Origin of the sequence: Mycoplana sp. BE70, assembly GCF_031455855.1 — a bacterium.
Taxonomy (GTDB): Bacteria; Pseudomonadota; Alphaproteobacteria; order Rhizobiales; family Rhizobiaceae; genus Mycoplana.
Genome location: NZ_JAVDTM010000007.1, coordinates 113,665 through 225,765, shown reverse-complemented (window position 1 = coordinate 225,765; position 112,101 = coordinate 113,665). Strand labels below are relative to the sequence as shown.

Annotated in this window: 111 protein-coding genes and 2 pseudogenes (1 of these 113 only partly in view); 60 read left to right on the top strand and 53 right to left on the bottom strand. The window is 63.2% G+C overall.

All coding sequences use genetic code 11. The features are described 5' to 3' along the window. Positions 1-68: 68 nt before the first annotated feature. On the bottom strand, positions 69-569 hold the full coding sequence (locus J2Y48_RS15005; protein WP_310419821.1) for an Lrp/AsnC family transcriptional regulator: 501 nt from the start codon (positions 567-569) through the stop codon (positions 69-71). Positions 570-661: 92 nt separating this feature from the next. Between J2Y48_RS15005 and hppD the strand changes: the two genes are divergently transcribed. After that, positions 662-1,771 (top strand): 4-hydroxyphenylpyruvate dioxygenase, encoded by a 1,110-nt coding sequence (gene hppD / locus J2Y48_RS15000; RefSeq protein ID WP_310419509.1) that lies wholly within the window; start codon positions 662-664, stop codon positions 1,769-1,771. A 258-nt stretch (positions 1,772-2,029) separates the two neighbouring features. Further along, the gene (locus J2Y48_RS14995) at positions 2,030-2,299 is read left to right on the top strand and encodes a hypothetical protein (RefSeq protein WP_310419506.1); all 270 of its coding nucleotides are present in this window, start codon (positions 2,030-2,032) and stop codon (positions 2,297-2,299) included. A gap of 64 nt (positions 2,300-2,363) precedes the next feature. Here J2Y48_RS14995 and J2Y48_RS14990 read toward each other — a convergent pair whose 3' ends face one another. After that, the gene (locus J2Y48_RS14990) at positions 2,364-3,251 is read right to left on the bottom strand and encodes a branched-chain amino acid aminotransferase (protein WP_310419504.1); all 888 of its coding nucleotides are present in this window, start codon (positions 3,249-3,251) and stop codon (positions 2,364-2,366) included. A gap of 307 nt (positions 3,252-3,558) precedes the next feature. On the opposite strand from J2Y48_RS14990, the gene J2Y48_RS14985 reads away from it, so the two are divergent. The 3 genes from J2Y48_RS14985 to J2Y48_RS14975 all read left to right on the top strand — a co-directional run bounded on the left by J2Y48_RS14985 (position 3,559) and on the right by J2Y48_RS14975 (position 6,173). Then, a complete protein-coding gene (locus J2Y48_RS14985) occupies positions 3,559-3,993 on the top strand; it encodes a MarR family transcriptional regulator (RefSeq protein WP_310419501.1) in 435 nt (144 codons plus the stop codon). 26 nt (positions 3,994-4,019) lie between these two features. Next, complete coding sequence (locus J2Y48_RS14980; RefSeq protein ID WP_310419498.1) at positions 4,020-4,721, top strand: response regulator transcription factor; 702 nt, start codon at positions 4,020-4,022, stop codon at positions 4,719-4,721. Positions 4,722-4,787: 66 nt separating this feature from the next. Further along, positions 4,788-6,173, top strand: coding sequence for an ATP-binding protein (locus tag J2Y48_RS14975; RefSeq protein ID WP_310419495.1), 1,386 nt, complete (start codon positions 4,788-4,790; stop codon positions 6,171-6,173). A 110-nt stretch (positions 6,174-6,283) separates the two neighbouring features. On the opposite strand, the gene J2Y48_RS14970 is transcribed toward J2Y48_RS14975, so the two are convergent. The 4 genes from J2Y48_RS14970 to J2Y48_RS14955 all read right to left on the bottom strand — a co-directional run bounded on the left by J2Y48_RS14970 (position 6,284) and on the right by J2Y48_RS14955 (position 8,734). Beyond that, positions 6,284-6,625: a tRNA-binding protein gene (locus J2Y48_RS14970; RefSeq protein WP_310419492.1), complete on the bottom strand. Its 342-nt coding sequence runs from the start codon at positions 6,623-6,625 to the stop codon at positions 6,284-6,286. A 137-nt stretch (positions 6,626-6,762) separates the two neighbouring features. Then, a complete protein-coding gene (gene proC, locus J2Y48_RS14965) occupies positions 6,763-7,581 on the bottom strand; it encodes a pyrroline-5-carboxylate reductase (RefSeq protein WP_310419490.1) in 819 nt (272 codons plus the stop codon). Between the two features lie 2 nt (positions 7,582-7,583). After that, positions 7,584-8,084 carry a YbjN domain-containing protein gene (locus J2Y48_RS14960; RefSeq protein WP_310419487.1) on the bottom strand — a complete coding sequence of 167 codons (501 nt, stop codon included), beginning with the start codon at positions 8,082-8,084 and terminating at the stop codon, positions 7,584-7,586. Between the two features lie 389 nt (positions 8,085-8,473). Then, positions 8,474-8,734, bottom strand: a complete 261-nt coding sequence (locus J2Y48_RS14955) for an accessory factor UbiK family protein (RefSeq protein ID WP_310419484.1) — start codon at positions 8,732-8,734, stop codon at positions 8,474-8,476. A 204-nt stretch (positions 8,735-8,938) separates the two neighbouring features. On the opposite strand from J2Y48_RS14955, the gene lgt reads away from it, so the two are divergent. From lgt to pth, 12 genes and pseudogenes are all read left to right on the top strand, one after another. Further along, positions 8,939-9,781: a prolipoprotein diacylglyceryl transferase gene (gene lgt / locus J2Y48_RS14950; RefSeq protein ID WP_310419481.1), complete on the top strand. Its 843-nt coding sequence runs from the start codon at positions 8,939-8,941 to the stop codon at positions 9,779-9,781. 1 nt (position 9,782) lies between these two features. Continuing rightward, entirely contained in the window at positions 9,783-10,883 is a 1,101-nt protein-coding gene (locus J2Y48_RS14945) for a class I SAM-dependent methyltransferase (protein ID WP_310419478.1), read from the top strand. Between the two features lie 105 nt (positions 10,884-10,988). Further along, a pseudogene (gene pgeF, locus J2Y48_RS14940) lies at positions 10,989-11,797 on the top strand (peptidoglycan editing factor PgeF). Positions 11,798-11,806: 9 nt separating this feature from the next. Then, positions 11,807-12,958, top strand: coding sequence for a Xaa-Pro peptidase family protein (locus J2Y48_RS14935; RefSeq protein WP_310419473.1), 1,152 nt, complete (start codon positions 11,807-11,809; stop codon positions 12,956-12,958). Positions 12,959-13,073: 115 nt separating this feature from the next. Then, positions 13,074-13,811 carry a hypothetical protein gene (locus J2Y48_RS14930; RefSeq protein WP_310419471.1) on the top strand — a complete coding sequence of 246 codons (738 nt, stop codon included), beginning with the start codon at positions 13,074-13,076 and terminating at the stop codon, positions 13,809-13,811. Positions 13,812-13,984: 173 nt separating this feature from the next. Further along, the gene (locus tag J2Y48_RS14925) at positions 13,985-14,917 is read left to right on the top strand and encodes a ribose-phosphate pyrophosphokinase (RefSeq protein ID WP_310419468.1); all 933 of its coding nucleotides are present in this window, start codon (positions 13,985-13,987) and stop codon (positions 14,915-14,917) included. A 250-nt stretch (positions 14,918-15,167) separates the two neighbouring features. Then, positions 15,168-15,728, top strand: a pseudogene (locus tag J2Y48_RS14920) (Kazal-type serine protease inhibitor domain-containing protein); the annotation flags it as partial. 253 nt (positions 15,729-15,981) lie between these two features. Next, positions 15,982-17,175 (top strand): benzoate/H(+) symporter BenE family transporter, encoded by a 1,194-nt coding sequence (locus J2Y48_RS14915; protein WP_310419465.1) that lies wholly within the window; start codon positions 15,982-15,984, stop codon positions 17,173-17,175. Positions 17,176-17,366: 191 nt separating this feature from the next. Beyond that, a complete protein-coding gene (locus J2Y48_RS14910; protein WP_310419462.1) occupies positions 17,367-17,981 on the top strand; it encodes a 50S ribosomal protein L25/general stress protein Ctc in 615 nt (204 codons plus the stop codon). Positions 17,982-18,162: 181 nt separating this feature from the next. Further along, on the top strand, positions 18,163-20,547 hold the full coding sequence (locus J2Y48_RS14905; RefSeq protein ID WP_405030237.1) for a putative bifunctional diguanylate cyclase/phosphodiesterase: 2,385 nt from the start codon (positions 18,163-18,165) through the stop codon (positions 20,545-20,547). 29 nt (positions 20,548-20,576) lie between these two features. Beyond that, positions 20,577-21,323: a transporter substrate-binding domain-containing protein gene (locus J2Y48_RS14900; protein ID WP_310419455.1), complete on the top strand. Its 747-nt coding sequence runs from the start codon at positions 20,577-20,579 to the stop codon at positions 21,321-21,323. 87 nt (positions 21,324-21,410) lie between these two features. After that, a complete protein-coding gene (gene pth / locus J2Y48_RS14895) occupies positions 21,411-22,124 on the top strand; it encodes an aminoacyl-tRNA hydrolase (RefSeq protein WP_310419451.1) in 714 nt (237 codons plus the stop codon). 93 nt (positions 22,125-22,217) lie between these two features. Here the strand turns inward: pth and clpS are convergent, their stop codons facing one another. Continuing rightward, positions 22,218-22,523 (bottom strand): ATP-dependent Clp protease adapter ClpS, encoded by a 306-nt coding sequence (clpS, locus tag J2Y48_RS14890; protein WP_310419447.1) that lies wholly within the window; start codon positions 22,521-22,523, stop codon positions 22,218-22,220. A gap of 218 nt (positions 22,524-22,741) precedes the next feature. Here clpS and ychF point away from each other — a divergent pair, with 218 nt between their 5' ends. From ychF to J2Y48_RS14875, 3 genes are read left to right on the top strand one after another with little or no spacing between them, the layout of a single operon-like run. Next, entirely contained in the window at positions 22,742-23,845 is a 1,104-nt protein-coding gene (ychF, locus tag J2Y48_RS14885; RefSeq protein ID WP_310419444.1) for a redox-regulated ATPase YchF, read from the top strand. A gap of 18 nt (positions 23,846-23,863) precedes the next feature. Further along, a complete protein-coding gene (locus J2Y48_RS14880) occupies positions 23,864-24,334 on the top strand; it encodes a MaoC family dehydratase (protein WP_310419440.1) in 471 nt (156 codons plus the stop codon). After that, positions 24,321-24,788, top strand: coding sequence for a MaoC family dehydratase (locus J2Y48_RS14875; protein ID WP_310419438.1), 468 nt, complete (start codon positions 24,321-24,323; stop codon positions 24,786-24,788). Before J2Y48_RS14880 ends, J2Y48_RS14875 begins: the two co-directional genes overlap by 14 nt. Positions 24,789-24,948: 160 nt before the next feature. On the opposite strand, the gene J2Y48_RS14870 is transcribed toward J2Y48_RS14875, so the two are convergent. The 6 genes from J2Y48_RS14870 to J2Y48_RS14845 form a co-directional block, all read right to left on the bottom strand. Then, complete coding sequence (locus tag J2Y48_RS14870; protein ID WP_310419435.1) at positions 24,949-25,491, bottom strand: adenine phosphoribosyltransferase; 543 nt, start codon at positions 25,489-25,491, stop codon at positions 24,949-24,951. Between the two features lie 124 nt (positions 25,492-25,615). After that, positions 25,616-26,494: a cytochrome c1 gene (locus tag J2Y48_RS14865; RefSeq protein WP_310419432.1), complete on the bottom strand. Its 879-nt coding sequence runs from the start codon at positions 26,492-26,494 to the stop codon at positions 25,616-25,618. Positions 26,495-26,524: 30 nt separating this feature from the next. Then, positions 26,525-27,799, bottom strand: a complete 1,275-nt coding sequence (locus tag J2Y48_RS14860; RefSeq protein WP_310419429.1) for a cytochrome b N-terminal domain-containing protein — start codon at positions 27,797-27,799, stop codon at positions 26,525-26,527. A gap of 15 nt (positions 27,800-27,814) precedes the next feature. Beyond that, positions 27,815-28,393, bottom strand: a complete 579-nt coding sequence (petA, locus tag J2Y48_RS14855; RefSeq protein ID WP_310419427.1) for a ubiquinol-cytochrome c reductase iron-sulfur subunit — start codon at positions 28,391-28,393, stop codon at positions 27,815-27,817. A gap of 260 nt (positions 28,394-28,653) precedes the next feature. Beyond that, positions 28,654-30,522 (bottom strand): ABC transporter ATP-binding protein, encoded by a 1,869-nt coding sequence (locus J2Y48_RS14850; protein WP_310419819.1) that lies wholly within the window; start codon positions 30,520-30,522, stop codon positions 28,654-28,656. 87 nt (positions 30,523-30,609) lie between these two features. Continuing rightward, positions 30,610-32,463: an ABC transporter ATP-binding protein gene (locus J2Y48_RS14845; protein ID WP_310419425.1), complete on the bottom strand. Its 1,854-nt coding sequence runs from the start codon at positions 32,461-32,463 to the stop codon at positions 30,610-30,612. 470 nt (positions 32,464-32,933) lie between these two features. Here J2Y48_RS14845 and J2Y48_RS14840 point away from each other — a divergent pair, with 470 nt between their 5' ends. Further along, positions 32,934-33,392 (top strand): tRNA (cytidine(34)-2'-O)-methyltransferase, encoded by a 459-nt coding sequence (locus tag J2Y48_RS14840; protein WP_310419422.1) that lies wholly within the window; start codon positions 32,934-32,936, stop codon positions 33,390-33,392. Positions 33,393-33,502: 110 nt separating this feature from the next. On the opposite strand, the gene J2Y48_RS14835 is transcribed toward J2Y48_RS14840, so the two are convergent. Further along, positions 33,503-34,786 (bottom strand): hemolysin family protein, encoded by a 1,284-nt coding sequence (locus tag J2Y48_RS14835; RefSeq protein WP_310419420.1) that lies wholly within the window; start codon positions 34,784-34,786, stop codon positions 33,503-33,505. A 178-nt stretch (positions 34,787-34,964) separates the two neighbouring features. Next, a complete protein-coding gene (locus tag J2Y48_RS14830; protein WP_310419417.1) occupies positions 34,965-35,225 on the bottom strand; it encodes a hypothetical protein in 261 nt (86 codons plus the stop codon). Positions 35,226-35,400: 175 nt separating this feature from the next. On the opposite strand from J2Y48_RS14830, the gene hemF reads away from it, so the two are divergent. The 3 genes from hemF to J2Y48_RS14815 all read left to right on the top strand — a co-directional run bounded on the left by hemF (position 35,401) and on the right by J2Y48_RS14815 (position 36,940). Then, complete coding sequence (gene hemF / locus J2Y48_RS14825; protein WP_310419414.1) at positions 35,401-36,312, top strand: oxygen-dependent coproporphyrinogen oxidase; 912 nt, start codon at positions 35,401-35,403, stop codon at positions 36,310-36,312. A gap of 95 nt (positions 36,313-36,407) precedes the next feature. Then, positions 36,408-36,653, top strand: a complete 246-nt coding sequence (locus J2Y48_RS14820; protein WP_310419411.1) for a hypothetical protein — start codon at positions 36,408-36,410, stop codon at positions 36,651-36,653. A 95-nt stretch (positions 36,654-36,748) separates the two neighbouring features. Then, positions 36,749-36,940, top strand: coding sequence for a DUF1059 domain-containing protein (locus J2Y48_RS14815; RefSeq protein ID WP_310419408.1), 192 nt, complete (start codon positions 36,749-36,751; stop codon positions 36,938-36,940). A gap of 162 nt (positions 36,941-37,102) precedes the next feature. On the opposite strand, the gene J2Y48_RS14810 is transcribed toward J2Y48_RS14815, so the two are convergent. The 3 genes from J2Y48_RS14810 to J2Y48_RS14800 are packed head-to-tail and all read right to left on the bottom strand — an operon-like array spanning position 37,103 to position 39,605. Beyond that, positions 37,103-38,356 (bottom strand): CCA tRNA nucleotidyltransferase, encoded by a 1,254-nt coding sequence (locus J2Y48_RS14810; RefSeq protein ID WP_310419404.1) that lies wholly within the window; start codon positions 38,354-38,356, stop codon positions 37,103-37,105. Further along, positions 38,353-38,985: a CoA pyrophosphatase gene (locus J2Y48_RS14805; protein WP_310419401.1), complete on the bottom strand. Its 633-nt coding sequence runs from the start codon at positions 38,983-38,985 to the stop codon at positions 38,353-38,355. The genes J2Y48_RS14810 and J2Y48_RS14805 overlap by 4 nt, the downstream gene beginning before the upstream one ends. After that, a complete protein-coding gene (locus J2Y48_RS14800; protein ID WP_310419398.1) occupies positions 38,982-39,605 on the bottom strand; it encodes a DUF1285 domain-containing protein in 624 nt (207 codons plus the stop codon). The genes J2Y48_RS14805 and J2Y48_RS14800 overlap by 4 nt, the downstream gene beginning before the upstream one ends. Positions 39,606-39,749: 144 nt before the next feature. Between J2Y48_RS14800 and J2Y48_RS14795 the strand changes: the two genes are divergently transcribed. The 5 genes from J2Y48_RS14795 (at position 39,750) to J2Y48_RS14775 (ending at position 47,463) form a co-directional block, all read left to right on the top strand. Beyond that, positions 39,750-40,763 carry a MoxR family ATPase gene (locus tag J2Y48_RS14795; protein WP_310419395.1) on the top strand — a complete coding sequence of 338 codons (1,014 nt, stop codon included), beginning with the start codon at positions 39,750-39,752 and terminating at the stop codon, positions 40,761-40,763. A 13-nt stretch (positions 40,764-40,776) separates the two neighbouring features. Next, positions 40,777-41,697 (top strand): DUF58 domain-containing protein, encoded by a 921-nt coding sequence (locus tag J2Y48_RS14790; protein WP_310419392.1) that lies wholly within the window; start codon positions 40,777-40,779, stop codon positions 41,695-41,697. Beyond that, positions 41,694-44,507, top strand: coding sequence for a DUF4159 domain-containing protein (locus J2Y48_RS14785; protein WP_310419389.1), 2,814 nt, complete (start codon positions 41,694-41,696; stop codon positions 44,505-44,507). Before J2Y48_RS14790 ends, J2Y48_RS14785 begins: the two co-directional genes overlap by 4 nt. Before the next feature lies 1 nt (position 44,508). After that, positions 44,509-46,578 carry a glutamine amidotransferase gene (locus tag J2Y48_RS14780; protein WP_310419386.1) on the top strand — a complete coding sequence of 690 codons (2,070 nt, stop codon included), beginning with the start codon at positions 44,509-44,511 and terminating at the stop codon, positions 46,576-46,578. Between the two features lie 84 nt (positions 46,579-46,662). Further along, complete coding sequence (locus J2Y48_RS14775) at positions 46,663-47,463, top strand: methyltransferase domain-containing protein (protein ID WP_310419382.1); 801 nt, start codon at positions 46,663-46,665, stop codon at positions 47,461-47,463. A gap of 56 nt (positions 47,464-47,519) precedes the next feature. Here the strand turns inward: J2Y48_RS14775 and J2Y48_RS14770 are convergent, their stop codons facing one another. After that, positions 47,520-48,065: an N-acetyltransferase gene (locus tag J2Y48_RS14770; RefSeq protein ID WP_310419379.1), complete on the bottom strand. Its 546-nt coding sequence runs from the start codon at positions 48,063-48,065 to the stop codon at positions 47,520-47,522. 271 nt (positions 48,066-48,336) lie between these two features. On the opposite strand from J2Y48_RS14770, the gene J2Y48_RS14765 reads away from it, so the two are divergent. Then, the gene (locus J2Y48_RS14765; protein WP_310419376.1) at positions 48,337-49,323 is read left to right on the top strand and encodes a glutathione S-transferase family protein; all 987 of its coding nucleotides are present in this window, start codon (positions 48,337-48,339) and stop codon (positions 49,321-49,323) included. 29 nt (positions 49,324-49,352) lie between these two features. Here J2Y48_RS14765 and J2Y48_RS14760 read toward each other — a convergent pair whose 3' ends face one another. Next, positions 49,353-49,820: an NUDIX domain-containing protein gene (locus tag J2Y48_RS14760; protein WP_310419373.1), complete on the bottom strand. Its 468-nt coding sequence runs from the start codon at positions 49,818-49,820 to the stop codon at positions 49,353-49,355. 206 nt (positions 49,821-50,026) lie between these two features. Between J2Y48_RS14760 and J2Y48_RS14755 the strand changes: the two genes are divergently transcribed. The 4 genes from J2Y48_RS14755 (at position 50,027) to J2Y48_RS14740 (ending at position 53,232) form a co-directional block, all read left to right on the top strand. After that, the gene (locus tag J2Y48_RS14755) at positions 50,027-50,944 is read left to right on the top strand and encodes a metallophosphoesterase (RefSeq protein WP_310419370.1); all 918 of its coding nucleotides are present in this window, start codon (positions 50,027-50,029) and stop codon (positions 50,942-50,944) included. Between the two features lie 112 nt (positions 50,945-51,056). Continuing rightward, positions 51,057-51,647: a tetratricopeptide repeat protein gene (locus J2Y48_RS14750; RefSeq protein ID WP_310419367.1), complete on the top strand. Its 591-nt coding sequence runs from the start codon at positions 51,057-51,059 to the stop codon at positions 51,645-51,647. A gap of 224 nt (positions 51,648-51,871) precedes the next feature. Then, positions 51,872-52,390: an RNA polymerase sigma factor gene (locus J2Y48_RS14745; protein WP_310419364.1), complete on the top strand. Its 519-nt coding sequence runs from the start codon at positions 51,872-51,874 to the stop codon at positions 52,388-52,390. 2 nt (positions 52,391-52,392) lie between these two features. Next, a complete protein-coding gene (locus J2Y48_RS14740) occupies positions 52,393-53,232 on the top strand; it encodes an anti-sigma factor (RefSeq protein WP_310419361.1) in 840 nt (279 codons plus the stop codon). Between the two features lie 90 nt (positions 53,233-53,322). Here J2Y48_RS14740 and leuA read toward each other — a convergent pair whose 3' ends face one another. Further along, the gene (gene leuA, locus J2Y48_RS14735) at positions 53,323-55,032 is read right to left on the bottom strand and encodes a 2-isopropylmalate synthase (RefSeq protein WP_310419358.1); all 1,710 of its coding nucleotides are present in this window, start codon (positions 55,030-55,032) and stop codon (positions 53,323-53,325) included. A gap of 422 nt (positions 55,033-55,454) precedes the next feature. Between leuA and J2Y48_RS14730 the strand changes: the two genes are divergently transcribed. Further along, on the top strand, positions 55,455-55,658 hold the full coding sequence (locus tag J2Y48_RS14730) for a hypothetical protein (RefSeq protein ID WP_310419355.1): 204 nt from the start codon (positions 55,455-55,457) through the stop codon (positions 55,656-55,658). Between the two features lie 60 nt (positions 55,659-55,718). Here the strand turns inward: J2Y48_RS14730 and J2Y48_RS14725 are convergent, their stop codons facing one another. After that, positions 55,719-56,300, bottom strand: a complete 582-nt coding sequence (locus J2Y48_RS14725; protein ID WP_310419352.1) for an ATP-dependent Clp protease proteolytic subunit — start codon at positions 56,298-56,300, stop codon at positions 55,719-55,721. A gap of 268 nt (positions 56,301-56,568) precedes the next feature. Here J2Y48_RS14725 and J2Y48_RS14720 point away from each other — a divergent pair, with 268 nt between their 5' ends. Next, positions 56,569-56,925 carry an SPW repeat protein gene (locus J2Y48_RS14720; protein ID WP_310419349.1) on the top strand — a complete coding sequence of 119 codons (357 nt, stop codon included), beginning with the start codon at positions 56,569-56,571 and terminating at the stop codon, positions 56,923-56,925. A 153-nt stretch (positions 56,926-57,078) separates the two neighbouring features. Here the strand turns inward: J2Y48_RS14720 and queF are convergent, their stop codons facing one another. The 4 genes from queF to trpLE form a co-directional block, all read right to left on the bottom strand. Continuing rightward, complete coding sequence (gene queF / locus J2Y48_RS14715; protein WP_310419347.1) at positions 57,079-57,543, bottom strand: preQ(1) synthase; 465 nt, start codon at positions 57,541-57,543, stop codon at positions 57,079-57,081. Beyond that, positions 57,540-58,457 (bottom strand): cation diffusion facilitator family transporter, encoded by a 918-nt coding sequence (locus J2Y48_RS14710; RefSeq protein WP_310419344.1) that lies wholly within the window; start codon positions 58,455-58,457, stop codon positions 57,540-57,542. Before J2Y48_RS14710 ends, queF begins: the two co-directional genes overlap by 4 nt. A 140-nt stretch (positions 58,458-58,597) precedes the next feature. Beyond that, entirely contained in the window at positions 58,598-60,787 is a 2,190-nt protein-coding gene (locus J2Y48_RS14705; RefSeq protein WP_310419340.1) for an anthranilate synthase, read from the bottom strand. 111 nt (positions 60,788-60,898) lie between these two features. Next, the gene (gene trpLE / locus J2Y48_RS14700) at positions 60,899-60,943 is read right to left on the bottom strand and encodes a trpE operon leader peptide TrpLE (protein WP_197065633.1); all 45 of its coding nucleotides are present in this window, start codon (positions 60,941-60,943) and stop codon (positions 60,899-60,901) included. A 164-nt stretch (positions 60,944-61,107) separates the two neighbouring features. Between trpLE and J2Y48_RS14695 the strand changes: the two genes are divergently transcribed. The 3 genes from J2Y48_RS14695 to J2Y48_RS14685 all read left to right on the top strand — a co-directional run bounded on the left by J2Y48_RS14695 (position 61,108) and on the right by J2Y48_RS14685 (position 62,867). Further along, on the top strand, positions 61,108-61,422 hold the full coding sequence (locus J2Y48_RS14695) for a hypothetical protein (RefSeq protein WP_310419337.1): 315 nt from the start codon (positions 61,108-61,110) through the stop codon (positions 61,420-61,422). Between the two features lie 280 nt (positions 61,423-61,702). Then, the gene (locus J2Y48_RS14690; RefSeq protein WP_310419334.1) at positions 61,703-62,254 is read left to right on the top strand and encodes an extensin family protein; all 552 of its coding nucleotides are present in this window, start codon (positions 61,703-61,705) and stop codon (positions 62,252-62,254) included. A 97-nt stretch (positions 62,255-62,351) separates the two neighbouring features. Continuing rightward, a complete protein-coding gene (locus J2Y48_RS14685; RefSeq protein WP_310419331.1) occupies positions 62,352-62,867 on the top strand; it encodes a DUF1993 domain-containing protein in 516 nt (171 codons plus the stop codon). A 130-nt stretch (positions 62,868-62,997) separates the two neighbouring features. On the opposite strand, the gene J2Y48_RS14680 is transcribed toward J2Y48_RS14685, so the two are convergent. Continuing rightward, on the bottom strand, positions 62,998-64,677 hold the full coding sequence (locus J2Y48_RS14680) for a formate--tetrahydrofolate ligase (RefSeq protein WP_310419328.1): 1,680 nt from the start codon (positions 64,675-64,677) through the stop codon (positions 62,998-63,000). A gap of 361 nt (positions 64,678-65,038) precedes the next feature. Between J2Y48_RS14680 and J2Y48_RS14675 the strand changes: the two genes are divergently transcribed. Continuing rightward, a complete protein-coding gene (locus J2Y48_RS14675) occupies positions 65,039-65,500 on the top strand; it encodes an Lrp/AsnC ligand binding domain-containing protein (RefSeq protein WP_310419325.1) in 462 nt (153 codons plus the stop codon). Positions 65,501-65,564: 64 nt separating this feature from the next. On the opposite strand, the gene J2Y48_RS14670 is transcribed toward J2Y48_RS14675, so the two are convergent. From J2Y48_RS14670 to J2Y48_RS14635, 8 genes are all read right to left on the bottom strand, one after another. After that, positions 65,565-66,692, bottom strand: coding sequence for a DUF2333 family protein (locus J2Y48_RS14670; RefSeq protein WP_310419322.1), 1,128 nt, complete (start codon positions 66,690-66,692; stop codon positions 65,565-65,567). Continuing rightward, positions 66,685-67,986: a DUF6638 family protein gene (locus J2Y48_RS14665; RefSeq protein WP_310419319.1), complete on the bottom strand. Its 1,302-nt coding sequence runs from the start codon at positions 67,984-67,986 to the stop codon at positions 66,685-66,687. Before J2Y48_RS14665 ends, J2Y48_RS14670 begins: the two co-directional genes overlap by 8 nt. Continuing rightward, complete coding sequence (locus J2Y48_RS14660) at positions 67,983-68,387, bottom strand: endonuclease domain-containing protein (protein ID WP_310419316.1); 405 nt, start codon at positions 68,385-68,387, stop codon at positions 67,983-67,985. Before J2Y48_RS14660 ends, J2Y48_RS14665 begins: the two co-directional genes overlap by 4 nt. Before the next feature lie 178 nt (positions 68,388-68,565). Beyond that, complete coding sequence (locus J2Y48_RS14655; RefSeq protein ID WP_310419313.1) at positions 68,566-70,482, bottom strand: AAA family ATPase; 1,917 nt, start codon at positions 70,480-70,482, stop codon at positions 68,566-68,568. A 3-nt stretch (positions 70,483-70,485) separates the two neighbouring features. Next, entirely contained in the window at positions 70,486-71,634 is a 1,149-nt protein-coding gene (locus J2Y48_RS14650) for a hypothetical protein (protein ID WP_310419310.1), read from the bottom strand. Between the two features lie 150 nt (positions 71,635-71,784). Further along, complete coding sequence (locus J2Y48_RS14645; protein WP_310419307.1) at positions 71,785-72,873, bottom strand: hypothetical protein; 1,089 nt, start codon at positions 72,871-72,873, stop codon at positions 71,785-71,787. A gap of 174 nt (positions 72,874-73,047) precedes the next feature. Next, positions 73,048-73,455 (bottom strand): cytochrome c family protein, encoded by a 408-nt coding sequence (locus J2Y48_RS14640; protein ID WP_310419305.1) that lies wholly within the window; start codon positions 73,453-73,455, stop codon positions 73,048-73,050. Positions 73,456-73,608: 153 nt separating this feature from the next. Next, a complete protein-coding gene (locus J2Y48_RS14635) occupies positions 73,609-74,196 on the bottom strand; it encodes a thymidine kinase (RefSeq protein WP_310419302.1) in 588 nt (195 codons plus the stop codon). 257 nt (positions 74,197-74,453) lie between these two features. Between J2Y48_RS14635 and J2Y48_RS14630 the strand changes: the two genes are divergently transcribed. The 9 genes from J2Y48_RS14630 to J2Y48_RS14590 all read left to right on the top strand — a co-directional run bounded on the left by J2Y48_RS14630 (position 74,454) and on the right by J2Y48_RS14590 (position 82,851). Further along, a complete protein-coding gene (locus J2Y48_RS14630) occupies positions 74,454-75,386 on the top strand; it encodes a choline ABC transporter substrate-binding protein (RefSeq protein WP_310419816.1) in 933 nt (310 codons plus the stop codon). 193 nt (positions 75,387-75,579) lie between these two features. Next, a complete protein-coding gene (gene choW, locus J2Y48_RS14625; RefSeq protein ID WP_310419299.1) occupies positions 75,580-76,452 on the top strand; it encodes a choline ABC transporter permease subunit in 873 nt (290 codons plus the stop codon). Further along, positions 76,449-77,492 carry a choline ABC transporter ATP-binding protein gene (gene choV, locus J2Y48_RS14620; protein WP_310419297.1) on the top strand — a complete coding sequence of 348 codons (1,044 nt, stop codon included), beginning with the start codon at positions 76,449-76,451 and terminating at the stop codon, positions 77,490-77,492. The genes choW and choV overlap by 4 nt, the downstream gene beginning before the upstream one ends. Before the next feature lie 104 nt (positions 77,493-77,596). Next, positions 77,597-78,370: a HugZ family protein gene (locus tag J2Y48_RS14615; protein ID WP_310419294.1), complete on the top strand. Its 774-nt coding sequence runs from the start codon at positions 77,597-77,599 to the stop codon at positions 78,368-78,370. Between the two features lie 130 nt (positions 78,371-78,500). Further along, a complete protein-coding gene (locus J2Y48_RS14610; RefSeq protein WP_310419292.1) occupies positions 78,501-78,836 on the top strand; it encodes a metalloregulator ArsR/SmtB family transcription factor in 336 nt (111 codons plus the stop codon). A gap of 192 nt (positions 78,837-79,028) precedes the next feature. Beyond that, complete coding sequence (locus J2Y48_RS14605) at positions 79,029-80,354, top strand: aspartate aminotransferase family protein (RefSeq protein ID WP_310419289.1); 1,326 nt, start codon at positions 79,029-79,031, stop codon at positions 80,352-80,354. A 291-nt stretch (positions 80,355-80,645) separates the two neighbouring features. Continuing rightward, entirely contained in the window at positions 80,646-82,340 is a 1,695-nt protein-coding gene (ade, locus tag J2Y48_RS14600; RefSeq protein ID WP_310419286.1) for an adenine deaminase, read from the top strand. A 56-nt stretch (positions 82,341-82,396) separates the two neighbouring features. Next, positions 82,397-82,600, top strand: a complete 204-nt coding sequence (locus tag J2Y48_RS14595) for a hypothetical protein (protein ID WP_310419284.1) — start codon at positions 82,397-82,399, stop codon at positions 82,598-82,600. Further along, positions 82,597-82,851: a hypothetical protein gene (locus J2Y48_RS14590; protein ID WP_310419281.1), complete on the top strand. Its 255-nt coding sequence runs from the start codon at positions 82,597-82,599 to the stop codon at positions 82,849-82,851. Before J2Y48_RS14595 ends, J2Y48_RS14590 begins: the two co-directional genes overlap by 4 nt. A gap of 54 nt (positions 82,852-82,905) precedes the next feature. Here J2Y48_RS14590 and J2Y48_RS14585 read toward each other — a convergent pair whose 3' ends face one another. Continuing rightward, positions 82,906-84,552, bottom strand: a complete 1,647-nt coding sequence (locus J2Y48_RS14585) for an alpha-glucosidase family protein (protein ID WP_310419278.1) — start codon at positions 84,550-84,552, stop codon at positions 82,906-82,908. Positions 84,553-84,764: 212 nt separating this feature from the next. Here J2Y48_RS14585 and J2Y48_RS14580 point away from each other — a divergent pair, with 212 nt between their 5' ends. From J2Y48_RS14580 to J2Y48_RS14570, 3 genes are all read left to right on the top strand, one after another. After that, positions 84,765-85,772 carry an Ldh family oxidoreductase gene (locus J2Y48_RS14580; RefSeq protein ID WP_310419274.1) on the top strand — a complete coding sequence of 336 codons (1,008 nt, stop codon included), beginning with the start codon at positions 84,765-84,767 and terminating at the stop codon, positions 85,770-85,772. A 12-nt stretch (positions 85,773-85,784) separates the two neighbouring features. After that, complete coding sequence (locus J2Y48_RS14575) at positions 85,785-86,696, top strand: sugar kinase (RefSeq protein WP_310419271.1); 912 nt, start codon at positions 85,785-85,787, stop codon at positions 86,694-86,696. A gap of 213 nt (positions 86,697-86,909) precedes the next feature. After that, positions 86,910-87,347: a plastocyanin/azurin family copper-binding protein gene (locus tag J2Y48_RS14570; RefSeq protein ID WP_310419269.1), complete on the top strand. Its 438-nt coding sequence runs from the start codon at positions 86,910-86,912 to the stop codon at positions 87,345-87,347. 87 nt (positions 87,348-87,434) lie between these two features. Here the strand turns inward: J2Y48_RS14570 and der are convergent, their stop codons facing one another. The 3 genes from der to J2Y48_RS14555 form a co-directional block, all read right to left on the bottom strand. Further along, positions 87,435-88,856 carry a ribosome biogenesis GTPase Der gene (gene der, locus J2Y48_RS14565; protein WP_310419265.1) on the bottom strand — a complete coding sequence of 474 codons (1,422 nt, stop codon included), beginning with the start codon at positions 88,854-88,856 and terminating at the stop codon, positions 87,435-87,437. A gap of 38 nt (positions 88,857-88,894) precedes the next feature. Beyond that, positions 88,895-89,566, bottom strand: a complete 672-nt coding sequence (locus J2Y48_RS14560) for a tetratricopeptide repeat protein (RefSeq protein WP_310419262.1) — start codon at positions 89,564-89,566, stop codon at positions 88,895-88,897. A gap of 100 nt (positions 89,567-89,666) precedes the next feature. Next, positions 89,667-90,254: an NnrU family protein gene (locus tag J2Y48_RS14555; RefSeq protein ID WP_310419259.1), complete on the bottom strand. Its 588-nt coding sequence runs from the start codon at positions 90,252-90,254 to the stop codon at positions 89,667-89,669. Positions 90,255-90,451: 197 nt separating this feature from the next. Between J2Y48_RS14555 and J2Y48_RS14550 the strand changes: the two genes are divergently transcribed. Further along, positions 90,452-91,459 (top strand): polysaccharide deacetylase, encoded by a 1,008-nt coding sequence (locus J2Y48_RS14550; RefSeq protein ID WP_310419256.1) that lies wholly within the window; start codon positions 90,452-90,454, stop codon positions 91,457-91,459. A 7-nt stretch (positions 91,460-91,466) separates the two neighbouring features. Here J2Y48_RS14550 and sbmA read toward each other — a convergent pair whose 3' ends face one another. The 9 genes from sbmA to glpK form a co-directional block, all read right to left on the bottom strand. Next, on the bottom strand, positions 91,467-92,732 hold the full coding sequence (sbmA, locus tag J2Y48_RS14545) for a peptide antibiotic transporter SbmA (RefSeq protein WP_310419254.1): 1,266 nt from the start codon (positions 92,730-92,732) through the stop codon (positions 91,467-91,469). Positions 92,733-92,826: 94 nt separating this feature from the next. After that, entirely contained in the window at positions 92,827-94,020 is a 1,194-nt protein-coding gene (locus J2Y48_RS14540) for a YbfB/YjiJ family MFS transporter (RefSeq protein ID WP_310419252.1), read from the bottom strand. A 91-nt stretch (positions 94,021-94,111) separates the two neighbouring features. Further along, positions 94,112-94,861 carry a type I methionyl aminopeptidase gene (map, locus tag J2Y48_RS14535; protein WP_310419248.1) on the bottom strand — a complete coding sequence of 250 codons (750 nt, stop codon included), beginning with the start codon at positions 94,859-94,861 and terminating at the stop codon, positions 94,112-94,114. A 54-nt stretch (positions 94,862-94,915) separates the two neighbouring features. Beyond that, positions 94,916-95,965, bottom strand: coding sequence for an LLM class flavin-dependent oxidoreductase (locus J2Y48_RS14530; protein WP_310419245.1), 1,050 nt, complete (start codon positions 95,963-95,965; stop codon positions 94,916-94,918). Positions 95,966-96,079: 114 nt separating this feature from the next. Continuing rightward, positions 96,080-96,565, bottom strand: a complete 486-nt coding sequence (locus J2Y48_RS14525; RefSeq protein ID WP_310419242.1) for an SRPBCC family protein — start codon at positions 96,563-96,565, stop codon at positions 96,080-96,082. A gap of 82 nt (positions 96,566-96,647) precedes the next feature. Beyond that, positions 96,648-97,901 (bottom strand): RNA polymerase sigma factor, encoded by a 1,254-nt coding sequence (locus J2Y48_RS14520; RefSeq protein ID WP_310419237.1) that lies wholly within the window; start codon positions 97,899-97,901, stop codon positions 96,648-96,650. Continuing rightward, a complete protein-coding gene (locus J2Y48_RS14515) occupies positions 97,898-98,278 on the bottom strand; it encodes a YciI family protein (RefSeq protein WP_310419234.1) in 381 nt (126 codons plus the stop codon). Before J2Y48_RS14515 ends, J2Y48_RS14520 begins: the two co-directional genes overlap by 4 nt. A 95-nt stretch (positions 98,279-98,373) precedes the next feature. Then, the gene (locus J2Y48_RS14510; RefSeq protein WP_310419231.1) at positions 98,374-98,592 is read right to left on the bottom strand and encodes a hypothetical protein; all 219 of its coding nucleotides are present in this window, start codon (positions 98,590-98,592) and stop codon (positions 98,374-98,376) included. A gap of 226 nt (positions 98,593-98,818) precedes the next feature. Then, positions 98,819-100,312, bottom strand: coding sequence for a glycerol kinase GlpK (gene glpK / locus J2Y48_RS14505; RefSeq protein ID WP_310419229.1), 1,494 nt, complete (start codon positions 100,310-100,312; stop codon positions 98,819-98,821). A 203-nt stretch (positions 100,313-100,515) separates the two neighbouring features. Between glpK and J2Y48_RS14500 the strand changes: the two genes are divergently transcribed. From J2Y48_RS14500 to xdhB, 3 genes are read left to right on the top strand one after another with little or no spacing between them, the layout of a single operon-like run. Then, positions 100,516-101,289, top strand: coding sequence for a 3-hydroxybutyrate dehydrogenase (locus tag J2Y48_RS14500; protein ID WP_310419226.1), 774 nt, complete (start codon positions 100,516-100,518; stop codon positions 101,287-101,289). Positions 101,290-101,308: 19 nt separating this feature from the next. After that, the gene (gene xdhA / locus J2Y48_RS14495) at positions 101,309-102,784 is read left to right on the top strand and encodes a xanthine dehydrogenase small subunit (protein ID WP_310419223.1); all 1,476 of its coding nucleotides are present in this window, start codon (positions 101,309-101,311) and stop codon (positions 102,782-102,784) included. Beyond that, on the top strand, positions 102,784-105,120 hold the full coding sequence (gene xdhB / locus J2Y48_RS14490) for a xanthine dehydrogenase molybdopterin binding subunit (protein ID WP_310419220.1): 2,337 nt from the start codon (positions 102,784-102,786) through the stop codon (positions 105,118-105,120). The genes xdhA and xdhB overlap by 1 nt, the downstream gene beginning before the upstream one ends. Before the next feature lie 56 nt (positions 105,121-105,176). On the opposite strand, the gene J2Y48_RS14485 is transcribed toward xdhB, so the two are convergent. Next, the gene (locus J2Y48_RS14485; RefSeq protein WP_310419217.1) at positions 105,177-105,344 is read right to left on the bottom strand and encodes a hypothetical protein; all 168 of its coding nucleotides are present in this window, start codon (positions 105,342-105,344) and stop codon (positions 105,177-105,179) included. 136 nt (positions 105,345-105,480) lie between these two features. Here J2Y48_RS14485 and J2Y48_RS14480 point away from each other — a divergent pair, with 136 nt between their 5' ends. The 3 genes from J2Y48_RS14480 to guaD all read left to right on the top strand — a co-directional run bounded on the left by J2Y48_RS14480 (position 105,481) and on the right by guaD (position 109,218). Beyond that, entirely contained in the window at positions 105,481-106,377 is an 897-nt protein-coding gene (locus J2Y48_RS14480; protein ID WP_310419214.1) for a LysR substrate-binding domain-containing protein, read from the top strand. A 292-nt stretch (positions 106,378-106,669) separates the two neighbouring features. Then, the gene (gene puuD, locus J2Y48_RS14475) at positions 106,670-107,914 is read left to right on the top strand and encodes a urate hydroxylase PuuD (RefSeq protein ID WP_310419211.1); all 1,245 of its coding nucleotides are present in this window, start codon (positions 106,670-106,672) and stop codon (positions 107,912-107,914) included. Beyond that, positions 107,911-109,218 (top strand): guanine deaminase, encoded by a 1,308-nt coding sequence (gene guaD, locus J2Y48_RS14470; RefSeq protein WP_310419208.1) that lies wholly within the window; start codon positions 107,911-107,913, stop codon positions 109,216-109,218. Before puuD ends, guaD begins: the two co-directional genes overlap by 4 nt. A gap of 73 nt (positions 109,219-109,291) precedes the next feature. On the opposite strand, the gene uraH is transcribed toward guaD, so the two are convergent. Genes uraH through puuE form a run of 4 tightly spaced genes read right to left on the bottom strand, consistent with a single transcriptional unit; the run spans position 109,292 to position 111,609 of the window. Further along, positions 109,292-109,654 carry a hydroxyisourate hydrolase gene (uraH, locus tag J2Y48_RS14465; protein WP_310419205.1) on the bottom strand — a complete coding sequence of 121 codons (363 nt, stop codon included), beginning with the start codon at positions 109,652-109,654 and terminating at the stop codon, positions 109,292-109,294. Beyond that, entirely contained in the window at positions 109,651-110,184 is a 534-nt protein-coding gene (locus J2Y48_RS14460) for an ureidoglycolate lyase (protein ID WP_310419203.1), read from the bottom strand. Before J2Y48_RS14460 ends, uraH begins: the two co-directional genes overlap by 4 nt. Next, complete coding sequence (gene uraD, locus J2Y48_RS14455; RefSeq protein WP_310419200.1) at positions 110,177-110,683, bottom strand: 2-oxo-4-hydroxy-4-carboxy-5-ureidoimidazoline decarboxylase; 507 nt, start codon at positions 110,681-110,683, stop codon at positions 110,177-110,179. The genes J2Y48_RS14460 and uraD overlap by 8 nt, the downstream gene beginning before the upstream one ends. Further along, positions 110,683-111,609, bottom strand: coding sequence for an allantoinase PuuE (gene puuE, locus J2Y48_RS14450; RefSeq protein WP_310419196.1), 927 nt, complete (start codon positions 111,607-111,609; stop codon positions 110,683-110,685). Before puuE ends, uraD begins: the two co-directional genes overlap by 1 nt. Positions 111,610-111,792: 183 nt before the next feature. Here puuE and J2Y48_RS14445 point away from each other — a divergent pair, with 183 nt between their 5' ends. Beyond that, positions 111,793-112,101: the 5' portion of a PRC-barrel domain-containing protein gene (locus J2Y48_RS14445; RefSeq protein ID WP_310419193.1), read on the top strand. It continues 66 nt past the right edge of the window; 309 of the gene's 375 nt are visible here — the first part of the coding sequence; it begins with the start codon at positions 111,793-111,795; the stop codon falls past the right edge of the window.

The following is a 112,101-nucleotide window of genomic DNA, read 5'->3' as shown; positions in this document are numbered from 1 at the left end:
CACCACGCGCCATTCTGTTCCGCGGGGAACTCGGGCGAGACCGGCGGACAATTCACCGGACCCAGGATCTAGACCGGGAGGGTCGTCGTCTCCTTCAAGGTATCCAGAACGATCGCCGTCTTCACGTGGGCGACGGACTCGTGCGGCAGAAGAACGTCGTTGACGAAGGCGGAGAGCGCCTTCAGGTTCGGCACCACCACCTTGATGATGTAGTCCATTTCCCCGGTCAGCGAGAACGCCTCCAGCACCTCCGGCAAGTTCGTGATCAGCCGGGCAAAGCGCTGGGCATTGTCGCGATTGTGCGTGGCAAGCGTCACGGTGACGATGATGACGATGCCGAGGTCGAGCTTCTCGCGATCGAGTTCGGCGCGGTAGGCACGGATGATCCCCTCCTCCTCCAGCCGCGCACGGCGCCTCGAGCATTGCGACGGCGACAGGTTGATGCGCTCGGAAAGCTCGTTGTTCGTCAGGCGCGCATCCTGTTGCAGAAGCGCCAGCAATTTACGGTCGAACGCGTCAAGATGCACGAATTCACCCTCATAACAGCAATTGATGCAAATATACGTCATCAAGACGCCCATGGCCATGCACTTTGCAAACATCATGCAGCGGCTCCGGCGCATACTTGCCTTCTGTCAAGACGCACGAGGAGGAGAACGCCATGGGACCTTTCCCGCATGATGCCCCACCGGCCGAGATCAACGCCGAAAACCCGGCCGGAACCGATGGGTTCGAGTTCGTGGAATTCGCCCATCCCGAGCCGGAGAAGCTTCAGGAACTGTTTGCCCGCATGGGCTACACGAACGTCGCCAGGCACCGCACGAAGGACATTTCCCTCTGGCGTCAGGGCGACATCAATTACATCCTGAACGCGGAAAAGGGCTCGTTTGCCGACCGCTTCGTCGACAAGCATGGCCCTTGCGCCCCGTCAATGGCCTGGCGGGTGGTCGATGCGCAGCACGCGCTGAAGCACGCCGTCGGCATGGGCGCCGAAGAATACAAGGGCAGCGACAAGTGTATCGACGCGCCGGCGATCGTCGGCATCGGCGGGTCTCTGCTCTACTTCATCGACCGATACGGCGCGAAGGGCTCGGCCTATGACGCCGAATTCGAGTGGCTCGGCGACCCCGACCCGAAACCGGCCGGCGTCGGCTTCTACTATCTCGACCACCTGACCCACAACGTCTTCCGCGGCAACATGGACAAGTGGTGGGCATTCTACCGGGAGCTCTTCAATTTCCGGCAGATCCATTTCTTCGACATCGCCGGCAAGATGAGCGGCCTCGTGTCCCGTGCCATCACCTCGCCCTGCGGCAAGATCCGCATTCCGCTGAACGAATCGACCGACGACAAAAGCCAGATCGAGGAATACCTGCGCAAGTACAATGGCGAAGGCATCCAGCACATCGCCGTCGGCACGGAGGCGATCTTCGACGCCACCGACCGGCTGGCGGAGAACGGCCTGAAGTTCATGCCCGGGCCGCCGGAGACCTATTACGCGAAATCGCACGAGCGGGTGCATGGCCACGAGGAGCCGATCGAGCGGCTGAAACAGCACGGCATCCTGATCGACGGCGAAGGCGTGGTGGACGGCGGCACGACGAAGATCCTGCTGCAGATCTTCTCCAAGACCGTGATCGGGCCGATCTTCTTCGAGTTTATCCAGCGCAAGGGCGACGAGGGCTTCGGCGAGGGCAACTTCAAGGCCCTGTTCGAATCGATCGAGGAAGACCAGATCCGCCGCGGCGTCTTCAACGACGCGGCGGAATAGGATGCATCCCTGGCTGCCTTCCAGCGGCAAGGACCCTGCGAAGCGGCCCGAATCCGGGCCGCTTTTGCGTTGAACCACCAGATCCGGTGGGCAACTTCCCGGTCAAATTGACAGTTGCCACATTTACAACCACCTTGGGCGCGCCGAGGGATTCGGCGCTGGTGAGTCGCCCGCGCTTCTGCCGGCCACGCCAGCTTCACGTGTCATCGCCGGAAGGCTCAAGGCGCGCTTCCGGCACGACCATACGGGGGAGTGTACATGGAAGCATTGACGCCACTCATCACTCAACTCATCAGCGGCGCGATCGGCGGCAACGCGGTCGGCGCCATGCTCAAGCAGCAGGCCACCAGCATGATTGTCCGCACGATCGTCGGCGCGATCGGCGGCGTCGGCGGTGGCCTTCTTCTGCAAGCGTTCGGCGGCGAGGCAGGCCTCTCCAATCTCGTTGCGAATGGTCTCGGCGGCCTGATCGGCGGCGGCGTGCTGCAGGCGATCGCCGGCATGGTGCTGGGTCGCAAATCGGCTTAACACCCGGAAAAGGCAGAGAAGGCGGCAAACGATCTCGCCGCCTTCTCATTTGTTCAGGGGTCGATCACTCCGCAGCTGCGGCGACCGGATAAACCTCTTTCATGTAGTCGTTCATCAGCGTCTCGCAGACGGTCGACGGCGTGAAGCGGTACGGGCCGACCTCGGAAACCGGCGTGACCTCCGCCGCCGAACCGGTCAGGAAGCATTCGATGAAGCTCGAGAGTTCTTCCGGCATGATCGCCCGCTCGACGACCTGGTAGCCGCGCCGCTTGGCGAGCTCGATCACGGTCTGGCGGGTGATGCCGTTGAGGAAGCAGTCGGGTGTGGGCGTATGGATGACGCCATCCTTGACGAAGAAGATGTTCGCCCCGGTCGCCTCGGCCACTTGGCCGCGATAGTCGAGCATCATTGCGTCGGCATAGCCCTTCGCCTCTGCGGCGTGCTTGGAAATCGTGCAGATCATGTAGAGGCCGGCGGCCTTCGATTCGCATGGTGCAGTCTTCGGGTCCGGCCGGCGATATTCGGCGATGTCGAGTCGGATGCCCTTCAGCTTTTCCGCCGGGTTGAAGTAGCTGCCCCACTGCCAGATGGCGATGGCGACATTGATGCGGTTGTTCTGCGCTGAAACGCCCATCATTTCCGACCCTCGCCAGGCGATCGGTCGGACGTAGGCTTCGGAGAAGCCCTGGCGTTTCAGAAGCTCGATGCTGGCGGCATCAAGTTCCTCGACGCTGTAGGGGATCTTGAAGCCAAGGACCTCGGCGGAGCGATGCAGACGGCGGTTGTGCTCGGTCAGCTTGAAAATCTGCCCGCCATAGGCGCGCTCACCCTCGAACACTGCGCTTGCATAGTGAAGGCCATGGGTCAGCACGTGGATCTTGGCGTCCTTCCAATCCACAAACTCGCCGTTGAACCAGATCTGGCCTTCCATTTGGTCAAAGGGAACCGCCATGGTGTTTTCCTCCTGCGCGAAGCGCCGTTCTTGATGTTGCTTGTTGCGCCCGATACGGTCTAACCAGAAACAGGCGTGAGACTGCCTTGCGCCGGTTGCGAAGGAACAGGCTACGTATACCGCCGCACAGCCTCCACTCGCGGCGACAAGGTGTGGACACACGGGTAACAAGGGCGTAAAAATATGTCAACAACACTGACTTATTTTTACCGATGTTGCGCGAAGCGCCTGCGCCAGGAAAGGAAATGACCGCGTGGGACGACAAACGCCCGAACGGAAGAACACGATCGAGTTCCATGACCAGCCGTTGACCGACGAGGGTGGGATCGACTTCGCGGTCATCGAGGGCTTCTTCTTTGCCTATCGCGACTTCATCTCCGACCCCGATGCGATCCTAGAGAAGAGCGGCTTCGGCCGGGCGCACCACCGGGTCGTGCACTTCGTCAACCGCGAGCCGGGCATGACGGTGGCCGATCTACTGGATACACTGAAGATTACCAAGCAAAGTCTGGCTCGGGTTTTGAAACAGCTGATCGACTCGGGCTATATTTGCCAGGTGGCAGGCCCCGAGGATCGCCGTCAGCGCCGGCTCTACCCGACCCGCAGCGGCCGCGAGCTGGCGCTGGCGCTCGCCGAGCCACAGCAGGAACGGATTGCACGCGCCTTCGAGGGGATGACCGCTGACGACCGCAATGCCGTGATGCGTTTTCTTGCCGGAATGCAGAACGCGCACAGAGATTGAAACGGAACAAGCAGGACTGGATCGCGATGACGACAGTTGAAAGACTCTCTGACGACGCCGCACATCTTCTGATCGTGGATGACGACAAACGCATCCGCGAACTCTTGAGCCGTTACCTGACCGGCGAAGGCTTCCGCGTGACGGTGGCCAGCGACGCCGACGAGGCGCGCCGCAAGCTGCAGGGGCTCGATTTCGACCTGATCATCATGGACCTGATGATGCCCGGCGAAAGCGGACTGCAACTGACCCAAAGCCTGCGCTCGATCCGCACCGTGCCGATCATCATGCTGACGGCGCTGACCGAGACCACCGCCCGCATCGAAGGGCTGGAGGCCGGCGCCGACGATTACCTCGCAAAACCGTTCGAACCGCGCGAACTGGTGCTGCGCATCAACAACATCCTCAAGCGCAACGCTCAACCGACGACGCCGAAGATCGAGCAAGTCATGTTCGGGCCATACACCTTCTCTATCGTTCGCAAGGAACTCAAGCGCGGTGGCGATCCGATCCGGCTGACCGATCGCGAACAGGAAATCATGCTGCTCTTTTCGCTGCGCGCGGGCGAGACGATCCCACGCCACGAACTGATCGGCGAGGAGACGGACGTGGGCGAGCGGACGATCGATGTCCAGATCAACCGCCTGCGGCGCAAGATCGAGGATGACCCGACCAATCCCATCTGGCTGCAGACGGTGCGCGGCATCGGATACCGGCTAAGCACCGACTAAGATATGGTGTCCAGAGACGCGCGGTGTTTTTGGACATGACGAAAGCTGAGCAAGCGCGATGCAGAAATGACGACACTCGAAACCCTCAAGCGTGATCTCGAACGAGCGCCATTGGCTGGCTGGCGGCGGTTCGCCAAATGGCTGCGCCGGCAATTGCCGACGGGACTGTACACTCGCTCGCTGCTGATCATCATCATTCCGATGGTGCTGCTGCAGTCGGTTGTCGCTTTCGTCTTCATGGAGCGGCACTGGCAGCTCGTCACGCAACGCCTGTCGATGGCGGTCACCCGCGATATCGCCGCCATCATTGACCTGATCGACACGTTCCCGAACGACAGCGATGATGCAGAAATCGTCCGGATCGCTCGCGAGCGGATGGACCTCAACATCGCCATCGAGAAGGGTGACGATCTGCCCCCGCCGCGGCCCAAGCCGTTCTTCAATATCCTCGACCAGATTCTCAGCGAGCAGATCACAAAGCAGATCAAGCGGCCGTTCTGGATCGACACGCTCGGCGACAGCAATCTCGTCGAGATCCGCATCCTGGTGGACAATGACCGGACGCTACGCGTCTATGCCCGGCGCAGTCACACCTATGCGTCGAACACCCATATCTTCCTGGTCTGGATGGTGGGCACCTCGCTGGTGCTGCTCACGATCTCGATCCTCTTCCTGCGCGGGCAGATCCGTCCGATCCTGACGCTGGCATCGGCTGCCGAGAGCTTCGGCAAAGGACAGAAGATGCCCGAGGATTTTGCCCCGCGCGGGGCCGACGAGGTCCGGCGCGCCGGCCTTGCCTTCATGCTGATGCGCGAACGCATCGAGCGCCAGATGGAGCAACGCACCGCAATGCTGACGGGAGTCAGCCATGACCTGCGCACCATCCTCACCCGTTTCAAGCTACAACTCGCGCTGGCCGGCAAGAATTCCGATCTGGACGGCCTGAACAAGGACGTCGAGGACATGCAGTGCATGCTTGAAGGCTATCTCTCCTTCGCCCGTGGCGAGGCCGAGGAGGATGTGGGACAGTTGAACCTCAGCGATCTGTTCGACAAGTTCGGGTTGGAGGCGGAGCTTCATGACAAGCAGCTGACGAGTGAAATCGACGGCGCGGACGAGGTCATGGTGCGGCCGCACGCGTTCTCGCGTCTGCTGGGCAACATCGTTTCGAACGCGCTGCGCTATGCCAACAAGGTGCATCTCCATGCCCGCCACAATGCCAAATGGCTGACGATCGTGGTGGACGACGATGGGCCGGGCATCCCGGAACGTTCGCGCGATGACGTGTTTAAGCCCTTCTTCCGCCTCGATGAAGCGCGCAATCTCGATTCCTCCGGCACCGGCCTCGGCCTCGCCATCGCCCGCGACATCGCCCGTAGCCACGGCGGCAACGTGACCCTGTCGGACAGTCCCTTTGGCGGCTTGAGGGCGACGGTGCGGATTCCCGTCTGAACTGCGACTATGGGCTGATCAGATCGCGGCACGCGTTTGGAAAGTGATCGCCGGCCGCGTCGTGGTGATGCCGTTGTCGTGGACCGGACGCAGCGATCACACAACGAAATTCAATGCAGCCTTGCCCCGTTCGGAACCGGGCGTTCTGTCGCAGCCAGCACGACGGCGCCGGCCTTGTCGGCAAAGCCGAGCGTCAGCACCTCGGAGCGCACCGGGCCGATCTGCCGCGGCGGGAAGTTGACGACGGCCAGCACCTGGCGGCCGACCAGTTGCTCGGGCGCATAGTGGACAGTGATCTGCGCGGACGATTTCTTCACGCCGATCTCCGGCCCAAAGTCGATCAGGAGCTTGTAGGCTGGCTTGCGCGCTTCCGGAAATTCGGCCGCCTCGACGATCGTGCCGACGCGGATATCGACCCGTTCAAAATCGGCATAGGAAATGGTTTCGGACATCTAGGACTCCCAGGAATTCTAACGACAGGTCAGCTGCCGCGCCTGCCGGCGCGCAGCTTAGTAAAACGAGGCAGGGACCGTCCGAAGACGCAACCACCGCGCTGTCTTTGCTGTTTCGGAAATGCGCAAGCGCGTCTTCAGCCGGCAAGTTCCTCGGCCCGCTTGCGGGCGGCGGCAATGGCGCGGTCGAAGATCGGCTGAATACCGTCGTCGGCCATCAGGACCGACAGCGCAGCCGCCGTGGTCCCACCCGGCGACGTGACGTTCTGGCGAAGCTTCGCGGCGTCGTCGGGGGACTGGTGAAGCAGTTCACCAGCCCCCGAGACGGTTTCCCGCGCAAGACGCATGGCGAGGTCCGCCGGCAGGCCGAGCTTGCGGCCTGCCTCTGCCATGCACTCCACGAGATAGAAGACATAGGCCGGACCGCTGCCGGAGACAGCGGTGACGGCATCGATTTCGGCTTCGCTCGACACCCACTCGACCGGGCCGCTGACCTTCAAAAGCGCATGCACCTGGTCGCGCTTGGCGGCGCTGACGCCGTCATTGGCAAAGGCGCCGGTGACGCCGCGGCCGACCATCGCCGGTGTGTTCGGCATCGCGCGGACCATGGCCGCCTGTCCGAGATGAGCCTCGAGATTGGCCAGCGTCTTGCCGGCCGCGACCGAGACGACGACGGTCTCGGGACCGACCAGGCCCTTCAAAGGAGGCAGAACGATATCCATGAGCTGCGGCTTGACCGCGATGAACAGAATACCCGCCGTGACATCCGCGGGGGCTGCCGTCTCGTGGCGCGCGCCATTGTCGGCAATCAGCTTCAGCATGGCCGGCGATGGGCCGGGATCGAGAACAAGAACCGAGGAGCCTGGGATGCCGCTCTTCAGCCAGCCGGCGAGCATCGCGCCCCCCATGTTGCCGGCTCCGACCAGTACGATGGGCCCCACAGATTCAACGCTCATGGCTACGCTTCTCCAACCGTCTCGAACATGACCGCTTCGACCGCGGCCTGCGCCTCCATACCCGACCAGACGACGAACTGGAAAGCCTGAAAATAGGCCTCGCAGGTGTCAAGCGCGCTCGAGAGCAGGACTTCGACCTGCCGGTTCGTCGGCTCGGCGCCGCCGGCGAGCAGCAGCGACTGGCGGAAAATCACCACGTCCTCGTGCCGCCAGAGGTCGAAGTGCCCCATGAGGACCTGACCGTTGACGTGCGACAGCAACCGGATGACTTCATTGACACGGCTTTCGGGCACCTTGATGTCGAAGGCGCAGGCGAGATGAAGCGCTTCGAACTCCTCCATCCAGGAGAAGGAAACATGATAGTCGGCCCACCTGCCCTCGACCGTCATGGCGATTTCGTCTTCGCCGGAGCGCTCGAACGACCAGTCGTTGTTCGCCGCGACGAACTCGATCATGTCGACCGGGTTCGACTGGCGTGCGATTTCCAATTCCATCAGGCTCATGCGGCACCCTCTAGACCGGGAGACGCGCGTCGTCGCGATCACGCACGACACGAACGCAGCAACCTACCCGGAAACAACACTGAACGATTGCGCGACTACGCCAGTAACCTGACTTACTAACCCTGCCCCAAGCTGGCGTCGCCGTCTCGAATCATCATTTAAAATCAGTCTATAATGGTAGAGTCCCGACACCAGCCCCCACGCGGCTATTTTGTCGCTCACGTTGTGGACAGACGTTGTCAAAATGATTCAGCCCGGCACCTTAACCGACTCTGCGATAAGGCTTTTTTAACGATGTCCACAGGGGCGAAAAAACGCCAAAAAAAGAGGCCGGCGCGAAGCAGATCGCGTCGGCCTCACGTAACGGAAGCGAAGGTGTCGGAAGCGGGTTATTTCTTGGCCGAAGCCAGTTTTTCCTCCAGCGCCTCGATGCGCTTGAGGAGCGCTTCGTTCTCGTCGCGCGCCTTCACGGCCATTTCCCGGACAGCCTCGAACTCGTCCCGCTTGACGAGATCCATCCCGTTCAGGAAACGCTCGGCCTGGGCATGGAAGACCGTCTCCATCTCCTTGCGCACACCCTGCGCCGCACCGGCGGCGTCGGTCATCAATTTGGCGAAATCGTCGAGAATTCGACTGGTTCCGGTTGCCATGGTCCGGCCCTCCTCGGCTTGCAGATCTATGCTGGCGGCCCATGCCGCGTCGTGTTTCTGAGGTAGGGGGTCAATCCTTGCGATGCAAGCGGAATCGCATCCGCCCCCGTCCAAACCGCCGGCAGGACTGGCGAAACCGCAAAACCGCTTGACCATCCCATGGCCGGACGCCATCTTCCGGCCAAGCCAACCGGACCCGAACCCTTGATCCCAGCTGCCGAACTCCTCGCCGTGATGGCCTTCCCGAATATCGACCCCGTCGCATTTTCGGTCGGTCCCCTTGCCGTCCATTGGTACGGCCTCGCCTATGTGACGGGCATCCTGCTCGGATGGTTCTATGCTCGCAGGCTGGTCACGCGCGCCGATCTCTGGGCGAAGGACTCGCCGATGACGGTTGCCCAACTTGACGACTTCCTCGTCTGGGCAGCGCTCGGCATCGTGCTGGGTGGTCGCATCGGCTATATTCTCTTCTACGATTTTGCAGCGATCGCGGACAATCCGCTGCGCGCAATCGAGATCTGGAACGGCGGCATGTCGTTCCACGGCGGCCTCACCGGAACGGCCATCGCCATCGTCCTGTTTGCACGCAAGCACAAGATAGCAATCTGGAGCCTGTTCGACGTCGTTGCTGCCGTCGCCCCCATTGGGCTTTTCTTCGGCCGCACCGCCAACTTCGTCAACGGCGAACTCTGGGGCAAGCTGTCCGGCGCCCCATGGGCCTTCGTGTTCCCGAACGCCGGCCCCTTCGCACGCCATCCGAGCCAGCTTTACGAGGCCGGTCTGGAAGGGCTCGTCCTCCTGTCCGTGCTCGCCGTCGCCGTCTACGGGTTCAAGGCACTGAAGCGGCCCGGCTTTGTCACCGGCCTGTTCGTCGCTGGCTACGCGCTCTGCCGCATCTTCGTGGAATTCTTCCGCGAGCCCGACGCCCAGATCGGCTATCTCTTCGGCGGCTGGCTGACGATGGGCATGCTGCTGTCGCTGCCGATGCTTGCGCTCGGCCTTTGGGCCATGCTGCGCGCCCGGCAGGTCGCCGTCCACGAGGGCTGACATGTCGACACCGCTTGCCCGTAAGATCAAGGCGCTGATCCACACCAACGGGCCGATCAGCGTCACCGACTATTTCTCGCTCTGCCTCGCCGATCCCGAGCATGGCTACTACCGGACGCGCGAACCCTTCGGACGCGAGGGCGATTTTGTCACAGCGCCTGAGGTCAGCCAGCTTTTCGGCGAGATGCTCGGCGTCTTCATGGTGCACGCCTGGCAGAAGCACGGCATGCCGAATGGCGTGCGCTTCGCCGAAATCGGTCCCGGCCGCGGCACGATGATGGCCGACATGCTGCGCGTCGTCGCCAGGCTCGCCCCCGCCCTCTACGACAGCGCCAGCTTCCACCTGATCGAAACGAGCGAGCGGTTGCGCGCCGTGCAGAGACAGACGCTGGGCACACATGCCGAACGGATCAGTTGGCACGACAGCTTCGACCAACTGCCCGTCGGGCCGCTGCTTCTTGCGGCAAACGAACTGTTCGACGCCATCCCGATCCGCCAGTTCGTCCGGACGCAGAATGGATTTCGCGAACGCATGGTCGGCCTCGACGCCGATGGCGAGCTTGCCTTTGCCGCAGGCATCGCCGGCATCGATCCGGCACTGCTGCCGGAGGGCTACAAGAGCCAGCCCGTCGGAGCAATCTTCGAGTTTGCACCAGCCCGCGAGGCGGCGATGACGGCCATCAGTGAGCGGCTGAGCGATCACGGCGGCACGGCGCTGGTCATCGATTACGGACACGTCGTCAGCGGCTTCGGTGACACGCTGCAGGCGGTTCTACGCCACGCCTTTGACCCTCCCCTCGCCCATCCAGGCGAGGCGGACCTGACCAGCCATGTGGACTTCGAACGGCTCGCCACGGTGGCTCGCGAGGCGGGCCTGCACATCCACGGTCCTCAACCCCAGGGCGATTTTCTGATGGGGCTCGGCCTGGCCGAACGGGCCTCGGCGCTCGGTCGGGGACGGGACGAAAGCCTGCAAAGCCAGATCATCGCCGACGTCGAGCGGCTGGCAGGTTCGGGCGCCGGAAACATGGGCGACCTGTTCAAGGTTCTTGCCGTCACCAGCGCCGACGAGCCGCTCGCCCCGTTCCGCCGGACGGATTGACAGCCCCAATCGCGGCGGTCAACATCGCCGCGATCCGAATCGGACACCCGCATTGTCCGCAGCCCACCGAAGCGCCGGCAGCCTATTTCAGGGTGCTTCGAAGCGATGAAGGATGATGCCCTGTGCTTTCCCCCGTCCAGAGCCCGTTGATCGCCCGCTCCACCGGCAGTTCCGTTCTGCACGGCTTTTTCACACGCCATGGCGGCGTCTCCGAGGGCATCTATGCGGGCCTCAATGTCGGCCTCGGCTCCAATGACGACCGGGAACGCGTGATCGAAAATCGCACCCGTGTCGGTCAATGGTTCAGAGCATCCCCTGACCGACTGGCAACCGTCCACCAGGTCCATTCGCCGGACGTCTTCACCGTCGACGGCAGCTATGCCGGCGAGCGGCCCACCGCCGACGCACTCGTCACGGCGACACCCGGCCTGGTCCTCGGCGTCTTGACCGCCGATTGCGGGCCGGTGCTTTTCGCCGACCCGACAGCCGGCGTCATCGGCGCGGCCCACGCCGGCTGGAAAGGCGCCCTCACCGGCGTTCTGGAAAACACGGTCGCCGCAATGGAGACGCTGGGCGCGTCCCGCAGGCACATCGTCGCCGGCCTGGGGCCATCGATCAGCTGTCACCACTACGAAGTCGGTCCCGAATTCGTCGAGCGCTTCCTTGGAACAAACCCCACCTATGCGGATTTCTTTTCCCCGTCCCAGCGGCAGGGTCACGCCATGTTCGACCTGCCGGGTTTGACGCTGAAAAGGCTTGCCGAGGCCGGCATCGAGGCCGAGAATCTCGACATTTGCACCTACCCGGCCGAAGCGGACTATTTTTCCTATCGGCGAACAGTGCATCGCAAGGAGCCGGACTACGGGCGGCAGATCTCGGCGATCATGTTACGATCGGATCGAGAACAGGACTAGGAGCAAAGCATGGCACTGCAATTCGACAGCGAGGAATATGCCAACAGGCTGCAACGTCTGACCGCCAGGATGCGCGACGAAAAGCTCGACGCCATGCTGCTCTTCGCCCAGGAAAGCATGTACTGGCTGACGGGTTACGACACCTTTGGCTACTGCTTCTTCCAGACGCTGATCGTGAAGGCCGACGGCGATATGGTGCTGCTGACCCGCTCCGCCGACCTGCGGCAGGCTCGCCAGACGTCCAACATCGCCAAGATCGAGATCTGGGTCGACCGCGCGAATGCCGACCCGGCAATGGATTTGAAAAACCTGCTGTCCGACTTGGACTTGCTGGGATGCCGGATCGGCGTCGAGTACGACACGCATGGATTGACCGGCAGGAATGCCCGGCTCCTGGACAACCAGTTGCAGAGCTTCGGCGAACTGGTCGACGCCTCGCGGCTGGTCAGTCGCCTGCGGCTGGTCAAGAGCCCGGCGGAACTGGCCCATGTCGAGAAGGCCGCTTCACTTGCTGACGACGCGCTGGACGCCGCGCTGCCGCTGATCGGCCCCGGCGCCGACGAGGCAGCGATCCTCGCGGCGATGCAGGGCGCGGTGCTCGCCGGCGGCGGCGACTATCCAGCAAACGAGTTCATCATCGGCTCGGGAATCGACGCACTGCTGTGCCGCTACAAGTCCGGCCGGAGAAAGCTCGACGCAAACGACCAGCTCACCCTCGAATGGGCGGGCGTCAGCGCACATTACCACGCCGCGATGATGCGCACCGTCATCATCGGCGAACCGACCAATCGCCACCGCGAGCTCTACGGTGCCTGCCGCGACACGATACAGGCCATCGAAACGGTCCTGCGTCCCGGAAACACCTTCGGCACGGTGTTCGACACCCATGCAAGAATCATGGACGAGCGCGGTCTCGCCCGCCATCGCCTGAATGCCTGCGGCTATTCGCTCGGCGCCCGTTTCTCGCCCTCATGGATGGAACACCAGATGTTCCACGTCGGCAATCCACAGGAAATTCTACCTGACATGTCGCTGTTCGTGCACATGATCATCATGGACTCCGACAGCGGCACCGCAATGACACTGGGGCAGACCTATTTGACGACCACCGACGAACCGAAGGCCTTGTCGCGCTACGGCCTCGATTTCATCAACGTTTAAACAGGTGATTGCGCGCCTCCAAGATCCTGCGATTGACACGCCGCATTACGGCAAAGCATAAATTTGCTCGGGTATGAAGGAACAACGCAACCTCCGGCACAGCGGACGGAAACGGATGTATCATCTGAAGCCATGGCTGGCTCTCGCCAGCCTACTCCTGGCGCTCGCGGGCTGCAACAGCACGGATGCGCTGACCCCACAGGTCGATGTCGGCAGCGGTTCCCCCCAGTCCTCGCCCGTCACTCAACGCGATCTCGACCAGGTGAGCGCTTATAATCAGCCCGTGGGCAGCGCGCAGGCGAATGCGATGGCCGGCCATCCGGCATCGGCCGGCACGCTGGAGGCGCAGGCCGACGCGCTGACCCATAACCAGACCAATCCCGTCGCGAGCGGCGAAGGCGGGATGGTCGTGGGCGGGTCTCAGGCCGACCACACATCGTCGCCGGCGCCGCAGGCACAGACCGCCGCCCTGACGCCCGCCACCGATGGCGAGAGCGTCCGGTTTTTGCCGATCATCGGCGCACCGGTTGAGTCTGTGACCCCGCTGTCCAGGCAACTCGGGGCGCAGGCCCGCGCCAACGGCCTGACGATCAAGAGTTCCTCCGACAACACCAGCCGGTACATCCTGAAGGGCTATTTCTCCGCCATGCAGGATGGTAACAAGACGACCGTCGTTTACGTCTGGGACGTACTGGACAGCTCGGGCGGCCGCCTCCATCGCATCCAGGGCCAGGACAGTGTCAATGCGACCGCGTCCGATCCGTGGCGTGCCGTGCCGGCAGGCACCATGGAAGCGATCGCTCAACGAACGATCGAGGAGTACATGAGCTGGCGTAAACAGGCGGGTGGTTAGGGGCATCGAGCGTAACCAGTGGTGGTCCCGAACCGCCCCTCGCCAACCATCTTGCCTATTGCGCCCGCGAAAGATTGGAAAAACCGTGCGGCACGGGACTTGCATTCACGCTCGGGAACGCTAAAAGGCAGCCCATCAGCATTCTCGTAGGCCATCACACAGGCGGACCATAGATGAAGGTTTTCGCGGGCAACTCGAACCGGCTGCTGGCCGAAGCGATCTGCAACTATCTCAATGTTCCCCTGGGCCGCGCCACCGTGCGCCGCTTCGCCGACCAGGAGATCTTCGTAGAGATCCAGGAGAACGTGCGCGGCGAGGACGTATTCGTCGTCCAGTCGACCTCGTTTCCGACGAACGACCACCTGATGGAACTCCTGATCATGATCGATGCGATGCGGCGCTCTTCCGCCCGGCGCATCACGGCCGTGATCCCCTACTTCGGCTATGCCCGCCAGGACCGCAAGCCCGGTCCGCGCACGCCGATCTCCGCGAAGCTCGTCGCCAACCTGATCACCGAAGCCGGCGCCGATCGCGTTCTGACGCTCGACCTGCACGCCGGCCAGATCCAGGGCTTCTTCGACATCCCGACCGACAACCTCTACGCCGTGCCGATCCTGGCGCGTGACGTGAAGGAGAACTACGACCAGAAGAACGTGATGGTCGTTTCCCCCGACGTCGGCGGCGTGGTGCGCGCCCGCGCGCTTGCCAAGCGGCTCGACTGTCTGCTCGCGATCGTCGACAAGCGCCGCGACCGCCCCGGTGAGTCCGAAGTGATGAACGTCATTGGTGATGTCTCCGGCAAGGACTGCATCCTGATCGACGACATCGTCGATTCCGGCGGCACGCTCTGCAACGCGGCCGAGGCGCTGCTGAAGAACGGGGCGATCAGCGTCACCGCCTATATCACCCACGGGGTTCTCTCCGGCGGTGCCGTCGCCCGCGTCACCTCGTCGAAGCTGAAGGAACTGGTGATCACCGACTCCATTCAGCCGACGACGGCCGTTCAGTCCGCGCACAACATCCGCGTTCTGACGACGGCGAACCTGCTGGGCGAAGCGATCAACCGCACGGCCGCCGAAGAATCCGTTTCCAGCCTCTTCGACTGAGCAACGCTAATACCGCACCGATCGTGCCACGGCAGTCCAGAACAAATGGGCTGCCGTTTTGCATTGGCGAAATGCACCCGCTCCCCCTCCGCACCGAGGCAAGCAAAACGCACGCCATCGGTCTACCCCAATTGTTGCCATTGATCCGACCGATGGATCGCTATAGGTGCAACCACGGCGGTGCGTTGATCAGTCAGACGCCACCACACCAGGCACCGAACAATATGACGCAGGAGGACGAGCTATGCTGATGGGACACCGAATTTCCAGGTTCGTCGCGAAGGTGCCCGGCTTGCTGCGCAAGCCGCGCACGTGTGCGGCGCTTCTCCTGCTGCCGCTGATCGCTGCCTGTACTGTGGAATCCTCCCCCGGTTATGTCGGCAGCGGGCGACCGGTGTCGCGACCACCTGTCTGCACGATGGAGTACGCCCCTGTCTGTGGTGAGCGCGGCGGACGTCTCCAGACCTTTGCCAACGCCTGCGAGGCGCGCAGCCGGGGCTTTGATATCGCCCATCGTGGCCAATGCCAACGGGAACCGATCCCGGACCGCGCCTGCACGCGGGAATATGATCCGGTCTGCGCCGAGCGCGGTGGACGCCGACAGACCTTCGCCAACGCCTGCACGGCGAGAAGCGACGGTTTTCGCGTCGTCAGCCGCGGCGAGTGCAGGCGGGAGCCGGCGCCAGACCGCGCTTGCACGATGGAATATGATCCGGTCTGTGCCGAACGCGGCGGACGCCAGCAAACCTTCGCCAACGCCTGCACGGCCAGGAACGACGGTTTTCGAGTTGTCAGCCGCGGCGAATGCAGGCGAGAACCGGTACGGGACCGCGCCTGCACGCGCGAATTTGCACCCGTCTGCGCAGAGCGGAGCGGCACGCGACGCACCTTTGCGAACGCTTGCGAGGCTCGGACGGCGGACTTTCGGATCGTACGCCAAGGCGAATGCCGCCGCTGACGGTGCCGTTGGCCGCTTGAAGGCGGCGGCGCGGGCGGGGTAGTTTCGCTTCCGCACGAAGTTGTGCTAGTACCGCGGTTCCCGTCCACAACGCCCGCCTCACGCCATGCTACGCGACTTCTCCGCACAAGCGCTCTTCATGGGCCTGCTGACCGCTTTCGTCGGCTTCGCCAGTTCCTTTGCCGTGGTACTGCATGGCCTCACCGGCGTCGGCGCAAGCGAGGCGCAGGCGGCCTCGGGCCTGATGGCGCTGTCGATCTCCATGGGCCTGTGCGCAATCGTGCTCAGCCTATGGACCCGGCTGCCGGTCTCGATCGCCTGGTCGACGCCGGGGGCGGCGCTGCTCGCCAGCTCGGGTGCGGTCGAAGGCGGCTTTTCCGCCGCCGTCGGCGGTTTTCTCGTTTGTGCGGCACTGATCGTCGTCGCGGGCCTGTGGAAGCCACTCGGCCGCATGGTTGCGGCCATCCCCGCCACACTCGCCAACGCGATGCTCGCCGGCGTCCTGCTCGGCCTCTGCTTCGCCCCGGTCAAGGCGGTCGCGTTCAATCCCCTCCTCGGCCTGCCGATCGTTGCAGCCTGGGTCGTCGTTGGCGCGGTCAACCGTCTCTATGCGGTCCCGGCGGCGCTCGTCGCTTTCGTGCTGGTGCTGGCCTTTGGCGTCGACATTCCGGATGGCGCCTTGCATGAGATCGCCCGCAACCTTTTGCCAAGCCCTGAATTCGTCGCTCCGGACTTCAACCTGGCCGGTCTCGTCAGCATTGCGCTGCCGCTATTCATCGTCACCATGGCCTCACAGAACATCCCCGGCATCGCCGTGCTGAAGGTCAACCACTACGAACCGACGCCCGGGCCGCTGTTTGCCGTCACCGGCCTCTTTTCGATCCTGAGCGCCCCCTTCGGCGGCCATGCTGTCAATCTCGCCGCGATCACCGCGGCGATGTGCGCGGGTGAGGATGCCCACCCCGACCCGCGCCGCCGCTATTGGGCGGCGGTCAATGCCGGCATGTTCTATATTGTTTTCGGACTGTTGGCTGGCGCCGTGACAGCCTTTGTCAGCCTCGCCCCACCGATCCTCATCCAGGCCGTCGCCGGTCTCGCGCTGATCAATGCCCTCGCCGGCTCGGCGATGAACGCCTTCAAGGAGCCGGAGACGCGTGAAGCGGCCGCTCTCACCTTCCTGACGACCGCCTCGGGCGTCAGCTTCGGTGGTATTTCGGGCGCCTTCTGGGGCCTCGTTGCCGGCGGTCTGATGCTCGGATTGAACCGCCTCGTCGTCGCTCGCCGGGCACGCAAGGTGTAACGCTGCCGCAGGGCGCTCTGCCCCGGCAGACCCTTGCATTTTCCGGCATTCTCCGCTAAGCGACCCCGTCCGCGCAGACACCCTTGGAGGCAACGCGGATGAGGTTTCCATCAGGATCCTCAAGTTTCTGTCGGCCGGAGCGGAAGCTGCGACCGGCGAGACTCTCCAGTAACACTTGAAAGGTCAATGCTATGAGCAACGCATCCTACGAGCTCAAGGCCCAGACGCGCGAACGGGTTGGTAAGGGGTCCTCCCGCGAACTTCGCCGCAACGGTCTTATCCCGGCTGTCATCTATGGTGACAAGAAGGCCCCGCTTTCGATCGCCCTGTCGACGAAGGAAGTCACCCAGCGCATCCACGCCGGCGGCTTCATGACGACGGTCGCGACGATCGACGTCAACGGCGAGAAGATCTCCGTCCTGCCGAAGGAATACCAGCTCGATCCGGTCCGCGACTTCACGATGCACGTCGACTTCCTGCGCGTGTCGGCCGACAGCAAGGTCACCGTCCAGGTTCCGGTCCACTTCATCAACGAAGAGAAGTCCCCGGGCATCAAGATCGGCGGCATGCTGAACATCGTTCGCCACGAAATCGAACTCCACTGCCCGGCCAACGCCATTCCGGATGCCATCACCTTCGACCTCGACGGTCTGAAGATCGGCGACAGCATCCACATCTCGCATGTCAAGCTGCCGAAGGGCACGAGCCCGGTCATCGCCGACCGCGACTTCACCGTCGCGACCATCGTCGGCACGGCTGCTGCCAAGGAAGAGGAAGCGGCCGAAGGCGAAGCATCGGCCGAATAATCGGCGGAAATTGCCAGCTACATTCGGAATCCGCCTTCGGAAACGGAGGCGGATTTTTCGTGTTTGCACAGCCCCCCTTCAACAACATTTAAGGAATAAATGGAAAGCTGTTCTACCGATCGGGAGAAGGGCGCATCGTGCCGGCAATTGTGGAGAAAACCGTGGGGGCCACGGGATGAGGATGCACTCGGTGGAGAGCCGGTTCATCGCCATCGTTATCGGTGCGCTCCTCGTGTTCGTGGCGCCGCTTTTCTTTTTTTTCCTCGTCCTGTCGTCGGACCGCGTCGCGCGCGAAAGACTGAAGCACACCGAGGTGCTGATGCAGGCCAACGCCCAGGCGCTCGGCAAGCCGATCTGGGACTTCGACCTCGACAGCATTGCCCAGATCGTGGATACACTGAAGACCGGCGCCAACATAAACTACGTGCAGATCCGCGACACTTCTGGGCTGATCAACATCCGGGATCCCGAAGTCGAGCCGGCACGGGGCGCGATCCAGTCCATCGTGACCGCGGACATCCTTCATCGGACGAATGAGGGCATTCGCAAGGTGGGCACGGCGGAGATCGCGATTGCGCGGGACGGACCGTTTTCGCGGTTCTCCACGGACGAACTGGCTCTCTTCTCGATCTTCCTCTTCGCCGTCGGCACGCTCTTCACCGCAGCGATCATCGGCAACCGCATCACCATCATTCGGCCACTTATGCGCCTGACCGCCGCGATCGAAGCGACACGCAGGCTAGGCTCGCGCCATCACGTTGACTGGACGTCGAACGACGAAATGGGCCATCTCGCCCACAACTTCAACGAGATGCAGAGCAGGCTTGAGCAGGAAGAGAACGAGCTGAAGCTGGCGCACGCCCGCACCACCGAGATCTACAACAAGACGCCGGCAATGCTCTTTTCCACCAACCGGGACAATTCCATCACGGCGGTCAGCGACTATTGGCTCGTTGCCACCGGTTACAGCCGCGACGCAGTCATCGGCCATAGCTTCACCAAATTCGTGGATGCCGCCGATCACCTGATCTACCGCGACCGGCACCAGACTGGACCGAGCAGCAAGGGGATTTGCGAAGTGACGGTGCGCTTCCATCGTGCCGATGCAACGGTGATGGACGTGCTCGTGCTCGAGACCGGACTGGCGATGGTCGACGCCGGCGCCGAAACCACCCTGTCGGTGATGACGGACGTGACCGATCTGAAGGAGGCGGAAAGCCGTAACCTCCGTCAGGCGATCACCGATCATCTCACAGGCCTTCTCAACCGCCAGGGCTTCGAGTCCGTGCTCGGCGAACTGATCCACAAGGCCGAGACCGAGGACCAGAACCTTGCCTGCCTGTTTCTCGATCTGGATCGGTTCAAGTGGATCAACGACAATCTGGGTCACGCCGTCGGCGACGAAGTCCTATGCCAGGTGGCGAACCGGCTGCGCGACCAGTTGCGGTTCAACGACGTCGTGGCAAGGCTGGGCGGCGACGAATTCGCCGTCCTTCTGCTCTCCCCGGAAGCGGCACAGCTGGCCGTGGACGTTGGCAGCCGGCTGTGTACCGCATTGAAAGAGCCCATTTTCGTCAAGGGCAGTCGGCTGAACGTCAGCGCCAGCATCGGCATCGCAGTCTACCCGGATCACGCTGCGACAGCGGCGGACCTGCTCCAAAAGTCCGACATGGCGATGTACGCGCGAAAGCGCGGCGGCAAGAACGGAACGCAAGTGTACCACGACGACATCGTCGACATCGCCCGCCGACGCCTCGAAATCGAGCAACGCATCGAAGAGGGCCTCCGCGAGAATAGGTTCGATGCCTATCTCCAGCCGATTGTCAGCCTGAGTGACGGCCGTATCGCCGGATTTGAGGCGCTCATGCGCCTTTGCCACCCGCAGGATGGTATTCTCTCACCCAACGAGATCATCGGCGTGGCAGAGGAAAACGGGGCTATCGGAAAGATCGGTGACGTCATACTGGAAAAGGCGGTCCGCGATCTGGCGGCCATTTCGGCTATTGACGGAATGGCCAACAGCTATCTGGCGGTGAACTTCTCTCCCCTGCAGTTCGACGCAACCCTGCCGAACCGGCTCGCCGCACTCCTGCTGGGTTGCGGCGTGACACCATCGCGCATCGTTATCGAGATCACCGAAGCGGTGCTGATGCTCGACAATCCCGTGATACGCCAGACCCTGGACGCACTAACGGAATTGGGATGCAGGATTGCGCTGGATGACTTCGGTACGGGTTATTCCTCGATGAGTTACCTCAACCGCTTCCCGGTAGATATCGTGAAGGTCGATCAATCCTTTATTCGCTCGCTCGGTAGCGACCAGCAGAAGATCAGCGCAAAGAGCCGAACCCTGATCGAAGGCATCCGAATGATCTCGCATCAGATGGGATGCGTCGTCGTTGCCGAAGGGATCGAAACCGAAAACGAACGAAAGGCTCTCGAAGAGATGGGGATCGACCTCGGTCAAGGCTATCTCTTCAGCGAGCCGCTGCCATTCGCCGAGTTGATGCGGGCGCTGGAGAACATCTCGGAGCGAACACGAGGGAAACAATCCGCGGGCCGCTGATCATTTGCGAACGGAAATGGGAATTGGGAATGATGTCGATAAAAAAGCTTGCAGGCTCGTTGGCCCTCGCCGCTCTCTTGTCACAGCCCGTTAAGGCGGGCGACATCACGTTCGTCACCGAGGAGTATGCCCCTTTCAGTTATTCCGACAGTGGAACGATCAAGGGCGTCGCCGTCGAGCAGGTTCATCAGATTGCCGTGGCGGCCGGCCTCTCCTACCGGATCGAAATCATGCCGTGGGCGCGCGCGGTTGTCTTGGCGGAACGCCGCCAGGACCATTGCGTCTTCACGACCGGTCACAACCGGGCGCGCGACAAGAGGTTCCGCTGGGTCGAGCCGCTGCTGAAGGATCAGATGGTCATGGTGAGACGCAAGGGAAGCGATGTCGCGATCACGGCGCCGAGCGATATACACACGTTGCGGGTGGGTGCTCAACGCGGTGATTTCGCCGTGGAGGCACTTCAGGAGCATGGCTTTTCGAATATTGACCTTGCTGCAGACATATCGGTCTCGCTCGGCAAGCTGAAGAGTGGACGCATCGATCTGATGCCAACCTCCGTCAAGACCTATGAAATGATGCTGGAGGACGGACAGCCCATCGAAAAGGCGATGCTGCTCGATGGACAGATTTACGGCATCGCCTGCCACAGGGCCATGCCGCTGGACACCGTCGCGGCCATGCAAAAGGCGCTCGACGAACTGATCACCAGCGGCAAACAGGACGCAATTTTTGCAGCCTACGGCTTGCCGCCGGATGCGCGCGCCGCTGCGCGCTGATCGTCAGATCGGCAATAAGGGTTGACATCGCCCGCGATTGGCTGTGGGACAAACTAAAGAACACAAGCCACGACGCGAGCGCTTCCCATGCTGATCATCGCAGGCCTCGGCAATCCCGGACCGAAGTATGCCGCCAACCGCCACAACATCGGCTTCATGGCGGTCGACGCCATTCTCCGCAAGAACACCTTCTCGCCCTGGTCGAAGAAGTTCAAGGGGGAAATCTCCGAAGGCGAACTCGGCGGGGAGAAGGTGCTGCTGATCAAGCCGCAGACCTTCATGAACCTCTCCGGCGAATCCGTCGGCGAGGCGATGCGCTTCTACAAGCTTGCGCCGAAGGACATCGTCGCGATCTACGACGAACTCGACCTTGCCCCCGGCAAGGCGCGCATCAAGGTGGGCGGCGGCCATGGCGGCCACAACGGCGTGAAGTCGCTCGATGCCCATTGCGGCAAGGACTACCGACGCCTGCGGCTCGGCATCGGCCATCCGGGCGTCAAGGAACTGGTGCACAACCACGTTCTCGGCGACTTCGCCAAGGCGGATCACACCTGGCTCGATCCGCTGCTCGACGAACTGGGGCTCAATGCCGACATGCTGGTGCGGGGCGAGGATTCGCAGCTGATGAACAAGCTGGCGCTCGCCATCGGCGGCACGGCGGAAGACAAGCCGAAGGCTGAAAAGAAACCGGCCGGCCAGTCGCATATCCGCGCCGCCCGCAACCATGCCCAGCCGAAGGCGTTGCCGGCGAGTGGCCCGATGGCGGAGATGCTGAAGAAGCTGTTGGGCAAGGCAGATTAAATCTCGCCTAAACAGGCAAGGATCATAGCGTCTGACCGGGCGCTCAGGTTGCCTCTTCCGCAGGCAGACTGAGCAAGGCTGAGAACGACATTTCTACTCTTCCGGCTCGGTCGTGAACAGCAGCGGAAAACCCGCCTCCTTGGCCAGATCCACCGCCTCGGTGGCCTTGGTTTCGGCGATATCGCGGGCGCAGACCACCACGACACAGGTGCCCATCTTGTGGGCCGTCATCATGACACGGTAACCGGTCTCCTCCGTCATGCGGAAGACGGCGCGCAGGACGAGGATGACGAACTCACGCGGCGTGTAGTCATCGTTGATGAGAATGACCTTGTAGAGCCGCGGGCGCTGCAGCTTCGTCGCCGTTTTTGGGCTGACTGCGGTATCCTTGTTGCTCATCGGAGGGTCCTCTCCTGATGATCGGGCCGTCATTCCATGACCTGGCAAAACCATCTTGCTACGCGAACTCCGAAGCGGCAAGAGCGCGGGCGGTCTCCTTTGGTTGGGGGTAGCAGCACGTCCCCTGCTGGATGCTTTCCAAGCCCGCAGGCTTGACCATCCCTCGCCCTTCCCCCATAGCGAAGGCAAAGATTTCCAAGACACGGACGGACCATTCCATGGGTTTCAAATGCGGTATCGTCGGGCTGCCCAATGTCGGCAAGTCCACCCTCTTCAACGCGCTGACGAAGACGGCCGCCGCACAGGCGGCGAACTATCCCTTCTGCACCATCGAACCGAACACCGGCGAAGTCGCCGTGCCCGACCCGCGCATGCAAAAACTCGCCGAGATCGCGGGCTCCAAGGAAATCATCCCGACGCGCATCTCCTTCGTCGACATCGCCGGCCTGGTGCGCGGTGCCTCGAAGGGTGAAGGCCTCGGCAACAAGTTCCTCGCCAATATCCGTGAAGTCGACGCGGTCGTGCATGTGCTGCGCTGCTTCGAAGACGATGACATCACCCATGTCGAGGGCCGCATCAACCCGGTTGGAGACGCCGACACGATCGAGACGGAGTTGATGCTCGCCGACCTCGAAAGCCTCGAGCGTCGCGTCGAGCAGACGCGCAAGCGCGCCACCGGCAAGGACAAGGATTCCATCGCCCAGCTGCCGGTCATGGAAGCCGTGATCAAGCTCCTGAATGAGGGCAAGCCGGCCCGCCTCCTCCTGAAGACCCTGGCACCGGAAGAGATCGAAGTCCTGAAGGGCCTCAACCTTCTGACGTCGCATCCGGTTCTCTACGTCTGCAACGTCGCCGAGGCCGACGCCTCGACCGGCAACACGCACACCGAAGCCGTCGCCGCCATGGCCAAGGAACAGGGCGCCGAATGCGTCATCATTTCGGCCGCGATCGAATCCGAGGTCGCCCAGCTTCCGGAAGAAGAAGCGGCAGAATTCCTGTCGGCGCTCGGCCTTGAGGAAGCGGGCCTCGACCGCCTGATCCGCGCCGGCTACCACCTCCTCGACCTCATCACCTATTTCACCGTTGGCCCGAAGGAAACGCGCGCCTGGACCATCGTGCGCGGCACCAAGGCGCCGCAGGCCGCCGGTGTCATCCACACCGATTTCGAACGCGGCTTCATCCGAGCCTTCACCATCTCCTTTGACGACTACATCGCCTACAAGGGCGAAGTCGGCGCCAAGGAAGCCGGCAAGGGCCGCGACGAAGGCAAGGAATACGTCGTCCAGGATGGTGACGTCATCCACTTCCGCTTCAACACCTAACTACTGCGGGAGCGCCGCATGGCCCAACTCGTGTTCGCCGACTTCCCCATCGGACGGCGGTTCGATTTCCCAAGCCGCACGCTGTCGGCGGAAGAGATCGTCGCCTTTGCCGGCGAGTTCGACCCGCAGCCGATGCACGTCGACGAGGCTGCAGGCAGGGCCAGCATCCTCGGCGGCCTGTCGGCATCCGGCTGGCACACCAGCGCAATCATGATGCGCATGCTCTGCGACAGCTATATCGATCGGACCGCAGCGGAAGGCTCCCCGGGTGTCGACAGCATGGAGTGGCGGAAGCCGGTTCTGGCCGGAGACACGCTTTCAGGACATGTCACGGTCACCGAGGCGCGCCTGTCGCGTTCGCGGCCCGAGATCGGCATCGTCCGCTTCGTGGCGGAGGTGACGAACCAGCGCGGTGAGACGGTCGCCGTCTGCGACTATGCCAACATGATCCGCGTCGAGGCAGAGGAAACGGTGCATGCGCCTGGCTGAGCTTTATCCCGCCAACGAGAAGATCAACCTCGGCTCCCATCACTTCGACGCTGACGCGATCATCCGCTATGCCCGGCAGTTCGACCCGCAACCCTTCCATGTCGATGCTGATGCGGCTAGGCACTCGCTGTTCGGCGGGCTTTGCGCCTCCGGCTGGCACACCTGCGCGGGCTGGATGAAGACCTTCGTGGCGTTCTGGAGCGCCGAATATATTCGATTGAAGAAGGCGGGCATCGCTCCGCCGGAACTCGGGCCGTCCACCGGTTTCCGCAAGTTGCGCTGGTTTCGGCCGGTCTTTGCCGGCGACACGATCACCTATTCGGTGATGCTGCTCACGTCGCGGCCACTGGCCTCACGCCCCGGACGCCTGATCAACACAATCGTCTGCGAAGGGAAAAACCAGCACGGTGAACCGGTCGTCAGCTTCGAGAGCATCGTACTGGAATTCGTCTGAGCGGTTGGGGCTCCGGGACGACATCCTATTTCGGTTGCTGATTCTCCAGCGGCAGCCAGTCTGCTCCGTGATGCCGACCAGATCCGGCATCCTGTGCGCTCAAGTGGCCCTCACCATAAGGCGAAGTTTCCGATCGAACTGAACCGGCATCCAAAGCCGCTCAATGCCCCTCATAGGCGACGAGCGTGCGCACTTCGACGCCGAGATCCTCCAGCTTCATCCGGCCACCGAGGTCCGGCAGGTCGATAACGAAGCAGGCCGCAACGATGTCGGCGCCGAGCTGGCGCAGCAGATTGACCGCCGCAACCGCCGTGCCGCCGGTGGCGATCAGGTCGTCGACCAGGATCACCTTGTCGCCCGGCTTCAGCGCATCCTTGTGAACTTCCATCTCGTCCACGCCGTATTCGAGACTGTAGGCGATGCGCACAGTTTCGCGCGGCAGCTTGCCCTTCTTGCGGATCGGAATGAAGCCGCTCGACAGTTGATGCGCCATAGCACCGCCGAGAATGAACCCACGCGCCTCGACGCCGGCGACCTGCGCCACACCCATACCCGCGTAGGGATGGACCAATTCGTCGACCGCCCGCCGGAACGCGCGGGGATTGCCCAGCAGCGTCGTGATATCGCGGAAGATAATTCCCGGCTTCGGATAGTCCGGAATGTTGCGGATCGCCGCGATCAGTTCGTCGTGGAGCGTGTTCATGTGCAGGTTCCGTATGGCGGATCAGGAAAAGAGAGGGGCAACGGCTGTCGATTGCAAGGGGGATTCGTCGGCGCATGAAAAAAGGCGGCACGGGGCCGCCTTCTTCGCATGTCGTTGGAACAGCTTAGTGTTCCTTGTTCGCGTAGACCGACTTCTTCGTCAGGTAGATCAGGCCGGTGAAGATCACCAGGAAGACCATGACCATGAAGCCCATGCGCTTCCGCGCTTCCAGGTGCGGCTCTGCGGCCCACATCAGGAACGCCGAGACGTCGTGCGCGTACTGGTCGAGCGTCTGCGGCGAACCGTCGTCATAGGTGACCTGGTCGTCGGAGAGCGGGCTGGCCATGGCGAGCGTGGCCGAGTTCGCGAAGTACGGGTTGTAGTGCGTACCCTCGGCGACTTCGACGCCTTCCGGCGGATCCTGGTAACCGGTCAGCAGCGAGTAGATGTAGTCCGGCCCGCCTTCCTGGTACTGGGTGAAGATATCGATGACGAACTGCGGGAAGCCGCGGGTGATGCCGCGGGCCTTCGCGATCAGGGAGAAGTCCGGCGGCGCCGCACCGTTGTTGGCAGCCGCAGCCGCCTCGTGGTTCGGGAACGGCGATGGGAAGTAGTCGGATGCCACGGCCTTGCGGGTGAACATCTCACCGTCGGCGTTCGGGCCGTCCTGGACTTCATAGTTCGCCGCGAAAGCCTTCACCTGGGCTTCCGAGTAACCGAGGTCCTCCAGCGTGCGGAAGGCGACCAGGTTCATCGAGTGACAGGCGGCGCAGACTTCGGTGTAGACCTTCAGGCCGCGCTGCAGTTGACCCCTGTCGTACTTGCCGAACGGACCGGCGAACGACCAGTCCTGTTCGCGCGGCTTGTTGATCGGGTAGTGCGGGGTGGCGTGCTCCGCCGCCGCACCGCCAGCCGCGGCATGGTCCTCCTGTGCGGTGGCGATCGATACGCCGAGGCCGGCGACGACTGCGAGCGACAGAATGCTTGCAAGAAGCTTTTTCATTTTGTTCGGTTTCCTTTCGTCGCGTCGCGATCAGGCCTTGGCCAGCTTTGCGTTGGCGTTCTTCTGTTCCAGAACCGCTTCCGTGATGGAATTCGGAATGCGCTTCGGGGTCTCGATCAGGCCGAGAACCGGCATGATGACGAGGAAGAAACCGAAGTAGTAGAGCGTGCCGAGCTGCGAAAGGATGACGTAGATGCCTTCTGCCGGCATGGCGCCGAGGTAGCCAAGCATGATGGCGTTGGCGACGAAGAGCCAGAAGAACAGCTTGTACCACGGGCGGTAGACAGCCGAGCGGACCTTCGAGGTATCGAGCCAGGGCAGGAAGAACAGGATGATGATCGAGCCGAACATCACCAAAACGCCGCCGAGCTTGGAGTCGATCGGGCCAACGTTGAAGGTGATCGCGCGCAGCATCGCGTAGAACGGCAGGTAGTACCATTCCGGAACGATGTGAGCCGGGGTCTTCAGCGGATCAGCCGGGATGTAGTTGTCCGGGTGGCCGAGGAAGTTCGGCATGTAGAAGATGAACCAGGCAAAGACGATCAGGAAGACCGAGACGCCGAACGCGTCCTTCATCGTCGCATAGGGCGTGAAGGGTACGGTGTCGGTCTTGGACTTCACCTCGACGCCGGTCGGATTCGTCTGGCCGGTGACATGCAGCGCCCAGACGTGCAGGACGACGACGCCGGCAATCATGAAGGGCAGCAGGTAGTGCAGCGAGAAGAAGCGGTTCAGCGTCGGCTGGTCGACGGCGAAGCCGCCAAGCAGGAACTGCTGGATCCACTCGCCCACCAGCGGGAAGGCCGAGAAGAAGCCGGTGATAACGGTCGCGCCCCAGAAGGACATCTGACCCCAGGGCAGAACGTAGCCCATGAAGCCGGTCGCCATCATCAGGAGGTAGATGACCACGCCGAGAATCCAGAGGATTTCGCGCGGCGCCTTGTAGGAGCCGTAGTAGAGACCACGGGCGATGTGCAGATAGACTGCGATGAAGAAGAACGACGCACCATTGGCGTGCATGTAGCGCAGCAGCCAACCGTTGTTGACGTCGCGCATGATCTTCTCGACCGAGGTGAAGGCCTCGCCGGTGCTGGCGACATAATGCATCGCGAGCACGATACCGGTGAGGATCTGCGCAATCAGCATCACCGACAGCATCGCACCGAAGGTGTAGCTGTAGTTCAGGTTGCGCGGCACCGGATAGGAAACAAAGCTGTCATGGATCATGCGCGGCAGCGGCAGGCGCGAGTCGACCCATTTTTCGATGCCGGTCGTCGGCTGGTAGGTGGAGTGTTCAGCACTCATAATCAGTATTCCCCCTCAACCGATCTTGATGACTGTGTCTGAAACGAAGGCGAAGGTCGGCACGTGAAGGTTCTCCGGCGCCGGACCTTTGCGGATGCGGCCGGCCGTGTCGTAGTGCGAACCGTGGCAGGGACAGAACCAGCCGCCGAAATCGCCGGCCTGGCCGAGCGGCACGCAGCCGAGATGGGTGCAGGAACCGATCATCACGATCCAATTTTCCTTGCCCTCGCCGGCGGAACGCTCAAGGTCGGTGGCTTCTGCATCGGCCGGAACGTTCGCGTTGCGCGCGTTCAGATCCTTCAGATCGCCGAGCGGAACAGCCTTGGCCTCTTCCACTTCCTTGTCGGTGCGGTTGCGGATGAAGATCGGCTTGCCGCGCCACTTCGCCGTCAGCGACATGCCCGGCTCGAGGCTCGAAACATCGACCTCGATCGATGCGAGCGCAAGCGTCGAAGCATCCGGACGCATCTGGTCGATAAACGGCCAGGCGAGCGCGGCCGCACCGACCACGCCGGCCATCCCCGTCGTAATGTAAAGAAAATCGCGGCGCGTGGGTTCGCCCGCGGTCCCGCTTGTTGTGTCGTGTTCGCTCACGGCCTGACCATCCTCTCACGCAAAGTCTGCGGTTACCGCACTGACCTCATGGTTACCGAGAATCCGGACACAATGCGGCCATAGATTCCCCGCCAATCGGGCGCGTTCTAAGCTCGAACGCAAGTTATGTCCAGCCTTGGCAAGCGCAGGTGGGCACATTGTCGCGGGAAAAGCCAGTGCAGTGATTTCATTGCCGAAGCCGACATCCCGCACCTTGCGGGGCAGCGGCCGACCGCGGAACGGTCTCCATTGCGTTTCGTCTATTCCGCGGCTTGATCCCGCGCAAGGAATCCGCCCGATTGACGCGCCCAGAGTTCGGCGTAGAGGCCACGCCGAGCCACGAGCTCGATATGCGTTCCCTGCTCGACGATCCGGCCACGGTCCATCACGACGAGACGGTCGAGTGCAGCGATCGTGGAGAGGCGGTGCGCGATGGCGAGGACGGTCTTGCCGCGCATCAGCTTCTCAAGGTTCGACTGGATGGCGGCCTCTACCTCCGAGTCGAGTGCGGAGGTCGCCTCGTCGAGCACCAGGATGGGCGCATCCTTCAGCATCACCCGCGCGATGGCAATCCGCTGGCGCTGGCCACCCGAGAGCTTCACCCCGCGCTCGCCGACATGCGCATCGAAGCCCTTGCGGCCGCGCTGGTCCTCGAGGCGTTGGATGAACTCGTTGGCCTCGGCGCGGCCGGCGGCGGCGATCACCTCGGCTTCGCTCGCGTCCGCCTTGCCGAACAGGATGTTGTCCCGGATCGACCGGTGCAGAAGCGCGGTATCTTGGCTCACCATGCCGATGTTGGCGCGGAGGCTTTCCTGCGTCACGGCGCCAATCTCCTGGCCACCGACAAGGATGCGGCCACCCTCCAGGTCGTAAAAGCGCAGCAGCAGGTTGACGAGGGTCGACTTGCCCGCCCCCGAACGGCCGACGATCCCCACTTTCTCGCCGGGGCGGATGGTCAGCGAAAGATTGTCGATCACCCCTGACGGACGTCCATAGTGGAAGCGGATGTTCTCGAAGCGAATTTCCGGCCGCGTCATCACAAGGGGCCGGGCGTCCGGCCGGTCAACGAGACCGATCGGCTGCGAGATCAATTCGGCGGAATTCTGGATCGTGCCGATGTTGCGCATGATGCTGTTGAGCTGGGTCATCAGGCGGTTGAGCAGGAAATTGAGCCGCAGGACGAGCGCCATGGTAAAGGCAACCGCGCCCGCGCTTATCATCGAGGCGAGCCACAGGTGGATGCACAACACGCCCATGCTGACGATCATGATCCCAGAAAGCAGGCCCAGGGACGCGCGAACACCCGTCAAGAAGCGCGTGAAGCGCAGGATCGTCGCCTGATAGGTCTCAAAACCCTGCAACATGTAGCGATCGTTGACGTCGTCACGCCCGAACAGCTTCAGCGTCTGGATGTTTGAATAGGCGTCGACCATGCGGCCGTTCAGCATGGACGCCGCTTCCGCGGATTCCTTGGAATGATAGCGGATGCGCGGCACGAAGAACCGCGCCAGCAGCGCGAAGACGCCGATCCAGACGCAGACGACGGCGGCCAGCCGAAGATCGAGCCCGCCGATCAACACCAGCGTCGAGGCGGCATAGATCATCACGAACCAGATGCTTTCCATGAAGGAGGTGATGACGTCGCCCGTCGCCTGCCCGGATGACCAGACCTTGGTGACGATGCGTCCGGAGAAGTCGTTCTGGAAGAAGGAAAGCGACTGGCGCGCGACATGCGCGTAGGACTGCCAGCGAACGAGATTGTAAAAGCCCGGCGTGATGACCTGCTGGTCGAACAGCGCCATCAGGAAGGTAACGCCGAAGCGAACGATGCCGATCAGTAGCAGCATCGCCAGAAGCTCATAGCCATGACCGGCGATCAGCCCCGACCAGCCATCGGCCGGCTTCACCGTGCCCAGGATGTCGACGAGCCGCCCGACGAACCAGAAGGTCGCCGCCTCGATCGCCGCCGTCAACCCGCCAAGGATCATCAAGGCGACGAACGGCCCCGGCGCCTGGCGGACGTAAAACCAGATGAAGCCGATCAGGCCGGCGGGCGGGCGCAGATCCTCGGTGCGCGCAAACGGCTTTATCCAGTTCTCGAAATGGGAAAAGATCGCGCGCAGAACCATGGGCAAGATATAGGCCGATTCCCGAGGGCAGCAAATTAAAGTTCGGACAGGAGCCTGCCCGCCATTTGGCGGACAGGTCCGTTTCACTCACTCTGCCGCGGCTTCCGCCTTCTCGTCGTCGGCAATGAAGCCACCGGACTGGCGGTTCCAGAGGTCGGCGTAGATGCCTCCGCGGGCGACGAGTTCGGCATGGGTGCCCATCTCGTGGATATGGCCCTTGTCGAGGACGATCAGGCGGTCCATCTCCGTCAGCGTCGACAACCGGTGTGCAATCGCGATCACCGTCTTGCCTTCCATCAGCGCGAACAGGTTCTCCTGGATCGCCGCCTCGACCTCCGAATCCAGCGCCGAAGTCGCCTCGTCGAGGATCAGGATCGGCGCATCCTTGAGGAAAACGCGCGCGATCGCGATGCGCTGGCGCTGGCCGCCGGAGAGTTTGACGCCGCGCTCGCCGACCTGCGCATCGAGGCCGCTGCGGCCCTGCTGGTCGACGAGGTCGTCGATGAAGCTCCAGGCATTGGCGCGTTTGGCCGCCTCGATGATCTCCGCGTCCGTTGCCTCCGGCCGACCGTAGGCAATGTTGTCGCGGATCGAACGGTGCAGGAGCGAGGTGTCCTGCGTCACCACGCCGATCTTGCTGCGCAGGCTGTCCTGCGTGACCTCGGCGATGTCCTGGCCGTCGACCGTGATGCGGCCCTTCTCCAGGTCGTAGAAGCGTAGGAGCACGTTCATCATCGTCGTCTTGCCGGCGCCGGAGCGGCCGACCAGGCCGATCTTCTCGCCCGCGTTGATCGACAGCGACAGGTCTTCGATCACGCCCTTGCTCTTGCCGTAATGGAAGCCGACGCGGTCGAACTCGATCGCGCCCTTCCTTGCGGCAAGCGGCGGCGCCTGCGGACTGTCGGTAATGTCGTGCGCCTTCGTCATCATGCCCATGCCGTCATAGACGGTGCCGATGTTCTCGAACAGCGCGGTCACTTCCCACATCACCCACTGCGACATGCCGTTGATGCGCATGGCGAGCCCGACGGCGACCGCCACGGCGCCGACTGTCACATCGCCCGACATCCAGAAATAGATGCCGATGGCCGCAGTTAAGAACATCGTGATGACGTTGTTGACATCGATCAGGATGTTGAACCGCGTGATGAGGCGCATCTGCTTGTGCACCGTCTGCAGGAACTCGTCCATGCCCTCGCGGGCATAGGTTTCTTCACGGCCGGCATGCGAGAAGAGCTTCACGGTCGCAATGTTCGTATAGCTGTCGACGATCCGGCCCGTCATCATCGAGCGCGCATCCGCCTGTTCGCGCGAAATCACCATGAGCTTCGGCACGAAATAGCGCAGGATGCTGACATAGATGACGAACCACAGAAGCAGCGGCACGACCAGACGCGGGTCGGCCGAGGCGATGATCGCGATCATCGAGACGAAGTAGCTCACCACGTAGATGAAGACGTCGATGATCTTCATGACAGTCTCGCGCACGGCGAGCGCCGTCTGCATCACCTTCGTCGAGACGCGGCCGGCGAACTCGTTGGCGAAAAAGGTCATGCTCTGGCGGATGAGGTAACGGTGCATCTGCCAGCGGGCGATCATCGGGAAATTGCCCGCGAGCGCCTGATGCATCGTCATCGTGTGCAGCGCGCCGAAGCCCGGAATGAGAACGAGCAGCAGCACGGCCATCCAGACCAGCGTGCCGCCCTCGCGGGCAAGGAACGTGCTCGGATCACCAGCCGAGAGCCAGTCGACGATATTGCCGAGGAACCGGAACAGCAGCACTTCCGCGATCCCGAGCACCATGGAGCAGAAGCCGAGCAGCACCAGCCACGGCGCAGCCGGCCGCGTGTAGTGCCAGAGGAAGGCAAGAATTCCCTTCGGCGGGAGCGTCGGCTCCTCGGAGGGATAAGGATTCAATCTGCGTTCGAACCAGCCGAACATGGTGGTCTTCTCCGAAATCTGCCCGGGGTAACGTGGCACGGCTTTCGCAGGAGCGTAAGCCTGACAGGGATGCCCGGGAGACCGCAAGGCGAGCGACGGGGCCACCCACGGTCGATTGAAAATTCAAGTTTGAAAGAGCGCCGAGCGCCTAGGCGAGACGGTAAGTGATGCCGTCAAGGAGGCGTTGTCGATATGCTGTGTCCATATGGATGCCTCCCTGTTCTCGCGTTGAAGATGAGCCTTGTTACCGTGAAATGCGACATTTTGCCAGAGGAAACCGTCGGAAATTGCGCCATTGCCGGTCGCTGTTGCCGGATCGGCACAACCTGGCCGTTCTACTGCCGACCGCAATGGCGTCGGACCGGCTCGTGCGTGATGGCGGACAACGGTGGTGCCGCGGCCCCGACCTGCGCATGGCACAGGCCGGATTTCGATTCCGATGCGAGGGTTTATGCGCTAAGGCGAAAGCCATGTCGCAACTCCGCATCGCCCTCTACCAGCCCGACATCGCCGGCAATACCGGCACGATCCTGAGGCTCGCCGCCTGCCTCGGGCTCGGCGTCGACATCATCGAACCCGCCGGCTTCGACATCTCCGACCGCAGCCTCAGGCGCGCCGGCATGGACTATCTCGCCGCCGTCACGCTGACCCGGCACGTCACCTGGGAGCGGTTCGCGGAATGGCGCGAGGCCAGCGGCAGGCGGCTCGTTCTCGCCTCGACCAGGGCCGCAACACCCTATGTCGACATCGCCTACCAGGCGGACGATATTCTGCTGTTCGGCCGGGAAAGCGCCGGGGTTCCGGACCACGTGCACGAAAGTGCGGATGCCCGCGTGCTGATTCCCATGGTCGAGGGACAGCGCTCCATCAACGTCGCCATGTCGGCGGCAATGATCGCCGGGGAGGCCTTGCGGCAGACGGGCTTCTGATCCGACCCAATCCAGCCCTGACCAATCCGGCGACGCTGCGACGCTGTCATAGACCGTTTCCCAGCGCGCAGCCGGAGCCCCCCTGCCCCAGGGCCACGCTCGGCAATCAGCTACTCGACCTTGCTGGCAAGCAGCTTGTCGATGCGGCGGCCATCCATGTCCACGACCTCGAACTGCCAGCCCTGGGTCTGGACGACCTCGCCTGTGACCGGAAGATGCTGGAGCAGATCGATGATAAGACCGGCGGCGGTCTGATAGCTTCGGCTGTCGGATAGCGACAGGCCGAGTTGGTCGGCCATTTCATCGATCGGCATCGAGCCGGAGATTAGCCAGGATCCGTCGGCACGCCGGACGGCATAGTCGTCCTCCTCGCCTTCACCGACATCGGATCGGAACACGCCGGCGATGGCCTCCAGGACGTCGGCCGGCGTCAGCACGCCTTCGAAGTGGCCGTATTCGTCGTGGACGAGCAGCATCGGCACGTCGGAGGAGCGCAGCGCTTCGAGCACGCGCATGGCGTCCATGCTGTCGGGAATGACCGGCGCCTGGCGGATGTAAGTGCGAATGTCGAATGGCGCGCCGGACGAGGCCGCCGGCAGAAGCTCCTTCACCTGCAGGATGCCGATGATCGATTCGATGCCGCCGTCGCCGACGGGCAGGCGCGAATGCGGACTTGCGAAAATCTGCTGGCGGATTTCGTTCCGATCGTCGCTGAGGTCGATCCAGTCGACGTCCTTGCGCGGCGTCATCAGACCCCTTGCCTCGCGGTCGGAGAAGCGCATCACGCCAGCGATCATGCTCTGCTCGCCGCTCTCGATGACGCCCGCCGCTTCGGCCTCCGCCATGACGGCCTTGATCTCCTCGTCGGTGACGACGCTCTCCGGTGTTTCGTGCAGGCCGAGCACGCGAAAGATCAGCCGCGTGGAGCCGTCCAGCAACCAGACGAACGGGCCGCCCGCCTTGGAAAGCAGCAACATGGCGGGGGCGACCGAACAGGCAAAGCGCTCCGGATTGCGCAGGGCGACCTGCTTGGGCACGAGTTCGCCGACGACGACCGAAAGATAGGTGATGATCGTGATGACGATGCCGTAGCCGAGCGGTCCGGCGAGCCAGTTCGACACGCCTGCATCGCGCAGGATCTCACCCAGACGCAGGCCAAGCGCCGCACCCGAGACGGCACCGGCCAGGATGCCGACGAGGGTGATGCCGATCTGCACCGTGGACAGGAATCTGCCGGGATTGTCGGCGAGGCGAATGGCCGCCTCGGCCCCTCGCTTTCCCTGCGCAGCGAGCGTCTTCAGGCGGATTTTTCGCGATGAAACGATGGAGAGTTCGGAAAGGGCAAAGACCCCGTTGATGACGATAAGAACAAATGCAATCGCAAGCTCGAACAAGCGGTGTTCGCCGGACGCATTTCTCGAACCGGCACCTTTCTGCTGTTTCAGATGCGCCGCAAACTACGGGGCAACGCCTTCAGGGTCAATGCAAACCTTGTCGACCTGTGCCAATTCCCTATGCCGATTCAATGTCGGGACGGCGAGCATCAGACCCGTTGAACCCGTGCGGCTGCCGTCAATCCGCGCTCGGCAGCCGCCGCATGGTGAACTCGATCCGATCGCCTTCGAGCGGACGCCAGCTTTCCACCTCGGTCCAATAGGCGGCCTTCGGCCAGGTATCGAACCATTCGCGGGCCTTTAGGCGCGCAGCGCCGCGCTCGAGGCGATAGGTCTCGCGGATGAAGTGGCCCTTTTCCTGTCCGGCCCGTTCGCGTCGGCTCTGTTCGATCCGTCGTCTCAGGCCATCGAGCGGCGGGGGCCCTGGAATACGCGCCATGCAGATTTCCTCCGGCAGCACATTCATGGCCTAAACATAGGATGTCGCCGGCGCTTTGGCGAGTCCTCCCGCCCCAACGCCGCCGAGGCACGGTTGCCAAGTGTGGCAGAAAAATGGGAAGTGTCGGGAAAGCCGAATCGGCCGTAGAATGTGGCCCGACAATCAGGAACAGATCATGGAAAGACCGGACCTGCCGCAGGGCCTGCCGGATGACATCGAATCCAAGAAGGCGCGCGCGCGCGCCTGGTTCGAGGCGTTGCGCGACCATCTTTGCGCGTCCTTCGAAACGCTCGAAGACGAGTTGCAGGGTCCCCTGAGCGATCGTGCGCCCGGCCGCTTCGTTGCGCGCGACTGGCAGCGCGATGACGGCGACGGCGGCGGCGGCCGCATGTCGATGATGGAAGGCCGCGTCTTCGAGAAGGTCGGCATCCACACATCGACCGTCTACGGCGAATTCTCTCCCGAATTCCGCGGACAGATACCGGGTGCGAGCGAAGACCCGCGTTTCTGGGCCTCCGGCATCTCGCTGATCGCCCATCCGGTCAATCCGAACGTTCCGACCGTGCACATGAACACCCGTATGGTGGTCACGACCAGCCACTGGTTCGGGGGCGGCGCGGACCTGACGCCGATGCTCGGCCGTCGTCGGCTGCAAACCGATCCCGACACGCTCCTATTCCACCGGGCCATGGAGATCACCTGCACCCGGCATCCGGTCGCCGACTATCAGAAGTTCAAGACCTGGTGTGACGAGTACTTCTTCCTCAAACACAGGAACGAGCCGCGCGGCATTGGCGGCGTCTTTTACGATTGGCAACATTCCTCGGAGGAAGCCGGCGGCTGGGAAGCCGATTTCTCCTTCACCCAGGATATCGGCAGGGCATTCGGCCTGGTCTATCCGAAGATCGTGCGCTCCAACTTCAACAACGGCTGGACCGAAGAAGACCGGGACGAACAACTGATCCGGCGCGGCCGCTACGTCGAGTTCAACCTGCTCTACGATCGCGGCACCATTTTCGGCCTGAAGACGGGCGGAAACGTCGAGTCGATCCTCTCGTCGCTCCCCCCGGTCGTCCGCTGGCCCTGACCCGATTATAGCAGGCCCGAGACGTCATTCGAATTCCGTGCCATCCTGTTTCATGTTAGCATTTCCTCGCATGGTTCCATCGGAGGAGGGTTATCATGACGAATGCGACTGCCGGTGTGCCGAGTGACGCCGAGCCCGGCCAGCATAGCGCCGAATTCCTCAATCGGATCGCCGAGAAAATGCGCCTCGAAAGCGGCAGCGGCCTGCCGCGAGACTATTTTCTGCAGTTGGTTCGGCGCCAACTCGCCGACACCGGCTCTGCAAATCCGTCCAGAGATGCCAGGTACCAGTCCTCCGCCTGCTTCGACGCCTGGGCAAAGCCCGACAGCAAGATCGGCTGACTAGGCCAGAATGGGCCCGTCCCGACACGGCGGATCTGGATTTGTTGTGTCCAAGGTCCCTCACGCATCGCCAAGGCAACCAAGGGAGACACGCCATGAGACTGTTTGAATGCGGAACGCTTGTCCCGGGCTGTGAATGGCATACCCGCGCCGACAATGACGCTGAAGTCATGCGCCGCGTCGTCGAGCACCTGCGCGATACGCATGGCGAGACGGTGATCCGCGAGAACATGCTCGAAAACATCAAGGCCCGGATCGTCGACGAGCCGACGGTGGAGAGTGCCTAAAGCGCGCCGCGATCTTTCAGATTCGCTCACCGCGCTTTAGGTCATTGTTCTTTCACATGTCTTTATCCCGAAACCAGTTCCCACTTTCGGGAGACCTGCTGTAGAGCGGTGCATTGAAGGGCACTGGGCGCGCATCGAAAAGAATGCGCGTCGGAAAGACCCTTACGTCGCGAGTGCTGCCAGCCGGGCAAGAAGGCTTGCCCGGTCGAGGTTGAAGTTGCTCTCGACCCACTCGTCTTCCAGTGTTCCGAGGATTTCCCCCACCTTCGGGCCGGCCGGAACGCTAGCCGCCAGGACGTCCGCGCCGGAAAGCGGAAAATTGGGCTTCGACCAGCGTTCGGCACGCGCGAGCAATCGCTGGCAAAGGCCGCTGAAGGCCATGGCATGCGGTTCAGCCTCGGCCTTCGCTCGCGATGACGCGAATGCCAGCCTCAGGCGAACGACGATCCCCTGCGCACCATTGCGGTAGAGCATGCGGTCGAAGGTCGTCTCTGCGAGCGTGGCTGGGATCTCGGGCGCGCCGGCCCACTGGGCCAGATAGGCCGCTTCCGCGCGAGAAAGCTTCAGACGCGCCGCCAGCCTCGCGAGCCGTTCCGCATCCGGCGGCAGGATCGCGGCCAGCCGAAGCATCGGATCCGGCGTCCAACCGCAGGCGGTCTCGGCGGCGATCAGGGCGGGAACGGCATCGATGCCCCATTTCTCCGTCTCCGGCAGGATCTCGGTCAGAACACCCGACTGGCGCATCCACAGAAGGGCGCGGACCGGATCGGGTGCGGAAAGCAGCTTCTTCGTCTCCGACCAGATGCGTTCGGCCGACAGGGAGGCGAGCTTTGCCTTGGCACGCGCGCAGGCGCGAAGGCCATCGGCATCCGGCCGCCCGCTGCCGTAGAAGGCGAAGAAGCGGAAGAAGCGGAGAATCCGCAGGTAGTCCTCTGCGATCCTCTGATCAGCGTCGCCGATGAAGCGCACCGTCCGCGTTTCGATGTCCGCCAGGCCATCGACGAGGTCGATCACCGAGCCGTCGGCCGTCGCGTAGAGCGCGTTGATCGTGAGATCGCGCCGCTCGGCGTCCTCCTGCCAGTCCGTGCCGAATGCCACCTGCGCGCGCCGGCCGTCGGTTTCCACATCGCGGCGCAGCGTCGTGACCTCGAAGGGGGTTCGCTCCACGACTAGCGTCACCGTGCCATGGTCGATGCCGGTGGGCACCGCTTTGACCGCGGCGGCCTTGGCACGCGTGATCACCTCCGTCGGAACAAGGGTGGTGGCAATGTCGACATCGCCCACCGGCATCCCCAGCAGGCTGTTGCGCACGGCCCCGCCGGCGACGCGCGCCTCACCGCCATCTTCATTGAGCAGCCTCAACACGTGCTGCAGCGCCGGATCCTTGAACCAGGCCTGATCCGCAACCGATGTCATGCATAAAGCCTTTCATAGATCACCCGGACGATGCCTGCAGTGATGCCCCAGATGTTTCGGCCCTCATAGGGCATGCGATAATAGTGGCGCTCGGTGCCGAGCCAGACGCCGCTTCCCATCGCGTGATTGGCCGGATCCATCAGGAAGGACAGCGGCACCTCGAAAACCTCGTCGACTTCATCCGGATTGAGGTGCAGGGAAAAGCCGGGCTGCACCACCGCAAGGACCGGCGTGATGCGAAACCCGGACAGCGCCATGTAGTCCGGGAGCCGCCCGACCGGCTCGACCAGCCGGCGATCGAGCCCGATTTCCTCCTCCGCCTCGCGTGCGGCGGCCTCTTCCATGTCGCGGTCGGTGTCGTCCACCGCGCCGCCCGGAAAGGCGACCTGGCCCGAATGCTTGCGCAGCGAGGCGGTGCGTTGCGTGAAAATCAAGCGCGCGTCGTCACCGTTGTTGACCGCAGCGATCAGCACGGCGGCGTCCTTCAGCTTCATGCCCTCGACATGGGCAATGGTCGTCGGATTGAGCTTCGCATCCCCGTTCTCGCGCCAATCTTCCGGGTGCAACGTCAGGGACTGCGCCATGGCCCGGCGACGGAATTCGGCGGCGCTGTAGAGGGGAAAGCTCATCGCGACAGCGTTTCCAGCTCGGCCGCCGGCATGATCGGGAACACGGCTCCGCCGGAGCGCACCGCAAACATCGGCGTTCCGTCGATGTCGATCGTCTCGCCGAGTGCGACGATGTCGTACATCACCGGTCGGGAAATCAGCGCCTCCAGCCGTCCGCGCACGTGAAGATACGGCTTCAACTCATTGTTTTCGCCAAAAATGACGAAACGCAAGGGATGCCCGATTCCGGCCTCCACAACGTCGCCGACATTGGTGCGGAAGGTGAGCGTCTGGCCTTCCCCTTCACCCTGCACGTCCATCTCGACGGCCACGAAAGGGGCGTCGACGACGCGGATGCCGACCTTTTCCACAGGGGTTACGAGATAGGTCTTTCCGTCTTCGTCGCGCCGCAGCACCGTGGAAAAAAGCCGCACGAGAGGTGCCCGGCCGATCGGCGTGCCCATGTAGAACCACGTCCCATCGGCGCGTATCTCCATGTCGATATCGCCGCAATCCGGCGGATTCCACTTGTCCACCGGCGGCAGGCCGCGGCTCTGCCCACCCGTGTCCGCGGCAGCGCGCGCGATCAGCGCCGCGAGCCCGGCCGGGTCGCCCGTCGCCTGAAATTCGCCTTTCGCCATTGTTCCGTCCCGGTTGCCCCCTATCTCATTCCTATGTCACGAGATAGTCATTTCATGGCCGCTTGTCAGCAGCGGGCGAGCCTATAAGCTCAATATTCGACCGGCGGTATCGCCGGACTGTAAAACTGGCACCTGGAGACCACCATGGGCGTCGCGAAATCCCCCGAAACAGGCCTGGACGAAAAAGCCGTCATCGCTGCCGCCGAGCACGCGCTTGCCGATATCGCGCTGGTGCGCAAGGAAGTCGGAAAGGTGATTTTCGGCCAGGAGAGCGTGGTCGAGCAGACCATGCTCGCCATCCTTTCCGGCGGCCACGCGCTGCTCGTGGGCGTGCCGGGGCTGGCGAAGACGAAGCTCGTGGCGACTCTCGGCACCGTGCTCGGCCTGTCCTCGAGCCGCATCCAGTTCACCCCGGACCTGATGCCCTCCGACATCCTCGGCTCCGAAGTGATGGACCAGGACGAAAACGGCAAGCGTTCGTTCCGCTTCGTCCCCGGTCCAATCTTCACGCAATTGCTGATGGCCGACGAGATCAACCGTGCCTCGCCGCGCACGCAGTCGGCACTCCTGCAGGCGATGCAGGAATACCATGTGACGGTTGCGGGTCGTGCCAACGATCTTCCCCGCCCCTTCCACGTACTTGCCACGCAGAACCCGTTGGAACAGGAAGGCACCTATCCGCTGCCGGAAGCCCAACTCGACCGCTTCCTGCTGCAGGTGGACGTGAACTATCCGGATCTTGCCGCCGAGCGGCGGATCCTGCTTGAGACGACCGGGACCGGCGAAGCGCATGCGGGACAGGCGATGACCAGCGCGCGGCTGCAGGAAATCCAGACGCTTATCCGCCAGATGCCGATTGGCGAGACCGTGCTGGACGCGATCCTCTCGCTGGTCCGCTCGGCCCGTCCGGGCAACGGCAATGCCGCAACCGACAAGCAGGTCGCCTGGGGCCCCGGCCCCCGCGCCGGCCAGGCGTTGATGCTATGCGCCCGCGCCCGCGCGCTCTACGATGGCCGGCTCGCCCCGTCGGTGGACGACGTGCTGGCGCTCGCCGAGCCGGTGCTGCAGCACCGCATGGCGCTGACCTTCGCCGCCCGCGCCGAAGGGATTTCCGTGCGCGACGTCATCGCCTCGCTCGTCAATCGGGCCCGCGGCTGACGGGGAGCGCGCCATGCCTGCAATCGGCGAGATCGTCCGACGCACACCGACAGCCGAGGTTCTGTCGCGGGCGCAGGCGCGCGCGGCTCTGGTACCGGACTGCCTGGTGGAGGCGCGCCGCCTTGCCAACACCGTGATTGCCGGCTGGCATGGCCGCCGGAAGCGCGGCATCGGTGAAAACTTCTGGCAGTTTCGTCCCTACGTGACCGGCGAGAGCCTTGCGCGGATCGACTGGCGGCGCTCGGCCCGCGACGACCATACATATGTGCGCGATCGGGAATGGGAGGCGGCGCACACGATCTGGCTCTGGGCCGATCTGTCGCCCTCGATGATGTACAAGTCGAGCCTCGGCGCGGTGTCGAAGGAAAGCCGCGCGCTGGTGGTGCTGCTGGCGCTCGCCGAGATCCTCGCACGCTCGGGCGAGCGGATCGGCTGCCCGGGCATCATGGAGCCGATCGCGGCCCGCAATGCGGCCGAACGGCTCGCGACCGCCCTTGCCCACAGCACACTCGCCGACGGCCTCCCCTCCACCGAGATGATCCGCGGTTCGAGCGATATCGTGCTGATCGGCGACTTCCTTGATCCGCCGGATGCGGTGATGGAGCGGCTCGGACCGGTGGCCAAACGCGGCCTGCGCGGCCACGTGATCGAAATCGCCGATCCGGCCGAAGAACTGTTCCCCTATGCCGGCCGCACCGAGTTCACCGACCCCGAATCCGGGGAGAAGTTGACGGCCGGTCGGGCCGAGACGCTCAAGGACGACTACGCCCGCGCCTATCAGGCCCGCCGTACCACGCTGGCCGATAACCTGCGCCATCTCGGCTGGAGTTTCGTCGTGCACCGCACCGACCATCTCGCGTCCGAAGCGATCGTCGCTGCGCACATGTACCTCTCCGGTCTGCCGGACATGAGGGCTGCGGGAGCACACCGATGAGCAGCCTCGTCTTCGTCTATCCGGCCGTCCTTGCCGCACTCGTGCTTCTCCCGGCGATCTGGTGGCTCCTGCGGCTGACGCCGCCAAGGCCCGTCGTCGAAGCCTTTCCGCCGTTTCGCATCCTCGCCTCGATCCTGAAGCGCGAGGAGACGCCGGCGCGGAGCCCTTGGTGGCTGACGTTGCTGCGAATGCTGATGGCGGCAGCCGTCATTCTCGCGATCGCCGAGCCTGTGCTCAATCCGCGCGAAAACACCCTTTCAGCCGCCGGTCCGCTCGTGCTCGTCATCGACAACAGTTGGGCCACCGCCACCGACTGGCAACGGCGCGTCGACACCGCATCCGCCCTGATTGACGATGCGGAGGCGCGTAACGTTCCCGTTTCGATCGTGTTCACCGCCGAACGGCACCACGATGCCGTGCCGAGCGACGCGGCAACGGCCCGCACGCGGCTCGCCGCGACCCAGGCGCTCCCCCTGCCGGCAAATCGCGACTCTGCGCTCGCCGCCCTGAAGACAGCACTGGCAAACACGCCGCCGGGCACGCTTGCCTTCCTTTCCGACGGGATTGCCGGCGGTGATGACGACGGCACGCTTTCAGCGTTGAAAGCACTGCAGCCGGCAAATCTGCGCCTGATCGAGGGGGACGGCAGAGGAACCATCGCGGTAACGTCCGCCAACAACGACGCGGAAGCAATGACGGTCAGCGCAAGTCGTCTTTCGACGGGCGAAGCGCGAACGCTCGCCCTGACCGCCCACGACACGCGCGGACGGCCGATCGGCAACGGAACGCTCACCTTCAAGCCCGGCGAAGCAATGGCGACCGGCAGCATTGCGGCGCCCTTCGAACTGCGCAACGATTTTGCCCACATCACCGTCGATGGCCTGGCCTCGGCCGGTGCGACCTATCTCCTGGACGACGGCTTTCGGCGGCGGCGTGTCGCCTTCCTGAGCGGTGAAACACAGGATGCCAGCCAACCGCTGCTTTCGCCGCTGCACTACATCGAAAAGGCGCTCGCCCCCTATTCAGACCTGATCCGTCCAGGCGTTGCCGACCTCGCCACCGCCATTCCTGAACTCCTCGAACAGCGCCCGTCGGTGGTGATCATGGCCGATATCGGCCGGCTGCCGGAGGAGGCTTACGCGCCGATGAACAAATGGCTGGACGCTGGCGGCATGCTGATCCGCTTCGCCGGCCCCCGTCTCGCCGCAGCCCCCGCCGATGATCCGCTGGTGCCCGTCATGCTCCGAAAGGGCGAACGCGCGCTTGATGGCGCGCTTTCCTGGTCTGAGCCGCAGCCGCTCGCCGACTATCCGCCGACGAGCCCCTTCGCCGGCTTGCCGCGAGCGGACGACGTGCTGGTCAAGCGCCAGGTTCTTGCCGAGCCGACGCCGGACCTTCCCGAGCGGACCTGGGCGAGCCTCGCCGACGGAACACCGCTTGTGACGACCGGAAAAATCGGCGCCGGGCGGATCGTGCTTTTCCACGTCAGTGCCGAAACCGGCTGGTCGAACCTGCCGCTTTCGGGCGACTTCGTCGAGATGCTGCGCCGCACCGTGCAGCTTTCGCACGGCGGCGGCGTGGCCGTATCGGGCGAAGCGCAGGGACAGCGCCTGCCGCCGTTCCGGCTGCTGACCGCGGTCGGCACGCTGACCACCGATACCGGCGAGGCCAAGCCGCTCGATCCGTCCACTGCCGGCAAGGTTACGGCCACGGAAGACAATCCTCCGGGTCTCTACGGCGCGCAGGATGGCTTTGTCGCCCACAACCTGTTTCCGGCCGGCCAAAGGCTGGCACCGCTTCCAGCAGCGACCGATCTGGCAATCGAGCGCGAAAACCTGATCGGCGAAGTGGCGAAATCGCTCAAGCCGACGCTGTTCCTGATTGCGACTCTGCTGTTGATCGCAGACTGCCTCATCGTGCTGATCATGAGCGGTGCCTTCGCCCGCACCATCAGGCAGGCGCCAGTGCGCGCCGCCGCCCTCGCCCTCCCCTTCGCGCTGTCATTGGCGTTGCTGGCCCTTTCGCCAGGATCGTCCCTTGCTGACGACACCAAGCCCGGCGACGATGCGCTGCTGGCCCGCCTGGACACGACCCATCTCGCATATGTCGTCACCGGGGAAAGCGATGTCGACCACACCTCGGAACGCGGGCTCGCAGGTCTGACCGAGTTTCTCACCTACCGGACGACGCTCGAACCCGGCGAGCCGGTCGGCGTCGACATCGCGACCGACGAACTGGCCGTCTATCCCCTGCTCTACTGGCCTGTCAGCGCAAGCGCGGAAATGCCGACGCCCGCCGCCATCAGCCGCATCGATGCCTACATGCGCAACGGCGGCACCGTGCTGTTCGACACACGCGACCAGTTTTCCTCGATCGAGAACGCCGGCGAAGCCAGCCCCAATACGCAGCGGCTGCGCGCGATCCTGGCCGACCTCGACATTCCGCCGCTGGAGCCCGTGCCGGCCGACCACGTCCTGACAAAGGCGTTCTACCTCCTGACCAATTTTCCCGGCCGCTACGCCGGAAGCCCCCTCTGGGTCGAGGCGGAACTCGACCACAAGGATGATCCAAACCGACCGGTGCGGTCCGGCGACGGCGTGACCCCGATCATGATCACCGGCAACGATTTTGCCGGCGCCTGGGCGATCGACGACAACGGCATGCCGCTGCTGCCGACAGTCCCCCCCGATGAGGTCCAGCGCGAGCACGCGTTCCGTGCTGGCGTCAACATCATGATGTATATGCTGACCGGCAACTACAAGGCGGACCAGGTCCACGTTCCCGCTCTTCTCGAACGGCTGGGGCAGTAACATGAGCATCGCCTTCTCACCGCTCATTCCCTGGTATGCACTCGCCGTACTCGCCGCAGTTGCCGTGCTGCTGAGCGCCTTCGGGCTCTGGCGCGGCCTGCGCGGTTCGGCGTTGCGCGCGCTGGCACTCGCATTGCTGATGCTGGCGCTCGCCAACCCGGTCGTCACACGCGAGGAGCGCGAGCCGCTTCCGACAGTAGTCGCCGTCGTCGTAGATCGCAGCCAGAGCCAGCAGAACGCCGATCGAACCGCGATGACCGACAAGGCCGTCGAGGAGCTCAAGGCACGCTTGGCCCGTTACCCGCGCCTCGAGCCGCGCATCGTCGAAGCGGGCAACGATCCGGACTCCGACACGCCCTCGACCCGCCTCTTCGACGCACTGACGGCCGCCCTTGCCGACGTTCCCCCCTCGCGAGTGGGTGGCGCTATCCTCGTGACGGACGGACAGGTGCACGACATCCCCGACCCGGCCGCCTTCACCAGCTTCGATGCACCCGTGCACGCGCTGATCACCGGCCGCCCGGACGAATTCGACCGGCGCATCGAGGTCCTCAGCGCACCGCGCTTCGGCATCGTCGGCGAACCGCAGGAACTGAAGTTTCGCGTGACCGACGACGGCAAGGGGCCGGGAACGACGGCGCACGTGACGATCCGCTTGAACGGCAACGAGATCGCCTCGGAGATGGCGACCCCTGGCGCGGAAACCCCCTTCAGCTTCACGGTGCCGCGCGGCGGCAGCAACGTGCTGGAATTCGCCGTCGAGCCGGTCCCCGGCGAAATCACCACCGCCAACAACCGCGCCGTTCATCTAATCGACGGCATCCGCGAGAACCTGCGCGTGCTGCTCGTGTCCGGCGAACCGCATGCCGGTGAACGCGCCTGGCGCAACCTGCTGAAGTCGGACACGGCGATCGACCTCGTCCACTTCACGATCCTGCGTCCGCCGGAAAAGCAGGATGGAACGCCGATCAACGAGCTGTCACTGATCGCATTCCCGACCCGGGAACTGTTCGTCGACAAGATCAACGAGTTCGACCTGATCATTTTCGATCGCTACCAGCATCGCGGCGTGCTTCCGATCCTCTATTACGACAACATCGCCCAATACGTGGAAAATGGCGGGGCGCTGCTGATTGCCGCCGGCCCCGAACATGCCGGCAGCGATTCGATCGCCTATACGCCGCTGTCCGCGGTGCTGCCAGCAACGCCGACCGGCGTGATAAACGAGAAGGCCTTTTATCCGCGGCTCACCGAACAGGGTAAGAAGCATCCTGTCACGCGCGGGCTGGAGGGGGCACTCGAGGAACCGCCGCACTGGGGACGCTGGTTCCGTACGGTCGACGTGGCCCCGCCGCAGGGCAGCGTCGTCATGGAAGGGGCGGACAACCACCCGCTCCTGGTGCTCAACCGCCACGGCAAGGGGCGCGTCGCCATGCTGCTGTCCGATCAGGGCTGGCTGTGGGCGCGCGGCTTCGAGGGCGGCGGCCCGCACGTCTCGCTCTATCGCCGCACCGCCCATTGGCTGATGCAGGAACCGGCGCTCGAGGAAGAAGCCCTGACGGCGCGCGCCTTCGGCCGGACGCTGGAAATTACGCGCCAGACGATCAAGGCAGCCCCAGGCCCCGCAATCATGAAATTGCCCTCGGGCAAGACGAGTTCCGTCGAACTGAAGGCCGATGGCCCCGGACTTTACCGCGCCGAGGTCAAGACGGCAGAAACCGGCCTCTATGAAATCGAGAACGAGGGGTTGACGGCGTTGGTGCATGTCGGCGCAATCGATGCCCCGGAGTTCAAGGCGACGATCTCGACCACCGAGACGCTTGAGCCGCTGGCTGACAAGACTAAGGGAACGGTGCGGCGTCTGGCGGATGCCGAAAACACCCTCGACATGCCGCCGCTGCTGCCGGTCTCCGGCTCCGTGCGCGCGTCCGATCCGCAGCGCCTTTCGCTCCGCCTGACCAACGAAACGGCGCTGAAGAGCGTCGACAGCCTGCCGCTCTTTGCCGGCTTTGCCGGCGTCGGGCTGCTGCTGCTTGCGCTGTCGGGCATGTGGTATCGTGAGGGTCGCTGAACCGGCGCGTCAGCGCTGAGCGGAGACGCGCCAGGACAGGTGTTCATCGGGCCGATGACGGCCCCGCACGGGATGGAGGTTTCGATGCCCTCAACCTTCAACGTCCACGATTCAAGCGGCTATGAACAACTGATGGGGCGCTGGAGCAGAATTCTCGCCCTCCAGTTCATCGATTTCGCGGGGCTTACCGACGGCGAGAAAATCATCGATGTCGGCTGCGGCACCGGTAGTCTCACCTTCGCCCTCGCCAAGGCTGCCAATGTCGAAGAAATTGTCGCGATCGACTATTCGCCAGTCTTCGTCGAAGCGGCGACCCGGAGCAACACCGACCCGCGCGTGACGATCCGGCAGGCGGATGCCTGCGCCCTGCCCTTCGACACCGGCAGGTTCGATCGCGCCATGGCGCTGCTTGTGCTCCATTTCGTGCCCGACGCCGCCAAGGCCGTCGCCGAGATGCGCCGCGTCGTCCGACCGGGCGGCGTGGTTGCGGCGGCCGTGTGGGATCACCTTGGCGGCATGCCCGGCATGCGCATGATGGTCGATACGGTGGGGGCACTTAGCGAAAGCGGGCGTCAGCTGCGCGGCCGTTATTGCTTCCAGCCCATGATGCAACCTGGTGAACTGAAACGGACCTTCGTTGAGCAGGGCCTCGTGGACGTTACGGAAACCCAGCTCATGGTTCGAATGGACTACCGGAATTTCGACGACTACTGGGCGCCGATGGCTGCGGGCGAAGGCCCGCTCGGCCAGTATGTCGCCGCACTCGGCACCGAAGAGCGGGCGCGCACCGACGCCGCCGTGCGCGATGCCTACGAGGCTGGCCAGCCGGACGGCCCAAGATCATTTGCGAACATCGCGGTGGCCTGCCGGGGCATCGTTTCCTGATCCGAAGCATTTTGGGGCAATTCGCCGGCAACTCTCGCCGGCGATGGCCACTGCGCTCAGCCTGCCGCGGCGCGCTTCACCGGAACCACCGCAGCCGCGTCATCGGGCCGCCAGCCGATTTCGCCTTTCAGCCGCTCGTGCGTGTCGACGGAAATTGGTACCACCAGCACCCGCTTCGGGTCGACCGGGCCGGGGAAAGTCAGCGCATTGTAGGCAACTTTTTCGAAGCCGAGCGGACCGTAATAGGGTGGATCGCCGACAAGGATGACCGCCTCGGTGCCCTTCCGCTTTGCCGCCTCCACCGCGATCCGCACCAGTTCCCGGCCGATTCCCATGTTCTTGTGCGATGGCCGCACGGCGAGCGGGCCGAGCAGATGCGCCTTCACGTCGCCCGCCGTGACCGGCGTCATCCGTACCGAGGCGATCGTCTCGCCGTCGTCGGCGCAGATGAAGGACAGCGACCGGTCGTGCGGTCCCTGCTCGCGGATCCTTGCCGCGGCGCGCACGTGCCGGCCGGGGCCGAAGGCCTCTTCATTGATGTGTTCGATGGCGGCGTCATGGGACGCGTGTTCGGTCAGGTAGACGAGGTCGTGCTTGTGCATGGGAACAGGAACCGTGTGCGAGACAATAGGATGACTTCGCCTCGAGAGAGGCGTTTGAGAGCATCAGCGTCGTCGCGGGTTTCCTGCAAAGAACATCGTTCGAACCGAAATCCTGTTCGTGCCACTCCGGCACGCGTTTTCTAACCAGCGCGGATAGCAGAAAAATGTCGTCTGTCAAAGCCCAAAACGCACTGTTCAAGAAACAGCACCTATTCGCTCCCGACCGTTGAATCTATTTAGACAGTGTATCGGTAACTGTAAGGAGCTCGGAATGGGAAAGCTTGTGGACGGCATCTGGCATGATGTCTGGTACGACACCGCGGCCACCAAGGGTCATTTCAAGCGGGCGGCCTCGCAGTTTCGCAACTGGATCACGCCCGACGGCGAACCCGGCCCCACCGGCGATGGCGGCTTCAAGGCCGAGGCCGGCCGCTACCATCTCTATGTCTCGCTGGCCTGCCCCTGGGCGCACCGCACGCTGATTTTCCGCAAGCTGAAAAAGCTGGAAGACCTCATCACCGTGTCGATCGTTGATCCGGTGATGCTGTCGAAGGGCTGGGAGTTCAAGGGCGAAAACGGCGGCACCGTCGACCATCTTTTCGGTGTCGAGACGCTCTGGCAGATCTACACCAAGGCCGATCCGCACTATTCCGGACGCGTCACGGTTCCGGTTCTCTGGGACAAGCAGCAGGACCGCATGGTCTCCAACGAATCGGCGGAGATCATCCGCATGTTCAACTCCGCCTTCGACGGGATCACCGGTTCGCGCGCCGACTATTATCCGGCGCACCTGCGCGCCGAGATCGACGCGCTGAACGAGCAGATCTACGACACGGTGAACAACGGCGTCTACAAGGCCGGCTTCGCCACGACGCAGGACGCCTACGAGGAAAACGTCGCGCGTGTGTTTGCAACGCTGGACGAACTGGAGCAGCGTCTCGCCGGCCAGCGCTACCTGACCGGCGCCCAGATCACCGAGGCCGACTGGCGCCTGTTCACGACACTGGTGCGCTTCGATGCCGTCTATGTCGGCCACTTCAAGTGCAACAACCGCCGCATCGCCGACTATCCGAACCTGTCCGGCTACCTGCGCGACCTCTACCAGGTGCCCGGCATCGCCGAGACGGTGAACCTGTTCCACATCAAGCAGCATTATTACCGCAGCCACCTGACGATCAATCCGACGGGGATCGTCCCGGTCGGGCCGGAACTCGACCTCGCCGCACCCCACAGGCGCGAGGGGCTGCTGGCCGCCTGAGAAGACTGCTGCGGCTACCTTTGCAGTCGTCACCAGAAGTCGGCCGGCGGCGTTCGGCCGGCCACTTCATCGAGCCTGCGCAGCGTCGCGGGCGTCACCCCTTCCGGCAAGGCGTCGAGGGAAAAGAAACCTGCCTCGCGAATTTCCCGGTCTGGCCGCTTCGGCGCACTCTGCCGCACGTTGTCGCAGACGTAGAACAGCACGTGATCGCGCTTGCTGGTTCTTCTGTTGAAGTAGACGTGAAACAGGCGCGGCGGATCGCCCGCAAGAAGGTTGCCCTCCTCGCGCAATTCCTTGGCAAGCGCCTGCGGCGCGGTTTCGTGCCGCTCGATACCGCCGCCTGGCAGGTGCCAGCCCGGCACATAGCTATGCCGGACGAGAAAGACGCGTCCCTCGGCATCGAAGCAGGCCGCGCGCACGCCGAGCGTCATTCCGCGCGCATAGGCGAAATAGCCATGCACCACGCGGGTTGCCAGACGGGCCAAGAGGTTTCGCATTTCCGGGGCCGTTCGCTGCTCATGCGCCTCCCCGTTCATCGCGCGTCTGCCTCACCCGCAAGGCTTTACCCAAGAGCCGGCTGAATCAAGGCCGGACCGGTGGGCTGGGCGAATTGTCCACGCGCAATACAGAGAACACCCCTCCCAGGCAACGAATCGGAGCGGGTGGCATTTCCTTCACGCCATGACTCGGTTTATGGAAAGCCATGTTTCGCCTCGCCCACATCTCCGACATTCACCTCGGCCCGCTGCCCGCACTCTCCGTGATCGAGCTGGCGTCGAAGCGGATCACCGGGTTCGTCAACTGGCACCGCAACCGCCGCCGCCATCTCTTTGCCAACACGCTTGACCTGCTGATGGACGATCTGGAGCGGCGCAATCCGGATCACCTTGCCATCACCGGCGACCTCGTCAACCTCGCAGCGGCCGTCGAGATCGAGACGGTCGCTTGTTGGCTGAAGGACGCGGGCAAGCCTGAGAACATATCGGTTGTGCCCGGCAATCACGACGCCTATGTGCCCGGCGCTCATGAGCGCTCGAGCCGGGCCTGGTATCCCTATATGCGCGGTGACGATGCCCCCGCCGAATGGAGCGCCGACCACCCGGTTTTTCCCTATATGCGCGTGCGCGGCAACGTTGCCCTTATCGGCTGCTCGACCGCAGTGGCAACGCCGCCCTTTGCGGCAAGCGGCTATTTCGGCCGGCGCCAGGCACGAGCGACAGTCAACCTGCTCCAGGCTGCCGGTGAGGCCGGGCTGTTCCGCGTCGTCATGATCCACCATCCGCCGATCCGCGGCGCAACCTCCCTCCACAAACGCATGATCGGCATCCGCCGCTTCGCCGCGACGATATCCTCCGGCGGTGCCGAGCTTGTGCTGCACGGCCATACCCATTTCAACACCGTCCATTGGCTTCTCAGCTCCACCGGCGGCCAGGTTCCCGTCGTCGGAATTGCTTCGGCTTCGCAGGGACCGGGCGGGCATAAGCCGCCGGCGGCATACAACCTTTTCGAGATTTCCGGAGAGCCGGGGCGCTGGAACCTCATGCGCGAGCGCTACGAGCTCGACGCGTCCGGATCAGACATCATGCTTGCCGAAACGACGCGCTTCCCGATGGGGGAATAAAGCGCCCTTCGATTGCGTCTAATCTCGTGAATGCGCTTCGCGGCGAAGAACGAGAGCGACCTTCGCGCGACGCGCCTTCTGCTATCGGCGCCCCCCCGAGGAAGGATCGAAAATGTCTGTGAACCGCACCACCCTCGCCGCTGTCCTTGCGCTTACCTTCGTGCCGGCCGGTACCCTCTCTGCCGCCGACAGCGGCAACGGCTCTCCACCAGCATCCACGCCGACCACGACGACGTGCACCAATGGCAAGGTCTGGAGCCGGGAGCGCAAGGCCTGTCTCACGCCCGACCAGATCAAGGCCAATGCCAAGAAGAACGGCACACAGAAGAAGAGCGAGCTGAAGCCCGACGACATTCTCTACGAGGCGGCACGCGAATTCGCCTATGCGGGGCAGTACGGCAATGCGCTCAATACGCTGAAGGCGGCGGAAAACCAGAACGATCCGCGCATCCTCAACTATTACGGCTTCACCTACCGCAAGCTCGGCCAGGTGGAACGTGCCATGACCTACTATCGAAAGGCCCTGCAGGCGGATGAGAACTATATCCTCGCCCGCTCCTACATGGGTCAGGCCTTGATCGAACAGGGCGACATCCAGGGCGCCCGCGTACAGCTTGTCGAGATCCGCGATCGCGGCGGCGAGAACAGCTGGGCCTACCGGTCGCTGCTCCAGTCGCTCGGTGGCGACCGCAGCACCTACTGACCGGCCTCGGCCGATCACATGGCAGGGATTGGCCAGTATCATGGTCGCGCCGATCCCTGCCATCCACCGGTCGCATCCCCAACAGTTTTGACCGAAACACCCGAAACTTCCAAGTCTGCCTGAACCTGCGCTTGCAGAGCGCAGCCCAAATGTTCCATATCAATACTCGCGGGCAGGTTTGCGGCGAATATTGGTCTGATCTCGAACGTTCCCTTGGAAGCACAATGCATCCCACGGCAGAATCGAATGAATTCCGGCGTGAATTGGTTGGTCTTTTGCCTAAGCTGCGCCGCTTTGCCATGACATTGACCCGAAACGGCAGCGATGCCGACGATCTCGTTCAGGAAGCCTGCGAACGCGCCATTACCCGCAGCCACCTGTGGAACGGAGAGGGACGGCTGGAAAGCTGGATCTATGCCATGACGCGCAATCTCTGGGTGGACGAGATCAGGAAGCGCAAAGTCCGCACCGGGTCGGGAACGGTCGATTTCTCCGAGCAGGACGACCTCCGTATCGAGGCATCGGCCGACAAGGCCGTCTATGCCAAGCAACTGCACAAATTGATCATGACGATGCCGGAAGGCCTGTCGAGCGTGTTTCTGCTGGTGAACGTGGAAGGCCACAGCTACCGGGAGGCGGCAGACATTCTCGGTATCCCGATCGGGACCGTCATGAGCAGACTTTCGACGGCGCGCATAAGGCTTGCCGCAATGATCTCGGAACAGACAGAAAGGAGGACCTGAGCTTGGAAAGCACGCAGGGTCTCCCGCTCGAGGTGCGCTTGTCGGCCTATCTGGACGGACAGCTATCGCATGCGGAAGCAAATGAAATCGACGGAATTCTCGCGCATGACGAAAAAGCGCGCACGCTCTTCAACCGGCTCAAGCTGGGAAGCGACCTGGGACGCAAGGCGTTCGAGGATATGCTGCATGAGCCGGTGCCGCTGGATCTCGTCCGCAACATCAAACTGGTTTCGATCGACGGCGGACAGGATGCAGGACGTCCGCTCCCGAGCGAGCCCCCCAAGGAAGTCGCATCCTACGGCACGTCGGCACGCCTTGGTGCCGCAGGACTGGTCTTGCTCCTGGCCGGCGGCAGCGCCGGCTACTTGCTTGGCGCGCAGCACGCCGCCCCTGCAGCGCCGGCACAGGTGGCACAGTCGCGAAGCTGGCTGGACGACATTGCCGACTATCACCGCATCTACGCACGCCAGACCCGGCATCTCGCGGAGGTTCCAGCCGCGGAGAGCGCGCACATCGCCGACTGGCTCACCGCGGCGGTCGGCGTCGACTTCAAGATTCCCGACCTGACGGCCAACCGGCTGAGCTTCCAGGGCGCCCGGCTTCTGGTCGCCGGCGGCAAACCGACAGCGCAACTCCTCTACAAGGACGACGACGGCGAAATCTTCGCGGTCTGCTTCCAGCGAATTGATCCCGCCCTCGAAAAGACCGAGCTCGATGACAGCATTCGCGATGACCTCGGCTTGATTTCCTGGCAGGCCGGCACCGCCTCCTTCGTCGTCGTCGGTCCGTCGTCTGATCCGGCACTGGAAACGATCGCGCAGGCAGTGGCGCAGACGATCTGAATTTGCGGTAGCCAAGGCGTTTATCGCCAGATACACAAAAGCCGCCCCGGAAACCCGGAGCGGCTTTGTGGTTTCGAAATCCGCGTTCGATCAGCGGCTGGATTCTTCCAAAACCCGGTTGGCGGCGGAAACGATCGCCTCGAGCGAGGCTGTGACGATGTTGGTGTTCATGCCGACCCCAAAGAGCTTGCCGCCAGGATACTCGATCTCGACATAGGCGATCGCCGCCGCGTTAGAACCCTGCTGCAGCGAGTGCTCCGAATAGTCGACAACAGACATGTCCACGCCGGTATGGACGGAAAGCGCATGGATGAAGCCGTCGATCGGCCCGGTGCCCTGCCCTTCGATCTGTTTCGTCTCACCCCGGTCTGTGATCTCGGCCAAAACGATGCGGACGCCCTTTCGGGTCGTGTCGGGATAGGTGTGGTGGTCGACGAAGCGCAGCCGCGCATCCGGCTGGGTGACGTAGCGCTCGAGGAAGCGCTCGTAGATGCGCTTCGACGGCAGCTCGACGCCCTCTTCGTCGGTGATGCGTTGGATGTCCTCGCGGAACTCGACCTGCAGGTTGCGCGGCAGGTTGATGCCGTGGTCCTGCTGCAGGATGTAGGCGATGCCGCCCTTGCCCGACTGCGAGTTGATGCGGATGATCGCCTCATAGGTGCGGCCGACGTCCTGCGGATCGATCGGCAGGTAGGGCACTTCCCAGAGCGGCTTGTTGGCCGTCTTGATCGCCTTCATGCCCTTGTTGATCGCATCCTGGTGCGAGCCGGAGAAGGCAGTGTAGACGAGTTCGCCGACGTACGGATGGCGCTCCGGGATGACCATCTCGTTGGAGTATTCGTAAACCGCCTTGATGCGCTCGATGTCGGTGCAGTCGAGCTTGGGGTCGACCCCTTGCGTGTACATGTTCAGCGCCAGCGTGACGACGTCGACGTTGCCGGTGCGCTCGCCATTGCCGAACAGCGTGCCCTCGACGCGGTCGGCACCGGCCATCAGGCCGAGCTCGGTCGCAGCGATCCCGGTGCCGCGGTCGTTGTGCGGATGCAGCGAGATGATCAGGTTCTCGCGGTTGTCGAGATTGCGGCACATCCACTCGATCTGGTCGGCATAGATGTTCGGCGTCGCCATCTCGACGGTCGAGGGCAGGTTCATGATCAGCTTGTTCTCAGCCGTCGGGCGCACGATCTCGGTGACGGCGTTGCAGATCTCGAGGGCGACCTCGAGTTCCGTGCCGGTAAAACTCTCCGGCGAATACTCGAAGCGGTAGTCGCCGCCGGTCGCGGCGGCCATGTCCATGATCATCTTTGCCGCATCGGTGGCGATCTGCTTGATGCCGGCAACGTCCTTGGCGAACACGACGCGGCGCTGCAGTTCGCTCGTCGAATTGTAGAAGTGGATGATCGGCCGCTTGGCGCCCTCAAGCGCCTCGAAGGTGCGGGTGATCAGTTCAGGCCGGCATTGGACCAGAACCTGCAGCGAGACGTCGTCGGGGACGTTGCTTTCTTCGACGCACCAGCGGGCGAAATCGAAGTCCGTCTGCGAGGCGGAGGGGAAGCCGATCTCGATTTCCTTGAAGTTCATGTCAAGCAGCAGCTGGAACATGCGGGCCTTGCGGTCGTGGCCCATCGGATTGACCAGCGACTGGTTGCCGTCGCGCAGGTCGACCGAGCACCAGATCGGCGCCTTGGTGATGGTATTGCTCGGCCAGGTGCGATCGGGAATGCTGATCTGCGGGTACGCCTGATACTTCGCCGCCGCGTTGGGCATGCCTTGATTGGGAGTATGGGTCTTTACGGTCATGTGCCTGTCTCTTCGTCATCCCGGCTTTCGCGCGAAAACGTCATAGCCGATAGCAGCACGCTTGGCGACGGCGAAAGCTGGCCTTCCAAGGGCCCGGGTCGAATTTACAATATGGGTGATGCGAGGAGCACTTGCGCCGGTGGGCTTTTCGGCCACCGGGCGCTCCTCAAAGAACCCGGCAACCGCGCGTAAGGCCGAGAAGAAGGAGCGAGGAGAAGCTGCGCGAACGCTCGCGGGCAACCTGCTGGTTGCGCGAAATACGTTCAACGATGGTGCTTCTTGTCTTCGACATGGGTTGGCTTATATCGGCGCAACCGCCGTGACGCAAGCCATACGCGAGAGGATTTGTGCAGGAGGAGCTCAGGCGGTAGTCTTTGACACGCGGCGGCTATCCCGGCACGCCGCAGCGGAGGAATGGGGCTATGAAGTATATCGCCTTGGTACTGCTTGCCGTGCTTGCAGGCTGCCAATCCGCACCGCTCGATCCAAAGATGCAAGCAGCCCGGAACTATTGCTTCGCGCAATACGGCGGCCCGATGAGCGACCAATACGACTATTGTGTCTATGCGCGTTCCGTCGGCATGAAGGACTACGGTCCGCCGGGCTATTATCTAGGCCGGCAATAACAAGACGCCCTTCCGCCACGAGGACGGAAGGGCGCTGACGTTGTTGAATGTCCGGTCGGATCAGATGTCGGCTTGCGAGGAGATGATCCGCGAGACAAGACCGTATTCCAGGGCTTCCTTGGCGGAGAGCCAGTAGTCACGGTCAGTGTCCTTGGCGATTTTTTCAATCGACTGGCCGGTGGCTTCGGCGAAGATCTTGTTCAGGCGCTCGTTCATCTTGAGAATCTCGCGCGCCTGGATCTCGATGTCGGACGCCATACCACGCGTGCCGCCGGACGGTTGGTGCAGCAGGAAGCGCGTGTTCGGCAGGCAGAGGCGCTGCTCCTTCGGCGCGGCGACGAAAATCAGCGCGCCGGCGGAGGCCACCCAGCCGGTCCCGATGACCCAGACCTTCGGCTTGATGAACTTGATCATGTCGTGGATGCTGTCGCCCGACTCGACATGCCCGCCCGGCGAGTTGACGAAGATGCGGATGTCCTCGTCGCTGGCGGCGGCAAGCGCCACGAGCTGCGAGCAGACCTTCTGCGCCAACTCCTGGGTGATGCCGCCATAGATGAAGATCGAGCGCGACTTGAACAGGTTCGCCTCGGTTTCCTTGCCGAGCGGCAGCTCGGTCTTCTTGTCGTCGTCTTCGTCGTTCATCGGCAAATCTCCGCCTGTCGTCTCACAAATCCTTGCCGCAGTCAGATAATGCGACTCAGCCGCCAAGACAATGCAACAAAACGCCAGCGAGGCGATAGAGGGCGCCAAGGCCAGCGGCAAACAGGGTAAATGCAAGGGGTGCCCTTTGCATACCCATACGGATCCGTGAATGGGCACTACCTTCATGAATCTTGAAGGAAGTAAATATTAGCGTATCCTAATATCATACTGTGCAATTGCGCACGGTGAATGCCTCATGGAGGTTGCGATGATGAAACTCATGTCCAGTCGGAGAGGTCAGGATCTGGTCACTCTGCTCCTGGCGGTCTGCCTGTTTCTGTCGCCCTGGGTGATCGGCTTTGTCGCCGACAAGACACCGAGCTGGAACGCCTGGCTCGCCGGCATCGTGCTTGGCGCCTTTGCGATCATGACACTTTCGGCCTTCGCGGAATGGGAGGAATGGGTAAACATGGTAGTCGGCCTGTGGTTGATCGTTTCGCCCTGGCTGCTTGGCTTCATGGCCAACACTCACGCTATGTGGACTCACGTGATCCTCGGAATCTGCACCGCCGCGGTATCGGCCTGGGCAGTCTGGGACTATCGCCATCCACATTCGCACGCCTAGCCTAAGCACGGCGCGCCACGAATGGCGCGCGGCGGCGCAAACAGCGGCGAATGCTCAGGACCGAATTCCAAACCCGAATATTCGGGCGGTTAGCCCGTTGCGTGAGAAAACCCACGCAACGGGCTTTAACATGGGTAAAGGCGCCGTCGCCTTTCACCCGCGTCCGCGATAGGGTGCGACGCCCTGATCCGGAAGCCAGACGCCCTCGGGCGGTGCGCCGGTCTGCCAGAACACGTCGATCGGGATGCCGCCGCGCGGATACCAATAGGCGCCGATCCGCAGCCATTTCGGCGAAAGCAGCTTCACCAGTCGCTTGGCGATGTCGAGGGTGCAATCCTCATGGAAGGCGCCGTGGTTGCGGAAAGAATGCAGGTACAGCTTCAACGACTTCGATTCGACCAGCCAGCCGTCCGGCACGTAGTCGATAACGATGTGGGCGAAGTCCGGCTGGCCCGTCATCGGGCAGAGCGAGGTGAACTCCGGTGCGGTGAAGCGGACGACGAAATCGGCGTCCTGATGCCCGCTCGGCACCTTTTCCAGCACCGCTTCCTCCGGGTTTGAAGGGAGGTCCACGTTCCGGCCGAGCTGCGAGAGATTTGAAACGTCCGTCTTGGTCATGGTTTGACCCTTTCCACTTTTACCCTGATGCCGTGCGCTTTCTCAGTTTCCGGTTCGACGTGGATGGCGATCTGTGCGCCCGGCTGCACCGCTTCGATTGCCGCTTCGAGCCGGTCGCAGATTTCATGCGCATCGCCCACCGCCATCCTGGCCGGAACCACCAGATGGAAATCGACGAAGGTGGCCGATCCGGCTTGTCGCGTCTTCAAATCGTGGACGCCGAGCGATCCTTCCGCATGGGTAGCGATTGCCTGCTTGATCGCCGCCTCCTCGGCCGGATCGACCGCATGGTCCATCAACCCGCTTACAGAGTTGGAGATGATTTTCCACCCCTGGAAGACGATGTGCAAGGCGACGAGGATCGCCATGACCGGGTCGAGGATCGCGAATCCGGTCGCAAGTGCCAGCAGAAGCCCGGCAAGCACGCCCGCCGACGTGACCACGTCGGAAAGAATGTGATGCCCGTCCGCGGTCAATGCCGGCGAGCGGTGCCGGCGGCCCGCACGGATTAGGATCGTTGCCCAGCCGGCGTTCACAAGCGCCGCAACCAGGTTGATCGCAAGACCCAGTACAGGCTGTTCCAGCAGCGTCGGCGCCCACAGCTTCGGCACGGCCTCCTGCAGGATGAGCAGCGCCGCAACGACGATCAGCACGCCTTCGATGACGGCAGAGAAATACTCGGCCTTGTGGTGGCCAAACGGGTGCGTCGCATCAGCCGGCCGCGCGGCGTAGCCGATCGCGCCCCAGGCGATAACGGCAGCGATCACGTTGACCGTCGATTCGAGCGCGTCCGACAGCAATGCGACCGAACCGGTCACCCACCAGGCAAGGAGCTTCAGCCCCATGACGAACACGGCCAGCGGAATGCCGATCAGGGCCAGTCGCTTGACGGTCGGGTTTCCGTTCGTAGTCATGCTCGCTCCACTGCGGATGCAAACGAATTGCAAAATCCATGTTCTTCAACGCAAAACCGCCCGCGCGGGTTTTCGCGCAGGCGGTTTTTCTATGCGGTTTCTATCAGCCAATTCGGCCGAGATGTCAAAGGCTGATTGGGTTATGCAGCTTTCGTTTTTGTCTTGCGCGCAAGATGGGCGACCACATTTTCGATCATTCGCATGCCCGCGTCACCGCCGAGCGTCATGATCGATTCGGGGTGGAACTGCACAGCGGCCACCGGCTCCTTGGCATGCTCGATCCCCATGATCGTGCCGTCCTCGCTCTCGGCGGTGACGATGAAATCCCGCGGCAACGTTGCCGGGTCGGCGAAGATCGAGTGATAGCGCCCGACCGTTACCTCCTTGCCGAGGCCGGAGAAGACGATGCCGGGATCCAGCACGCGGATGCGCGAGGGCTTGCCGTGCATCGGCACCGCAAGCTGGCGCAGTTCCCCGCCATAGGCCTCAGCCAACGCCTGCAGACCGAGGCAGACGCCGAAGACCGGCAGGTCGCGCGCACGCGCCTTCTTGATCGTCGCCTTGCAGTCGAAGTCCTTCGGGTTGCCGGGGCCGGGCGAAAGCACGACGAGGTCGGGCTTCAGGCGGTCGAACAGTTCGTCGGCGACGGGCGTGCGCACCGTCGTCACGGTTGCCCCCGTCTGGCGGAAATAGTTCGCCAGCGTATGCACGAAGCTGTCTTCGTGGTCGACGAGCAGGATGTTGACCCCGGCGCCGACGGTGGCGACGTCGCGCTGGAGTTTGGCCGTATTGCCGGCCTTGGCGTCACGGATGGCTGCGATCATGGCGGATGCTTTCAGTTCAGTCTCGGCTTCTTCCTCTTCCGGATTGGAATCGTTGAGCAGCGTCGCCCCGGCCCGGATCTCGGCGATCCCGTCCTTGATGCGGATGGTGCGCAGCGTCAGCCCGGTGTTCATGTCGCCATTGAAGCCGACCATGCCGATCGCGCCACCATACCACAGCCGCGGGCTCTTCTCGTGCGCCTCGATGAAGCGCATCGCCCACAGTTTTGGCGCGCCGGTCACCGTCACCGCCCATGCATGGGACAGGAAGCCATCGAAAGCATCCATGTCGTCGCGCAGGCGCCCTTCGATGTGATCGACCGTGTGGATCAGGCGGGAATACATCTCGATCTGGCGGCGGCCGATCACCTTGACGGAACCCGGCTCGCAGACGCGGCTCTTGTCGTTGCGGTCGACGTCCGAGCACATTGTCAGCTCTGACTCGTCCTTCTTGGAATTCAGAAGCTTGAGGATCTGTTCAGAGTCGGCGATCGGATCGTCGCCACGCTTGATCGTCCCGGAGATCGGGCAGGTCTCGATGCGCCGGCCCGACACGCGCACGAACATCTCGGGCGAGGCGCCGACGAGATATTCCTGGTTTCCGAGGTTGATGAAGAAGGAATAGGGCGAGGGATTGATCGCCTTCAGGCGCTTGGAGATCTCGGAGGGCTTGCTTTCGCAGCGCTCATAAAATTTCTGGCCCGGCACCACCTCAAACAGGTCGCCGCGGCGGAAACTTTCCTTCGCCTTGACGACAAGCTCGGCATATTCGCCGGGCTGATGGTCGCCGCGCGGCGGGACAGTGTCGGTGGCGCGGAACGGCTCCGGCGCGATGGCCTCGCCCTTTCCTTCCGTGGTCAGCCCGTCCTTGGCAAAGTCGTAGCGATCGATCCAGGCCTTGGCGGAATAGTGATCGACCACGAGGATCTCATCGGGAAGGAACAGCACCATGTCGCGCTGGTCTTGCGGGCGATCCAGCTTGAGGTCGATCGCGTCGAACTGGAAGGCCAGGTCGTAACCGAAGGCACCGTAAAGGCCGAGGTTGGCATCCTCCGGCGAACGAAACAGCTCCGTCACCGCCCGCAGCACCGTAAAGACCGTCGGGATCTTAGAGCGCTCCTCCTCGGTGAAGACACGATCCGGCTCGTTGACCCTGATATCGAGGCGCCGCGAGGACGACGCACCGATCGTCAGGTCGCCCACCTCCGCAAGACGCGGCGCGATCATGGCGAGCAGCGCTTCGCCGCGCTCGTTGTAGGCTTCGAGCCGGACGTCCCGTCCGAACGAGGTGATGGCGAGCGGCGGATCGACAATCGCGGTATCCCAGCGCGTGTAGCGGCCGGGATACTCGTAATTCGACGAGAACACCGCGCCGCGATGCTGGTCGAGCCGGTCGACATAGGCCGAGATCGCGTTCGCATAGTCCGCCGCCCGGCGCCGGCGCGTGACGACGATGCCGCCGCGCGTCTCGTAGGTCTCGGCGCCATCGTCCCGAAGTTTCGTCACCATTCCTTGCTCTCCTGTTCGGCCCGGTTCCGAAGGCAGCCCGAAATGAAAAAGCCGCCTCGAGGTTTCCGGGCGGCTTGTCGTTCAATCGCGCATGACTGGTCGAGGCCGCGGTTAGCGTGCCCACCACCAGATCGCGATGTTGCGTGCGTTCGTCATCGCAGAATTGTTAGCGTGAAGCACAAACGAACGCAACGCCATTTTCGGCGACGGCCACGTCCTTCCGAAACCTCGCGATATCTGGGGATAGCCAGGCTTTACCGGCCCTGACATGCTGGCACCGCATTGAATTCATCCTGTCGAATTTCAGGGACGGCCCACGCATGGTGACATGCCAACTTGCCCGCTTTCGTCACTTGCAGCGGCGCCTGCTCGAGAGGATCGACGAATACGACACGCCTGAATTTCAAGCGCTGGACCGCGAGGCGGCCGACACGTTCGAGGCCATTCTGCAGCTTTCGCCGGCGAACGCCGACGACATTCGGGCGCTCATTAGCTTTCTTCTCGACATGATCGCCGGAAGCGAAGAATGCGGCAGTGGACGTCTGATCGAACGCGTCCGGGAACTGACGGGATTTCTCGCCGCTTGCGCCGAAATCCCGCATCGTTTCGAGCACGGAACCGGCGCAGGCATCTGAGCCTGGAAAACGCGCTTCCTTCGGGGAACCGATAATCTTCACGATCGTTCTATGACCACCCACACGAACAGGATGGAGTGGATTCATAAACCTGCGATCGACCGCCGTTCTCATTGCCAGCTTGCTGCTGGCCGGAGCAACGCTTCCTGAAAAAGGTCCAGTGCCGGCCCCGCGTCCGGGAAAGGAGAGCCCCCAGGCGAACAAAGAGGCTCCGCCGGCAGACAATTTGCACGACAAGCAACGACCGCTGCCGCCACCGCCGCTGGTCGAGGAGGACGCAGTGGCATTCCGCGCCTGCATGGAAGCACTGAGGTCGGCTGGCGCGATCATCAAGGAAGAAACCCGTATCGATACCAAGGATGGCTGCGGCATTGCCCGGCCGATCGCTGTCTCGCGTCTGGCCAGCGACATCGAGATCGGACCCACGGCGACGTTGCGATGCGAAACGGCATTGCAGCTGCAGCGATGGACCCGCGAAGCGGTCGTTCCCGCAATCAGCGCGGTGATGCCGACCAAGCGCCTTGTCGGCCTGGAGCAGGCCTCCGCCTATGCCTGCCGAAATCGCAACGGCGCGCCGAACGGCAAGATCTCCGAGCACGCATTCGGCAACGCGGTCGATATCGCCGCCTTCCGTTTCTCCGACGGCAGCCGGCTTGCGATCACGCCGCGCGACGAGGATGGGTCGGCCGAAGGCGCACTACAGCGCGCGGCGGTGGCCAGTGCCTGCCTGTATTTCAGGACCGTCCTCGACCCGGGCAGCGACGCCGCGCACGAAAGCCATCTGCATCTCGACGTCATGAAGCGCACGAACGGTTACCGATACTGCTGGTAGGCGTGAAATGCAGGCATTTGGGCTCCCGTAGCCGATGAACGTTCTATATTCATCGCCAGTACGAAGAACCTCACATCATTCTTGAAGGACCGCTTCCATGACCGTTTCCATGCACCGACTTTCCGTCCCCGTCTTCGTTCGCGGCCTCAAGGTCTTGGCGAGGTTGATCGACAAGGCACAGATCTATGCGGATGCCAACAAGATTCCCCCCGAAGTGCTCGTCAACGCACGGCTCGCGCCGGACATGCTTCCTTTCTCCGGACAGATCCAGCGTGCCAGCGACACCTCGAAGAACGCGTTGGGGCGCTTGACCGGGGCAGGCGCGCCGAGCTTTCCGGACATGGAAACGTCGTTTGTGGAACTGCAGGCGCGCGTCGACAAGACCATCGCCTATCTCAGTTCGATCAGCGAGACGGACCTCGATGGCAGTGAGGCCCGCACGGTCACCCTCAATGTCGGCAAGATGCAGGTGACTTTCAGCGGTGACGATTATCTGCTGGAATTCGCCCTGCCGAACTTCTTCTTCCACGTCACGACCGCCTACGACATTCTGCGCCACAACGGCGTTGAGATCGGAAAGAGCGACTATCTCGGTCCCTTTGGCCACCAGTAACAATTGGTCTGGGTCGCTGCGCAGTAGTGGGGACCAGACAAAAAACGAGGCGCCGCGACACAATCGCGGCGCCTCGTCGTTCAACTGACGCAGTGAGCCTATGGCCTCGCGCGGAGGCCGGACGATGCCCTCAGAACAGACCCTCGATCTGCCCCATCTCGTTGAGGAAGATCTTTTCCGAGGACGGCACTTTCGGCAGGCCCGGCATGGTCATGATCTCGCCGGTGATGACGACGATGAAGCCGGCTCCGGCCGAAAGCCGCACTTCACGGACCGGCACGGTATGTCCTTCCGGCGCGCCGCGCAGGTTGGGATCGGTGGAGAAGGAATACTGCGTCTTCGCCATGCAGATCGGCAGGTGGCCGTAGCCTTGCGCTTCCCAGGCGTGAAGCTGGTCGCGCACCGACTTGTCGGCGATCACCTCGCCGGCATGGTAGATATCCTTGGCGATCGTCTCGATCTTGTGGAAGAGCGACATGTCGTCCGGATAGAGCGGCGCGAACTGCGAATGGCCGGACTCGGCGAGTTCGACGACCTTGCGCGACAGTTCCTCGATACCGGCCGAGCCCTGCGCCCAGTGCTTGCACAAGACGGCTTCGGCGCCGAGCGTTGCGACATATTCCTTGATCGCCCGGATTTCCCGGTCGGTGTCGGTGATGAAGTGGTTGATCGCCACGACCACCGGTACGCCGAACTTCTTCACGTTCTGCACGTGGCGGCCGAGGTTGGCACAACCCTTGTGGACCGCTTCGACGTCCTCGCGACCGAGGTCTTCCTTCTTGACCCCGCCATTCATCTTCATGGCGCGCGCCGTGGCGACGATCACCGCGGCATCCGGGTGCAGCCCGGCCTTGCGGCACTTGATGTCGAAAAACTTCTCCGCGCCGAGGTCGGCGCCGAAGCCGGCTTCCGTGACGACGTAATCGGCGAGCTTCAGCGCCGTCTTCGTCGCGACGACCGAGTTGCAGCCGTGCGCGATGTTGGCGAAGGGGCCGCCGTGGACGAAGGCCGGGTTGTTCTCGAGCGTCTGCACGAGATTCGGCTGCATGGCGTCCTTGAGCAGAACGGTCATGGCGCCGTCGGCCTTGATGTCGCGGGCGAAGACCGGGGTCTTGTCGCGGCGATAGCCGATGATGATGTTGCCGAGCCGCTTCTCGAGGTCCCTGAGATCGTTCGCCAGGCAGAGGATCGCCATGACTTCCGAGGCGACGGTGATGTCGAAGCCGGCCTCGCGCGGATAGCCATTGGCGACGCCGCCGAGCGAACAGACGACCTCGCGCAGCGCCCGGTCGTTCATGTCCATGACACGGCGCCAGGCGACGCGGCGGATGTCGATGTTTTGCTCGTTGCCCCAGTAGATATGGTTGTCGATCAGGGCGGCGAGAAGGTTGTGCGCCGAGGTGATCGCGTGGAAGTCGCCGGTGAAGTGGAGGTTCATGTCCTCCATCGGCACGACCTGGGCATAGCCGCCGCCGGCAGCGCCGCCCTTCACGCCGAAGCACGGGCCGAGCGAAGCTTCACGGATACAGACGATCGCCTTCTTGCCGATGCGGTTCAGACCGTCGCCGAGGCCGACCGTCGTGGTCGTCTTGCCTTCGCCGGCCGGCGTCGGATTGATCGCCGTCACCAGAATAAGCTTGCCGTCCTTCTTTTCCCTCTGTTGAGCGATGAAGGAGGCGCTGATTTTCGCCTTGTCGTGGCCGTAGGGAAGCAGGTGCTCAGGGGGAATGTCGAGCTTGGCGCCGATTTCCAGGATCGGCTTCTTCTTCGCCGCGCGGGCGATCTCGATATCGGATTTGACCTCGGTCATGGTTGTACTGCTTCCTCTCCAGCTAGGGCGTTCAAGCGCCGCCCTCTCATTGTGATTCTTTGCATTGCAGCCATCGCGAGCCACCGCCCCACATCCGGCGCAGAATCGCCCACCGGGCGCCGAAGCGCCCGTTGAGCGGCACGTAATTAGTACCTGAACGCCTGAATGGCGCTACGCCGGAATTTGCCGCCCGATTGGCTAAAAGCGACAAGCGAGTGGGTTGCTCGCAACGATCGGAACGCCCGATACGCCGCCAACGGGGCCATGTTGCGAGCTGCGCAAAATTGTGAGGTGACTTTCACCATTTTTCGTGCCAACTGCCGGCCAAACAGTCGCCAGAAGACAACATCGATAGGGAAACATGAAGGAACTCGATCGACTTGACCGAAAGATACTCCGCGCCCTCCAGCAGGAGGGGCGTTTGACGAACATCGAACTGGCGGAGAAGGTCAATCTTTCACCGACAGCCACGGCCGAGCGCGTCAAACGTCTAACCCGCGACGGCTACATCACCGGCTACATGGCGGTCCTCTCGCCCGAGCGCCTCGGCCGCAATCTCCTCGTCTTCGTGCAGATCAAGCTCGACCGGACGACTCCGGACGTATTCGACACCTTCGCCGAAGCGGTCCGCCAAAGCGATCATGTCATGGAGTGCCACATGGTCGCTGGCGGCTTCGACTATCTCGTCAAGGCGCGCGTCGCCGGCATGGAAGCCTACCGGGCGTTCCTGTCGGATACGTTCCTGTCCCTGCCCGGCGTGCGCGAGACGCACACCTATGCCGTGATGGAAGAGGTCAAGAGCACCGGCTGGCTGCCCGTATAAGGGCAGCCAAGCCCCATGTCCGTGCCGCAGGCGCCGGCCCGACAGGGCCCCGCACCCTTGGCAATCACCGCGTCAGGATGTCCCGCATCTCGACCAGGTTGGAACGGACGCGCAGGATGTAGAAGCCCATCGTCGCCAGATGCGTCGGCATGATCCACCCGTCTTCGCGGCCGTTGGAGATGATCAGCGGCTGGATGTTCAGGGCGGCGCGCAACTGCTTGACCGTCTCCGTCCAGATTTGCGTCAGGCCGCGCTGGGTGATGACGGCATCGAAGTCGGCGCCGGCGGCCGACAGGATTCCGTAGTAGCCGTAGAGTTGGCCATAGGCGAACCAGAAGCGGTCATCGGCGCGCGTGTCGAACCAGCCGCCATTGTGGAACTCGGAGCGCTCGCGGATGATCGCGGACGTATTGCCGAGGTCGTTGGCGATGCGGTCGAGGAACTGGACGAGGTTGTCGGAACGGGCGTCGAAGGTGGCGTTGCACTGTTCGAGCGCGTCGTTGAACTTGTGCAGATCCCGCATCGCCGCGCGGTAGAAGCTCGGCGTCGGCGTCTTCGGCCCGAACGGGCTGAAGCCGAAGTACCAGGTTTCCTCGTCGAACTGGATGTTGCCGCGCGCGGTCTGGAGATCGTTGTTGACGCCGGAGGTGCCACGTACGCGCCCGAGCGTATCGACCAGTTCCACCGACGTGCGGCGGACGGCCTGATTGATGCCGCGCTGGAACGAGGCCTTGTTGTCGAGCCAGGGCGTGTCATCCCAATCCATGCCGAAAAGGCCAAGCTTATAGAGGATCATCGACGAGACCCAGGCATTCTGGTTCACGTTGAAGTCGATCAGGTCGGCCGTTACGTCGACGATTGCGGAACGCTCGCACTTGTTGGCAGGCGCCGCCTCGCCGACCGCAACCTTCACCGGCAGGCCCGCATCGTTCTTGCGGGCCGGATAGTTGTAGGCGTTGACGTAGTCGACGTTGAAATTGTGCCAGGCCTGGGTCTGCCAGATGAAATAGCCATAGAGCCCGACAAGGCCAAGAAGGACGATTGCGATCGGGCCCTTGATGACCCAGCCGCGCTGCCGATACCAGTTGCCAGCTGCGATGAAAGGCCAGACCAGCCACGACACGAAAAGCCCTATGCCGCGCCCGATGGCGGCGAAGACGCGCTGGAAAAACGCGGCGATCGGGTCAAGCATTGCCTTTGTCCTCTCCAATACCATAGAGCCTCTGCCGGAAGGCAGGCTTGTCCTTCAAATAGGTTCGCGTCAGCGTTTCAACCACATATTCCCTAAACTTTTCGCTGAGCGTCTCATAGCTTTTGTAAAAGCCCTGCTTGTCGAAGATAAAACGGGAGACGAAATCGAACGGGGTCATCTGCGAGATCAGCTGATTGACCAGCCATCGGTCGGGATGGCCGGGGGCGGCGCGCACGAGCAGGAACCGGTCCCGCGGGGCCACATCGTTCAGCCGGATCTCGCCGGTTGCCGCAATGACGCGCATCGATTCCTGCAGGCAGGGATAGACCCCGTCCTCGGCGATCAGCGCGGCGTTGCGATGCATCCAGGTCTGGAGCCAGATGCGGTCCGCCTTGGCCAGGTCGGCGCGGGGATCGATACGGTTGATCAGGTTGATAATCGCCATTTCGGCGCGATGCTGCAGCAGCCCCGAGGCCTCGACCCAGGAGGCGCGCGGCAGTTCCAGTCGTTTCGTCGCAGCGAGGAACTCGAAAGTGCGCTGGTGGTCGTCGAGCGCGATGTAGCTCACCTGCCAGGGCCGCGAACGGCGGAAGCCGGGCACGGAGGGATCACAGATCACCGTCGTCTGCCGGCCATCGAGAAAGACGAAGACGCCGCCGAAGTGGTTGGCCCAGAAGGCCTCATGGCGGAAAACGAGCCGATCCGGCACCAGCGCGTTCTGGCGGATGTCGCCCGTCTGCTTGGCAAGCTCGACCATGCGCTCCAGCATGGCGTCGTCGGCCCAGGCATTGGGGACCGCCTGCAGCCGGTCGACGAGCGTGCGCAGTTCCGCCGCCTTGCCGAGCAGGTCGTCTGCCGAAAGCACGCGAAAACGCACTTCGTTGATCGATAGCAGGTCGTCGATGTCATCGACGACCGAGACGCTGTCCTCGATCTCGCCATAGAGCGCATCGCGGATCGTCACCGCATTGATGGCGCGGGCGTTGGCGCTGAAGAACTCGTGCATCAGGGCCGCGGTATTGGAGAAGCTCGTGTGCACGACGGGCAGCTCGACCTGATCCGGGGTCAGGATGATGAAGCGGCGGTTTACCCGGTTCGGATCGAGATAGTCGCGGTCGCCAAGTTCGTCCGCGATCTCCGGCGCAAAGCCGGTCATGTCGATGCTGAAGCCGGTCAACCTGGTGCGTTGCAGGCCGAATCCCTCGAGTGCCCTGTTGTAGCGCTCGACCAGATGCGGCTCGGAGATGTCGAGCAGCCGCCCGTAGATCAGCTCGGTTTCGAGGAGGCGATTCATGGCGTGACCGACGAAGGCAAAAACACGAAGTCGGGCGAGACGGTCTTCTCAATTACCCGACCATCGCAAATGGCAAGTATTGTTTCGATAACCGAATTGGGCTCTCGAAGCACGTCCACATTCCAGAAACGAGCGACCGACCAGCCATTCATCATCATGAAGTCATTTCGTTTCGCGTCGTAGTCACTGCCAGCATGCTGGCTTCCATCAACCTCGACTACCAGCATGTTGTCGCGGCAGGCAAAGTCTGCAAAATATGGTCCGATCGGAAGCTGTCGCACGAATTTGTGCCCGTTCAACCTTCGTCCTCGCAGCTTAGACCAAAGCGCCTCCTCGGCGTCGTTGTCGGCCTGCCGAAGCTGCCTAGCCCGCTGTGTCCTCTTCGCATTGGCTCCCCTCATCTACGCCTCACCCGTATCTACCGTTCCTCGCCCCTCACCCTAGCCCTCTCCCCGCAAGCGGGGAGAGGGGACTGGAAGCGTCGCGGCACTCGCCCTTCTCCCCGCCTGCGGGGAGAAGGTGCCGGCAGGCGGATGAGGGGCAAACGCCATGTCGGAGGGCCAAGCGTGTGACGCATCCCTACCCCTCCCACCGCCCCTCCGCCTTCATCGCCTCGATCTCCCTGATCGCCCGCTCCCGTTGCCGTTCGCGGCGGATGATCTCGGAAACGGCAGCATCGTCGGCCTTGTCGGCGTAGCGGAACTCGCTGTCGGCGTAGCGGTTGATCTCCTGTAGCACCATCTCGATCGTGATCGGCCCGCGCAGCGCCTCGATCATCTGTTTCTTGTCGTCATAGGACTTGTGCATGAACGCCTCCGGGGTGGCGAACCACTCGTCCGGCAGGTCCACGTCCATCGCCCGCATCTTGACGGCATCGGTGATGTTCTTGATCGCCCGGCCGGTAAAGCGCGGCTCGGCCTCCTTGATCATGTGGAGGTAGGAGCCGACATCCGCGAGCGTCCCAAGCTTGCCATGGGTCTTCTCGTAACGCTCCCAGACGGCGCGCAGACCATCCTCCTGCGGCAACGAATGCTGCCCGTAGGACGTGGAGACCGCGCGCTTGATCTCCTGGCCGGCCAGAAGCGCGTGCTCGCCAAGCGGGATCGCGTGGTTCTTGCCGACAAGGATCGCGAAGATGTCGATATAGTCATCGCGCGACTGCGGACCGTCGACCAGCCAGCGGGCACCGGCGCGCTGACGCAGCGCATCGTCGACGTTTTCCGGATAGTTGGAGAACATCCCGAAGGTGCAGTTGCCGCGCACCACCGTCGAGGCGCCGGCGAAGCTCTCCATCAAGACCGCCGTCACCTCATGCTGGCCCGCCGAGGCGCGGTCGTCGGAGCGCCTGGCCGCGACCTGGTCGACGTCGTCGATCGTGCCGAAGCCGATCGCCTTCGGATTGACGACATTGTTGACGAATTCCTTGCAGTTCTGGCCGGATTTGCCCTGGTAGGAGGAGATCTGGTCGACGCCAAAATTCTCGTAGTGGAGCGGGTAGCCGGCGATGCGGCAATACTCGTCCAGCAGGCCCGCGAGCATCTGGATCAGCATGGTCTTGCCGGTGCCCGGCATGCCGTCGCCGATGAAGGTGAAGAGGAAGCCGCCAAGCTCGACGAACGGGTTCATCTGCCGCTCAAAATCGTAGGCCATCAGCATCTTGGCGAGCCGCATCGCCTGGTACTTGGCGATGTGGTTGCCGACGATCTCGGTCGGCTTCTTGAAGCTCATCGTGAGCGGTTTGCGCTTCTGCCCCGGCGCCACATCGAAGCCGTTGATGGTGAAATCGTCCTGCTCGATGCGGATGTGCGCGCTCTCGAAGGTCGAAAGGCCCGTGAAGCGCGCCTTGCGGCCGATCAGCCCTTCCAGCGCCACGCGGGCAAAGGCCCGGGCACGCGCGATCAGCGCGGTCTCGTCCGGGGCCCCGGCGATGGCCCGATCCAGCCCGGCAACAAGGCTCTTCACTGCATCCTGTGCGGTCTCGAACAGGTAGTCCGGCTCGTCGGTATCCTCCGCTGGCTCCCCCTCGCCCGGCAGGGTCGCACCGAGATAGGCGGCGAAAGTGAAGGCGGCGACGTAGGCCGCGGCCGAAAGCAGCGCCTTGAAGCGGGTCGCCTCCTCGCCGGCAAGTGGCGCCGTCGCGTTCCGCGCCTGCAACTGTTCCAGGTCCGTTTGCCGTGCGAAGACGTCGGCGACGGCGAGCGCGATCTCGACACCCCTATGGCAGCGGTAGAGAAGCTGGTGCTGCGCCGGCGACAGCATCGGATCGTTCGGCCTGACCGAGGCAATGGACTTGGCCAGCTCCACCTCGCGCGTACGCCGCACGCCACCGGTCGAAACGGTGGAGACGTATCGCCGGCCGGTGCCCGCAAGCGCAGTGCCGCTCGGCCCGCCGTCGGCCTCTAGGATGACGAGCCGCGTCACCATGCCCTGCGCCACCGCCTGGTGCTTTGCAATGTCGCTTTCGGGGATCATCGTCAGGCCGGTGTTCAGGCTCATGCATCAAACCTCGCTGATCACCTGGTTTGCGGATATCACATGCACCTTGTAGTCGCCGAAGATCGCCTCCGCCTCGCCGGCGGCATAGAGCGCCTGATAGGCGTCGTGCGGAACGAGTGCGTGCTTCTCGTACGCGCTGACGCCCATGCGTGTGGCCTCGAGGTTGTTGGTGTCGATGTAGAATTCCTCCTGCGCCGGCGTTGAGCTCCAGAAGCCCCGGCTGGCCGGGCGCTCGGCCTGTGAGAACACCTCCTGGATCGTCCAGGTCAGGATCCAGGCGTTCTCGACCTTGCGGACCTTGGACAGGATCTCACGCACCTTGTCGTTGTTCTCGGTGATGTCGGCGGAATAGAAGGGGCCGAGCACGAAGCGGCGAAGCTGCTTGGGATGCAGCATCTCGAAATCCCGGTCGAGATTGGTCGCGATGGTCACCGGCGACAGCGAATAGGCGCTGTTCTTCAGCGCGAAATCATCGAAGCGGCTGGCCAGTTCGGGATTGAGGAGACCGCCGACCGGCAGGTCGATGCGGACATCCGGATTGAGCTTGCCGTCAGGCGTGACCAGCATCTCGACAATCTTCTCCGACGAGTCCTCCACCGTCGCCATGTAGACCATCGGCAGCGTGCTCGCTCCATCAAAGGCGGCCCAGGTGACGACGTAGTAGGGCCGCATCGTCTTCGGATTGACGGCGACACGGACCGTCTCCGGCAGGATGAAGGGCGAAAAAATCTCGCCCTTGCCGATCTGCTGCAGGTACATGCGCTCGGCCATCCGCGCCTGCAGTTCGGTCGGAAACGCCTTGTTGCGCAGGATGAAATCAGCCATTTCCCCGCGCAGCACATCCGCGTTGGGGATCTCGGACAGGCGCCTGTCGGCGTTTCTGCGGTCGTTCTCGAGCTCCAGGACGTTCTGGTAGACCGGAAAGCCGCTCTCGGCGCGTGAGATGCGGAACTGGTCGACGAAGCCGATCCGGTTTTCCCAACAGGCGAAGGAGGCCTTGAGGCGTTCGAGGTAGGGCATGATCGCTTCGCCGATCACGCCATGCTGGTAGAGCGGCGAATTGCGGTCAGCGAGAAATATCTCCAGCCCGCCGAGCGCTGCGCGGATCGAGGCGAAGTACTGCTCGACGGCGCTGTCGGCGGCGGCTTTCATGGACACCCCTCGTCCGCCCGCGGGCACAGTCTTCCCGTGAACACGGAGACGGGACGAACCGCAACGCGTCGGTCCCCTCTCCCCGCCTGCGAGGAGAGGGCCTGGGTGAGGGGCAAAACTCTGCCGAACGAGCGGGTCACGGCGGCACCGTCACGCCTTCACGTAATTCGATGCATTGTGCTTATCCATGACCTCCTGGAAGCGCCTTGCGAAGGCATCGTCGGCGAGCTTCTTGCGGCGCTGGATGTCCTGGGTGGCGAGCATGTTCTTCTCGTGCATCTCGAGAAGATCGCCGATGTGTTTCTGGGCCGCAGCACCGATCCCGGCCATGGTTTCCTCCGCCGCCGTATCGACCTTGCTGCCGAGCGTGTTGATCCGGTGGGCGACGTCCTGCTGGGCCGCCGTCTTCAACGAATCCTCCAATGCCTTGTAGAGCACGATGCGCTGTTCGGTATCGATGGTCAGCTTGTTGATCAGCGTGTTCTGCGCGGCGATCTGGTTGTTGAGCGAATCCACGAAGGTCTGGAACATCGAGGTATAGCGCTCGAGCGTCTGGCTTTCGGCCAACAGTTCCTGCTCCTTCGCCTGCTTCTCGTTGTATTCGGTGGCGAGCTTCGAGCGCTCGCCCTCCAGTTGCGCGCGCGTCTTTTGATCGGTTGAGGCGGCGATGCGGTTTTCGACGTCCAGCAATTGCGGATTCAGTTCCTCGATCCGTTTCTGCGTCGTCTCCAGGTTCGCCATCGTCTGCTTGCGCCGCTCTATCACCTGGACAAGGCTCGCCTCGGAGGTCTTGTAGCGGCTGTCGAGAATGGATTTCTGCTCCTTGAGGATGCCGACGATCGTGTCGGACTTGGCGAGCAGTTCCTGCAGGTTGCCGGCAAGCGACATGTTACGCACCCGGTCAGTGCGCATGCGCTGCATCTTCTGCTTGGAGAAGATGCCGATGAACTTCTCGTAGCCCGTATAGCTCTTCATGCTCTCGAACTCGGCGCCGAAGACATTGGTGGCGTCCTCGAGCCCGATGATCAGGTCGGCGATGTTGGCTTCCATCACCTTCTGCTGGGCGAGCACGTCCTGGATGCGGGCGTTCTCGATGTCGAAATTGACATCGCCGAGCTTGGTATCTGCCTTGGCGAACTGGTCCAGCGCGACGCTGGTCTGCTCCATCTTGCCGCGCACTTGGTCAACGACCGCGCGGGTCGTTGCGATCTCGGCGTCGAAATTCTGCAGTGTGGCCATGCCTGCTCCCCTTTTCGTGGCAAACAAATGTCGCCATTCGCCGCGCGACCGGCTGGTGGTCGCGGGCAGACATGATGTGGGAAGCCCGACGGAGCGTGCAAGCCCCGGTAGCCATGTATTTTTCCGTTGCGGGCAGGTGTCGTCGCCGGCGGCGCCTGGCCCGATACGAGACGGTTAATTCGCCGCCGCGGGATCCTTGAGGAAGGCCAGAAGGTCTTCGATATCCTGCGGCTTCTTCAGACCGACGAACACCATCGAGGTTCCCTTCACCGTCGTCCGCGGCGCGGCGAGAAATTCGGAAAGGGCCGCTTCGTCCCAGACCTTGTCCTTGCCAAACTCCTGCATGGCCTTGGAGTATTTGAACCCGTCCACCGAAGCCACCGACCGACCGACCACACCGCCCAGGGACGGGCCGACCCGGTTGGCCGGATCGATGGTGTGACAGGCAACACACTTCTTGAAAACCGTTTTGCCGGCTGTTGCGTCCCCGTCCGCTTGCGCAGCGGATGCAGTCGCGAGGAGGAGGATAGCGGTGGAAGCTAAAGTGATTTTCACGTTGTTTCCTTTCGGTTCAAATATCACCAATTAAACCGCGATCTGGACAGCAGGCCATGCGGCAAGGCGTCGTGTAGTCGGGGTAAGCTAAGTATACCCCCGAAAAATGACAGCCCATTATGCGATGGAATACAGAAAATAACCTAACAATTTCAAGTATCAAAAAGATTGCGCGGCACATTAATCGCCGCGCATCGTGTCTTCCCAGTGTCGCCGGCAGTAGGACACGTATTTCTCGTTCCCGCCCACCTCGACCTGCGCGCCCTGCTTGACTGGCTGGCCCTTGCCATCGAGGCGTACCACCATCGTCGCCTTGCGCCCGCAGTGACAGATGGTGCGCACCTCGCGCAGTTCGTCGGCGAGCGCAAGCAGTGTGTAGGAGCCGGGAAAGAGCCTTCCCTGAAAATCCGTGCGAAGACCGTAAGCCATGACGGGGATGCCGAGACGATCGGCGATACGGGCAAGCTGCCACACCTGGTCCTCGGTCAGGAACTGGGCCTCGTCCACAAACACGCAGGCGACCGCGCCCGTGCCGTCGCCGCTCAGGCCCTCGACCATGGCATAGAGATCGTCGTCGCCATCGAAGGCGATGGCATCCGACTTCAGGCCGATGCGTGACGATATGCGCCCCTTGCCGGCGCGGTCATCCAGGGCGGCGATGAAAATCGCCGTTCGCATGCCACGCTCCTGATAGTTGTACGACGCCTGCAGCAGCATCGTCGACTTTCCGGCGTTCATTGTCGCATAATGGAAGTATAGCTTGGCCATGATGGTCTCCAGCCTCGTTCTGGCCCGGACGAGACCGGATTTCCAGTGGCCACCTGACAAAAATCACAGAATTCCACACGCGCCGTTCACAGCGACATTCTTGCGCGCGATTGCGAACCGGCGTGAAATAATCTAGGCCCCTGGCACCGATTCAAACATCGTAAAGTGCTTGAACAATGACGTTTTTGATGCTTGGCTTGAACATCAGAACAAAGATATGGGGAGCAGGAAACATGAAATCGAACTCAACTTTTAGGATGTCCGCCCTCGCGGCCGTCTCGCTCTTTGCCCTCGGCCTGTCCGGCGCGATGGCGGCAGAACCCGAAAGCTGCGGCAAGGTCCGCTTCTCCGACGTGGGCTGGACGGACATCACCGCGACCACCGCCACCACATCTGCAGTTCTAAAGGGCCTCGGCTACGAGACCGAAACGACCGTACTGTCGGTTCCGGTGACCTATGCCTCGCTGGCAAACAACGACATCGACGTCTTCCTCGGCAACTGGATGCCGACCATGGAAAACGATATCAAGTCGTTCCGCGACGCCGGTACGGTCGAGACGGTGCGCGAGAACCTCGAAGGCGCGAAGTATACGCTGGCCACCAACGCCAAGGGCGCCGAACTCGGCATCAAGGACTTCAAGGACATCGCTGCCCACAAGGACGCGCTCGAGGGCAAGATCTATGGCATCGAGCCGGGCAATGACGGCAACCGCCTGATCATCGACATGGTCGACAAGGGCAGCTTCGACCTGAAGGGCTTCGAGGTTGTCGAGTCCTCCGAGCAGGGCATGCTTGCCGAGGTCGCCCGCGCCGAGCAAGACGGCAAGCCGATCGTCTTCCTCGGTTGGGAACCGCATCCGATGAACGCCAATTTCAAGCTCACCTATCTCGCCGGCGGCGACGACGTCTTCGGCCCCAACTATGGCGGCGCCACGGTTCTCACCAACGTTCGCAAGGGCTACACGACCGAATGCCCGAACGTCGGGCAATTTCTGAAGAACCTCACGTTCTCGCTGCAGATGGAAAACGAGATCATGGGCAAGATCCTCAACGACGGACAGGCGCCCGATACCGCCGCGACCGAATGGCTCAAGGCCAATCCGTCGGTGATCGAACCATGGCTGGCTGGCGTGACGGCAAAGGACGGCAGCGATGGTCTTGCGGCCGTCAAGGCGTCGCTGGGCCTCTGACCGCTCGGATCAGGGGCGGCAGGATAACCTTCCGCCCCGTCCGATTCCGACATTTCAGCGTGCATCAGGAAGGCATGCTGTCGCTCGATAGCCTTATGAGCATCTATCTGCCGCGCCATTTCTGGCGACCGCCCGGCGAAGCGCATCGGCGCACGGCAAAGATGTCAACACCCTTGGAAGGTGGTGTGATCCCGTGGACTGGCTGACAAACATCAAACTGCCCATCGGCCCGTGGGCGAAGACGGCGGTCAACTGGTTGACCACCAACGGCAAGGGCCTCTTCGACATGTTGAAGGTGGTGCTGCAGAGCGGCATCGACGCCATCCTTTATCTGTTGCAGGGGCCGTTTACGAGCGACGCGGGCAAATTCACCTATGCGCTGGCGCTGATCACGCTGATCACCGCGCTCTGCTGGTATCTCCGCCGGTCTTTCGGCGTGGCGCTGTTCACCTTCCTTGGCCTGCTTCTGATCGTCAACCAGGGCTACTGGAAGGAAACCACCGAGACGCTCGCACTCGTCCTGGCGGCGACCAGCGTCAGCATGTGTGTCGGCGTCCCGCTCGGCATCGCTGCCGCTCGCCGGCCCTGGTTCTATACGCTGTTGCGTCCGGTGCTCGATCTGATGCAGACGATCCCGACCTTCGTGTACCTGATCCCCGCCCTTATCCTGTTTGGCCTCGGCATGGTTCCGGGCCTGATCGCGACGGTGATCTTTGCCATTCCCGCGCCGATCCGCCTGACGCGGCTCGGCATTATCTCGACACCGCCCTCCTTGGTCGAGGCGGCGCAGGCCTTCGGCGCCACACCGAGACAGGTCCTTCGCAAGGTCGAACTCCCCTTTGCCACGCCGCAGATCATGGCCGGCCTGACACAGACGATCATGCTGTCGCTGTCGATGGTGGTCATTGCCGCGCTCGTCGGCGCCAGGGGGCTCGGCGTGCCGGTCGTTCGCGCCCTGAACTCCGTAAACATCTCGATGGGCTTCGAGGCAGGGTTGTGCATCGTCATCCTCGCCATCATCCTCGACCGCCTTTTCCGCACCTCCGATGAAGGAGAAGGCAAATGAGCGAGGCTGTCGTTTTCCGCAATGTGGACATTGTCTTCGGGGAGAAGCCGGAGCGCGCCATCGCCATGGTCGATGCGGGCAAGAGCCGCGACGAGATTGGCAAGGAGACCGGCCTCGTGGTCGGTGTCGCCGGCGCCTCGCTCACGATCAACGAGGGCGAGATCCTGGTGTTGATGGGACTGTCCGGCTCGGGCAAGTCGACGCTCTTGCGCGCCGTCAACGGACTGGCCCCGGTCGTTCGCGGCGAGGTGCAGGTCAAGACCTCGGGCAGCGCGCTCAATCCCTACGACTGCTCGCCGAAGTCGCTGCGCGCCTTTCGCATGCACACGGTGTCCATGGTGTTCCAGCAGTTCGCGTTGCTGCCGTGGCGCACGGTGGCCGAGAATGTGGGCTTCGGGCTCGAACTGGCCGGCATGCCGGATGCCGAGCGCAAGGCCCGCGTCGAGGAACAGCTGCATCTCGTCAACCTGACCCAATGGGCGGGCCGCAAGGTCAACGAGCTATCCGGTGGCATGCAACAGCGCGTCGGGCTGGCGCGCGCCTTTGCCACCGGCGCACCGATCCTCTTGATGGACGAACCGTTTTCCGCGCTGGATCCCCTGATCCGCACGCGCCTGCAGGACGAACTGCTCGAGTTCCAGCGACGGCTGAAGAAGACGATCATCTTCGTCAGCCACGATCTCGACGAGGCCTTCCGCATCGGCAACCGCATCGCCATCATGGAGGGCGGCCGTATCATCCAGTGCGGCACGCCACAGGACATTGTGAAGAAACCGGCGAATCAGTATGTGGCGGATTTCGTGCAGAACATGAACCCGATCAACATGCTGACAGCCCGCGATGTTATGCAGGAGGGGCTGAGCGGACCGGCCATCGGTGTGACCGCCACGGCCGCACCCGGCACCCCGCTGGTTGACGTTCTCGACGCCATGGCGCGGCAGCCCGGGAATATCGGCGTGGTCGAGAATGGTGCGGTCGTCGGCATGATCAACGCCCAGAATGTGGTGGAAAGCCTGACCCGGCACCGCCGTCGCGAGTGACCTGAGCGCCGCCCATCTGTGAGGCCCCCGCCTCGAAGAACGGCTTGACTTTCGAGGCCGTTCGCCGTTTCCAGATGGAAACGACAGTCATTCGAGGAATTGCCATGACGGGAGAACCGAAGGACGCACCGAAGGTATTGCGTGATACGGACGACGATGCCCGCAGGCTCGCCCGGGTGTTGCTGCGCGCGTCGCGCAGCGCTGCTCTGGCCGTCCTCGAGCCGGACACGGGCGTTCCGTACTCCAGCCGGGTTCTGACCGGTTTGGACATCGACGGCGCGCCGGTCATCCTGGTCTCGGCGCTTTCCGTCCACACCCAGGCGCTGCGCCGCGATCCGCGCGCATCGCTGCTTGCCGGTGAGCCGGGAAAGGGCGATCCCCTCGCCCATCCGCGACTGACCGTCATCACGCAGGCCAGCGAAGTCGATCGCGGCAGCGACCAGCATGCACGGCTGCGCGACCGCTTCGTCCGCCGCCATCCCAAGGCCAAGCTTTACGTCGATTTTCCCGACTTCACCTTTTTCAAACTCGTACCGCTTCGCGCCAACCTGAACGGAGGCTTCGGCAAGGCCTACGTGCTGACGGCGGACGATTTGCTGATTCGCTCTCCCGTCCGCGAAGCGCTGGCACAGCACGAGGCGGGCGCCATCGAGCACATGAACACCGACCACGCCGAGGCCGCCGGCCTCTACGCGCGCTTCTACTGTGGAGCGAGGGACGGAAACTGGTCCATATCCGGCATTGATGCCGCCGGCATCGATCTTTCATCGGGGGACCGGCTCGAAAGGCTTGAATTTGCAACAGAACTTTCAGATGCGAGGGATCTTCGCACTGTGCTCGCCGACCTTTTGGTACGGGCCAGATCGGCGGAAACCTGATGCATCGCGCGTAATTCGACGACCTACCCCCATTTCTGACCACTTGATGTGTGCAATTTTGTTTATATGCTAACAGTCATACAGTACGGAACCGCACATATTTGAAGTGATTGCGCCGACGGAGTGATGAATGGACCCTTTTACTGAAGACGAGCAGGCCGAGGCCGAAGTGGCAACGAACTTTCTTTCCGCAATGGCCAACCCGAAACGGCTGCTCATCCTGAAAGTGCTGGTCCGTGGCGAAATCGCAGTCGGCGCACTGGCCCAGAGGGTGGGCCTCAGCCAGTCGGCGCTGTCGCAGCATCTGTCAAAACTCCGGGCGCAGAACCTCGTTTCGACCCGGCGTGACGCGCAGACGATCTATTATTCCAGCAAGTCGGATGCCGTCCTGACGATCTTGGACGCGATCGACACCATTTACGGCGACGCTCAACCGCAAGAGAGCAGGCAACGACGTTACGCCTGAATGAGCTCGGCCCTTTCGAGGCGCCCGACGGAGACCTCCGCCGGGCGCCTTCTTCTTTTGTCCGACGCGTGTTGGGCGGCTTGACGGTGCCGGTTGCTTCGATACTTTGACCAGCAGGTAAAAAAATGCCTCGCACCGGGAATGGCCCCGTTCGCAACCCAAGGTCCACAACCCAAGGCCACGGAGACCGACATGTCCAACCGCCTCAATACTCCTAACGACCTGCGCGCCTTCTGGATGCCGTTCACCGCGAACCGGCAGTTCAAGAAGGAGCCGCGGCTTTTCGTCAGTGCCAAGGACATGTACTACCAGACCCATGATGGGCGGCAGGTGCTGGACGGAACGGCGGGGCTGTGGTGCGTCAACGCCGGCCACTGCCGGCCGAAGATCACCGAGGCAATCCGCGAGCAGGCCGGCGAACTGGACTATGCACCCGCTTTCCAGCTTGGCCACCCCAAGGCCTTCGAGCTCGCCAACCGGCTGATCGACATCGCGCCGGAAGGCATGAGCCACGTGCTCTACACCAATTCCGGTTCCGAGTCGGTCGATACCGCGCTGAAGGTTGCGCTCGCCTACCACCGCATCAAGGGCAATGGCTCGCGCTTCCGCCTGATCGGCCGTGAGCGCGGCTATCACGGCGTCAACTTCGGCGGCATCTCCGTCGGCGGCATCGTCGCCAACCGCAAGATGTTCGGCACGCTTCTGACCGGCGTCGACCACATGCCGCACACCCACATGCCGGAGAAGAACGCATTCACCCGCGGCGAGCCCGAGCATGGCGGCGACATCGCCTCGGAACTGCAGCGCATCATCACCCTGCACGACGCCTCGACCATCGCCGCCGTCATCGTCGAGCCGGTCGCCGGCTCCACCGGCGTGCTGATCCCGCCGAAGGGCTACCTGCAGAAGCTGCGCGAGATCTGCACGCAGCACGGCATCCTGCTCATCTTCGACGAAGTGATCACCGGCTTCGGCCGCCTTGGCGCACCGTTTGCCGCCCAGTATTTCGACGTCAAGCCGGACATCATCACCACCGCCAAGGGCCTGACCAATGGTGTGATCCCGATGGGCGCCGTCTTCGTGACCTCCGAGATCCACGACGCCTTCATGACCGGCCCGGAACACCTCATCGAGTTCTTCCACGGCTACACCTATTCCGGCAACCCGATTGCCTGCGCCGCCGCCCTCGGCACGCTCGACACCTACAGGGAAGAGGGCCTGCTCACACGCGCCGCCGAACTCGCCTCGTACTGGGAGGATGGGCTACACTCGCTGAAGGACTGCCCGAACGTCATCGACGTTCGAAACGTCGGCCTGATCGGTGCGGTGGAACTTGCGCCAATCGCCGGTGAGCCGACCAAGCGCGCCTTCTCCGCTTTCTTGAAGGCCTACGAGAAGGGCCTGCTGATCCGCACCACCGGCGACATTATCGCGCTGTCGCCACCGCTGATCATCGAAAAGCACGAAATTGACGAGTTGTTCGGCAAGCTCAGGGACGTGCTGAAGGACAATATCTGAGGCAGTGCCTGCAGGCGGGAAAGCTCCGGTGGCGACCTGCGGGGCAGCCAAACCCGACAACGAGAACCAAAGAGGCGGCCGCGGGTCGCCTCACTGGACAAATTACTATCGTCGCGAATAGCTTTCCTTCCATCACCCCTCGATCCGGCATGACGGAGTCGTTGGGTACCGCTCGTAGAAAGCGTCGCGCTTGCGAAAACCGCGCTCTTTCATTCGCCATCATCCCATTTCCTTCCCCTTGCGTCACCGCACCGCTAAAGTTGGGGCTTCAGCACAGAATCGGAGCCCGCCATGCAAGATCTCGAACGCCTCATCGACCAGGGCACCGGCCGCGAACCTGCTGACATCGTCCTGAAGGGCGGACGGTTCTTCGATCTCGTCACCGGCGAACTCGTGGCCTCCGACATCGCCATCTGCGGCGAGCGCATCGTTGGCACCTGCGAGGGCTACGAGGGGCACGAGGAGATCGATATTTCCGGGCGCATCGTCGTGCCCGGCTTCATCGACACGCACCTGCACATCGAGTCTTCGCTCGTCACCCCGCACGAGTTCGACCGCTGCGTGCTGCCGCTCGGCGTGACGACGGCGATCTGCGATCCGCACGAAATCGCCAACGTGCTGGGTGCCGAAGGCATCCAGTTCTTCCTCGATTCCGCCGAGCAGACGATCATGGACGTGCGCGTACAGCTTTCGAGCTGCGTGCCGGCGACGCATCTGGAGACCTCCGGCGCCGACTTGCCCGTCGAAAAACTCCTGCCATTCCGCGACCATCCGAAGGTTATCGGGCTTGCCGAGTTCATGAATTTTCCCGGCGTGATCCACAAGGATCCCGTCTGCATGGCCAAGTTGGAGGCCTTCCAGGGTGGGCATATCGACGGTCATGCGCCGCTTTTGTCCGGTCGCGACCTCAACGGCTATCTCGCCACCGGCATCCGCACTGACCACGAATGCACGAGCGCCGACGAAGCCCTGGAAAAGATCCGCAAGGGCATGCACATCCTGATCCGCGAGGGCTCGGTGTCGAAGGATCTGCTCGCGCTGTCGCCGCTTTTCACCGAGCGGTTGTCGCCGTTCATCGCGCTTTGCACCGACGACCGCAATCCGCTCGACATCGCCGAGCAGGGCCATCTCGACCACATGATCCGCACCGCGATCGCCCATGGCCGGGCACCGCTCGCCGTCTATCGCGCCGCCTCGATCTCTGCCGCCAAGGCTTTTGGCCTGCGGGATCGCGGGCTGGTGGCGCCGGGCTGGCGCGCCGATCTCGTCGTGATCGACACGCTGGAGGACTGCCGCGCAGAAATGGTACTTGCCGGCGGACGCCGGGTCACGGACGCGCTCTTTGCAAGCCGCAGGCCCATCGCACCGGTCGGCCTCGACAGCGTCAAGGCGCGCCCCGTGAAAGCCGCGCACTTCGCCGTCCCCGTCAGCGAGGGCGAAACGCCGGTGATCGGCGTGATGCCCGGCAAGATCATCACTGAGCATCGGCGCTACCGGCTGCCGGCGAAGGGCAACGAGACGGTGGTGGACCTCGGCCGCGACGTCATCAAGGTCGCCGTGATCGAGCGGCACGGCAAGAACGGCAACCACGCCAACGGTTTCGTTCAGGGTTTCGGGCTCAAGAAGGGGGCGATCGCCTCCACCGTCGGCCACGACAGCCACAACATCTGCGTGGTCGGCGTCGATGAGGACGACATGGCGCTGGCCGCAAACCGCCTCGGCGAGATCCAGGGCGGCTTCGTCGTCGTCGAGGGTGGCAAGGTCACCGGCGAGATCGCGCTGCCGGTCGCAGGTCTGATGAGTCTCGAGCCCTACGAGGCGGTGCGCGACACGCTGCACCACCTGCGACAGGCCGCCGTCGCGCTGGGCGCCACGCTGGAAGAACCCTTCCTCCAACTCGCCTTCCTGCCGCTGCCGGTCATTCCGCATCTGAAAATATCGGATCGCGGCATGGTGGACGTGGACCGGTTCGCGCTGATGGGGTGAGAGCCATCTTGGCAAGTCACGAACGACGGCATATCTAGAAGATGGAGGTTTGCCGAATGTCCAAGCTTGAGCAGATCGAACGAAGCGTGGCCGAACTCGACGCAAAGGAGTTCGAGGCCTTTACCCTGTGGTTCGAGAAACTGCAGGCTGAACGCTGGGATCAGCAGTTCGAGCGTGACGCGCGCAACAGCGAGGCACTGGACCGTCTTGGAGACGAGGCGTTGAAAGACCACCGCGCCGGACGAACGAGCCGCCTTTGAAGCATCACGCGAGCCCTTCATTCTGGCGCGCGTACAATGCTCTCCCCGCACGTGTCCAAAAACTTGCGGATCAGAACTTCGAGCTTCTAAAAGCCGAACCGAAGCATCCGTCCTTGCATCTGAAGCAAGTCGGCCGTTTTTGGTCCGTACGCGTTAGCCTTTCGTGGCGTGCGCTTGCGGTCAGCGATGGAGCCGACCTGATCTGGTTCTGGATCGGCAGCCATGCAGACTATGACAAACTGGTGAGATAGGCGTTCTGCCTGCTTTCCGGCGGCTCGCTAGCGCTCGGCTGCCTGAGGCTCAATTCATGACAGCCGGCCGCAAAACGCGTCGAGCGGCCCGAGCTTGACTACGCCGTGGTCCAGTGCGGGGGCAAAGCCCGGCAGAGGCACCGCTTCGCAGTCCGCCATACCCTTCGGTAGCGAGAACCCAACAGGCTTGCGCGTCAGGTTGAAGGCGAAGAGCAGCCTTTCTCGGCCATTCTCGCGGGTGAATGCCAGGATGTCCTTGTGCGATTTCACGAAGGTCATGTCGCCGTCGCGCAGGGCGGCGTGCGTTTTGCGGAAGGCGAGCGTCTGGCGATAGTGGCTCAGCACCGAGCCAGCCACCGCTTCTTGGGTGTCGACCGCATGCCGCGCATGCTCTTCGGGTACCGGCAGCCACGGCCGGCCCGCAGAGAACCCCGCATGCGGGGCGCCCGCTTGCCAGGGCATCGGCGTGCGGCATCCGTCGCGTCCCTTGAAGGCGGGCCAGAAGCGGATGCCGTAAGGGTCGCGCAGATCCTCGAAGGCCAGCTCCGCTTCCGGCAAGCCGAGTTCCTCGCCCTGGTAGAGGCAGATCGAGCCGCGCAGTGTCGCAAGCAGCGTGATCGCCAGCTTGGCGACCCGGTCGCGTTCCTGCGGCGCAGCGGTGAAACGGCTGACATGGCGCTCGACGTCATGGTTGGAGAAGGCCCAGCACACCCAGCCGTCCGTTACCGCCTTCTGGAAATTGTCCACGCATCTGCGGATATGCTCCGCGGTGAAGTCCGGCCCGAGCAGGTCGAAGGTGTAGCACATGTGCAGCTTGTCGCCACTGCTCGTATAGTCGGCCACCGTCTTCAGCGAGCGGGCGCCGTCCCCCACTTCGCCGATCGAAGTGCGATCCGGGTATGCGTCGAGCAGCGCCCGCACCCGCCGCAGGAAGGCGATGTTCTCCGGCTGCGTCTTGTCGTGCAGATGCGCTTGCATGCCGTATGGATTGCTCTCCGGCGCGTCGAAGCCGGTGGCCTCCGGGTCCGGCACGTGTGGCGGGTTGTCCCTCAATCGCGCATCGTGAAAATAGTAGTTCACCGTGTCGAGGCGGAAGCCGTCGACGCCGCGATCGAGCCAGAAGCGCATCGCCTCAAGCAACGCCGTTTGAACCTCAGGGTTATGAAAATTGAGGTCCGGCTGCGAGGCGAGGAAATTGTGCATGTAGTATTGCCGACGCACGCCGTCCCACTCCCAGGCAGGCCCGCCGAAGACTGCGAGCCAGTTGTTCGGCGCCGTACCGTCTTTCTTCGGCTCCGCCCAGACGTACCAGTCGGCCTTGGCGTTGTCGCGGCTGGCGCGACTTTCCCTGAACCACGGGTGCTGGTCGGAGGTGTGCGAGATCACCTGGTCGATGACTACCTTCAAGCCGAGGCGGTGTGCTTCGTCCAGCATCGCGTCGAAGTCCGCAAGCGTTCCGAACATGGGATCGACGTCGCAGTAGTCGGAAACATCGTAGCCCATGTCCGCCATTGGCGAGGTGAAGAACGGCGACAGCCAGATCGCGTCCACGCCGAGCGAGGCGATATGCCCCAGTCGCTCCTTCACGCCTTTGAGGTCGCCAACGCCGTCGCCGGTCGTATCCAGGAAGGAGCGTGGATAGACCTGGTAGATCACGGCACCGCGCCACCATTGGGCGGCGACTGTCTGCGAAACGGTCATCGAGAGTTCCCCGGTTGTGGTCGTCAACAATGTGTAGCGGGGACGACCGAACGCGTAAACGGTCGGATGCACCGGACCTGAACGTTGTCGACCCCGCACAGCCCCGCCCGGGCGTCTCTTGCGGTTGACGCGCGACAGAACGGACCCGATGATGCCGGCACACGAATCCATGCACCGGACTGGTGATGCCGCTACCGAGCGGGAGACTTGAAATGCCTGACCATACCGTCGTCCTGACCCTGGCTGAAGTCTCGGTGCTGGCCTCCACGGCGCTCTTGCGAGCCGGCGCAAGCGAGGCGTTGGCGCGCTCGCTTGCGAAGGCGACCGTCGACGCGGAAGCCGCCGGCAAGCCGGCGCTCGGCCTGGCCCACCTGATGGACTACCTCGATGCGCTCGCCTCGGGCCGGATCGACGGCCACGCCGAACCGCTGATCACCTCGCCGATACCGGCACTGGTGAAATGCGATTGTCACGGCGGTGTCGCACAACTCGGTTTCGACCTCGCCTTCGACGAACTGGTCATGAAAGCGAAGACTTTCGGCCTGACCCTCTACGCCTCGCAGAACAGCTTCACCACGGGCGAACTCGGCTGGTATGCGGCCCGGCTCGCCGATGCCGGACTGGTCACGCTGGCAGCGACCAACGGCCCCGCCCTCATCGCCGGCGGTGGCAGCACCAAGCCAGTTTACTGCACCAATCCGCTTGCCTTTGCCGCCCCGCGCGCGAATGGGCCGCCGCTCGTCATCGACCAGTCCTCCAGCGCAACCGCCTACGTCAAGGTCAGGCAGGCGGCCGAAAGCGGGGCGCCAATACCTGAAGGCTGGGCGCTCGATTCGACCGGCCGCCCGACAACCGACGCAAACGAGGCGCTGAAGGGTGCGCTGCTCGCTTTCGGCGGCAGTCGCGGCGCCAACATTGCACTGATGGTGGAGGTCCTCGCGGCGGGACTGACCGGGGCCAACTGGTCACTCGACGCGCCGGATTTCCAGACCGGAAGCGAGAGCCCGCGTGCCGGCCTCTTCGTTCTTGCCATCGCGCCGCAGTTTCTCGCAGCCGATTTTGAAGAACGCCTCGCCGGACAGCTGGAACGCCTTTCCCGGGATTATGGCGTGCACGTTCCGGGTGCCTCCCGCGCCACTGCTCGCTGGCGGGCAGGCGGCACAGGCATCACCGTGCCCCGCGGCATCATCGACAGCATCGCTTCGTTCCGGCGCAACTGAGGAACGGCAAGAATGGCTAGGCGACTGCTTTCGATCGGCGAATGCATGGTGGAACTGATGCAGGCGGACGGCGGGCTGATGCGAAAAAGCTTCGCGGGCGATACCTTCAACACCGCCTACTACGCCCGCCTGTTCCTGCCGACCGACTGGTCGGTCGACTACTTCTCCGCCGTTGGAACCGATACGATCTCCTACGAGATGCTTGCCTTCATGGAGGGACACGGCATCGGCACGGGCGACATCGCCCGCATCGAGGGCCGCGCGCCGGGTCTCTACATGATCCACCTCAACAACGGCGAGCGCAACTTCTCCTATTGGCGGTCGGTCTCCGCTGCAAAGCTCCTTGCGCGCGATCCGCACCGCTTGCGCCATGCGATCGAGGCGGCGGATGTCGTTGTCTTCTCCGGGATCACGCTCGCCATCCTGCCGTTCGAGGATGTCGACACGCTCCTTGCCGAACTGCGCCGGGCCAAGGCGTCGGGCAAGCTCGTCGCCTTTGATCCGAACATCCGCCCGCGGCTTTGGGACAGCGCCGAGCGGATGCGCGCGACGATCAGCGATGGTGCCCGCGCCGCCACGCTCGTCATGCCGAGCTTCGATGACGAGGCCGCCCATTTCGGCGACGCTTCGATCACCGAAACGATCACACGCTACCGGGCACTCGGCGTCGCCGATGTCGTCGTCAAGGACGGCGCAAACGGAGCCACGCTCGCCTTCGGCGAGGCGAAATTCAATGTGCCCTCTGCGACAGTCGAACAGATCATCGATACGACCAGCGCCGGCGACAGCTTCAATGGCGGCTTCCTGGCCCGTTACGTCCTGACCGCTGACGCTGCCTCTTCCGCCAGCTTCGCCGCGGAACTGGCAGCATCCGTCATCCAGCATCACGGCGCGCTCGTGCCCCGGGACAAGCTGCCGGCCTGACAATCGAGGACGCAGCGCGAGCGCTCTGCGCCAACCAGCGGAAACCATGGCCATGGCCTCCTCGTAACGACATCGAACGGCGGCATTCCGGCCCATCACGCCCTTTCGTCAGCCCGCAGCCAGTCCGATGTCGGTGGCCTTTGTCTTTCAGGCTACCGTCAGGAAGGGGCGGCAGAAAGGCTGCGCAAACGTCCTCAACCGAAGGAAAACGCCATGCTTCGTTTCACGCGCATGCTTGCCGTCAATGCAGCCGCAATCGCTCTGGCGCTCTCAGCAACGCCCCTCTTGGCGGCCAACACCATCCACGTCACCGCAACCGGCGAGGGTGGCGGGTCGATGGCCCTCAAGCTTGACCAGACAAGTGTTGCAGCCGGACCTGCGACGTTCGTGGTGCACAACGATGCGATGAGCGAAGAGCACGAGGTGATCCTGGTGAAGCTTCAGTCCAGCGACCAGAAGATCCCGCTTGTCGCCAGCAAGCACCGAGTAGACGAAAAAGACCTTGAGAGCCTCGGCGAGGTCGAGGATCTCAAACCGGGAGCAGACGGCAAGCTCGACACCGATCTAGCGGCGGGTACCTATCTTCTGTTCTGCAACTTGAAAGGACATTACGAGGCAGGAATGGCTGCGAAGCTCACCGTCACGCCGTAACCCGATCCGTCGGTGAATGACGGACGAACCGTTTCATCATCGCGATTGCACCGGCTGACCTTGCCAGCCGGTGCAATTTTTTCATTTCTACCTCTTCCGCTTCTTCGGCTCGAAGGGATTCTCGGAGGCCTTGAAGTGGATTCGGATCGGCACGCCCGGCAGGTCGAAGTCGGTGCGCAGGCCGTTGGTCAGAAAGCGCACATAGGAGTCCGGCAGCGCTTCGGGCCGCGTACAGGAAATCATGAAGCCCGGCGGACGGGCCTTCACCTGGGTCATGTACTTCAGCTTCAGCCGGCGGCCGGATACAGCCGGCGGCGGATGCTGGACCTGCTGCGACTCGAGCCAACGGTTCAGCCGCGCCGTCGAGATCCGGCGATTCCAGACCCGGTCCGTGTCGATGATTGACTGCATCAACTTGTCCAGCCCGCGCCCCGTCTGGCCGGAAATCGGCACCGCGCGGATACCGCGCGCCTGCGGCACAAGCCGTTCCGTCTTTTCGCGCAGTTCGGCGAGCACCGCTTGCGGGTCCTCGATCAGGTCCCATTTGTTGAAGGCGAGCACGGCCGCGCGTCCCTCGCGCAGCACGAGATCGACGATCTGCAGGTCCTGCTTCTCGAACGGAATGGTGGCGTCGAAGACGATGACGACCGTTTCGGCGAAGCGGATGGCGCGCAGGCCGTCCGCGACCGACAGCTTCTCCAGTTTCTCCTGCACCCTGGACTTGCGCCGCATGCCGGCGGTGTCGAACATCTTGATCGTGCGCCCACGCCATTGCCATTCGACGGAGATGGAATCGCGGGTGATGCCCGCCTCAGGGCCGGTCAGAAGCCGGTCTTCGCCGAGGAAGCGATTGATCAGCGTCGACTTTCCGGCGTTCGGCCGGCCGACGATCGCAACCCGCAGCGGCTTCGTCTCGTCATAGGCGGGCTCCTCCTCGTCCGCGTCTTCGCCGGCGACGTGGGGAACGTCGACATTCGTGACGGCCTCGTCGTCCTTGCGCGGGAAGGCGCGCTCCTCGCCAATCGCCGCGACGATCGCATCGCGAAGATCGAGCATGCCCTGCCCGTGCTCGGCGGAAATCGGCGTCGGTTCGCCAAGACCAAGCGTGAAAGCGTCGTAGAAGCCGGCGTCGGAGCCGCGAGCCTCGGATTTGTTGGCGACCAGAACGACGGGCCTGCCGTGACGGCGCAGCATCTCCGCCAGCGCCTGGTCGACCGGGGTCAGCCCCGTCTTGGCATCGACAACGAACAGCGACAGGTCTGCCTCGTCGATCGCCGCCTCCGTCTGCGCCCTCATGCGCCCCTGCAGCGTCTCGGGTGCCGCCTCCTCGAGGCCGGCGGTATCGACGACGCGGAACCGGAGGTCAACGAGCCTGGCCTCGCCCGGACGACGATCGCGGGTAACGCCGGGCGTGTCATCGACCAGCGCGAGCTTCTTGCCCACCAGGCGGTTGAACAGCGTGGACTTGCCGACATTGGGGCGCCCGACAATGGCGACGGTGAAACTCATTACCTGTTCCGTTCAGATTGAGCCGCGCGCACGCGGCTTCAGGAGGCCTTGCCGCTGGCGGTGATCAGGTCCAGCATGATCTGCGCACGGTTGGCGAGGTTGCGCGGGCTTTCCGCGTCGCCGGTGATCTCTTCGAACCACTCCTTCGCACGCTTGAAGTCGCCGTGCTTGTAGGCGGAGAGGCCAAGCACCTCGCGGGCGGAATGGCGCATCGCACTGGCGGGGTTCGCCAATTGCTCGGCTTCGGCCGACACGTCCTCATACGAGGCGCCGTCGACCAGGAGATAGGCCGCGCGCAGGCGGGCGGCATCGCGCAGCGCCTGCGGGATGGAGCCGTCCTTGGCGATCGCGGCAAACGCCGCTACGGCACCGGCCGTGTCGCCGCTTTCCGCCAGAAGCGAGGCGGAGCGCATGCGCGCCAGCACCGGATAGGCACCGAAGCCGTCCTTTTCCAGAGCGGCGAGTTCCTTCTGCCCTTCCTCCTTCTTATCCTCGCGGATCAGCGTGAGGGCGGAAAGGAACCGGTCGCCGGCGGCGGAGGCCTCGGTCTCCCGCCAAAATTCATAGCCCACCTTGCCGATCGTGCCGAGGACGAGCAGGACCGCCGCGCCGATCAGAACACGGCCGAACTTCCTCCAGATGGCACGCATCTGGTCGGAGCGGAGTTCCTCATTGACTTCGCGGATAAAACTGTCGTCTTGATTTGCCATTCTCGGTCCGGCTTTCACAAATGATCGGATTTCGCGCTTCTACCTGATTTTTGGCGCGTTGTAAGGGGGCAGCGGCGAATTCGGCCGCCGGCCCTTCCGGTTACATCACCAGCGGAGCAACGCCGATCACCCATTCGTGCAGCTTCAGCACGATCACACCATAGAGCGCCACACCGAGCACGATGGCGATGAGGTCGTAGAGAACCGAAACGAAAACGGGCAGCTTCGCTTCACCGGAGGCAATCCGCTTCTTCAGCGTGATGCGCAGGATCACCGCCCAGACGAGGATTGCTCCAAAGAGCAGCACCGAATAGCTCTCTCCATTGGCCAGCAGGTGCGAGAACGCCCAGAGCTTGATCGCAACCAGCGCAGGAAACTTCAGCTTCGTGCGGATGTAGCCGGCCGGCAGGAAGGCTGCGACAAGGCAGACGGAGGCGATCAGCATCAATGTCAGGGTGATGTGGGCCATGAAGACGGGCGGCTGGTAAAGGATACTGCCGCCGGCCTCGCGGGCCTGGACGAAACCATACGCCATCATCACGAGGCTGAGCAGCGAGACGATGCCGTGAACCGCCATGAAGCCGGACTTGCCAAGGCTGGCAATCGCACTCGCCCGCAGTCCGGGCGCGAAGGGGCGCACCAGATGGGTGGCGATGAAAAGAATGATACCGGCAACCAGCAAAGTCATGGAAATCCGCCTTCCGTCAATGGAATCCGATTTAGGTCCTTGTTCTTTCGCATATCTTTTGTCCTGAAACCGTTTCCCGCTTTCGGGAGACATGCTGTAGTCATGGGATAGCGTTCCCCACAGGCAATTTCCAGTGGGAACACGGCTTTGCCGCATTCGCGAAGGATTAGGCCCCTTTGCAAATTGCCGCGGTAGTCATGATACGTCCCAGCCTTTCCTCCCTTCTTGCCCTTTCCCTCACCAGCCTTCCGGTTCTCGCAAGCGACGCGCAGCAAGCCGGCGTAAAGCCGGAACAGCTCGTGATCGTCTCGTTCGACGGCGCGCACGACAACACACTGTGGGAGAGAAGCCGGGCGATCGCACAGCGAACAGGGGCGCATTTCACCTATTTCCTTTCCTGCACCTTCATGATGACGAAGGAGAACCGCAAGAGCTACCAGGCGCCGCACGAGAAACGCGGCAAGTCGAATGTCGGTTTTGCCCCGGACGACGCCGATGTGCTCGCAAGGCTCGACCAGATCTGGCAGGCACGCAGCGAAGGGCACGACATCGGCAGCCACGCCTGTGGCCATTTCGACGGCGCAAAATGGAGTGCAGAGGACTGGGCGCAGGAGTTCGAATTTTTCCGCAACACGCTACGCGATGCCTGGCAGAATGCCGGAGCCGCGGAGCGCGAGCCCCTCGAATGGAGGGATTTCGCCGAGAAGGAAATCATCGGCTTTCGCGCACCCTATCTGTCATCCAGTCCGGCGCTGCACAAGGCGTTGCACAGCTTCGGCTTTCGCTATGACGCCAGCACCGTTTCGAAAGGGCCGACAGTTCCAGGCGTCGGCGACGACCTTGTTCGCTTCGCGCTGCCCTTAATTCCGGAGGGGCCTTCGGCCAAGCCGGTGGTGGCGATGGACTACAACCTCTACGTCCGCCACTCGCGCGGCAAGGAGGACGCCGGAAACAGCACGACGTACGAGGAGCGGACGCTCGCCGCCTTTCGCGCCGCCTTCGAGAAGCAGTATTCCGGCGAGCGCATCCCGCTCCAGTTGGGCTTCCACTTCGTGGAGATGAACGCCGGCGCTTACTGGCGTGCGCTCGACCGTTTTCTGAGCGAAACGTGCGGCAAGCCCGAGGTTGCCTGCGTCAGCCACCGCGAGGCGCTGGACAGGCTGGCGACGTCGAAGGCGGGCGAGACCGCCTCCGAGGGGCTCTGATCGTTTCCTACTGTGCCAGTTCCTCGACGCCGCCGGCGGCGATGAACTCCTCGTCGATGGACGGCAAGGGCTTTTCGTCGATCGATGCTTCGAACGCCTTCAGACGCTTGTAGATCGAGATCAGCTCGATCACCGTCGGCCAGGAATTGACGAGGTACTGGAACGAACTCGTCACCTGCGAAAACGCTCCCTGAATCTGCTGGAACAGCCCGTAGGTGATGCTGGCAGTCACCAGCGACGGCACCAGCAGGAACAGCGGAAAAATGTTGTCCGTCTGCAGGTAGAAATATCGTGCGACGTTGAAATACATGTAGTGGAAATAGAGCCGGAAATAGTTCTTCCGGACGTTGTCGAACAGTTCGCGAACCGTTGGCGGCTGCGCGCGCTCGGCATGGTCCTCGCCATAGACGAGTTCCTTGCGATAGGCCGCCTCGACACGCTGGTTGCGGAATTCCAGCCCCGGCAGCTTCACGCCGACAACGGCGAGCATCACGGTGCCGAAGATTGACCAGAAGATTGCCGCCGTGACCAGCGGATAGGGAATGGAGCCGACGATCGGCAGATCTTTGATACTTGCCGAGAGCGTATGCAGCACCGGCAGGAAGGCGATCAGCGTCATGAAGGAATCGACCAGCCTGATGCCAAGGCCTTCCACCGTGCTGGCAAAGCGCATCGTGTCTTCCTGGATACGCTGTGAGGCACCCTCGATGTGACGCACCTTCGGCCAGACCGAGATATAGAAGTTGTTCATCGCGTTGCGCCAGCGGAAGACGTAATGGCTGGTAAAGAAGGCGATGAGCACTGCAGCAATGATGTAGACGGTCGCAAGCTGGAAGAAGATGAAAACGTAGCCGTAGATTTCCTCGGCGCTGACGGTGTTGGGCGCCTTCAGCGCCTCGACGATGCGGTCATAGGTCGGACGGCGCCAGTTGTTGAGCGCCACGCTGATATCGACGGAGAAATAGACGGTGAAGATGAGAAGGGCTGAACCCCAGACGGACCACAGGCGCCACGGCTGGTCGGTTGCGCGGATCTGCCAGTAGAGGCAGAACACCGCCATCGTCGAGATGAAATAGATATAGAACCAGATCGAGGCCGTGGTGAAGAAATGACCGAGACCGATCGGCGGCTCCTGCCCTTCGGCCAGCGGCGGCAAGCCGAGCGCCGCACCTAAACTTTCGCCGAACAAATACCAGAAGCCGACAACCACGGCCGTCCAAAGAAGTGCGGAAAGGAAAAACTTCTTCGGCTCGGGAAAAAAGGAGTGTAACAAGGCCGTCTTCTCTCATTGCGGGAACAGGTCGTCCGTTCCGGTTCGGCGGAAACTAGAGCAGTTTACCAACGGCAACAATTGCCGGCACTGTCCATTACCGAGATTTAATAGAGCTTTCGCCAACTGCAGGCAGTGTAACCAGTGCTGCAATCGCCAGGATTGCAGCTGCCATCAGGCTCGGAAGGACGTAGCTGCCACTGCCTGCGGCAAGCCAGCCGGCGGCCAGTGGTCCGACGATCTGCCCCACGCCGAAGGCCGCGGTCATCGTCGCCAGGGACCGACGGGGGCTTTCCGGCGCCATGGCGCGGCCGAGTTGCAGTCCGTAGGCCGTGATGACCACGAAGGTCGCACCGAGCAGCACGCCACCCACCAAAACCGAAAACGGCATCGGCAGGACTACGGTGGCAGCGACCCCGAACGCCTCCAGCACGAGCGCAGCTCGATATCCACCGAGCAAGCCAAGCCTGCGCTCCGGCCACTTCCAGACGGCGAGCGAGAGCGCCGCCGTCAAACCGGTGGCGAACCAGGTCAGCGCTTCGAGCAAGGGATCGGCGCCGCCTTCGCGGACGATCGCGACGATGAACGTTGCCGTGACGACATAGCCGATGCCGAACAGCCCGTAGCTCAGCGTCAGCAATGCAAACGGACGCGTCCAGCGAAGCGGCGGCTCTGGCCTGGTCGACACCCCGGCGGCGGTTTGCGGCAGGAGCATGCTCACCGCCACGAGAGCAAGGCTCGTTAAAACTGCCGCAACGATCCAGTCCAGCCGCCAGACCGCAAATCCGCCCTGCTCGAACGCGGAAAGCCCGAGGACCAGCAACGACGAAACTGCTATTCCGGCACCGACGCCGGAGAAGTGGATGACGGGCACGCGTGTATCGCCGGCGGCAAGCCCGTGGGAAAGCACGATGCCAGACGTGAACACCAGCCCGAAGGCGCTGGCCAGTCCGGCAAGGAAGCGGATGATGACGAAGGCCGGCAAGGTGCCGGCAATTCCCATGGCGGCAAGCAGGACAGCATTCGCAGCAAGTGCCAACAGCGCAAGCCGCCGCTCGTGCCCTGCCGCCCAGCCATAGGCGGCAAGTATGGCGCCGGCGAGGTATCCCGCGAAGTTGGCAGCGGCGATCAGACCGCTCTGCGCCGGGTCGAGATGAAGGTCCGCCATCATCGCCGGCAGCACCGGCGTGTAGAAGAACCGCCCGAATCCCATGACGGAAGCGAGCGTTATCGCGCCGGCAATCGCGACGGGCAGCGGATGGGTGACGGACGATTTGGAAACGTGCAGCATGGCGACAAGCTATTGCAGCGCAGCACGGCCCGGCAAACGACAATTTCTGATGCCTTGCCGATTTTACTTGAAGGATAGCGGGCCCGCGGCTCTAGCCGGGCAAGGTCAGGATCAGCGGACCGTTCTTCGTCGCCACGACGGTGTGCTCGAACTGCACCGTCGGTGCGCGCGGTTCGCTGTAGAGCGTCCAGTCGTCGTCGCCGTTCTCCGCCCAGTTCGCGCCGAGCGACAGGAACGGCTCGACGGTGAAGACGAGGCCGTCGGTCATCATCCGCTTTTCGCGCGGATCGGGCCAGGTGGCGATTTCCGAGGGTTCTTCGTGGAGGGAGCGGCCGACGCCATGGCTCGCGAGATTGCTGACCAGCGTATAGCGGTTCTTGCGGGCGAAGGCGCCGATCGCGTTGCCGATCGCCGAGAGCGGCCTGCCTGCCTTGATCTCCTTCAGCCCGACCCACATGGCGCGCTTGCCGTCGCGACAAAGACGATCGACATTCGGTGCGACGCGGCCGACCGTGAACGATGCCCCGGTGTCGGCGAAATAACCGTCGAGTTCAGCGGAGACATCGATGTTGACGAGGTCGCCCTCGGCGATGACCCGGTCACCGGGGATGCCATGGGCAACTTCCTCGTTGACGCTGATGCAGGTCGCGCCCGGAAATTCGTAGCAGGCTTCCGGCGCCGAACGGGCGCCCGCCTCTTCCAGCAGCCGCCGGCCGATCAGATCCAGCTCTGCCGTCGTCATGCCAGGCCGAATGGAGGCGCCCATGTGCTGGAGCACATTGCCGCAAAGGCGGCCGATCGCCTGCATGCCACGCAGGTCTTCGTCGTTGTTCAGTGTCATCTTGTCTCGCTTTCGGCGGCTCCTTATCACGACTTCGCGCGGAAAACCATTCGCTTAGCTTGCGGTTTGATCCTGCTCGGCAAGGGCCTTGCGGACCAATGGCGCCACCTTGGCGCCGTAGAGCTCGATCCCCCGCATGATCTGGTCGTGCGGCATCAGCCCGATCGCCATCTGCAGCACGAACCGGTCGTTGCGGAAGATCTTGTGGTGGGCGACGATCTTGTTTGCCACCGCCTCCGGATCACCGAGAAAGAGATGTCCCTCCGGCCCGGTTGCGAGATCGAACTGCGCCCGGCTCGTCGGCCCCCAGCCGCGTTCGGCACCGATCCGGTTCATTACCGTCGCCTGCGGCCCGTAAAACTGATCCGCAGCACCTTCGAACGTATCCGCGATGAAGCCGTGCACGTTGATGCTGGTCTTCAGCGTCGACGCCGCCTGTCCGGCCCGGTTGGCGGCCTCGCGATAGAGGTCGAAGAGCGGCGCGTAGCGCGCGGGCGTGCCGCCGATGATCGCCAGCGCCAGCGGCAGACCGTAAGCGCCGGCGCGGGCGACCGATTGCGGCGTGCCGCCGACGGCAATCCAGATCGGCAGCTTTCCGTGCAACGGCCGTGGATAGACACCAAGGCCGGGAATCGGAGCGCGCAACTCGCCGCGCCAGGTGACTTTCTCGCTGTCGTTGATCGCCAGAAGCAGGTCGAGCTTTTCCTCAAACAGCCGGTCGTAGTCCTTGAGGTCGTAACCGAACAGTGGAAACGATTCGATAAAGGAGCCGCGGCCCGCCATGATCTCCGCCCGCCCGCCCGACAGAAGGTCAAGCGTGGCGAACTGCTGGAAGACGCGCACCGGATCGTCCGACGACAGCACGGTGACGGAACTGGAAAGCCGGATCCGTTTCGTGCGCGCGGCGGCCGCGGCGAGGATGACGGGCGGCGCCGAGGCGGCATAGTCCGGCCGGTGATGCTCGCCGAGGCCGAAGACATCGAGACCGACCTGATCGGCAAGCTCGATCTCTTCCAGAAGCTGCCGCAACCGGCGCTCGCCTTCCCTCCCCCTGTCGGCGGCTGCGGGATCGACGTCGGCAAAGGTGTGAAGGCCAAGTTCCATGGATGCGCTCCGGATTGTCAACTGCGCCTAGAGATATGGACGCAAGCAAGCGCTGGAAAGGGCGGAAATGGAAACAATGCGTTCGCAAGTGTGCTCCCGGCCTGGGGCGTTCGATCAGAGTGTCGAGGCCACCTCCTCCAACTGCTCGGCGACCTTGCCCCACCCCTCGTGGAAGCCCATCTTCTCGTGCGCCTGGCAGTCTTCCACGCTCCAGTGGCGGGCGATCGCGGTGTAGCGGGTCTTGCCGTTGCCGGCGTCCTCGAAGAGGATTTCGGCGGCGAAGAACGCCTTCTCGGTCGGCTTCCAGTCCGGCCCGAACGCGTCGGTGAAGATCAGGCGCCTATCCTTCTCGACCTTCAGAAGCACTCCGGTCGAGTCCATGTGGAAGTCGTTCGGCCCGCGCATGACGGTGCGGAACTTGCCGCCGTCGCGCGGCTCGATCTCCACGACAGGCGTCTCGTAGGGTTTCGGTGCAAACCACTGCGTCATCAGTTCAGGCGTCGTCCAGGCCTTGAAGAGCTGGGCGGGCGTGGCATTGAGGATGCGGGTCAACACCAGTTCGCGGTCGTTTGCGGGGGTGATCTCGGCAGTCTGGTCCATGATCGGTTTCCTCGTTTCGGTGGGTTGGTTTGCAGCAAGGACGAGCGACACATCGGCCATCCGACATCGGCGCCGGAAAATTCTAAGCGCCCGCCGCCATGTCGCGCGTCAGGCAATCGAGGTGCTGGCGGATATGTGCCGCCTCGGCCGGCGTCGTGGCCAGGGCGATCGCCCGCTCGAAGGCCTCGTGCGCCTCGCGCCCCCGGCCGAGTTGCTTCAGCAACCCGCCCCTCAGCCCATGGAAATAGAAATAGCCGGACAGGCGTTCCTCCAGCGGGGCAATGAGTGCCAGTGCCGCCTCCGGTCCGTGCAATTTCGACACCGCGACCGCGCGGTTCAGCGTCACCACCGGCGAGGGCTGGAGACGTTCGAGCGACTGGTAGAGCAGATCGATCTCGGCCCAGTCCGTGTCCTCGGCCCGCGCCGCGCGTGCATGGAGAGCGGCAATCGCCGCCTGGATCTGGAACGGGCCGGGCTTGCGATGCCGGATCGCCTTGTCGAGCAGCGCAAGCGCCTCGCGGATCATCCGATCGTCCCACAAACTGCGGTCCTGGTCCTCCAGCAGCACGATCTGGCCGTTCGCGTCGAACCGTGCCTTCAATCGCGAATGCTGCAAGAGAAGCAGGGCGGTCAGGCCCATGATCTCCGGTTCCGAGGGAAAAAGCCGCAGCAGCAGTCGGGCAAGCCGGATCGCCTCTTCGCAAAAGGGCTTGTCTGCACGCTCGGTCTCGCCCGCCGAGTAACCTTCATTGAAGACGAGGTAGATCATCGCTGCGACGACGCCGAGACGTTCTGAGCGCGACATCGCGTCCGGCGTTTCGAACGGCAGGCCGGCTGCGGCGATCTTCGCCTTGGCCCGCGTGACGCGCTGCTCCATCGCCGCTTCCGAGACGAGGAAGGCGCGGGCGATCTGACGGACCGACAGGCCGGAAACGATGCGCAGCGCCAGCGCGATCTGCTGCGTCGCCGGCAGGTCGGGATGACAGCAGACGAACAGCAGCCGCAGGATGTCGTCGCGATAATGCGATCCGTCCAGCCGTTCGGCGAGATCGCCTTCGACGTCGTCGAGATCGGACAGTATCTCCTCCGGCGGCAGCGGCGCCTGGCGGGCGCGCTTGCGCAATTGGTCAATCCCGCTGTTGCGGCCGACGAAGATCAGCCAGGCGACCGGATCGCGCGGCGGCCCCTTCTCCGGCCATGTCCGCACCGCCCGCAGGCAGGCCTCCTGAAACGCCTCTTCGGCAAGGTCGAGGTCACGGAAATAACGCAAAAGCGCGCCCATCGCCTGCGGACGGGCGGAGGTCAGGGCAAGATCGATCCAGCCAAGTTCGCTCACAGCGGTTCCAGTGCTCCACCCGGTTTGAAGACCCGCAACGGCCGGATCTCATAGGCTCCGGCGCCGGGATTGGCGACGGCGAGTTCCTTGGCAAAGGCGATCGCCTCGTCGAGCGTCTCCACGTCCACAAGGAAGAAGCCGAGGAACTGTTCCTTCGTCTCGGCAAAGGGACCGTCGATGACGAAGCTCTCGCCTGGCGTCTTGCGCAGCGTCGTCGCCGCCGTCGTCGGCATCAACCGCGCCACCGGTCCGAGCTTGCCGGCGGCGGCGTATTTCTTCTCCACCGCGGCGAGGTCGGACATAACCTTGTCCTCCTCTTCCTTGCTCCAGGCAGAGACGGCTTCCTCGGAATTGTAGCAAAGCACGGCGTAAAGCATCGTTCACTCCCATCGTTGGAAAGACGTAGGAGTAACGCCGATGTCGACAGGGCGCATCGGATTATTTTTGATTTTTGATAGAAGGCTCTTCTGGATCAGATCTTGAACACGTCGTCCTGACAGAAAACGATGACATAGCCGCCGTCGGGCTCAGCCTGATTGGCCCACGCCCGCAGTTGCGTATGATATGGCTCGCCCCGCCAGATGTCGGGATGATCAGGGTCGACAAGCACTGTGATCTGGGGCCCTTGCCGGTAGATCATCATGTGCGAGCGGGATGGCTGCCACGCTTCCCCGAGCCCTTGTTCGGTCATCCAGAGACAGAGAAAATCCCGGCAGACCGAAGGCCGATCCGTATAGATCGAACAGCCCTTGCCCTCGATGCAATACCGGCACCAGGCATTCGCCGGTTTATCGAAGAGATCGATATCGGGCAGCCGGCAACAGAGCGTGCAGGTTCCGCAGGATCGGCCTGCAACAGGGGTCGGGGATGGGTGCATGGCCGACGCATAGCATTTGCAAGCGAGGTCCAGAAGAGCCCTACCCCGCGCTCAACGTCCGCCGCACCGCATCCCGCCAGCCGGCGATCTTGGCGGCGCGCGCCTTCTCGTCCATCTGCGGCTCGAAGCGCCTGTCGCGCGCCCAGGTTTTTGCGATCCCCGTCTTGTCCGGCCAGACCCCGGCACGGTGCCCGGCAAGCCAGGCGGCGCCGAGCGCCGTCGTCTCCAGGATCATCGGCCGGTCGACCGGCGCATCGAGGATGTCGGCGAGCCGCTGCATCGTCCAGTCGGAGGCGACCATGCCGCCATCGACGCGCAAGACGGTCTCGCTGTCGCCATTCTTCCAGTCGCCATGCATCGCGTCGAGCAGGTCGCGCGTCTGATAGCAGACGGCTTCCAGGGCTGCACGGGCGAACTCGGCGGGACCGGTGTTGCGGGTCATGCCGTAGATCGCGGCGCGCGCCTCCGCATCCCAATGCGGCGCGCCGAGGCCGGTGAAGGCAGGCACCAGATAGACATCCTGCATCGGGTCGGCCTTCGCCGCGAGTTCGCTCGCCTCGGGAGCCGCGCCGATGATCTTCAGCCCGTCGCGCAGCCATTGAACGGCGGCGCCGGCGATGAAGATCGAGCCTTCGAGGGCATAGGTCGTCTCGCCGTTCAGCCGATAGGCGATCGTCGTCAGCAGCCGGTTCTTCGAGCGCACCATGTCCGCGCCGGTGTTCAAAAGCGCAAAGCAGCCAGTGCCATAGGTGGATTTCATCATGCCGGGCTCGAAGCAGGCCTGGCCGATCGTCGCCGCCTGCTGGTCGCCGGCAACACCGAGGATCGGCACCGCGGCGCCGAGATGCTCCCTTACGCTGACGCCGAAATCGGCTGCGCAGTCGAGCACCTCCGGCAGCATGGCCTTCGGCACGTTCAGGATGTCGAGGAGTTCGTCGTCCCAGGCATTGGTCGCGATGTTGTACATCAGCGTGCGGCTGGCATTGGTCGCATCGGTCCTGAAGACCTTGCCGCCGGTCAGGCGCCAGATCAGGAACGTGTCGACGGTGCCGAAGCACAGTTCGCCGCGTGCCGCCCGTGCCCGTGCGCCCTCCACGTTGTCGAGGATCCAGGCCAGCTTCGTACCCGAAAAATAGGGGTCCAGGAGCAGTCCGGTCTTCGCGGTGAAGGTCTCTTCGAGACCCTGCTTCTTCAGTTCCTCGCAGTGGCTCGCGGTGCGTCGATCCTGCCAGACGATCGCGTTGTGGATCGACCGGCCGCTGTCCCGCTCCCACACCACGGTGGTTTCGCGCTGATTGGTGATACCGATGCCGGCGAGGTCGGCGGCACCGATCCCTGCGTGCTCGAGCGCCACGCGCGCCGACCAGATCACGCTCTCCCAGATTTCCTCGGGATTGTGCTCGACCCAGCCGGACTTGGGAAAGAGCTGTGCAAACTCGCGCTGCCCCGAGCCGACGACGCGCTGGTTGCCGTCAAACACGATTGCCCGGCTCGATGTCGTGCCCTGATCGATCGCGAGTATGTAACCGCCCATATAATCCTCCCGGCGTCGACGGCCGCTCCCGACGACCTTTCGATTTTTTCAATATGCCATCAAATCGAATGCCAAAGGAAAGTAAAGCGCAAACAGGACTCACAACTATTGGCATGTTGGAGACCGAATAGCCGATTGCAACCCTCCAGTCTTTGCGCGTAGGCTACCGCGAAGGCTGCTGGATAGAAATGGGAGAAGCAGACATGAAAACGGCCGTCGTCACCGGCTCCACCAGCGGCATCGGCCTGGCCATCGCCACCGCCTTTGCGAAAAGCGGGACCAATGTCCTCATCAACGGCCTTGGCAGCCTGACGGAAGTGGAGGCCATTCGCGAGCGGCTCGAAGGCCTTGGCGACGGCAAGGTGATCTTCCACCCGGCCGACATGACCAAACCGCCAGAAATCGCCGACCTGATGGCGGTCGCCGCATCCGAATTCGGCGGCGTCGACATCCTGGTCAACAATGCCGGCATCCAGCATGTCGAGAAGATCGAGGATTTCCCGGTCGAGAAGTGGGACCAGATCATCGCGATCAACCTGTCGAGCTCGTTCCACACGATCCGGGCGGCGATCCCCGGCATGAAAGCGAAAGGCTGGGGCCGCGTCATCAACATCGCCTCGGCCCACGGCCTCATCGCTTCGCCGTTCAAGGCCGCCTATGTGGCGGCGAAACATGGTATCATGGGCCTGACCAAGAGCGTGGCGCTGGAAGTTGCCGAGAACGGCATCACCGTCAACGCCATCTGCCCCGGCTACGTGCTGACGCCGCTCGTTGAAAAGCAGATCCCCGACACGGCGCGCGCGCGCGGCATCAGCGAGGCGCAGGTCAAGTCGGACGTCATGCTGAAATTCCAGCCGACCAAGGAATTCGTGTCCGTGGAAGAGGTGGCGTCCACCACCCTGTTCCTGGCCAGCGACGCCGCCCGCTCGATCACCGGCACGCACATCTCCATCGACGGCGGCTGGACGGCGCAGTAGCTACGCGAGATCAGGTTTCATGCAGATTCAGGCCAACACCATCCGTTTTATTCTCAATGATGAGGAAGTCTCGCTTGCCGACGTTCCGGCGACGCGCACGCTTCTCGACTGGCTCCGGCTACATCGCCGGCTGACCGGGACCAAGGAGGGCTGCGCCGAAGGCGATTGCGGCGCCTGCACGGTGCTGGTCGGCCGACTGCTCGACGGGGCGCTCGTCTATGAAAGCGTCAACACCTGTATCCGGCTCCTGGGCTCGATGAACGCGACCCATGTCGTCACCGTCGAGCATCTCGCCTCTGACGATGGCGCGCTGCACCCGGTGCAACAGGCGCTGATGGACAACCACGGCTCGCAATGCGGATTCTGCACACCCGGCTTCGTCATGTCGCTCTACGGGCTGTGGCTGGCCAACGATCGGCCCGGCCGGCCGGAAATCGAACGAACGTTGCAGGGCAATCTCTGTCGCTGCACCGGCTACGAGCCGATCGTCAAGGCGGCCGAAGCGATCGCCGAAACGCGGCCGAGCACCGTCTTCGACCCGATCGAACGCGCCCGCGCGCAGATCAAGGAGAAGCTTGCGGCACTCGCACCGAGAGAGACGATCCGGCTCGGTGCTCCGGGGGACCGGGTCATCGTGCCCGCTTCCGTCGAGGATCTGGCCGATGTGCTCGCACAGGAGCCGAAGGCGACGGTGGTTGCCGGCTCGACCGATGTAGGCCTCTGGGTGACCAAGCAGATGCGCGACCTCGATCCGGTCGTCTTCATCAATCATCTGCCAGAGTTGCAAGCGATCTCCTACAGTGCCGGCGGACTCACGATCGGCGCCGGCGTGACTTACACGCAGGCCTGCGACGCGCTGGCCGAGCTCGTCCCGGCGCTGGGCCCGCTGATTGCCCGCATAGGCGGCGAGCAGGTGCGCAACATGGGCACGATCGGCGGCAACATCGCTAACGGTTCGCCGATCGGCGACACGCCGCCGCCGCTGATCGCGCTTGGCGCGCGGCTGACCTTGCGTTCCGCCTCCGGCCGGCGCGAACTGCCGCTCGAAGAGTTCTTCATCACCTACGGCAAGCAGGACCGCCGCCCCGGCGAATTCGTCGAAAGCCTGTTCGTACCCACGCTGCCCGCGGGCGAGCAATTTGCCGTCTACAAGGTTTCGAAGCGACGCGACGAGGACATTTCGGCACTCTGCGGCGCCTTCCGGATTGCACTAGACCCGAGCGGGCACGTCAGCGACGCGCGCATCTGTTTCGGCGGGATGGCCGGAACGCCGAAACGGGCGAGCCATGTCGAGGCGTTCCTCAAGGGCAAGCCCTGGACGGAAGAGACGGTCTCGGCCGCGCGTTCGGCCTTCGAGAAGGACTACACCCCGCTCACCGACTGGCGCGCGTCGGCGGACTACCGCCTGCTGGCGGCGAAGAACCTGCTGACCCGGCTCCTCCTGCAAACGTCCGGCGCACCGGCGCAGTTGGCGCGCTTCGAGGAGATGGCGTGATGGACAAGACCACCTTCGAGGACCGCAAGACGATCTCGGCGCCGATGCACTCACCGCTCCGGCACGATTCGGCCCACAAGCACGTGGCCGGCACCGCGGACTATATCGACGACATGCCGGAGCCGGAGGGCACGCTGCATGCGGCGCTCGGCATGGGCGACCGGGCGCATGCAGAGATCGTGTCGATGGACCTTTCCGCCGTGCGCGCCGCTCCCGGCGTCGTCTGGGTGATGACCGGCGCGGACGTGCCCGGCATCAACGACATCAGCCCCTCCGGCCGTCACGACGAGCCGGTGCTGGCAGAGGGCAAGGTCGTGTTCCACGGCCAGCCGATTTTCGCCGTGATCGCGCAGACGCGCGAAGCGGCACGCCGGGCGGCCCGGCTGGCGAAGATCGAGTACCGCGAACTACCGCACTGGACGGACGTCACCGACACGCTGGCGAGCGGTGCGCAACTCGTGACCGACCCGCTGACGCTTTCGCGCGGCGATGCCGACACGGGACTGGCAAGCGCCCCCCGCCGTCTCAGCGGGCAGATGCGGATCGGTGGCCAGGATCACTTCTATCTCGAAGGCCACATCGCGCTCGCCATCCCCGGCGAGGATGACGAGGTCACAGTCTGGTCCTCCACCCAGCATCCGAGCGAAGTCCAGCACATGGTCGGCCACGCGCTCGGCGTTCCCTCCAACGCGGTGACCGTGCAGGTGCGCCGCATGGGCGGCGGCTTCGGCGGCAAGGAAACCCAGTCCAACCAGTTTGCCGCCATTGCGGCGATCGCCGCCAAGAAGCTCAAGCGCCCGGTGAAATTCCGCCCCGACCGGGACGAGGACATGACGGCGACCGGCAAGCGGCACGACTTCCTCGTTTCCTACGATGCGGGCTTCGACGACGAAGGACGGATCCACGCGGTGAAGGCGAACTATGCCGCCCGCTGCGGCTTTTCCTCCGACCTCTCCGGCCCGGTCACCGACCGTGCGCTGTTCCACGCCGACAACGCCTATTTCTACCCGCATGTGAAGCTGACCTCGCAGCCGCTGAAGACCCACACCGTCTCCAACACCGCCTTCCGCGGTTTCGGCGGCCCGCAGGGGATGGTCGGCGGCGAGAGGATCATCGAGGAGATCGCCTACGCACTCGGCAAGGACCCGCTGGAGATCCGCAAGGCCAATTTCTATGGCGAGGCGGGCTCGGAGCGCAGCCTGACGCCCTATCACCAGCCGGTCGAGGACAACATCGTCGGCCGCATCGTCGATGAACTGGAACGCTCCTCAGACTATCAGGCCCGCCGCGCGGCGATCCTCGATTTCAACCGCACCAGCCGGGTGATCCGCAAGGGGATCGCGCTGACGCCGGTCAAGTTCGGCATTTCCTTCACCGCCACCTGGTTCAATCAGGCGGGCGCGCTGGTGCATGTCTATCAGGACGGCTCCATCCACCTGAACCACGGCGGCACCGAGATGGGCCAGGGCCTGTTCACCAAGGTGGCGCAGGTGCTGGCGGACGCGTTCCAGGTCGACATCACACAGGTGAAGATCACCGCGACGACGACGGCGAAGGTGCCGAACACCTCGGCCACCGCCGCCTCCTCCGGCTCCGACCTGAACGGCATGGCCGCCTTCGATGCGGCCCGCCAGATCAAGGAGCGTCTCGTCGCCTTCGCCGCGGAAAAGTGGAACGTGCCGCCGGAGGAGATCGCCTTCGTGCCGCATCATGTCCGCGTTGGCGATGCGCTGATCCCGTTTGCCGATTTCATCCGGCAGGCCTATCTCGCCCGCGTGCAGCTTTCCGCCGCCGGCTTCTACAAGACGCCGAAGATCCATTGGGACCGCGCCAAGGGCATCGGCTCGCCGTTCTACTACTTCGCCTACGGTGCCGCCGTTTCGGAGGTTTCGATCGACACGCTGACGGGCGAGTACCAGGTCGACCGCGTCGACATCCTCCACGACGTCGGTCGCTCGCTGAACCCCGCAATCGACATCGGGCAGGTCGAAGGCGCCTTCGTCCAGGGCATGGGCTGGCTGACGACGGAGGAACTGTGGTGGGACGACAAGGGGCGCCTGCGCACGCACGCGCCCTCGACCTACAAGATTCCGCTCGCTTCCGACCGGCCGAAGGTCTTCAACGTGCAACTGGCCGAGTGGTCGGAAAACGCCGAGCAGACGATCGGCCGCTCCAAGGCGGTCGGCGAACCGCCCTTCATGCTGGCGATCTCGGTACTTGAGGCGCTCTCGATGGCCGTCGCCAGCGTTGCCGACTACCGCCAATGCCCGCGCCTCGATGCGCCGGCGACGCCCGAGCGGGTTCTGATGGCGGTGGAGCGGCTGAAACACCTCTAGCGGAAGTGGTGGTGGACAGCGCACGGCGACAAACGCCGCCGTGCGCTGGGCGTGGCTCAGAAATTCCCCCTCTTGCGTGGTTCGCGGCCATCGAGAAAGCCGAGATCCCGCTTCAGATGGTCCGGCAGTGCGTCGACATCGAGCCGGGGCACGCGACGTCCCATGGACGGAAGCAGCGCGTCGACCACGGTACGCACCCACCAGTCGAATGGTGTTGGGAGCATGTGGGAAGCATGATCTGCATCCTGGCAAGCCATAATGACACCTCATGGATGATCGTTGAACTTGCTTGCAGTTTGCGCCGCGAAGTGCTCGAATTCCAATCGAACATCCGACTGGACGCATCAAGAGAGCTTATCCATGAAAATGGCGCGGCAATTCCCGCTGAACGCGATGCGCGTCTTTGACGCCGCCGCCCGCCATGGCAGTTTCACGAGGGCCGGCGAAGAACTCGGGATGACGCAGACGGCCGTCAGCTACCAAATCAAGCTCTTGGAGGATCTGCTCGGCGAGCCGCTTTTCCTGCGTCGTCCGCGGCAGATCGTGTTGACCGAAATCGGGCAGCGTCTCGCGCCGAAGGTGGCCGAGGCCTTCGGCATACTCAGCGATGCCTTCGCTTCGGTGCTTGAGGACGCGGAAGGCACGCTGGTGATCAGCTCGACCTACACGTTTTCTTCGAAATGGCTGGCGCCGCATCTCGGATCTTTCCACCTTCAGAACCCGACGGTGGCCGTGCGCCTCCTGACCGACCAGCACCTGGTCGATTTCTCGCGCGAGACGGTCGACGTCGCGCTCCGCTATGGCGACGGCAACTGGCCGGGGCTGGTAAAGCACCGGATGATGGAACTGACCTTCACGCCGATGCTCAGTCCTGCGCTTGCCGAAAGCGTCGGCGGCATCGCCAACCCGGAAGACCTGCTGAAGCTGCCGATCTTCGATCCGAGCGACCCCTGGTGGGGCCAGTGGTTTGCCGAAGCCGGCGTTCCCGGTGTCGACCTCGGCGACCGGCCACACACCTATCTGGGCACGCAGACGCTGGAGGCCGACACGGTCATGGCCGGCCACGGTGTGGCGATGCTCAATCCGGAATTCTACGCGACCGAGATCGCACTCGGCCGCCTCTACCAGCCCTTCGACATCGCCTGCACCGACGGCAAGGCTTATTGGCTGGTCTATCCCGAAAGCCGGCGCAACGTTCCGAAGATCAAGCTTTTTCGCAACTGGCTGCGTGCCGAGGTTCCGACTTTCGTCGATTGACGGGTGAATGTCACAGTGTGGCGGAATTGGCATTTTCCGCCCCTCATCCGCCCTGCCGGGCACGGAGACTCGCGGCGCCCTCTTCGCATCCTGCCCCGTCTACTCGGCAGCCAAGCGGGCCACGTCCCCTCTCCCCGCTTGCGGGGACAGGGTTAGGGTGAGGGGCAAACCGGCCACGGCCGAAGCCCTGTCTCGCGTACTGAGACTGGCGGTGGGAACTCCACGCTATCCCCTTCCCTCCCTTGCGATTTTTGCGCAATGTGCCGATGCGAACGAATGAGAGGGGCAACGCATGTATGAATACGCCATAGCCTGGGAGTGGATCGCCTTTGCCGTGCGCTGGCTGCACGTGGTCACGGCGATCGCCTGGATCGGTTCGTCCTTCTATTTCATCGCCCTCGATCTCGGCCTCGTGCAGCGCCCCCACCTTCCCCCCGGTGCCTATGGCGAGGAATGGCAGGTGCATGGCGGCGGCTTCTACCATATCCAGAAATACCTGGTCGCCCCCGCCTCCATGCCGGAGCACCTGACCTGGTTCAAATGGGAGAGCTACGTCACCTGGCTTTCGGGCTTCGCCATGCTCTGCGTCGTCTATTACGGCGGTGCGGAACTGTTCCTGATCGACCGACACGTGCTCGACGTTTCCGCGCCAACAGCCATCGCGATCTCGCTTGCCTCGTTGGCGCTCGGCTGGATCCTCTACGACCTGCTCTGCAAGTCGCCGCTCGGAAAAAACACCTGGGGTCTGATGATCCTGCTCTATGTGCTGCTGGTCGCCATGGCCTGGGGCTACACCCAGGTCTTCATCGGCCGCGCCGCCTTCCTGCATCTCGGCGCGTTCACCGCCACCATCATGTCGGCCAACGTCTTCTTCATCATCATCCCCAACCAGAAGGTGGTCGTCGCCGACCTGATCGCGGGAAGAACGCCCGATCCGAAATACGGCGTCATCGCCAAGCAGCGCTCGCTGCACAACAACTACCTGACGCTGCCCGTCATCTTCTTCATGCTGTCGAACCACTATCCGCTGGCCTTCGCGACCGCCTTCAACTGGATCATCGCGGCGCTGGTCTTCCTCATGGGCGTCACCATCCGCCACTGGTTCAACACGACCCATGCCCGCAAAGGTCGGCCGACCTGGACCTGGCTTGCCACGGCGCTGCTCTTCATCGCGATCATCTGGCTGTCGACGGTGCCGAAGGTCCTGACCGGCGAGACGGCACAGGCCGCCGCTCCGGCTGCGGTCTTCGAGAGGTTTGCCTCCAATGCGCATTTCCCCGCCGCGCGCGACGTGGTCGCCAGCCGCTGCAGCATGTGCCACACGGCCGAGCCCGTCTGGGAGGGCTTGCAGGCCGCCCCCAAAGGCGTGATCCTCGACAGCGACGCTGCCGTCGCCAGCCTTGCGCGCGAAATCTATTTGCAGGCCGGCCGCAGCCATGCCATGCCGCCTGGAAACCTCACCGGTGTGACGCCGGAAGAACGCCAGTTACTGACCGCCTGGTATGAGAGCGCGGTCTCTGGAGAAAAGACACAATGACGACCAAACTCCTGCGCGGTCGCCTGCTGACGTTCGTGCGCAGGCCCGAAAGCGTCGACGACACAGGTAGCTATCGATACGAAAGCGACGGCGGCCTTCTGATCGAGGACGGCAAAATCGTCGTCATCGGCGACTACGCCAATATCAGGGCCGGCGCGCCCGCCGATGCCGAGGAGATCGACCACCGGCCGCACCTGATCCTGCCGGGCTTCATCGACACGCACGTGCATTTCCCGCAGATGCAGGTGATCGGCGCCTATGCCGCCAACCTCCTGGAATGGCTGCACACCTATACGTTCCCGGAAGAGTGCCGCTTCGTCGAACCGGCGCATGCCGCCCGCATCGCCCGCCATTTCTACGACGAGATGATCCGCCACGGCACGACGACGGCGGCGGCCTATTGCTCCGTGCACAAGGCCTCGGCCGACGCCTATTTCGCCGAAGCGCTGCGGCGGAACATGTGCATGATCGGCGGCAAGGTGATGATGGACCGCAACGCGCCGCAGGGGCTGCTCGATACGCCGCAGATGGGCTATGACGAGACCCGTGCGGTGATCGAGGAGTGGCACGGCAAGGGCCGCAACCATGTTGCCATCACCCCCCGCTTCGCCATCACCTCGACGCCGGCGCAGATGGAGGCGACCGCGCTGCTCGCCCGCGAGTTCCCCGACCTCCACATCCAGACCCACCTGTCGGAGAACGACGAGGAAATCCGCTTCACCGCGCAGCTCTATCCCGACGCCGTCGACTACACGGACGTCTACGCGCATTACGGCCTGCTCGGCGCCAAGAGCCTGTTCGGTCACTGCATCCATCTGTCGGAGCGCGAAGCGGACGCGATGAGCGAGGCGGGCGCCGTCGCCGTTCATTGCCCGACCTCCAACCTGTTCCTCGGGTCCGGCCTGTTCCCGCTGAAGGAGCTTGTGCGGCGCGACAAGCCCGTGCGTATCGGGGTCGCCACCGATGTCGGCGGCGGCACGAGCTATTCGATGCTCAAGACGCTGGACGAGACCTACAAGATCCAGCAGTTGCTGGGCGAACGGCTGAACCCGTTCGAAAGCTTCTACCACATGACGCTCGGCAACGCCGAGGCTGTGTCGCTGGCCGACCGGATCGGCACGCTCGAACCCGGAACGGATGCCGACCTCGTCGTTCTCGACGCGGCCGTCACCCCGGCAATGGCGCTCAGGATGGAAGTGGTGCGCTCGCTCGCCGACGAATTGTTCCTGCTGCAGACGCTCGGCGACGACAGGGCGGTGCGCGAGACCTACGTGGCGGGCAAGGCGATGAAGGCGGGGCTTTGAGCACCCGCCCAGCATCGTCCAACCGGGAGCAGATGCCCTGCCTGCCGTTTGGTCGGCTCGACCATTCGGCAGGCTAGCTCCCCCGATAGGTCGAATAGCCGAAGGGTGAGAGCAGCAACGGCACGTGGTAGTGGGCCGAGGGATTGGCGATGCCGAAGCGCAGCGGAATGATGTCCAGGAAGGCGGGGTCCGGCAGGTCAACCCCCGTTCGGCGCAGATAGTCACCGGCATGGAACAACAGTTCGTAAGTTCCGGCCATGAAGCCGATGCCCTCGACGAGCGGCCCGTCAACACGTCCGTCGGAATTCGTCTTGACCGTCGTGATCCGCTGCCGCTGCTCGCCTTCCAGCCAGAAGAGCTCGATCGTCAGCCCTTCCGCCGGTTTTCCGAGGGCGGTATCGAGGACGTGCGTGGTGAGGCGTCCAGCCTGGGTCATGCGCTTGCTCCGGGAGCTTCGATGATGAACGGCGTGTCGTAGAAAAATTCCTCGAGGTTGCCGCCAGGGTCGCTGCGATCGACGACGAGGAAATCGCTGACGGCGCCAACCGTCATCAAGGGGTGATGCCAGACGTTACGGCGGTAGTTCACCCCTTGCCGTCCGCTGGCGAAAAACACTTGCGGCATGCCCGCCCGGCCGTTCTCGTCCTCGGCGACGACGACAAGCCAAGGCCGATTGTCGATCGGCGAAAAGCTCTGGCTGCCGAGTGGGTGGCGCTCCATCATGGTCACCGCATATGGGAACGCCCGCGGGCTGCCGCGAAAGATGTTGATGATGACGTGCGTCCCCTCGCCCACCGCCTCCGCCTCGGCGAGCGCGTGGTAGCGCTCGGTCGCGCCGCTGTTGATCAGCCGCATCGTCGCCGGATCGGCTTCGATCACCGTGCCGAAGGGCGAGAACGCCGCCTTCGTGAGCGGACGGATCGGAAGGCGGATCGGCGCGGCGCCGGTAGGAGTGGTCTCAGGCATTCTCGTCTCCAGGAAGCTGGGCCTCAAGCCGCAGGCGCGCGATGCGCTCGACCTGCGCTTTCGCCGTCACGAATTCCTGTTCGCGGCCGTTGTCGATGCGCGTCTCGAAGGCGGCGAGGATGTCGTCCTTGGTCAGGCCCTTGACGGCAATGATGAAGGGGAAACCGAATTTCTCGACATAGGCGGTGTTTAGCGCGGTGAAGCGGGCGTGCTCGTCGGCGCTCAGCCGATCGAGCCCGGCGCCCGCCTGCTCCTTGCGGCTGTCTTCCGTCAATTCGCCGGCGATCGCCAACTTGCCGGCAAGATCGGGATGGGCGCGCAGGACGCCGAGTTGTTCGGCCGACGAGGCAGCACGGAATTGCGCCGCCAAGGCCCGGAGGACGCCGGACGCCGTCAGCGGCTCGACAGCCAGGCCGGCATCGAAGGCCCGCTCGGCAATCCAGGGCGAGTGCTCGAACACGCCGCCGAAACGGGTGATGAATTCCTCACGTGCCGTCATCATTGGCCTGCCTTCGGCTTGTGATGTTCGTGCCAGTGGCGGGCAATGTCGATGCGGCGCGGCACCCAGACCTTGTCGTGCGACAGCACGTAGTCGACGAAGCGGGCAAGCGACGCAACACGGCCGGGGCGGCCGACGAGACGGCAGTGCAGGCCGATGTTCAGCATTTTCGGGCTGCCCTCCTTGCCCTCCTGGTAAAGCACGTCGAAGGCATCCTTCAGGTAGGCGAAGAACTGGTCGCCCGAGTTGAAGCCCTGCGGGGTGGCGAAGCGCATGTCGTTCGTCTCGAGCGTATAGGGGATGATCAGGAACGGTTCGTCCTTCAGTCCCTTCACCCAGTAGGGCAGGTCGTCGGCATAGGAATCGGAGGAGTAGACGAAACCGCCCTCCTCCATTACCAGCCGCAACGTGTTGTCCGACGGCTTGCCCTGATACATACCGAGCGGATGCGATCCGGTCAGTTCGGTGTGGAGCCGCACGGCATCGCGGATGTGCTGGCGCTCGACCTCCTCGGAAACGTCCTTGTACTCCAGCCAGCGGTAGCCGTGGCTGGCGATTTCCCAGTTCGCCTCCTTCATCGCCGCGACGGCTTCGAGATTGCGGGCCATGGCCAGCGTGACGCCATAGACGGTGACAGGCACGTTGCGGCCGGTGAAGAGCCGCCACAGCCGCCAGAAACCGGCGCGCGACCCGTATTCATAGATCGATTCCATGTTGAGGTTGCGCTGTCCCGGCCAGGCCTGCGCACCAACGATTTCCGACAACAGGCACTCGGAAGCAGCGTCGCCGTCGAGCACGCAGCTTTCGCCGCCCTCCTCGTAGTTGACGACGAACTGGACGGCGATGCGCGCGTCCCCGGGCCAAAGCGGGTTGGGCGACGTGCGGCCATAGCCAACGAGATCGCGCGGATAGGTCAATGTGGACATGATTTCACCCTTGGACTTTGCCGCGAACGGTAGCATTCGCGGCTGGAAAGTCGAGGCGAAATCCGCAGTTTCCAATGCTCGGATGGAGACCATTCGGTGTTAGGCGGAGGCTGGCGGAACGCTCCATCCGGAACAACTGTCGCAGCTTTACGTTGTCCCACCGAACGACAAAGGAGTAAGCACATGGTCTCGCAGGATCCGAACATCAGGGAAACCGAAGCGCTCATCGCCAGCGACAAGGTGGAGGGCACCGCCGTCTACGGTGCAGACAGCCGGCATATCGGCTCGGTCGAGCGCCTGATCCTAGACAAGCGCAGCGGCCACGTCTCTTACGCCGTCCTCAGCTTCGGTGGTTTCCTCGGATTGGGTCACGACCACTATCCTCTGCCGTGGAGCAAGCTGAACTATGACGAAGGTCTCGGCGGCTATCGGATTGACGTGACCAAGGCAGAGGTCGAGGCCGCCCCACACTATGAGAGCGGCGCCGAATAC

Coding starts and splice junctions, on each gene's coding strand:
- J2Y48_RS15005 (WP_310419821.1), bottom strand. CDS start 569: ATGACGTATATTTGCATCAATTGCTGTTATGAGGGTGAATTCGTGCAT.
- hppD (WP_310419509.1), top strand. CDS start 662: ATGGGACCTTTCCCGCATGATGCCCCACCGGCCGAGATCAACGCCGAA.
- J2Y48_RS14995 (WP_310419506.1), top strand. CDS start 2,030: ATGGAAGCATTGACGCCACTCATCACTCAACTCATCAGCGGCGCGATC.
- J2Y48_RS14990 (WP_310419504.1), bottom strand. CDS start 3,251: ATGGCGGTTCCCTTTGACCAAATGGAAGGCCAGATCTGGTTCAACGGC.
- J2Y48_RS14980 (WP_310419498.1), top strand. CDS start 4,020: ATGACGACAGTTGAAAGACTCTCTGACGACGCCGCACATCTTCTGATC.
- J2Y48_RS14975 (WP_310419495.1), top strand. CDS start 4,788: ATGACGACACTCGAAACCCTCAAGCGTGATCTCGAACGAGCGCCATTG.
- J2Y48_RS14970 (WP_310419492.1), bottom strand. CDS start 6,625: ATGTCCGAAACCATTTCCTATGCCGATTTTGAACGGGTCGATATCCGC.
- proC (WP_310419490.1), bottom strand. CDS start 7,581: ATGAGCGTTGAATCTGTGGGGCCCATCGTACTGGTCGGAGCCGGCAAC.
- J2Y48_RS14960 (WP_310419487.1), bottom strand. CDS start 8,084: ATGAGCCTGATGGAATTGGAAATCGCACGCCAGTCGAACCCGGTCGAC.
- J2Y48_RS14955 (WP_310419484.1), bottom strand. CDS start 8,734: ATGGCAACCGGAACCAGTCGAATTCTCGACGATTTCGCCAAATTGATG.
- J2Y48_RS14945 (WP_310419478.1), top strand. CDS start 9,783: ATGTCGACACCGCTTGCCCGTAAGATCAAGGCGCTGATCCACACCAAC.
- J2Y48_RS14935 (WP_310419473.1), top strand. CDS start 11,807: ATGGCACTGCAATTCGACAGCGAGGAATATGCCAACAGGCTGCAACGT.
- J2Y48_RS14930 (WP_310419471.1), top strand. CDS start 13,074: ATGTATCATCTGAAGCCATGGCTGGCTCTCGCCAGCCTACTCCTGGCG.
- J2Y48_RS14925 (WP_310419468.1), top strand. CDS start 13,985: ATGAAGGTTTTCGCGGGCAACTCGAACCGGCTGCTGGCCGAAGCGATC.
- J2Y48_RS14915 (WP_310419465.1), top strand. CDS start 15,982: ATGCTACGCGACTTCTCCGCACAAGCGCTCTTCATGGGCCTGCTGACC.
- J2Y48_RS14910 (WP_310419462.1), top strand. CDS start 17,367: ATGAGCAACGCATCCTACGAGCTCAAGGCCCAGACGCGCGAACGGGTT.
- J2Y48_RS14905 (WP_405030237.1), top strand. CDS start 18,163: ATGCACTCGGTGGAGAGCCGGTTCATCGCCATCGTTATCGGTGCGCTC.
- J2Y48_RS14900 (WP_310419455.1), top strand. CDS start 20,577: ATGATGTCGATAAAAAAGCTTGCAGGCTCGTTGGCCCTCGCCGCTCTC.
- pth (WP_310419451.1), top strand. CDS start 21,411: ATGCTGATCATCGCAGGCCTCGGCAATCCCGGACCGAAGTATGCCGCC.
- clpS (WP_310419447.1), bottom strand. CDS start 22,523: ATGAGCAACAAGGATACCGCAGTCAGCCCAAAAACGGCGACGAAGCTG.
- ychF (WP_310419444.1), top strand. CDS start 22,742: ATGGGTTTCAAATGCGGTATCGTCGGGCTGCCCAATGTCGGCAAGTCC.
- J2Y48_RS14880 (WP_310419440.1), top strand. CDS start 23,864: ATGGCCCAACTCGTGTTCGCCGACTTCCCCATCGGACGGCGGTTCGAT.
- J2Y48_RS14875 (WP_310419438.1), top strand. CDS start 24,321: ATGCGCCTGGCTGAGCTTTATCCCGCCAACGAGAAGATCAACCTCGGC.
- J2Y48_RS14870 (WP_310419435.1), bottom strand. CDS start 25,491: ATGAACACGCTCCACGACGAACTGATCGCGGCGATCCGCAACATTCCG.
- J2Y48_RS14865 (WP_310419432.1), bottom strand. CDS start 26,494: ATGAAAAAGCTTCTTGCAAGCATTCTGTCGCTCGCAGTCGTCGCCGGC.
- J2Y48_RS14860 (WP_310419429.1), bottom strand. CDS start 27,799: ATGAGTGCTGAACACTCCACCTACCAGCCGACGACCGGCATCGAAAAA.
- J2Y48_RS14850 (WP_310419819.1), bottom strand. CDS start 30,522: ATGGTTCTGCGCGCGATCTTTTCCCATTTCGAGAACTGGATAAAGCCG.
- J2Y48_RS14845 (WP_310419425.1), bottom strand. CDS start 32,463: ATGTTCGGCTGGTTCGAACGCAGATTGAATCCTTATCCCTCCGAGGAG.
- J2Y48_RS14840 (WP_310419422.1), top strand. CDS start 32,934: ATGTCGCAACTCCGCATCGCCCTCTACCAGCCCGACATCGCCGGCAAT.
- J2Y48_RS14830 (WP_310419417.1), bottom strand. CDS start 35,225: ATGGCGCGTATTCCAGGGCCCCCGCCGCTCGATGGCCTGAGACGACGG.
- hemF (WP_310419414.1), top strand. CDS start 35,401: ATGGAAAGACCGGACCTGCCGCAGGGCCTGCCGGATGACATCGAATCC.
- J2Y48_RS14820 (WP_310419411.1), top strand. CDS start 36,408: ATGACGAATGCGACTGCCGGTGTGCCGAGTGACGCCGAGCCCGGCCAG.
- J2Y48_RS14815 (WP_310419408.1), top strand. CDS start 36,749: ATGAGACTGTTTGAATGCGGAACGCTTGTCCCGGGCTGTGAATGGCAT.
- J2Y48_RS14810 (WP_310419404.1), bottom strand. CDS start 38,356: ATGACATCGGTTGCGGATCAGGCCTGGTTCAAGGATCCGGCGCTGCAG.
- J2Y48_RS14805 (WP_310419401.1), bottom strand. CDS start 38,985: ATGAGCTTTCCCCTCTACAGCGCCGCCGAATTCCGTCGCCGGGCCATG.
- J2Y48_RS14800 (WP_310419398.1), bottom strand. CDS start 39,605: ATGGCGAAAGGCGAATTTCAGGCGACGGGCGACCCGGCCGGGCTCGCG.
- J2Y48_RS14795 (WP_310419395.1), top strand. CDS start 39,750: ATGGGCGTCGCGAAATCCCCCGAAACAGGCCTGGACGAAAAAGCCGTC.
- J2Y48_RS14790 (WP_310419392.1), top strand. CDS start 40,777: ATGCCTGCAATCGGCGAGATCGTCCGACGCACACCGACAGCCGAGGTT.
- J2Y48_RS14785 (WP_310419389.1), top strand. CDS start 41,694: ATGAGCAGCCTCGTCTTCGTCTATCCGGCCGTCCTTGCCGCACTCGTG.
- J2Y48_RS14780 (WP_310419386.1), top strand. CDS start 44,509: ATGAGCATCGCCTTCTCACCGCTCATTCCCTGGTATGCACTCGCCGTA.
- J2Y48_RS14775 (WP_310419382.1), top strand. CDS start 46,663: ATGCCCTCAACCTTCAACGTCCACGATTCAAGCGGCTATGAACAACTG.
- J2Y48_RS14770 (WP_310419379.1), bottom strand. CDS start 48,065: ATGCACAAGCACGACCTCGTCTACCTGACCGAACACGCGTCCCATGAC.
- J2Y48_RS14765 (WP_310419376.1), top strand. CDS start 48,337: ATGGGAAAGCTTGTGGACGGCATCTGGCATGATGTCTGGTACGACACC.
- J2Y48_RS14760 (WP_310419373.1), bottom strand. CDS start 49,820: ATGCGAAACCTCTTGGCCCGTCTGGCAACCCGCGTGGTGCATGGCTAT.
- J2Y48_RS14755 (WP_310419370.1), top strand. CDS start 50,027: ATGTTTCGCCTCGCCCACATCTCCGACATTCACCTCGGCCCGCTGCCC.
- J2Y48_RS14750 (WP_310419367.1), top strand. CDS start 51,057: ATGTCTGTGAACCGCACCACCCTCGCCGCTGTCCTTGCGCTTACCTTC.
- J2Y48_RS14745 (WP_310419364.1), top strand. CDS start 51,872: ATGCATCCCACGGCAGAATCGAATGAATTCCGGCGTGAATTGGTTGGT.
- leuA (WP_310419358.1), bottom strand. CDS start 55,032: ATGACCGTAAAGACCCATACTCCCAATCAAGGCATGCCCAACGCGGCG.
- J2Y48_RS14730 (WP_310419355.1), top strand. CDS start 55,455: ATGAAGTATATCGCCTTGGTACTGCTTGCCGTGCTTGCAGGCTGCCAA.
- J2Y48_RS14725 (WP_310419352.1), bottom strand. CDS start 56,300: ATGAACGACGAAGACGACGACAAGAAGACCGAGCTGCCGCTCGGCAAG.
- J2Y48_RS14720 (WP_310419349.1), top strand. CDS start 56,569: ATGATGAAACTCATGTCCAGTCGGAGAGGTCAGGATCTGGTCACTCTG.
- queF (WP_310419347.1), bottom strand. CDS start 57,543: ATGACCAAGACGGACGTTTCAAATCTCTCGCAGCTCGGCCGGAACGTG.
- J2Y48_RS14710 (WP_310419344.1), bottom strand. CDS start 58,457: ATGACTACGAACGGAAACCCGACCGTCAAGCGACTGGCCCTGATCGGC.
- J2Y48_RS14705 (WP_310419340.1), bottom strand. CDS start 60,787: ATGGTGACGAAACTTCGGGACGATGGCGCCGAGACCTACGAGACGCGC.
- J2Y48_RS14695 (WP_310419337.1), top strand. CDS start 61,108: ATGGTGACATGCCAACTTGCCCGCTTTCGTCACTTGCAGCGGCGCCTG.
- J2Y48_RS14685 (WP_310419331.1), top strand. CDS start 62,352: ATGACCGTTTCCATGCACCGACTTTCCGTCCCCGTCTTCGTTCGCGGC.
- J2Y48_RS14680 (WP_310419328.1), bottom strand. CDS start 64,677: ATGACCGAGGTCAAATCCGATATCGAGATCGCCCGCGCGGCGAAGAAG.
- J2Y48_RS14675 (WP_310419325.1), top strand. CDS start 65,039: ATGAAGGAACTCGATCGACTTGACCGAAAGATACTCCGCGCCCTCCAG.
- J2Y48_RS14670 (WP_310419322.1), bottom strand. CDS start 66,692: ATGCTTGACCCGATCGCCGCGTTTTTCCAGCGCGTCTTCGCCGCCATC.
- J2Y48_RS14665 (WP_310419319.1), bottom strand. CDS start 67,986: ATGAATCGCCTCCTCGAAACCGAGCTGATCTACGGGCGGCTGCTCGAC.
- J2Y48_RS14660 (WP_310419316.1), bottom strand. CDS start 68,387: ATGAGGGGAGCCAATGCGAAGAGGACACAGCGGGCTAGGCAGCTTCGG.
- J2Y48_RS14655 (WP_310419313.1), bottom strand. CDS start 70,482: ATGAGCCTGAACACCGGCCTGACGATGATCCCCGAAAGCGACATTGCA.
- J2Y48_RS14650 (WP_310419310.1), bottom strand. CDS start 71,634: ATGAAAGCCGCCGCCGACAGCGCCGTCGAGCAGTACTTCGCCTCGATC.
- J2Y48_RS14645 (WP_310419307.1), bottom strand. CDS start 72,873: ATGGCCACACTGCAGAATTTCGACGCCGAGATCGCAACGACCCGCGCG.
- J2Y48_RS14635 (WP_310419302.1), bottom strand. CDS start 74,196: ATGGCCAAGCTATACTTCCATTATGCGACAATGAACGCCGGAAAGTCG.
- J2Y48_RS14630 (WP_310419816.1), top strand. CDS start 74,454: ATGTCCGCCCTCGCGGCCGTCTCGCTCTTTGCCCTCGGCCTGTCCGGC.
- choV (WP_310419297.1), top strand. CDS start 76,449: ATGAGCGAGGCTGTCGTTTTCCGCAATGTGGACATTGTCTTCGGGGAG.
- J2Y48_RS14615 (WP_310419294.1), top strand. CDS start 77,597: ATGACGGGAGAACCGAAGGACGCACCGAAGGTATTGCGTGATACGGAC.
- J2Y48_RS14610 (WP_310419292.1), top strand. CDS start 78,501: ATGGACCCTTTTACTGAAGACGAGCAGGCCGAGGCCGAAGTGGCAACG.
- J2Y48_RS14605 (WP_310419289.1), top strand. CDS start 79,029: ATGTCCAACCGCCTCAATACTCCTAACGACCTGCGCGCCTTCTGGATG.
- ade (WP_310419286.1), top strand. CDS start 80,646: ATGCAAGATCTCGAACGCCTCATCGACCAGGGCACCGGCCGCGAACCT.
- J2Y48_RS14595 (WP_310419284.1), top strand. CDS start 82,397: ATGTCCAAGCTTGAGCAGATCGAACGAAGCGTGGCCGAACTCGACGCA.
- J2Y48_RS14585 (WP_310419278.1), bottom strand. CDS start 84,552: ATGACCGTTTCGCAGACAGTCGCCGCCCAATGGTGGCGCGGTGCCGTG.
- J2Y48_RS14580 (WP_310419274.1), top strand. CDS start 84,765: ATGCCTGACCATACCGTCGTCCTGACCCTGGCTGAAGTCTCGGTGCTG.
- J2Y48_RS14575 (WP_310419271.1), top strand. CDS start 85,785: ATGGCTAGGCGACTGCTTTCGATCGGCGAATGCATGGTGGAACTGATG.
- J2Y48_RS14570 (WP_310419269.1), top strand. CDS start 86,910: ATGCTTCGTTTCACGCGCATGCTTGCCGTCAATGCAGCCGCAATCGCT.
- der (WP_310419265.1), bottom strand. CDS start 88,856: ATGAGTTTCACCGTCGCCATTGTCGGGCGCCCCAATGTCGGCAAGTCC.
- J2Y48_RS14560 (WP_310419262.1), bottom strand. CDS start 89,566: ATGGCAAATCAAGACGACAGTTTTATCCGCGAAGTCAATGAGGAACTC.
- J2Y48_RS14555 (WP_310419259.1), bottom strand. CDS start 90,254: ATGACTTTGCTGGTTGCCGGTATCATTCTTTTCATCGCCACCCATCTG.
- J2Y48_RS14550 (WP_310419256.1), top strand. CDS start 90,452: ATGATACGTCCCAGCCTTTCCTCCCTTCTTGCCCTTTCCCTCACCAGC.
- J2Y48_RS14540 (WP_310419252.1), bottom strand. CDS start 94,020: ATGCTGCACGTTTCCAAATCGTCCGTCACCCATCCGCTGCCCGTCGCG.
- map (WP_310419248.1), bottom strand. CDS start 94,861: ATGACACTGAACAACGACGAAGACCTGCGTGGCATGCAGGCGATCGGC.
- J2Y48_RS14530 (WP_310419245.1), bottom strand. CDS start 95,965: ATGGAACTTGGCCTTCACACCTTTGCCGACGTCGATCCCGCAGCCGCC.
- J2Y48_RS14525 (WP_310419242.1), bottom strand. CDS start 96,565: ATGGACCAGACTGCCGAGATCACCCCCGCAAACGACCGCGAACTGGTG.
- J2Y48_RS14515 (WP_310419234.1), bottom strand. CDS start 98,278: ATGCTTTACGCCGTGCTTTGCTACAATTCCGAGGAAGCCGTCTCTGCC.
- J2Y48_RS14510 (WP_310419231.1), bottom strand. CDS start 98,592: ATGACCGAACAAGGGCTCGGGGAAGCGTGGCAGCCATCCCGCTCGCAC.
- glpK (WP_310419229.1), bottom strand. CDS start 100,312: ATGGGCGGTTACATACTCGCGATCGATCAGGGCACGACATCGAGCCGG.
- J2Y48_RS14500 (WP_310419226.1), top strand. CDS start 100,516: ATGAAAACGGCCGTCGTCACCGGCTCCACCAGCGGCATCGGCCTGGCC.
- xdhA (WP_310419223.1), top strand. CDS start 101,309: ATGCAGATTCAGGCCAACACCATCCGTTTTATTCTCAATGATGAGGAA.
- xdhB (WP_310419220.1), top strand. CDS start 102,784: ATGGACAAGACCACCTTCGAGGACCGCAAGACGATCTCGGCGCCGATG.
- J2Y48_RS14485 (WP_310419217.1), bottom strand. CDS start 105,344: ATGCTCCCAACACCATTCGACTGGTGGGTGCGTACCGTGGTCGACGCG.
- J2Y48_RS14480 (WP_310419214.1), top strand. CDS start 105,481: ATGAAAATGGCGCGGCAATTCCCGCTGAACGCGATGCGCGTCTTTGAC.
- puuD (WP_310419211.1), top strand. CDS start 106,670: ATGTATGAATACGCCATAGCCTGGGAGTGGATCGCCTTTGCCGTGCGC.
- guaD (WP_310419208.1), top strand. CDS start 107,911: ATGACGACCAAACTCCTGCGCGGTCGCCTGCTGACGTTCGTGCGCAGG.
- uraH (WP_310419205.1), bottom strand. CDS start 109,654: ATGACCCAGGCTGGACGCCTCACCACGCACGTCCTCGATACCGCCCTC.
- J2Y48_RS14460 (WP_310419203.1), bottom strand. CDS start 110,184: ATGCCTGAGACCACTCCTACCGGCGCCGCGCCGATCCGCCTTCCGATC.
- uraD (WP_310419200.1), bottom strand. CDS start 110,683: ATGACGGCACGTGAGGAATTCATCACCCGTTTCGGCGGCGTGTTCGAG.
- puuE (WP_310419196.1), bottom strand. CDS start 111,609: ATGTCCACATTGACCTATCCGCGCGATCTCGTTGGCTATGGCCGCACG.